Source organism: Natrinema pallidum (assembly GCF_005890195.1).
Taxonomy (GTDB): Archaea; Halobacteriota; Halobacteria; order Halobacteriales; family Natrialbaceae; genus Natrinema; species Natrinema pallidum.
The window spans coordinates 3,361,339-3,474,210 of record NZ_CP040637.1; the positions used below are offsets into that span (position 1 = coordinate 3,361,339).

Annotated in this window: 112 protein-coding genes and 2 tRNA genes (2 of these 114 cut by a window edge); 54 read left to right on the forward strand and 60 right to left on the reverse strand. The window is 65.2% G+C overall.

Annotation, left to right across the window (positions count from 1 at the left end):
• The 4 genes from FGF80_RS16745 to rpl18a all read right to left on the reverse strand — a co-directional run.
• On the reverse strand, positions 1–492 hold the 5' portion of the coding sequence (locus FGF80_RS16745; RefSeq protein ID WP_138655271.1) for a hypothetical protein. It extends 144 nt beyond the left edge of the window; the window shows 492 of its 636 coding nt (coding positions 1–492); its start codon is at positions 490–492; its stop codon lies off the left edge, out of view.
• A gap of 80 nt (positions 493–572) precedes the next feature.
• Positions 573–2,132, reverse strand: a complete 1,560-nt coding sequence (ftsY, locus tag FGF80_RS16750; RefSeq protein ID WP_138655273.1) for a signal recognition particle-docking protein FtsY — start codon at positions 2,130–2,132, stop codon at positions 573–575.
• Positions 2,133–2,157: 25 nt separating this feature from the next.
• Positions 2,158–2,604: a prefoldin subunit alpha gene (pfdA, locus tag FGF80_RS16755; RefSeq protein ID WP_006184869.1), complete on the reverse strand. Its 447-nt coding sequence runs from the start codon at positions 2,602–2,604 to the stop codon at positions 2,158–2,160.
• Entirely contained in the window at positions 2,601–2,777 is a 177-nt protein-coding gene (gene rpl18a, locus FGF80_RS16760) for a 50S ribosomal protein L18Ae (RefSeq protein WP_014862763.1), read from the reverse strand. The genes pfdA and rpl18a overlap by 4 nt, the downstream gene beginning before the upstream one ends.
• A 152-nt stretch (positions 2,778–2,929) precedes the next feature.
• Here rpl18a and FGF80_RS16765 point away from each other — a divergent pair, with 152 nt between their 5' ends.
• Positions 2,930–3,241, forward strand: coding sequence for an ASCH domain-containing protein (locus FGF80_RS16765; RefSeq protein WP_006184871.1), 312 nt, complete (start codon positions 2,930–2,932; stop codon positions 3,239–3,241).
• A 320-nt stretch (positions 3,242–3,561) separates the two neighbouring features.
• Here the strand turns inward: FGF80_RS16765 and FGF80_RS16770 are convergent, their stop codons facing one another.
• The 5 genes from FGF80_RS16770 to thpR all read right to left on the reverse strand — a co-directional run bounded on the left by FGF80_RS16770 (position 3,562) and on the right by thpR (position 6,503).
• A complete protein-coding gene (locus FGF80_RS16770; RefSeq protein WP_138655275.1) occupies positions 3,562–4,227 on the reverse strand; it encodes a translation initiation factor IF-6 in 666 nt (221 codons plus the stop codon).
• Positions 4,228–4,229: 2 nt separating this feature from the next.
• Positions 4,230–4,508 (reverse strand): 50S ribosomal protein L31e, encoded by a 279-nt coding sequence (locus FGF80_RS16775; protein ID WP_006184873.1) that lies wholly within the window; start codon positions 4,506–4,508, stop codon positions 4,230–4,232.
• A gap of 2 nt (positions 4,509–4,510) precedes the next feature.
• Positions 4,511–4,663, reverse strand: coding sequence for a 50S ribosomal protein L39e (locus FGF80_RS16780; RefSeq protein WP_006184874.1), 153 nt, complete (start codon positions 4,661–4,663; stop codon positions 4,511–4,513).
• A gap of 141 nt (positions 4,664–4,804) precedes the next feature.
• Positions 4,805–5,779 (reverse strand): hypothetical protein, encoded by a 975-nt coding sequence (locus tag FGF80_RS16785; protein WP_138655277.1) that lies wholly within the window; start codon positions 5,777–5,779, stop codon positions 4,805–4,807.
• A 166-nt stretch (positions 5,780–5,945) separates the two neighbouring features.
• Complete coding sequence (thpR, locus tag FGF80_RS16790) at positions 5,946–6,503, reverse strand: RNA 2',3'-cyclic phosphodiesterase (protein WP_138655279.1); 558 nt, start codon at positions 6,501–6,503, stop codon at positions 5,946–5,948.
• Positions 6,504–6,627: 124 nt separating this feature from the next.
• Between thpR and FGF80_RS16795 the strand changes: the two genes are divergently transcribed.
• The 4 genes from FGF80_RS16795 to FGF80_RS16810 all read left to right on the forward strand — a co-directional run bounded on the left by FGF80_RS16795 (position 6,628) and on the right by FGF80_RS16810 (position 11,104).
• Positions 6,628–8,253 carry a hydroxysqualene dehydroxylase gene (locus FGF80_RS16795; RefSeq protein WP_138655281.1) on the forward strand — a complete coding sequence of 542 codons (1,626 nt, stop codon included), beginning with the start codon at positions 6,628–6,630 and terminating at the stop codon, positions 8,251–8,253.
• A gap of 90 nt (positions 8,254–8,343) precedes the next feature.
• Positions 8,344–9,282, forward strand: a complete 939-nt coding sequence (locus tag FGF80_RS16800; RefSeq protein ID WP_006184878.1) for a tetratricopeptide repeat protein — start codon at positions 8,344–8,346, stop codon at positions 9,280–9,282.
• Positions 9,283–9,286: 4 nt separating this feature from the next.
• Positions 9,287–9,580: a DUF424 domain-containing protein gene (locus FGF80_RS16805; protein ID WP_006184879.1), complete on the forward strand. Its 294-nt coding sequence runs from the start codon at positions 9,287–9,289 to the stop codon at positions 9,578–9,580.
• A 276-nt stretch (positions 9,581–9,856) separates the two neighbouring features.
• The gene (locus FGF80_RS16810; RefSeq protein ID WP_138655283.1) at positions 9,857–11,104 is read left to right on the forward strand and encodes an aminotransferase class V-fold PLP-dependent enzyme; all 1,248 of its coding nucleotides are present in this window, start codon (positions 9,857–9,859) and stop codon (positions 11,102–11,104) included.
• A 90-nt stretch (positions 11,105–11,194) separates the two neighbouring features.
• Here the strand turns inward: FGF80_RS16810 and FGF80_RS16815 are convergent, their stop codons facing one another.
• Positions 11,195–11,470 carry a hypothetical protein gene (locus FGF80_RS16815; protein ID WP_394348248.1) on the reverse strand — a complete coding sequence of 92 codons (276 nt, stop codon included), beginning with the start codon at positions 11,468–11,470 and terminating at the stop codon, positions 11,195–11,197.
• Between the two features lie 393 nt (positions 11,471–11,863).
• On the opposite strand from FGF80_RS16815, the gene FGF80_RS16820 reads away from it, so the two are divergent.
• The 3 genes from FGF80_RS16820 (at position 11,864) to FGF80_RS16830 (ending at position 13,762) form a co-directional block, all read left to right on the forward strand.
• Positions 11,864–12,316, forward strand: coding sequence for a response regulator (locus FGF80_RS16820; RefSeq protein ID WP_138655285.1), 453 nt, complete (start codon positions 11,864–11,866; stop codon positions 12,314–12,316).
• A gap of 88 nt (positions 12,317–12,404) precedes the next feature.
• Positions 12,405–13,037 (forward strand): HD domain-containing protein, encoded by a 633-nt coding sequence (locus FGF80_RS16825; protein WP_006184883.1) that lies wholly within the window; start codon positions 12,405–12,407, stop codon positions 13,035–13,037.
• A gap of 305 nt (positions 13,038–13,342) precedes the next feature.
• Complete coding sequence (locus tag FGF80_RS16830) at positions 13,343–13,762, forward strand: iron-sulfur cluster assembly scaffold protein (RefSeq protein ID WP_006184884.1); 420 nt, start codon at positions 13,343–13,345, stop codon at positions 13,760–13,762.
• 245 nt (positions 13,763–14,007) lie between these two features.
• Here FGF80_RS16830 and FGF80_RS16835 read toward each other — a convergent pair whose 3' ends face one another.
• Entirely contained in the window at positions 14,008–14,274 is a 267-nt protein-coding gene (locus FGF80_RS16835; protein WP_331250839.1) for a hypothetical protein, read from the reverse strand.
• Positions 14,275–14,408: 134 nt separating this feature from the next.
• On the opposite strand from FGF80_RS16835, the gene FGF80_RS16840 reads away from it, so the two are divergent.
• Entirely contained in the window at positions 14,409–14,678 is a 270-nt protein-coding gene (locus FGF80_RS16840; protein WP_138655287.1) for a hypothetical protein, read from the forward strand.
• Positions 14,678–15,052 (forward strand): hypothetical protein, encoded by a 375-nt coding sequence (locus FGF80_RS16845; protein ID WP_006184886.1) that lies wholly within the window; start codon positions 14,678–14,680, stop codon positions 15,050–15,052. Before FGF80_RS16840 ends, FGF80_RS16845 begins: the two co-directional genes overlap by 1 nt.
• Before the next feature lie 84 nt (positions 15,053–15,136).
• Here the strand turns inward: FGF80_RS16845 and FGF80_RS16850 are convergent, their stop codons facing one another.
• The 10 genes from FGF80_RS16850 to htpX form a co-directional block, all read right to left on the reverse strand.
• Positions 15,137–17,023, reverse strand: coding sequence for an IucA/IucC family protein (locus tag FGF80_RS16850; RefSeq protein ID WP_138655289.1), 1,887 nt, complete (start codon positions 17,021–17,023; stop codon positions 15,137–15,139).
• 3 nt (positions 17,024–17,026) lie between these two features.
• The gene (locus FGF80_RS16855) at positions 17,027–18,499 is read right to left on the reverse strand and encodes a lysine N(6)-hydroxylase/L-ornithine N(5)-oxygenase family protein (protein ID WP_138655291.1); all 1,473 of its coding nucleotides are present in this window, start codon (positions 18,497–18,499) and stop codon (positions 17,027–17,029) included.
• Complete coding sequence (locus FGF80_RS16860; protein ID WP_138655293.1) at positions 18,492–19,157, reverse strand: GNAT family N-acetyltransferase; 666 nt, start codon at positions 19,155–19,157, stop codon at positions 18,492–18,494. Before FGF80_RS16860 ends, FGF80_RS16855 begins: the two co-directional genes overlap by 8 nt.
• Complete coding sequence (locus FGF80_RS16865) at positions 19,154–21,031, reverse strand: IucA/IucC family protein (RefSeq protein WP_138655295.1); 1,878 nt, start codon at positions 21,029–21,031, stop codon at positions 19,154–19,156. The genes FGF80_RS16860 and FGF80_RS16865 overlap by 4 nt, the downstream gene beginning before the upstream one ends.
• Complete coding sequence (locus FGF80_RS16870) at positions 21,028–22,626, reverse strand: pyridoxal phosphate-dependent decarboxylase family protein (RefSeq protein WP_138655297.1); 1,599 nt, start codon at positions 22,624–22,626, stop codon at positions 21,028–21,030. The genes FGF80_RS16865 and FGF80_RS16870 overlap by 4 nt, the downstream gene beginning before the upstream one ends.
• The gene (locus FGF80_RS16875; RefSeq protein WP_138655299.1) at positions 22,623–23,996 is read right to left on the reverse strand and encodes a diaminobutyrate--2-oxoglutarate transaminase; all 1,374 of its coding nucleotides are present in this window, start codon (positions 23,994–23,996) and stop codon (positions 22,623–22,625) included. The genes FGF80_RS16870 and FGF80_RS16875 overlap by 4 nt, the downstream gene beginning before the upstream one ends.
• Before the next feature lie 488 nt (positions 23,997–24,484).
• Entirely contained in the window at positions 24,485–25,516 is a 1,032-nt protein-coding gene (radA, locus tag FGF80_RS16880) for a DNA repair and recombination protein RadA (RefSeq protein ID WP_006184893.1), read from the reverse strand.
• 145 nt (positions 25,517–25,661) lie between these two features.
• Positions 25,662–26,870, reverse strand: coding sequence for an outer membrane protein assembly factor BamB family protein (locus FGF80_RS16885; RefSeq protein ID WP_138655301.1), 1,209 nt, complete (start codon positions 26,868–26,870; stop codon positions 25,662–25,664).
• A 149-nt stretch (positions 26,871–27,019) separates the two neighbouring features.
• Positions 27,020–27,625, reverse strand: coding sequence for a PspA-associated protein PspAB (gene pspAB, locus FGF80_RS16890; RefSeq protein ID WP_006184895.1), 606 nt, complete (start codon positions 27,623–27,625; stop codon positions 27,020–27,022).
• A 24-nt stretch (positions 27,626–27,649) separates the two neighbouring features.
• Positions 27,650–28,540 carry a zinc metalloprotease HtpX gene (gene htpX / locus FGF80_RS16895; protein WP_006184896.1) on the reverse strand — a complete coding sequence of 297 codons (891 nt, stop codon included), beginning with the start codon at positions 28,538–28,540 and terminating at the stop codon, positions 27,650–27,652.
• A gap of 478 nt (positions 28,541–29,018) precedes the next feature.
• Here htpX and FGF80_RS16900 point away from each other — a divergent pair, with 478 nt between their 5' ends.
• The 4 genes from FGF80_RS16900 (at position 29,019) to FGF80_RS19820 (ending at position 32,658) form a co-directional block, all read left to right on the forward strand.
• Positions 29,019–29,792, forward strand: coding sequence for a creatininase family protein (locus FGF80_RS16900; protein ID WP_138655303.1), 774 nt, complete (start codon positions 29,019–29,021; stop codon positions 29,790–29,792).
• Between the two features lie 293 nt (positions 29,793–30,085).
• On the forward strand, positions 30,086–31,210 hold the full coding sequence (locus FGF80_RS16905) for a 60S ribosomal export protein NMD3 (RefSeq protein ID WP_138655305.1): 1,125 nt from the start codon (positions 30,086–30,088) through the stop codon (positions 31,208–31,210).
• Positions 31,203–32,441, forward strand: a complete 1,239-nt coding sequence (locus FGF80_RS16910) for a class I SAM-dependent methyltransferase (protein ID WP_138655307.1) — start codon at positions 31,203–31,205, stop codon at positions 32,439–32,441. Before FGF80_RS16905 ends, FGF80_RS16910 begins: the two co-directional genes overlap by 8 nt.
• 94 nt (positions 32,442–32,535) lie before the next feature.
• Entirely contained in the window at positions 32,536–32,658 is a 123-nt protein-coding gene (locus tag FGF80_RS19820) for a hypothetical protein (RefSeq protein ID WP_269150333.1), read from the forward strand.
• A 72-nt stretch (positions 32,659–32,730) separates the two neighbouring features.
• Here the strand turns inward: FGF80_RS19820 and FGF80_RS16915 are convergent, their stop codons facing one another.
• On the reverse strand, positions 32,731–34,596 hold the full coding sequence (locus tag FGF80_RS16915) for a helicase C-terminal domain-containing protein (protein WP_006184901.1): 1,866 nt from the start codon (positions 34,594–34,596) through the stop codon (positions 32,731–32,733).
• Positions 34,597–34,799: 203 nt separating this feature from the next.
• Here FGF80_RS16915 and FGF80_RS16920 point away from each other — a divergent pair.
• A tRNA-Gly gene (locus FGF80_RS16920) sits at positions 34,800–34,888 on the forward strand.
• A gap of 177 nt (positions 34,889–35,065) precedes the next feature.
• Here the strand turns inward: FGF80_RS16920 and FGF80_RS16925 are convergent.
• The gene (locus FGF80_RS16925; RefSeq protein ID WP_006184902.1) at positions 35,066–35,311 is read right to left on the reverse strand and encodes a DUF7561 family protein; all 246 of its coding nucleotides are present in this window, start codon (positions 35,309–35,311) and stop codon (positions 35,066–35,068) included.
• A gap of 123 nt (positions 35,312–35,434) precedes the next feature.
• Here FGF80_RS16925 and FGF80_RS16930 point away from each other — a divergent pair, with 123 nt between their 5' ends.
• The 3 genes from FGF80_RS16930 to FGF80_RS16940 are packed head-to-tail and all read left to right on the forward strand — an operon-like array spanning position 35,435 to position 38,133.
• Positions 35,435–36,415, forward strand: a complete 981-nt coding sequence (locus tag FGF80_RS16930) for a YkgJ family cysteine cluster protein (RefSeq protein WP_138655309.1) — start codon at positions 35,435–35,437, stop codon at positions 36,413–36,415.
• A gap of 30 nt (positions 36,416–36,445) precedes the next feature.
• Positions 36,446–37,399, forward strand: a complete 954-nt coding sequence (locus tag FGF80_RS16935; RefSeq protein WP_138655311.1) for an NAD(P)H-binding protein — start codon at positions 36,446–36,448, stop codon at positions 37,397–37,399.
• On the forward strand, positions 37,396–38,133 hold the full coding sequence (locus FGF80_RS16940; RefSeq protein WP_138655313.1) for a DUF7530 family protein: 738 nt from the start codon (positions 37,396–37,398) through the stop codon (positions 38,131–38,133). The genes FGF80_RS16935 and FGF80_RS16940 overlap by 4 nt, the downstream gene beginning before the upstream one ends.
• On the opposite strand, the gene FGF80_RS19340 is transcribed toward FGF80_RS16940, so the two are convergent.
• Positions 38,130–38,303, reverse strand: coding sequence for a DUF5786 family protein (locus tag FGF80_RS19340; RefSeq protein WP_006184906.1), 174 nt, complete (start codon positions 38,301–38,303; stop codon positions 38,130–38,132). The genes FGF80_RS16940 and FGF80_RS19340 overlap by 4 nt on opposite strands.
• A 174-nt stretch (positions 38,304–38,477) precedes the next feature.
• On the opposite strand from FGF80_RS19340, the gene FGF80_RS16945 reads away from it, so the two are divergent.
• Positions 38,478–39,485: a DUF5784 family protein gene (locus tag FGF80_RS16945; RefSeq protein ID WP_049907986.1), complete on the forward strand. Its 1,008-nt coding sequence runs from the start codon at positions 38,478–38,480 to the stop codon at positions 39,483–39,485.
• 85 nt (positions 39,486–39,570) lie between these two features.
• Entirely contained in the window at positions 39,571–40,632 is a 1,062-nt protein-coding gene (locus FGF80_RS16950; RefSeq protein ID WP_138655315.1) for a zinc-dependent alcohol dehydrogenase family protein, read from the forward strand.
• 327 nt (positions 40,633–40,959) lie between these two features.
• On the opposite strand, the gene FGF80_RS16955 is transcribed toward FGF80_RS16950, so the two are convergent.
• Positions 40,960–41,247, reverse strand: coding sequence for a DUF5789 family protein (locus FGF80_RS16955; RefSeq protein WP_006184909.1), 288 nt, complete (start codon positions 41,245–41,247; stop codon positions 40,960–40,962).
• A 157-nt stretch (positions 41,248–41,404) separates the two neighbouring features.
• Between FGF80_RS16955 and FGF80_RS16960 the strand changes: the two genes are divergently transcribed.
• Together FGF80_RS16960 and FGF80_RS19345 are read left to right on the forward strand one after the other, a co-directional pair.
• On the forward strand, positions 41,405–42,184 hold the full coding sequence (locus FGF80_RS16960) for a PHP domain-containing protein (RefSeq protein WP_138655317.1): 780 nt from the start codon (positions 41,405–41,407) through the stop codon (positions 42,182–42,184).
• A gap of 56 nt (positions 42,185–42,240) precedes the next feature.
• A complete protein-coding gene (locus FGF80_RS19345; protein ID WP_006183007.1) occupies positions 42,241–42,405 on the forward strand; it encodes a DUF6757 family protein in 165 nt (54 codons plus the stop codon).
• 16 nt (positions 42,406–42,421) lie between these two features.
• Here FGF80_RS19345 and FGF80_RS16965 read toward each other — a convergent pair whose 3' ends face one another.
• A complete protein-coding gene (locus tag FGF80_RS16965) occupies positions 42,422–42,745 on the reverse strand; it encodes a 4Fe-4S dicluster domain-containing protein (RefSeq protein WP_006184912.1) in 324 nt (107 codons plus the stop codon).
• Between the two features lie 229 nt (positions 42,746–42,974).
• On the opposite strand from FGF80_RS16965, the gene hemB reads away from it, so the two are divergent.
• From hemB to hemL, 3 genes are all read left to right on the forward strand, one after another.
• The gene (gene hemB, locus FGF80_RS16970) at positions 42,975–43,985 is read left to right on the forward strand and encodes a porphobilinogen synthase (protein ID WP_138655319.1); all 1,011 of its coding nucleotides are present in this window, start codon (positions 42,975–42,977) and stop codon (positions 43,983–43,985) included.
• A 493-nt stretch (positions 43,986–44,478) separates the two neighbouring features.
• Positions 44,479–46,179: an ammonium transporter gene (locus FGF80_RS16975; protein WP_138655321.1), complete on the forward strand. Its 1,701-nt coding sequence runs from the start codon at positions 44,479–44,481 to the stop codon at positions 46,177–46,179.
• Between the two features lie 216 nt (positions 46,180–46,395).
• A complete protein-coding gene (gene hemL, locus FGF80_RS16980; protein ID WP_006184915.1) occupies positions 46,396–47,742 on the forward strand; it encodes a glutamate-1-semialdehyde 2,1-aminomutase in 1,347 nt (448 codons plus the stop codon).
• Between the two features lie 138 nt (positions 47,743–47,880).
• On the opposite strand, the gene FGF80_RS16985 is transcribed toward hemL, so the two are convergent.
• Positions 47,881–50,196: a nitric-oxide reductase large subunit gene (locus FGF80_RS16985; RefSeq protein WP_138655323.1), complete on the reverse strand. Its 2,316-nt coding sequence runs from the start codon at positions 50,194–50,196 to the stop codon at positions 47,881–47,883.
• Between the two features lie 186 nt (positions 50,197–50,382).
• Positions 50,383–50,748: a group I truncated hemoglobin gene (locus FGF80_RS16990; RefSeq protein WP_138655325.1), complete on the reverse strand. Its 366-nt coding sequence runs from the start codon at positions 50,746–50,748 to the stop codon at positions 50,383–50,385.
• 209 nt (positions 50,749–50,957) lie between these two features.
• Between FGF80_RS16990 and hemC the strand changes: the two genes are divergently transcribed.
• The 3 genes from hemC to FGF80_RS17005 are packed head-to-tail and all read left to right on the forward strand — an operon-like array spanning position 50,958 to position 53,656.
• The gene (gene hemC, locus FGF80_RS16995) at positions 50,958–52,097 is read left to right on the forward strand and encodes a hydroxymethylbilane synthase (RefSeq protein WP_006184918.1); all 1,140 of its coding nucleotides are present in this window, start codon (positions 50,958–50,960) and stop codon (positions 52,095–52,097) included.
• Between the two features lie 14 nt (positions 52,098–52,111).
• Positions 52,112–52,909, forward strand: a complete 798-nt coding sequence (gene cobA, locus FGF80_RS17000) for a uroporphyrinogen-III C-methyltransferase (protein WP_138655327.1) — start codon at positions 52,112–52,114, stop codon at positions 52,907–52,909.
• A gap of 3 nt (positions 52,910–52,912) precedes the next feature.
• A complete protein-coding gene (locus tag FGF80_RS17005) occupies positions 52,913–53,656 on the forward strand; it encodes a uroporphyrinogen-III synthase (RefSeq protein WP_175417051.1) in 744 nt (247 codons plus the stop codon).
• 78 nt (positions 53,657–53,734) lie between these two features.
• Here FGF80_RS17005 and FGF80_RS20010 read toward each other — a convergent pair whose 3' ends face one another.
• Complete coding sequence (locus tag FGF80_RS20010; RefSeq protein ID WP_238705312.1) at positions 53,735–53,977, reverse strand: hypothetical protein; 243 nt, start codon at positions 53,975–53,977, stop codon at positions 53,735–53,737.
• A 273-nt stretch (positions 53,978–54,250) separates the two neighbouring features.
• Between FGF80_RS20010 and FGF80_RS17020 the strand changes: the two genes are divergently transcribed.
• Entirely contained in the window at positions 54,251–55,735 is a 1,485-nt protein-coding gene (locus FGF80_RS17020; RefSeq protein WP_138655331.1) for a DHH family phosphoesterase, read from the forward strand.
• A gap of 76 nt (positions 55,736–55,811) precedes the next feature.
• Here the strand turns inward: FGF80_RS17020 and FGF80_RS17025 are convergent, their stop codons facing one another.
• Positions 55,812–56,567 (reverse strand): CehA/McbA family metallohydrolase, encoded by a 756-nt coding sequence (locus FGF80_RS17025; protein WP_138655333.1) that lies wholly within the window; start codon positions 56,565–56,567, stop codon positions 55,812–55,814.
• Positions 56,568–57,637: 1,070 nt separating this feature from the next.
• Between FGF80_RS17025 and FGF80_RS17030 the strand changes: the two genes are divergently transcribed.
• Positions 57,638–58,576 (forward strand): DUF7551 domain-containing protein, encoded by a 939-nt coding sequence (locus tag FGF80_RS17030; protein WP_049907988.1) that lies wholly within the window; start codon positions 57,638–57,640, stop codon positions 58,574–58,576.
• Positions 58,573–59,373 (forward strand): DUF7260 family protein, encoded by an 801-nt coding sequence (locus FGF80_RS17035; protein WP_006184925.1) that lies wholly within the window; start codon positions 58,573–58,575, stop codon positions 59,371–59,373. Before FGF80_RS17030 ends, FGF80_RS17035 begins: the two co-directional genes overlap by 4 nt.
• A 30-nt stretch (positions 59,374–59,403) precedes the next feature.
• On the opposite strand, the gene FGF80_RS17040 is transcribed toward FGF80_RS17035, so the two are convergent.
• The gene (locus FGF80_RS17040) at positions 59,404–59,796 is read right to left on the reverse strand and encodes a hypothetical protein (RefSeq protein ID WP_006184926.1); all 393 of its coding nucleotides are present in this window, start codon (positions 59,794–59,796) and stop codon (positions 59,404–59,406) included.
• Between the two features lie 220 nt (positions 59,797–60,016).
• Between FGF80_RS17040 and FGF80_RS17045 the strand changes: the two genes are divergently transcribed.
• The gene (locus FGF80_RS17045; RefSeq protein WP_006184927.1) at positions 60,017–60,334 is read left to right on the forward strand and encodes a DUF5783 family protein; all 318 of its coding nucleotides are present in this window, start codon (positions 60,017–60,019) and stop codon (positions 60,332–60,334) included.
• A 78-nt stretch (positions 60,335–60,412) separates the two neighbouring features.
• Entirely contained in the window at positions 60,413–60,778 is a 366-nt protein-coding gene (locus tag FGF80_RS17050; protein ID WP_006184928.1) for a NifU family protein, read from the forward strand.
• Between the two features lie 127 nt (positions 60,779–60,905).
• On the opposite strand, the gene FGF80_RS17055 is transcribed toward FGF80_RS17050, so the two are convergent.
• From FGF80_RS17055 to FGF80_RS17070, 4 genes are all read right to left on the reverse strand, one after another.
• On the reverse strand, positions 60,906–61,814 hold the full coding sequence (locus FGF80_RS17055; protein ID WP_138655337.1) for a ketopantoate reductase family protein: 909 nt from the start codon (positions 61,812–61,814) through the stop codon (positions 60,906–60,908).
• Between the two features lie 116 nt (positions 61,815–61,930).
• Entirely contained in the window at positions 61,931–64,405 is a 2,475-nt protein-coding gene (csg, locus tag FGF80_RS17060; RefSeq protein ID WP_138655339.1) for an HVO_2072 family ArtA-dependent S-layer glycoprotein, read from the reverse strand.
• A 455-nt stretch (positions 64,406–64,860) separates the two neighbouring features.
• Positions 64,861–65,154 carry a DUF7130 family rubredoxin-like protein gene (locus tag FGF80_RS17065; protein WP_006184931.1) on the reverse strand — a complete coding sequence of 98 codons (294 nt, stop codon included), beginning with the start codon at positions 65,152–65,154 and terminating at the stop codon, positions 64,861–64,863.
• Positions 65,155–65,250: 96 nt separating this feature from the next.
• Entirely contained in the window at positions 65,251–65,589 is a 339-nt protein-coding gene (locus tag FGF80_RS17070) for a DUF7130 family rubredoxin-like protein (protein WP_006184932.1), read from the reverse strand.
• 410 nt (positions 65,590–65,999) lie between these two features.
• Here FGF80_RS17070 and FGF80_RS17075 point away from each other — a divergent pair, with 410 nt between their 5' ends.
• Positions 66,000–66,911, forward strand: coding sequence for an alpha/beta fold hydrolase (locus FGF80_RS17075; protein ID WP_006184933.1), 912 nt, complete (start codon positions 66,000–66,002; stop codon positions 66,909–66,911).
• A 254-nt stretch (positions 66,912–67,165) separates the two neighbouring features.
• Here the strand turns inward: FGF80_RS17075 and FGF80_RS17080 are convergent, their stop codons facing one another.
• On the reverse strand, positions 67,166–70,828 hold the full coding sequence (locus tag FGF80_RS17080; RefSeq protein ID WP_138655341.1) for a DNA polymerase II large subunit: 3,663 nt from the start codon (positions 70,826–70,828) through the stop codon (positions 67,166–67,168).
• A gap of 1 nt (position 70,829) precedes the next feature.
• Positions 70,830–71,249, reverse strand: a complete 420-nt coding sequence (locus FGF80_RS17085; protein WP_006184935.1) for a PPC domain-containing DNA-binding protein — start codon at positions 71,247–71,249, stop codon at positions 70,830–70,832.
• 253 nt (positions 71,250–71,502) lie between these two features.
• Between FGF80_RS17085 and FGF80_RS17090 the strand changes: the two genes are divergently transcribed.
• From FGF80_RS17090 to FGF80_RS19350, 6 genes are all read left to right on the forward strand, one after another.
• Entirely contained in the window at positions 71,503–73,086 is a 1,584-nt protein-coding gene (locus FGF80_RS17090) for an ABC transporter substrate-binding protein (RefSeq protein ID WP_138655343.1), read from the forward strand.
• 114 nt (positions 73,087–73,200) lie between these two features.
• Positions 73,201–74,202, forward strand: coding sequence for an ABC transporter permease (locus FGF80_RS17095; RefSeq protein ID WP_138655345.1), 1,002 nt, complete (start codon positions 73,201–73,203; stop codon positions 74,200–74,202).
• 2 nt (positions 74,203–74,204) lie between these two features.
• A complete protein-coding gene (locus FGF80_RS17100) occupies positions 74,205–75,236 on the forward strand; it encodes an ABC transporter permease (RefSeq protein WP_138655347.1) in 1,032 nt (343 codons plus the stop codon).
• 2 nt (positions 75,237–75,238) lie between these two features.
• Entirely contained in the window at positions 75,239–76,405 is a 1,167-nt protein-coding gene (locus FGF80_RS17105; protein ID WP_138655349.1) for an ABC transporter ATP-binding protein, read from the forward strand.
• Between the two features lie 10 nt (positions 76,406–76,415).
• Positions 76,416–77,735, forward strand: coding sequence for an ABC transporter ATP-binding protein (locus FGF80_RS17110; protein WP_138655562.1), 1,320 nt, complete (start codon positions 76,416–76,418; stop codon positions 77,733–77,735).
• A 146-nt stretch (positions 77,736–77,881) separates the two neighbouring features.
• Positions 77,882–78,037 carry a hypothetical protein gene (locus tag FGF80_RS19350; RefSeq protein ID WP_162831889.1) on the forward strand — a complete coding sequence of 52 codons (156 nt, stop codon included), beginning with the start codon at positions 77,882–77,884 and terminating at the stop codon, positions 78,035–78,037.
• A 146-nt stretch (positions 78,038–78,183) separates the two neighbouring features.
• Here the strand turns inward: FGF80_RS19350 and FGF80_RS17115 are convergent, their stop codons facing one another.
• From FGF80_RS17115 to FGF80_RS19355, 3 genes are all read right to left on the reverse strand, one after another.
• Positions 78,184–78,816: a hypothetical protein gene (locus tag FGF80_RS17115; protein WP_238705313.1), complete on the reverse strand. Its 633-nt coding sequence runs from the start codon at positions 78,814–78,816 to the stop codon at positions 78,184–78,186.
• 222 nt (positions 78,817–79,038) lie between these two features.
• Complete coding sequence (locus FGF80_RS17120; protein WP_006184942.1) at positions 79,039–79,554, reverse strand: hypothetical protein; 516 nt, start codon at positions 79,552–79,554, stop codon at positions 79,039–79,041.
• Positions 79,555–79,724: 170 nt separating this feature from the next.
• Complete coding sequence (locus FGF80_RS19355) at positions 79,725–79,886, reverse strand: DUF7556 family protein (RefSeq protein WP_175417052.1); 162 nt, start codon at positions 79,884–79,886, stop codon at positions 79,725–79,727.
• 132 nt (positions 79,887–80,018) lie between these two features.
• Between FGF80_RS19355 and FGF80_RS17125 the strand changes: the two genes are divergently transcribed.
• The 3 genes from FGF80_RS17125 (at position 80,019) to FGF80_RS17135 (ending at position 83,431) form a co-directional block, all read left to right on the forward strand.
• Positions 80,019–80,873, forward strand: a complete 855-nt coding sequence (locus FGF80_RS17125; RefSeq protein WP_006184944.1) for a CBS domain-containing protein — start codon at positions 80,019–80,021, stop codon at positions 80,871–80,873.
• Positions 80,866–82,647, forward strand: a complete 1,782-nt coding sequence (gene glyS, locus FGF80_RS17130) for a glycine--tRNA ligase (protein WP_006184945.1) — start codon at positions 80,866–80,868, stop codon at positions 82,645–82,647. The genes FGF80_RS17125 and glyS overlap by 8 nt, the downstream gene beginning before the upstream one ends.
• A gap of 193 nt (positions 82,648–82,840) precedes the next feature.
• Positions 82,841–83,431: a diacylglycerol/polyprenol kinase family protein gene (locus FGF80_RS17135; protein ID WP_049907995.1), complete on the forward strand. Its 591-nt coding sequence runs from the start codon at positions 82,841–82,843 to the stop codon at positions 83,429–83,431.
• A 42-nt stretch (positions 83,432–83,473) separates the two neighbouring features.
• Here FGF80_RS17135 and FGF80_RS17140 read toward each other — a convergent pair whose 3' ends face one another.
• The 5 genes from FGF80_RS17140 to FGF80_RS17160 form a co-directional block, all read right to left on the reverse strand.
• The gene (locus FGF80_RS17140) at positions 83,474–83,974 is read right to left on the reverse strand and encodes a TspO/MBR family protein (RefSeq protein ID WP_006184947.1); all 501 of its coding nucleotides are present in this window, start codon (positions 83,972–83,974) and stop codon (positions 83,474–83,476) included.
• A 99-nt stretch (positions 83,975–84,073) separates the two neighbouring features.
• The gene (locus FGF80_RS17145; RefSeq protein WP_138655351.1) at positions 84,074–84,940 is read right to left on the reverse strand and encodes a hypothetical protein; all 867 of its coding nucleotides are present in this window, start codon (positions 84,938–84,940) and stop codon (positions 84,074–84,076) included.
• A gap of 249 nt (positions 84,941–85,189) precedes the next feature.
• Positions 85,190–86,128 carry a M48 family metalloprotease gene (locus FGF80_RS17150; protein ID WP_138655563.1) on the reverse strand — a complete coding sequence of 313 codons (939 nt, stop codon included), beginning with the start codon at positions 86,126–86,128 and terminating at the stop codon, positions 85,190–85,192.
• 231 nt (positions 86,129–86,359) lie between these two features.
• Entirely contained in the window at positions 86,360–86,686 is a 327-nt protein-coding gene (locus FGF80_RS17155; RefSeq protein ID WP_138655353.1) for a hypothetical protein, read from the reverse strand.
• A 168-nt stretch (positions 86,687–86,854) separates the two neighbouring features.
• On the reverse strand, positions 86,855–87,625 hold the full coding sequence (locus FGF80_RS17160; RefSeq protein ID WP_138655355.1) for an SH2 domain-containing protein: 771 nt from the start codon (positions 87,623–87,625) through the stop codon (positions 86,855–86,857).
• A 506-nt stretch (positions 87,626–88,131) separates the two neighbouring features.
• Here FGF80_RS17160 and FGF80_RS17165 point away from each other — a divergent pair.
• Positions 88,132–90,579, forward strand: a complete 2,448-nt coding sequence (locus FGF80_RS17165; RefSeq protein WP_138655357.1) for a DEAD/DEAH box helicase — start codon at positions 88,132–88,134, stop codon at positions 90,577–90,579.
• 69 nt (positions 90,580–90,648) lie between these two features.
• Here the strand turns inward: FGF80_RS17165 and FGF80_RS17170 are convergent, their stop codons facing one another.
• The 3 genes from FGF80_RS17170 to FGF80_RS17180 all read right to left on the reverse strand — a co-directional run bounded on the left by FGF80_RS17170 (position 90,649) and on the right by FGF80_RS17180 (position 93,191).
• Positions 90,649–91,500: a phosphatase PAP2 family protein gene (locus tag FGF80_RS17170; protein ID WP_138655359.1), complete on the reverse strand. Its 852-nt coding sequence runs from the start codon at positions 91,498–91,500 to the stop codon at positions 90,649–90,651.
• Positions 91,501–91,904: 404 nt separating this feature from the next.
• Positions 91,905–92,651, reverse strand: a complete 747-nt coding sequence (locus FGF80_RS17175) for an Sjogren's syndrome/scleroderma autoantigen 1 family protein (RefSeq protein ID WP_006184953.1) — start codon at positions 92,649–92,651, stop codon at positions 91,905–91,907.
• 75 nt (positions 92,652–92,726) lie between these two features.
• The gene (locus tag FGF80_RS17180; protein WP_138655361.1) at positions 92,727–93,191 is read right to left on the reverse strand and encodes a TIGR00725 family protein; all 465 of its coding nucleotides are present in this window, start codon (positions 93,189–93,191) and stop codon (positions 92,727–92,729) included.
• 241 nt (positions 93,192–93,432) lie between these two features.
• On the opposite strand from FGF80_RS17180, the gene mdh reads away from it, so the two are divergent.
• A complete protein-coding gene (gene mdh, locus FGF80_RS17185) occupies positions 93,433–94,347 on the forward strand; it encodes a malate dehydrogenase (protein ID WP_006184955.1) in 915 nt (304 codons plus the stop codon).
• Between the two features lie 81 nt (positions 94,348–94,428).
• Here mdh and FGF80_RS17190 read toward each other — a convergent pair whose 3' ends face one another.
• Positions 94,429–94,674, reverse strand: a complete 246-nt coding sequence (locus tag FGF80_RS17190) for a ferredoxin (RefSeq protein ID WP_006184956.1) — start codon at positions 94,672–94,674, stop codon at positions 94,429–94,431.
• A gap of 213 nt (positions 94,675–94,887) precedes the next feature.
• Here FGF80_RS17190 and FGF80_RS17195 point away from each other — a divergent pair, with 213 nt between their 5' ends.
• A complete protein-coding gene (locus FGF80_RS17195) occupies positions 94,888–96,096 on the forward strand; it encodes an inorganic phosphate transporter (RefSeq protein ID WP_138655564.1) in 1,209 nt (402 codons plus the stop codon).
• 25 nt (positions 96,097–96,121) lie between these two features.
• Here FGF80_RS17195 and FGF80_RS17200 read toward each other — a convergent pair whose 3' ends face one another.
• A complete protein-coding gene (locus FGF80_RS17200; protein WP_175417053.1) occupies positions 96,122–96,583 on the reverse strand; it encodes a universal stress protein in 462 nt (153 codons plus the stop codon).
• Positions 96,584–96,724: 141 nt separating this feature from the next.
• On the opposite strand from FGF80_RS17200, the gene FGF80_RS17205 reads away from it, so the two are divergent.
• Both FGF80_RS17205 and cgi121 read left to right on the forward strand, forming a co-directional pair.
• The gene (locus tag FGF80_RS17205; protein ID WP_138655365.1) at positions 96,725–99,094 is read left to right on the forward strand and encodes an ATP-dependent DNA helicase; all 2,370 of its coding nucleotides are present in this window, start codon (positions 96,725–96,727) and stop codon (positions 99,092–99,094) included.
• Positions 99,094–99,600, forward strand: a complete 507-nt coding sequence (gene cgi121 / locus FGF80_RS17210) for a KEOPS complex subunit Cgi121 (RefSeq protein WP_006184960.1) — start codon at positions 99,094–99,096, stop codon at positions 99,598–99,600. Before FGF80_RS17205 ends, cgi121 begins: the two co-directional genes overlap by 1 nt.
• Before the next feature lie 60 nt (positions 99,601–99,660).
• On the opposite strand, the gene FGF80_RS17215 is transcribed toward cgi121, so the two are convergent.
• A complete protein-coding gene (locus tag FGF80_RS17215) occupies positions 99,661–100,437 on the reverse strand; it encodes an iron-sulfur cluster assembly protein (RefSeq protein WP_138655367.1) in 777 nt (258 codons plus the stop codon).
• A gap of 5 nt (positions 100,438–100,442) precedes the next feature.
• Positions 100,443–101,507 carry an amidohydrolase family protein gene (locus tag FGF80_RS17220; RefSeq protein ID WP_138655369.1) on the reverse strand — a complete coding sequence of 355 codons (1,065 nt, stop codon included), beginning with the start codon at positions 101,505–101,507 and terminating at the stop codon, positions 100,443–100,445.
• A gap of 187 nt (positions 101,508–101,694) precedes the next feature.
• On the opposite strand from FGF80_RS17220, the gene FGF80_RS17225 reads away from it, so the two are divergent.
• Both FGF80_RS17225 and FGF80_RS17230 read left to right on the forward strand, forming a co-directional pair.
• Complete coding sequence (locus tag FGF80_RS17225) at positions 101,695–102,738, forward strand: NAD(P)-dependent alcohol dehydrogenase (RefSeq protein ID WP_138655371.1); 1,044 nt, start codon at positions 101,695–101,697, stop codon at positions 102,736–102,738.
• A 185-nt stretch (positions 102,739–102,923) separates the two neighbouring features.
• A complete protein-coding gene (locus FGF80_RS17230; protein WP_138655373.1) occupies positions 102,924–104,306 on the forward strand; it encodes an oxidoreductase in 1,383 nt (460 codons plus the stop codon).
• A gap of 1 nt (position 104,307) precedes the next feature.
• Here FGF80_RS17230 and FGF80_RS17235 read toward each other — a convergent pair whose 3' ends face one another.
• The 3 genes from FGF80_RS17235 to FGF80_RS17245 form a co-directional block, all read right to left on the reverse strand.
• A complete protein-coding gene (locus tag FGF80_RS17235) occupies positions 104,308–105,057 on the reverse strand; it encodes a rhodanese-like domain-containing protein (RefSeq protein ID WP_138655375.1) in 750 nt (249 codons plus the stop codon).
• 130 nt (positions 105,058–105,187) lie between these two features.
• Positions 105,188–105,260 (reverse strand) — tRNA-Gln (locus FGF80_RS17240).
• Between the two features lie 131 nt (positions 105,261–105,391).
• Positions 105,392–105,949 (reverse strand): homing endonuclease associated repeat-containing protein, encoded by a 558-nt coding sequence (locus FGF80_RS17245; protein ID WP_138655377.1) that lies wholly within the window; start codon positions 105,947–105,949, stop codon positions 105,392–105,394.
• A gap of 109 nt (positions 105,950–106,058) precedes the next feature.
• On the opposite strand from FGF80_RS17245, the gene FGF80_RS17250 reads away from it, so the two are divergent.
• The 3 genes from FGF80_RS17250 (at position 106,059) to cysE (ending at position 108,236) form a co-directional block, all read left to right on the forward strand.
• Positions 106,059–106,649 carry an IMP cyclohydrolase gene (locus tag FGF80_RS17250; protein WP_006184967.1) on the forward strand — a complete coding sequence of 197 codons (591 nt, stop codon included), beginning with the start codon at positions 106,059–106,061 and terminating at the stop codon, positions 106,647–106,649.
• Positions 106,650–106,853: 204 nt separating this feature from the next.
• Positions 106,854–107,522: a metallophosphoesterase family protein gene (locus tag FGF80_RS17255; protein WP_006184968.1), complete on the forward strand. Its 669-nt coding sequence runs from the start codon at positions 106,854–106,856 to the stop codon at positions 107,520–107,522.
• A gap of 198 nt (positions 107,523–107,720) precedes the next feature.
• Positions 107,721–108,236: a serine O-acetyltransferase gene (cysE, locus tag FGF80_RS17260; protein ID WP_006184969.1), complete on the forward strand. Its 516-nt coding sequence runs from the start codon at positions 107,721–107,723 to the stop codon at positions 108,234–108,236.
• 87 nt (positions 108,237–108,323) lie between these two features.
• Here the strand turns inward: cysE and FGF80_RS17265 are convergent, their stop codons facing one another.
• The 4 genes from FGF80_RS17265 to FGF80_RS20015 all read right to left on the reverse strand — a co-directional run bounded on the left by FGF80_RS17265 (position 108,324) and on the right by FGF80_RS20015 (position 111,303).
• Positions 108,324–109,718 (reverse strand): phosphoglucomutase/phosphomannomutase family protein, encoded by a 1,395-nt coding sequence (locus FGF80_RS17265; protein ID WP_138655379.1) that lies wholly within the window; start codon positions 109,716–109,718, stop codon positions 108,324–108,326.
• A gap of 76 nt (positions 109,719–109,794) precedes the next feature.
• A complete protein-coding gene (locus FGF80_RS17270; protein WP_138655565.1) occupies positions 109,795–110,730 on the reverse strand; it encodes a hypothetical protein in 936 nt (311 codons plus the stop codon).
• A 95-nt stretch (positions 110,731–110,825) separates the two neighbouring features.
• On the reverse strand, positions 110,826–111,074 hold the full coding sequence (locus FGF80_RS17275; protein WP_006184972.1) for a GIY-YIG nuclease family protein: 249 nt from the start codon (positions 111,072–111,074) through the stop codon (positions 110,826–110,828).
• A gap of 79 nt (positions 111,075–111,153) precedes the next feature.
• Positions 111,154–111,303: a DUF7563 family protein gene (locus FGF80_RS20015; RefSeq protein ID WP_006184973.1), complete on the reverse strand. Its 150-nt coding sequence runs from the start codon at positions 111,301–111,303 to the stop codon at positions 111,154–111,156.
• A gap of 646 nt (positions 111,304–111,949) precedes the next feature.
• On the opposite strand from FGF80_RS20015, the gene FGF80_RS17290 reads away from it, so the two are divergent.
• Positions 111,950–112,117, forward strand: a complete 168-nt coding sequence (locus tag FGF80_RS17290; protein ID WP_004267503.1) for a DUF1931 family protein — start codon at positions 111,950–111,952, stop codon at positions 112,115–112,117.
• A 108-nt stretch (positions 112,118–112,225) separates the two neighbouring features.
• On the opposite strand, the gene fni is transcribed toward FGF80_RS17290, so the two are convergent.
• Positions 112,226–112,872: the 3' portion of a type 2 isopentenyl-diphosphate Delta-isomerase gene (gene fni, locus FGF80_RS17295; RefSeq protein ID WP_006184975.1), read on the reverse strand. Its footprint extends 415 nt past the window's final position; 647 of the gene's 1,062 nt are visible here — the last part of the coding sequence; the start codon falls outside the window, past its right edge — the gene reads right to left on this strand; its stop codon occupies positions 112,226–112,228.

The window sequence follows — 112,872 nt, forward strand, 5'->3', positions numbered from 1 at the left end:
GTCCGCGAACGACTGGCGCGTCCCCTTCGTCAGGTTGTAGCGAATCGCCACCAAAACGGCATCCCCGGTTCCGGCCGGATCGATCGGTGCTATCCGGTACGCCGTCCGGTGAAGCGTGACGGTCCGTGCCAGCGACCCGTACCGGGCGAGAAACGCGTTCCGTCGATACGCCCGCTCGAACTCGGTAACGTACCGGCTCACACCGTACACCGCCGACGATCGCGAGCCGGCTGCCGGACTGCGGTCCCCGCCGGCGTTCGCCTCCGACGGCGGTGCTGGATACGGCAGCGACTCGAGTGTGTCCGCACTATCGGTCCGGTCGGGCTCGGGGCGCTCGACATCGCTGCAGTCGTACCGATCCGCGGGAACGATGCCGGACTCGAGCGATGGGGCGGTCACGCCGCTCGGGTCGGACTCGAACCCACCCGTGGCGACCGCCGCGGTCGTCGCGATCGACGCGAGAACCGTTCGTCGAGAGGGAGGGCGGCTCATACACCAACGTCTCAAACTGATACTAAGTGTCTTCTGAAATGCCAACACACTAACCAGATGGCGATCGCACGACGAGACGCTTACGCGTCGTCGTCGGCGAGCAGGCGATCGACCATCTCGTCGGGGTCGAACCGCTCCAGATCGTCGTAACCCTGACCGACCCCGAGGAACAGGATCGGCTTGCCGGTCACGTGAGCGATCGAAATCGCCGCGCCGCCGTTGGAGTCGGCATCGGCTTTCGTCAGGATCGCGCCGTCGATCTCGGCGGCCTCGTTGAACTCGCGGGCGCGGTTGACCGCGTCCTGACCGGCGACGGCCTCGTCGACGAACAGCGTCATGTCCGGATCGACGACACGGCCGATCTTCTCGAGTTGGTCCATCAGACCCTCGTCGGTGTGGAGCCGACCCGCCGTATCGCCCAGGACGACGTCGATGTCGTTTGCCTCGGCGTACTCGACGGCGTCGTACAGCACCGCCGCGGGATCGCCGCCCTGTTCGTGGCTGATACACTTCGTGTCCAGCGCGTCGGCGTGTTCCTGGATCTGCTCGTTAGCCCCGGCGCGGTAGGTATCGCCGTTTGCCATCACGGACGAATAGCCGCGCTCCTCGAAATAGCGGCTCAGTTTGGCGATCGAGGTGGTCTTCCCGACGCCGTTGACGCCGGTGAAGATGATGGTGATCGGCTTGTCCGCGGCGGCGATGCGCTCGTCGAAGTCGAACTGACCGACGCTGATCACGTCGTAGATGGCGTTGTACAACGCCTCCTCGACGACCTCGCCGGTCGAGGTGGTGAAGGTACGGGTCTCGCCGACCAGTTCGTCGCGGATGTTGTCGAGGATTTCCTCTGCGACGCCCATCTCGACGTCGCTCGAGAGTAGGGCCATCTCGAGTTCGTGTAGCGGGCCCTCGAGATCCTCCTCCTCGATGACGAACTTCCCCTTGACGAGGGATTTGGCCTTCGTCCCGAACCCCGTCGCGTTGCCATCGGCATCGGCGTCGTCGTCTCCGGTCTCGGTGTCTTCGCTGGTTGGCTCGGCCTCGTCGGGAGCCGTGGCGGCCTCACCGGCCGCCGCAGCGTCCGGGTTTTCGTCGACGGCCGCCGTCTCGGTCGGCTCCGCGTCAGGCGTCGCTTCAGCGGTCTGCTCCTCGTCGGGAGCCGCCTCCTCCGACGCCGGTTCGGCGTCTGACGACCCCGTAAAGAGAGATCTGGCTCGGGCTCCGAGTCCCGTCCGGCCGCCGTCGTCGGCGTCGTCCGATTCGTCCTCCTCAAGGGGCGGCTCCGCCTCGGACGTCGCCGTCTCGGCCGGCGCTTCGCCGGGAGCGGCCTCGTCCACCTCCGGCTCGGGATCGGCGGACTCGGGCGAATCGGGCTCGGATTCGGTCGCCGACTCCCGGTCGACGGCGTCCCGTTCCGGTTCCGGTTCCGGTTCCGAATCCGGCTCCACCGCAGCGGCCGCCGGCTCGGCGGCCGCCGGTTCGGTGGTCGTATCGGTCGCTTCCGCGTCCGTCGACACCGAGTCGTTCGCCTCGGTTTCTTCGTCCTCGTGTTCGTCTTCGTCGACCGCCTCGACGTTCTCTTCGGCGGCCTCTTCGGCGTCTTTCCGGAAGCTACCGAGCTTATCCTTCAAATTATCGAACATGGATACTGGGAGTCCCTACGCCGCGTTATTCGTCGGGCTGCCCCTGGCCCATGCCCTGCATCTGCTGTTGCATCGCCTGCTGTTGGAGCTGCTGGGCCTGCTGTTCGAGTTCGTCGCTCTCGGTCTCGAGTTCCGCGATCTCCGCGTTGAGTTCGTCGATCTGGTCGTCGAGGTGCTCTTTCTTGTTCTCGAGGGCGTCGACGGCGTCGTCCTCCTCGAACTCCGCGGCGTAGTCGGCCCCGAGGTCGACGATCACTTCGTCGATGTTCTCGATGGTCGTGCGCAGGTAGGCACCGCCGCCAAGCGGCATCTGCACCGTCGATCCCGTCTCGAGGGTGTCGAGGGCCTCGATTGCCTCGTCGACCTCGGTTTTCTCCTGCTGGACGGCCTCGACGTTCGTCCGGAGGGTCTCGATCTGTTCTTCGATCTCCTGCAGTTCCTGGGACAGTTGCTGAAGTTGCTGCTGACTCATTGCTGGGCTACCTCCTCGAGTTCGATTTCGCTACGTTTCAGCCCGTGCTGGCTTCCGAGTTGGGTGTAGGTGTGTTCGCGAGCGACGTTCTCGTTCTCGGCGTCGATGGTCGTCTCGAACTCCGCGAAGCCGTCGCGGCTCTTGAACCGACCACTGACCGTAAATTGACTCATACCCACTCCTCCGGCAGGCAGTCGGAAGAATCTTCCCTTCCCTTTCGAGCGGTCGCAACCGCCGACGACGGCAACGAGAGTGGCCAGCGCGCGTCGATCTCCCGACGAGCGGAGGGTCAACGATTTTAACCCGCGGGGCTGAAGCCGCTGGCATGAGCGATCTCGACGCCGACGAGTTATTGCCCAGCGAGCGAATGCGAACACAGGCCCTCGAAGGGGAGGTTACCCAGATCCATCGCGGCCACCGGTACGCCGACGAAGGGGACACGTTCGCGATCGACGGGACGACATTCGAGGTAACCGCCATCCGCGACCGAACGCTCGGGGCACTGACCGACGAGGACGCACGGGCCGAAGGGATGGACGACCTCGAGGGGTACCGGCGGCTGCTCGAGCGCGTCCACGAGGACTTCGAGTGGGACGACGACAGCGACGTCGTGTTACATCGGTTCGAGCGGCGGTGAGAGGCTCCCGCTCGGGTCTCGAGTGCGAGAGCGACTGCGCTCGTCGCACGCAACCGAAGGCGGTCACAGCGGACGGGCGAGACTGGGAGGACACAATCGTCCGCGGAGTGGCGGCTCGAAAGCGGCGATCGAGGCCGCGCTGTCGGCGATGAAGGGCACGTCCTGCCGGAGCAGGTGTAGACGAGTCGGTCTCGAGTACAGAGCGCCGCCGGTCGGAGAGGCCGTCCGAGACGGCCCGCGCGAGCCGCGTTGCGCGAACGGCGTCGGTCGCGGCGGCTCGAGGAGAAACGGAGGACTGAGAAACGGGTCGCGGCTCGCCGTCAATCCAGATAGCCTAGCGCGTCCTCGATCCGGCCCAGTTCCGGCCCGGTGGTGTCCTCGCCGACGACGTAACCGGACTCGTTGGCGATCAGACCGGAGCCGACCAGCGGCGCGCCGTAGTTGACGGTGCCGACATCGGCTCGAACGTCGAGGGCATCCTCGAGAACGTCGAGTTCCGCGTCGGTCGCTTTGGGATGACAGAGCACCCCGGTGTTGGTCGCGACCGCGGCGGTACCGACGGTCCGGACACCCGCGAGGTCGCCGCGCTCGACGGGAACCTCGAGGGTGTCCGCGACGATTTGCACCGCCTCGCGGGGCAGGTCCGGATGAACGTAGGCCCCGTAATCGTTCGCCAGCACGACGTTGCCGGCGGCGTTGATGCTGCCCGGCAGTTCGGCAACGGGGACGTCGACCGCTGCCTCGAGTCGGTCGCGTTCGTACTCGAGAACGCGAGCGCTGACGAGCAGGCCGTTCTCGTTACCGGTCGCTAGCGCGCCGACCGTCGAGGAGCCGCCGACGGTCGTCTGAATGACGGGTACCTCGAGTTCGTCTGTCAGGTCGGCAGCAACGTCGTCGTCGACGTCGTGGCGAACGAGGACGCACGAGTCGGTCGCACGGGCGAAGACGCCGACGTAGGCCGACCCGGCGAATGCGAGGCGTTGCAAGTTTAGTCGGCGACCTCGGCTTCGACGACGGCCTCACCCTCTTCGTCGAATCGGGCTGCGCGAACGCGCAGCTTTCGCGGCGGGTTCGAACGGCCGTTCGACCAGACTTCCTCGTTGATCGAGGGGTCCAGACGGATTGCATCCTCGTCGACCGCGAAGTGTTTCGCGAGGTGTTCGCGGACCAGTCGCATCGCGTAGTCGGCGGCCTCGTGGTTGGCTCCCTTCTTGACGTCTCGCAGCGGAACGGTGACGACGCGTTCCTCGAAATCACTTGCACTCATCGTTATTCGTCGGTGTCGTTACGCCGCCAGTTGCGTCGCTTCGGGTTCCGCTGGACGTCCATGTCCGTCTTCATCATAACCCAGGCCGGCACGCGGCTGTTCTGGTTCTCGAGTTTGGCAAGTCGCTTCTTCTTGCCCTTCGATTTCTTACCCATAGTAGCCGGACGTAGCCTACGCTGGCATAAAATCTTGTCCATCTTGCAGGGCATCGCCGGCCACGGCCGCCGGCCGCCTCCGACTGGTGACACCGCCACGGACGACCGCAGGGCCGACATCGCTCCGCCGAACGACGGGGCTTAGCCCTCGAACTGTCGCTCGAGATGGCGTACCACACCCTCACACGTCGCCGCGCTGAGCGCGGTCGTGTAGGTCCAGTTCTCGATGCCGTCGATGCCGTCGTGGCGGGAGAACCGGCTTCGATCGCAGCAGCCGGTGCCGTGAAACCGGGTCCCGCCGCCGATCCGGTCGGGACCGGCGTAGGCGGTCGCGATTGGGGAAATCTCGAGCGTCTCCGCGTCCGTTCGCACGGCGGTCCCGAGTTCGTGATCGCAGTGCGCATCGCCGATCGACGCGACGATATCGTCCGGGAGAAACGTGTGGATCGCCTCGTGGATCGCCATATTCCGGGTTACCGGCCGCGAATCCCATCGCTCAGTCGCGCCGACGTTGACGACCGCCTGTGCGTCACCGGTGTTGCTGCCGTCGGCCTCGCCGGTAATCGAATGCGGTGCCAGCGCCCCGCCGTAGCCGATGCGATAATTCAGCGGCGACCACTCGAGGAGGACGTGACAGCATCGTCCGGTGAGTGCGTTTCGGGTCCGTATGCGGTCGCGAAACCGCTCGAGAAGGCACCGCAGCGACGGGAGCACGGCGTCGATCGAGAGGGGCATCGATGATTGCGAGAATCGGATCGGAGCGCCGCGCTCGACGCGTATTTCGATGTTCTCGAGCCGGGAGCGGTCGCGGGCGTAGGCGCGGACCTGATCGAACGCCCCCTCGATGGCCGAAAGCGCGTCTCGGAGTGGCGTCGGCCAGTCGCGACGCAGGTCGTCGATTCCGTACCACGCCCGGGCGGGGAAGGGGACGCGACCGGGATAGACGCGAACGCGAACGAGTCCGTCGCGGCTGCGATCGGCCGCCATCGTGGTCCTCGATGGATCGGTCGAGGCAGTCAGAGCCGCGCCGCCGAGTGCGAGGAGTGCCTCGCGGCGGGTAACGTGCCACGGGCTGCGCGAACCGCCCGACGAGCGTTCGTCGAGTCCGGGTCCCATCGTCCCGCGGTCGGTATGCGAGACCGGTCCTTGAGACCACCGTCCGTAGTGTCCGACTACAGCCGGCCGAGATGCGATACGCTCCGACTACGGGGACAGCCGCGGTCCCGGACCGGGATCCCAGCGGCGGCCGCTCGCCACTGCACAGTTCCGGGCGGCTCGAGGCTCACCCGAGCGGGAACGACTCGACGGTCGAGTAGACCGGTCCCGCGTCCGTGAGCGTGCTCTCCGTCAGGCGGATTTCGTCGACGCGAGCCTCGCCGATCGTCGGCTCGCGTTCCCGGACGAGGTCCTGTACACGGTCCTTTCCGCCGGCATGTTGCATCCGCGCGAGCGTGACGTGGGGCGTGAACTCGTGGTCTTCGGGATCGAACCCCATCGCCGTCGTTCGGTCCTCGATAGCCTCGTGAAGCCGTGTGAGTTCCTCGCCGCCCGCTTCGACGCCCAGCCAGACGACGCTGATGTAGTCGAGACTCGGGAAGACCCCCAACCCGCCGTAGCGCACCGTGAAGGGATCGACATCGGCGTCGTCGACCGCAGCGGATAGCGCCCGCTCGAGGGCAGGTAGTCGGTCCTCGTCGGTCTCGCCGAGGAACTTCATCGTGAGATGGGCTTGCTCGGGACCGGTGAAATCGAGCCCGCTGGCGTCGGCGAACTCGTCTTGCAGGTCGGCGACCGGGTCGGCGAGATCGTCAGGGAGGTCGACGCTGACGAACAGTCGCATAGCCGAACCGTCGCGGGCGGCGCACTCAATACTGACGGCGACGGGGTCGTGACGACCGCGACCGCGCTCGAGGGGTTCGTGGTTAGGGACGCCCGTTATCCGGATCGGACGCCGAGGACCGCCAATGACCGACGTAGCCGTACTCGGTGGTGGTATCGGCGGTCTCACCGCAGCCCACGAACTCGCCGAGCGCGGGCTCGACGTGACCGTCTTCGAGGCGAACGACCGGTTCGGCGGGAAGGCTCGGTCGATGCCGATCGCGGACGAGCCGGCGGCATTGCACGGCGAACACGGCTTTCGCTTCTTCCCGGCGTTCTACCGCCACGTCGTCGAGACGATGGAGCGGATTCCGACCGACGGTGGGACGGTCGCGGACAACCTGGTCGAGACCGAGGCGACGCTCATCGCGAGTACGACGGCTCCGGAGCGGATCGCCGAGACCAGTACGCCCGACTCGTTGCGCGGCTGGCTCGAGGCGCTGCGGCCGGCCTTCGCCGAGGATCTGCCCCGCGATGACGTTCGCTTCCTGCTCGAGCGCCTGCTGTACCTGCTGACCGCCTGCGAACAGCGACGCGAGGCGGAACTCGACGACATCTCCTGGTGGGAGTTCATCGACGCCGAGAACCGCTCAGCGGAGTTTCGCGACCGCCTCGCCTACGCCACGCAGGCGCTCGTCGCGCTCCGGCCGCAGGTCGGCAGCGCCCGAACGGTCGGCACTATCTACCTGCAGTTGCTGTTCGGCCAACTCGACCCGAGCGAGCCGACCGAGCGAATCCTGAACGCGCCGACGAACGAGGCCTGGATCGATCCGTGGGTCCGCCACCTCGAGACGCTCGGCGTCGAGTTCCGGGCGAACACCCCTGCACGGGGCCTCGCGTTCGACGGACGACGGATCACCGGCGTCGAACTGGCCGACGGGCGGACGGTCGCGGCCGACGAGTTTGTGCTGGCCGTGCCGGTGGAGGTCGCCCCCGCGTTCGTCACGCCCGAACTGCGCCGGGCCGCGCCGGAGTTGGGCCGGATCGAGCACCTCGAGACGGCCTGGATGAACGGTATCCAGTTTTACCTCTCCGAGGACGTCGAACTGACGCGGGGTCACCAGGTCTACGCGGACGCTCCGTGGGCGCTGACCTCGATCTCACAGCGTCAGTTCTGGACCGACTACGACCTCGAGAAGCGCGGTCCGGACGATGTCGCAGGGGTCCTATCGGTGATCGCCTCGGACTGGGAGACGCCGGGAATCGTCCACGAGAAGCCGGCCAGAGAATGTACGCGCGGGGAGATTGCCGAAGAGATCTGGGCGCAGCTCAAGACTCACCTGAACGCGGTCGACCGGCGGCTGCGGGACGACATGCTGGTCGACTGGTTCCTTGACCCGTCGATCATCGAGACCGAAAACGGCGTCGAGAACCGCTCACCGCTGTTGATCAATACCGTGGGGTCGCTCCGGAACCGGCCACCGGCCGACGTCGGCGTCCGGAACCTCACGCTGGCAAGCGACTACGTGCGAACGAACTCCGATCTCGCCTCAATGGAGTCGGCCAACGAGGCCGGTCGCCGCGCGGCCAACGCCGTCCTCGATCGACGCGGCGGACGGGGGCGGGCACAGATCTGGGAGCTCAGAGAGCCCGCCGTGTTCGAGCCGCTCAAACGACAGGACCGGCTCCGATATCGCCTCGGGCTGCCACATCCGGCGGCGGTGACGCAGTCGCTCCGCGGGGTCACCAGACGCCTCGGCGAGCGCGTCTGAGAGTCGGGGTCCGCAAGCACCCGAGGACAGCGAAACGCCGCCGATACCGGGGTCGCAGCCCTTAACAGTCGTCGCCGCGACATTCAATTCATGACCGACCGAGACGACGATCGCGACCATCGCTTCTCCGAGGGAGAGGGGTTCGGCGATCCGTACGAGGAGTTCGACCTGGACCCGCCGGAGCTCGGCGTCGACCCGTCGAAGGTCGACCCCGTCGACTCCCGTGTCGTCACCGACACGCTCGACCAGCACAACATCGACCAGGACGACGTCGATGCGAGCGAACTGCTCGACGTCGGCCTGAACTACATGCAGATCAACCGCTACGAGCAGGCCACCGACGCCTTCGAGCGAACCGCCCGCTACGCCGAGGACGACAAACTCGAGCAGGAGGCGTGGGTGAACAAGGGCGTCGCCCACGGCGAACTCGAGGAGTGGGACGAGGCGATCGGGGCCCACCGCGAGGCACTGCGCATCGATGACTCGAGCGAACACGCCGCCACCGCCGAGACCAACCTCGCCTACGCCCTCTGGGAGTTCGGCGAGACGAGCGAGGCCTTGGAGCACGCCGAGCGCGCCATCGAGATCGACGAGCGCTTCGCCGCGGGCTGGTTCAACCGCGCGTTCTTCCTTTCGGAGCGTGGGCTGTCCGAGGAGGCGCTCAACTGCGTCGACAACGCGATCCGGCTGGGGCTGCGCAACGCCAAGGTGCTCGAGACGAAAGCCGAGATTCTTGAGGAACTCGGCGAGTTCGACCAGGCAGAGGAGATCGCCGATGAAGCGAATCAGATGCGCGAGCGGGCCGAACAGGAGATGATGGACGACCGTAAGGAAAGCCTCGGTGGCGGCCAGGGCGGCCCCGGGGGTGCCGGCGGTATGGGTGCCGGTCCGGGGGCCGGCGGCCAGCCCGGACTCGGAGCCGGACGGCAGTCGCGACCCCAGCAGGGCGATATCGGCCTCGAAGACCTCGGACTGGGTGATATCGGCACCGACGACGAGGACGAGGATCGCGAGTGGGAACTCGAGTGATCCGATGATCGTCAACGAACGGCAGACTCAAGAAGGGATGCTGGTGGCCGTCTGCGACGAGGACGTCCTCGGCGAGACCTTCGAGGAAGGCGATCTCTCGCTGACCGTCACGGAGGAGTTCTACGGCACCAATGCGGTCGACGAGCGCGCGGCGATCGAAAGCCTCGCGCAGGCCGACGTGGCCAACATCGTCGGCACCCGCGCCGTCGAACTCGCCGTCGAGGAGGGCTTCATCGACGAGGCAAACGTCCTCGAAGTGGGGACGACGCTGCACGCGCAGTTGTTGCAGATGCAGTGAGGCAGTCGGAACCGAGCACCGGCCGCGACCGGTCGAGCGCGACGGAGACCGATTTTCCGCGACGGGAGCCGAAGCCGCGACGAAGCCGGCACTCGGGGTGGACGCGGAGTTCTAGAGATCGGCGCGATTGAACCGATCGTAGCCGATCGCGACGGGCACGGCCACTGCCATCGATCGCCCATCAACGGGGGATTCGTGCCGCACGAATGCACTTCCGGAGACACGGCCATCACCGGACCGAAGGAGTGTTTTGTGTTCGGTCCCTGCTAGTCACCAATGAGTCAACAGAACCTCGAGGCGCTCGACGTCGGCACGATCCGAGAGGCGTTCCCGATCCTGCAGCGGGAGTTCAACGGCGAGCAACTCGTCTATCTCGACAACGCGGCGACGACCCAGACGCCCGATCCGGTCATCGACGCGATGAGCGACTACTACCGCGAGTACAACGCCAACGTCCACCGCGGGATTCACCACCTGAGCCAGGAGGCCTCGATCGCCTACGAGGAGGCCCACGACCGCGTCGCCGAGTTCATCGGTGCCAGCGGCGGCCGCGAGGAGATCGTCTTCACCAAGAACACGACCGAAGCCGAGAACCTGGTCGCCTACGCGTGGGGGTTGAACGAACTCGGACCCGGCGACGAGATCGTCCTCACGGAGATGGAACACCACGCCTCGCTGGTCACGTGGCAACAGATCGGTAAACGCACCGGAGCCGACGTGAAGTACATCCGGATCGACGACGACGGCCGCCTCGATATGGACCACGCCGCCGACATCATCACCGACGACACCGCGATGGTCTCAGCGGTCCACGTCTCGAACACGCTCGGCACCGTCAACCCCGTTTCCGACCTCGTCGACATCGCCCACGACCACGACGCGCTGGCGTTTATCGACGGCGCACAGGCCGTTCCCAACCGGCCCGTCGACGTCGAAGCCATCGACGCCGACTTCTATGCCTTCTCGGGCCACAAAATGGCCGGCCCCACCGGTATCGGGGTCCTCTACGGCAAGCAAGCGATTCTCGAGGCCATGCAGCCGTATCTCTACGGCGGCGACATGATCACGAAGGTCACCTACGAGGAGTCGACCTGGAACGACCTCCCCTGGAAGTTCGAGGCCGGCACGCCACAGATCGCCGAAGCCGTCGGCCTCGTCGCCGCCATCGACTACCTCGAAGACATCGGCATGGACCGCATCGAGGCCCACGAAGAAGAGCTGGCCCACTACGCCTACGAGCAACTCGCTGCGGACCCGGACATCGAAATCTACGGCCCCGAACCCGGCCCCGACCGCGGCGGCCTCGTCGGCTTCAATCTCACGGGCGTCCACGCCCACGACCTCGCCTCGATCATGAACGACCACGCGGTCGCGATCCGCGCGGGCGACCACTGTACCCAGCCGCTGCACGACAAACTGGGCGTCGCGGCCTCGGCGCGCGCCTCGTTTTACATCTACAACACGAAGGCGGAAATCGACGAGTTGGTCAGCGCCATCGACGACGCACGCCAGCTGTTCGCGTAAGCGAACGCTGACCACGAGGCACGACTCTTTCACTGGCGCTCGAGGGCCGTCTCGGCAAGCAACGACAAAAAACGGGTGCTCGGCGGCCGGTTATTCGCGCTCGAGGCTGCCGGGCGGGACGGAACAGCCACAGGGGGAGGCGGTGGCGTCGCTGGGGCCGTTGACGGTCACGACCCAGACGGGACGGCCGCAGGCGGGACAGTCGGGAAGCGACCAGTCGGTCGCGTCAGCCGCCTCGTCGGCCGGCTCCGTCCTCGTACTGGCCGGGTCGACCCGCTCGTCGTGACCCGTCATCGCGACCCCCGTGGCCGCCGCGGCCGGTCCCGAGCATCGGGCGCTGTCGCTGGTTGGTGGCGTTGATTCCATCGTCGGGCGGGATGTTTATATCCCGGTAGAATGTATGCGGTCATGCTTTCAAATCCCTCGTGGGGATTGGAAGCCAGTCTCGGGTGCCTCTACACCCGGGGCATTATCGAAACGTGCCCCCTCCGCTCGCGCGTTTGGAGAGCGGCTTCCATGCTGATTGTCAGCCTATAGTAACTTATATCTATTGTTCGCCGCCCGGAGAAATACCGTACACGGCTCGAGAACCCAAGAATAGACCGCTCGCCGTCGCGACGGTTTCAGGCCGATCGCGGACTCGCGATTCGGTCGCGGTAGCGGAGACGGCGACCGCGCCGAACCGACCGGTATGAGTCCGGTGACTGTTCAGCGAGCGTGACACGGATGTTTTACCCGCGCACGTGATACCATCTCCAAATGGGCACCGAAGGCGAGCGAACTGTGGAGCAAATCGATATCCTGCTGGTCGAGCCGAACCCCGGCGACAGCCGACTCTTCGAGGAACAGTTCGCGGACGCGAAACTGCTGAACACCATTCATGTCGTCCCCGACGGGGACTCGGCCCTCGATGTCGTCCATCAGCGAAACGAGTACGCGGACGAACCGTGTCCGGACATCGTCCTCCTCGAGCCCCAGTTGCCCGGCAAGAGCGGGATCGATGTCCTCTCGGAACTGAAAGAGGACCCGGTGCTGGCCGAAATCCCAGTCATCGTGCTCACCAGTTCCGACGCGGGGGAGAAGATCGTCCAGTCGCACGGTCTCGAGGCGGACTCCTACATGCAGAAGCCGGTCGAACCCGAGGACTTCGTGGAGTTCGTCCGATCGATCGAGGAGTTCTGGTTCGCGATCGTCCAGACATCGTCGCAGTGACCGCGAGCGCGGGCACGATGCGACGGAGTCCGGCCGCCGGACCCCGCGGACGGCACACTCATTTTCCGTCTGCCGGAACCACGCAGTAATGCTCGAGGCAGTTCGCGACCGCGCACGCCCGTATTTCGACGACGCGTCACCGGCCCACGACTGGCACCACGTCCAGCGGGTCGACACGCTCGCCGAGACCCTCGTCGACCGCCAGCCGGAACCGGTCGACGAGCGAGTGATCCGTCTCGCCGTTGCCCTCCACGATATCGGTCGCTCTAGGGAGGACCGCGGTGAGATCGACGATCACGCGACGTGGGGAATGCGGGAGGGCGGCCGGATCTTGCGCGAGTGCGGCGCGGCGACGGAGACGGTCGAACGCGTCCAGCACTGTATCCACGCTCATCGCTACTCGAACGACATCGAACCCGCCACGCTCGAGGCGAAACTCGTCTCGGATGCGGACAACCTCGACGCGCTCGGTGCGGTCGGCATCGCCCGCGTGTTCGCCTACGGCGGCGAGATCGGCGATCCGATCCACGACCCAGCCCGGCCGGTCGCCGCGGACGACACCGACGCCGGCGCGACCCAGTACAACCACGTCCACAAGAAGATTCTCGACCTGCCGGCGCGGATGTACACGGCCGTCGGTCGGGACCTCGCTGCGGATCGCGCCGGGTTCGTTCGCGACTACCTCGAGCGGTTCGAGGGGGAAGTCACAGGCGAGCAGTGAGGAACTGATGGCCGACGGCCGATCCGTTGCGTCGCGGGAATAAACGAGAGACGCATCCGCCATCCCGGACGCGATCCGTTCGAGACCCTGGGCTGCCTGAACCCACCCGTCGACCGGGGTTCGGCGTCGCGCTACCAGCTTCTCTCAGCCCTCGAACCGAGGCCCGTCAGCACCGGCTGCGGCAGTGGCTGGATCGTCGACTTCCGAGCATCGATCGATGGCCCTGATCCCGTCGAATCGGGACGTGGGCGGCCGTTTCGCCCCCGGAACCCTTTTACAACTCACTGGCCTATCCGTATCCACCGATGGGACTGGGCTCCGATATGTACCGACAGCAGATCCTCGACCACTACAAGAACCCCCGGAACTACGGGGAACTCGAGGATCCGACGTTCACTCACATCGGCGAGAACCCGATGTGTGGCGACGAGATTCGTATGGATGTCCAACTCGCCGACGACGGGGAGACGATCGAACGGGTCGCATTCCGGGGCGACGGCTGTGCGATCAGTCAGGCCTCCGCCAGCATGCTCTCGGGCGAACTCGCGGGCACGACGCTCACGGAACTCCACGAGATGGACCGCGACGACGTGATCGACATGCTCGGCGTCGATATCTCGCCGATGCGCGTCAAGTGTGCCGTCCTCGCCGAGAAGGTCGCACAGGACGGCGCGGAAATCTACCAGGGCGAACTCGACGTCGACAAGACGACGACTGAAGACTAACCGCCCACGGTGTGACCAGTGGTCGATCGGACGGGTCTCTTTGTTCCGTCTCTCGTGTGAGCCAAACAGGTCTGAATTCCCGTGACGGAGTAGAACCGCGAGCCGCAGGCACGCATGGGACTGCGTTTGAGAAATGCGCCACCTCGTCAGGTGAAACCGAGTACTCGTCGCCTTCCGTCGAGATCACGGTTCGGAGTTGTACGCGGCCGGCCAGTCGCTCCGATCGGGGCGTCACCTTGTAATCGTCAGTCCTCGTCACAGACGACCTCTCGAAGTTCGTCCAGCAGTTCAGGATGATTCTCTTTGAGGACTTTCACGTCGGTAGATAGTTCTTCGTTGATTCGGGATCGAATCTCTGAAATAGACTGATAGCGACGATTTCCGCCCTCTGCTGAGGCAAGCAACTCTCGATCACGCTCCGTGAGAAGCGCCCTCGTCCGAGCCATCTCGGGTTGCTTGTTCGTACACATCGTACTTCCATGTACCGTTCCAACGCCCATTGATTTACTCATGAGCAAACGTTCACCCATGGGAAAACATTTATTGTAATACCTCGTGTAGCTGTAATTGAGAAGCACGGGATGCCTCACAGAAGATGAGGCCGGTGTTGGATCCACCGACCCCGTGCTTCGGAGGCTACCGAAGCATGATGGATTCAGAGACGAGCCCAATTGAAGGCATCGCTCACAACGGCGATAGCGTCGGGCCGGTCAATATCCGGCTGGGTGAGAACGCGGACGGCACGTCCCACGTCTACCTGACGACGGATGGGACGAGTCACGTTATTCGTGACAACGAGCACGTTCAGCGGTTCAATACCGGCACTCGTTCTATCGCCGACTACGTGAACGACGACGGAGATCCGTTCTCCACACCCGCTGGTCACCTCGCGGACGCAACCCGGGTGGCCGCCTGATGCAGCGGCGTCAGTTCCTCGCTGCGGTCGCTGCGCACGCCGCAGTTCCGCAGACGGCGGCTGGCATCACGCCCGTTCCTGAAGCGATCATCGAGAATCGGAGCCTGACCGACGACGGCACGTACTCGGTCACGGACTGCGGTTCCGTTCCCGGTGATCTCAACAGCGTTCTCGTCCGGGCGGATCTGAACGACGGCCCGCTCGAAGTCGAAGGCGTCCACGAAGAGGGCGGCTGGAGTGGTGTCGGTCTCCGATGGACATCCGGCCCCATCGAAGTCGACACCGGCCTCGACCCCGAGGACGCCCGCGATCTGGCTGCTCGGCTGGTGGTCGCCGCCGATACAGCCGAAGGGAAGTACCAAGGGAATCCCTGATGGAGCGCCGCGAACCTCCCACGCTGCCACTGCGGTCGCCCTACGTGGTCGCGTCTCACCCGAGCGGATCGTGCCGGCCGTAGCTTACCGCTGGGAATCGACCTCGGAGAGGGGGTTCGGGACGGTGCCGTGTTCGATCGCGTGAGGTCGCTCGGGACGGTCGCCGTAGCCGATATCGATCATCCGGTTGCGGTTCAGCGTCAGTTTCGGGAGCGTCGGCTCGAGCAGGTCGAACAGCTCGAACCGCTCCTCGAGTTCGGGGAATCGGTCGTGGTAGTCCTCGATCGCGGACCGAACCTGCCCCCAGAACTCGGTTTCCGGATAGTCGTGGTGGCGACTCAGCAGGTCCGAAAGGTAGCGATAGACGCCGACGAACAGCCCGTAGACGACGAACTGGCGTAGTTCCTCCGGGGGAACCGAGAGGAGCACGTCGTCAAGGTCGTCGGGCAGGTCCTGAAGCTCCGCGAGCGGCGCGTCGGCGACGTTGACGTCGTCGACGAAGTCCTTGACGGCGAGTCTGGCCGGGCGGTCGTCCTCGAGGACGAGGATCGTGTTCTCACCGTGTGGCGAGAAAGCGGTTCCGTACCGATAGAGGTAGTGGAGGAGCGGCGGGAGCATCGTGGCGAACAGCTCATCGAGCCAGTCGGAGAGGTCGAGATCGGACCGCTCGACGAGTTTCGAGACGACCGGCTCGCCGTCCTCGACGTGTAACAGCGCGGAGAGCGTCATCGCCCGCTCGTCGTCGTCGATGAGGCCCGTCACGCTCTCGCGCCAGACACAGCCAAGCAGTTCGGTATATTGGTAGGCGGGGGCCTCGAGCGCGTCGAACGTCGGGTGATCGAAGTTCACGCCCGCGATTTCGCCGGGTAGAACGACCTCGCACTCGTCGCGCAGGAACGGGTCCCCGTCCCGAACGTCTTTGACGTACTCCGTGACCAGCGGCGCGGCCTCGGTGCGTTCGCCGGGGAGGCCACGCCAGACGAGCGTGTTGCTGATCTGCATCGGGAGCTTGACGTTGTGCTTCGCCGGCTCGTCGGCGTTGGCGAACGTCCGGATCGACTGCATGGGCAGGTATTCGTCCGGACCGGACCCCAGCGGTACGATGTCGTCCGTCGCGAGCTGGCGGCCGAACAGGGGAACGATCGCGTTCTCCCACTGCCAGTCGTGGACCGGCAGGAACAGGTAGTCGTCGGGATCGAGCCCGCGGTCCTCGAGTTCGGTCCGAAACGCCGCGTAGTAGTCGCCGAGCTCCGACTCGAGGAGCGCCTCGTGGTCGAGGCCCGCGACGCCCACGAACGCGGCGGCCTCGCGGGAGACGGCACACCACGAGAGCCGGATCGGTTCGGACCGCTCGGGCGCGTAGTCGCGGTAGTCGTCGTACCCCCAGCCGACCCGGCCCTTGTTGAACGTGAGCCACGGGTGGCCGGTCATCTCGCCCTCGATTTCGGCGTAGGACATGTCGATGACCGACCGGTCGGCCGCAGTGCCGACGGAGCCCTCGTCGGCAGCGGCAGTCTCGTCGGCGTCGATGTGTGCGTCCGCCAGCAGCGTGTTCGTGTACTCCCGGACGAGATGACTGGCGGTGATCGAATCCATGTCGATCGTCGGCTCGAGGTCGACGACGAACGTGAGGGGGTCGTCGGCGGGCTCGAACCCGTCGCCGGCGTCGCGCTCGATCGAGTCGGCACGAACGCTGATCGAATCCCAGAACCGATCGACGGCGTCGAAGCGATACCGGACGCCCTCGAGATCGATCTCGTAGGTGCACCACTCGCCGTCCGAGTCGGCATCGGCCGGCGCGGCGTCGACCGGCTCCGGCTCGAGGATGTCCTCGTAGGTAAACTCCTGGAGTATCTTCCCGAGCAGTTCCCGTCCGACATCGGTCCAGCGGTCCGCTGTCAGCACGTCATCCAACGTCGCGATTCCGTCGAGTCCGTACTCCGTCTCGGTGTCGTGTCGTGGGTGTTGCATGAGTTACTCCGTGTTGAGCGACAGCGATTGCGGCACGTCGGTGTGTACCGACGCGTGGTCGGCGAACTGGTCGACGTCGAAGTCCTGAAAGAGGGTGTCCCGGTCGACGGGATAGATCTCGTGCCCGGCGAGTCGGTCAACGATGATCGCGTTCCGATAACAGCCCAGCCCGAGGTCCGGCGTCCCGACGCCGTGGCTGTGCAACTCGGCGTTCTGGACGAACACGCGGCCGGCGTCGTCGTCCGGGCCGCCGAACCCCCCGTCGAGGCGATAGTCCGCAGTCACGGCGAGCCGCCCCCGATCGTCGAACGCGATGCGGTCCGCGATCGGCTCGAGGAACGTCGGGGTCGGCCGCCGGTAGCCCGTCCCGAAGATCACGGCGTCGGTCTCGAGGGCGAACGCCCGCTCCTGGTGGCGCTGTTCGCACTCGAGCCAGTAGCTGCCCGCGAGACGCTCGAGGTCGCGGACTTCGGTCGTCGCGAGCATGCCGAAGTCGGGGTCGCGGTCGCCGATCGAGCGTTCGTAGAGCGTATCGTAGATCCGCTCGCTGGTCTCGGGATCGATTCCCTTGTACAGCAGGTCCTGGTCGGCTAGCAGGTCGTCCTTGCGCGACTGCGGCAGGTCGTAGAAGTACCGCGCGTACTCGGGTGTGAAATGCTGGAGCCCGAGTTTCGAGTACTCCATCGGAAAGAACCCGTCCGAGCGGGTGAGCCAGTCGAGCCGGTAGCCGTGTGTCGACTGGCGCTCGAGCAGGTCCAGCACGACCTCGGCGGCGCTCTGCCCGGAGCCGACGACGGTGATCGCATCGGTCTCGAGGACGTCGGCGCGGCGCTCGAGGTAGTCGGCGGTGTGGAACAGCGGAGCGGTCCCGTCGGCGTGATCGCGGGCGAACGCCGGCAGGGCGGGCCGGGAGCCGACGCCCATAACGAGGTCGTCGGCCCGGTAGCGATAGCGCTGGCCCGTCTCGGGGGCGACGGCCTCGACGACGAACGGACCGCCGGCCGCTGCGTCGGCGGTATCGCCGTCACCCTCATATTCGACGCTCGTTACCTCCCGCTCGAACTGGGTCGTCGGCACGCGCTCGGCGACCCAGCGCAGGTACGCGTCGTACTCGCGGCGCGGAATCTGGAACGTCTCGTAGAAGTAAAACTCGTAGATGCGGTCGCGCTCGCGGGCATAATTGAGGAAACTGTGCGGGTTGGTGGGATCGGCCATCGTCACCAGGTCCGCGAGGAACGGCACCTCGAGAGTGGCACCTTCGATCAGCATCCCCTCGTGCCAGGCGAACTCGGGTTCGCGCTCGAGGAAGACCGCGTCGAGGTCGAGCGCAGCGTCCGCGCCGTCGAGCAGCGCCGCAAGCCCGAGGTTGAACGGGCCGAGGCCGATGCCGAGGACATCGTAGTGACCGCGGTCGATAACGGGGCGCTCGTCGCCGCCGTCGGCAGCAGCGGGACGGGTGTCGCCGCGCTCAGTCACCGTCGCTCACCTCGGGGGATCGCGAGTCGGCCCCGTCCGCCGTCGGCGGCCAGACCTCGCGTTCGAACCGCTCGCGCGTGCAGACGGCGAGCGTCGCGGTCTTGTCCGCTTCGCGGAACTCGAACTCGTGGCGCGGTTCGAAACCACACCGGTTCGCGGTCGCGAGAACCGCCTCGTTACGGGCGTCGGGTTCGGCGACGATGCGGTCGGTCTCGGGGTGGCGAAACTGGAGCGCGACCATCGCGCGGAGCAGCGAGACCGCGTACCCCTCGCCGAGATACGCTTCCGGACCGATCAGGAGGTGAATCCCCTGATCGGCCGGCTCGGCGTCGTAGTACGCCGCGACATCGTCCGCCGCAGCCCAGTAGCGCTCCCAGTAGCTCATCGGCACGTGATCGAGACAGCCGACGTACAGCGTCTGGTGGTCGTCCGCGAGTTTCTCCCGAAGCGTCTCGCGGAAGGTCGGCAGCGGTTCGTCGAGGTCCCAGTAGGGCTTGACGTGCTCCGACCCCAGCCACGCGTGCAGGCGGCCGAGGTCGCGCTCGAGCGAGACCGGCCGAAAGCCGATGTGGCAGTCGATCGTCTCGTCGTAGTACTCGAAGTCGTACGCCGAGGCGACCGTCGCGTGGGAGCCTCGAGTCGGCTCGGGAGCCGTCATCTGGTCACCTCCGACGCCCCCGAGGTGGCCGACGCCGGCCGGTCGACCAGCGGATTCCGAACGTCGGCGTAAACCGACTGCTCGGCCAGCGAGGGCGCGTCGAGTTCGTCTAAGCCGCGGAACCGCGTCAGCAGGTTCGCCTTGCAGGGGACGGTTTCGGACTCGAGCAGCGGGTCCAGGATCGACGTCCCCGGTCGGTCGAACTCCCGGAGTGACTCGAGTTCCTCGCGGAGGACATCGAGCAGCCGACCTTCCGGGACGAGCCCCGCGGTCCCGAAAGCGTTGATCACGCCGAGGGCGTTATTGAGCACGACGTAGTAGCGGATGCGCTCGTCGGCGACCGCGTCGGGACAGATCGAGCCCGCTCGCTTGCCGACGCCGGGACAGATGTCGTCGAGCCGGTCGGAGGTGGATTCGGGGAAGTAGTAGCCCTGATTGTCCCGATAGCGGAACGTGTCGGGATAGCCCGCATCGTCCAACGTGAGGACGCTGTTTTGCTGGTGGGCCTCGAGTCCGATCCCCCGCTCGAGGTAGAGCCACAGCAGCGGTCGGATCGAAATCGCGAGATAGCGGCGGAACCATTCCTCGCTGACGGCGGCGGAGTCGCGGCCCTCGTGATCGGCGATCGAGGCGACGATCCGATCTAGCCGGGACCGGCCGTCCCCGATCGCGTCCTGGCAGAGCGCGACGACGGGCGTCGCCCGCCGCGCGTCCTCGCCCCGGAAGGGGTTCTCCCGGAGGACGACTTCGAAGCCGGACTCGTCGCCGTCGGCGTCGACCGCGTCGGGATCGATCGTCAGGTACGCCGGGTCTCGAACCACGTCGAAGTCGGGGTAACGGTCGCGCAGGTCGTCGCCGAGTTCGGTCGCCAGCAGGTCCGAAATCGCGACACCGCGCTCGAGTTCCGGCCGCTCGTTCGTCCGCACCGAGTTCGTGATCTCGACTGCAAGCGATCCCTTGACCATGAACGGGGCCGCCGGTGCGTACAGCGTCCGGACGGACGTCGTCGGGTAGAACTCGCGACCCAGCGGGCCGAGCGACTCGAGTTTGCCCGCCGAAACGAGGTCCTGTACGTCGGGCCGCTCGAGCAGGCGGTCGGCCTGCCAGGGGTGGACCGGCAGGAGGATATCGTCGGCGGCGAGGGAGTCCTCGAGAACGGATTCGTCGACGGCCGGATCGTCGCGGAGGGCTTCGCGGACCCACGCGGCTGCGGAGTCGTCGCGCGCGGAGTCGCTCTCGACGATGTCGGGGTCCGCGCGGACGTAGTGCAGTCGGAACGATCCCTCGAGTTCCGGGGCGTAGCGCTCGGCGTCGCGCTCCATTCCTCGACGGCTCTTCGGCGTCGGATGGCGGAGGTGGCCGAAGACGAGCGACTGTTCGGCTTCGCGGAACGTGAAGTCCGGTCCGTACAGGGTCTCGCCGTCGTCGGCGCGGGCGTCGACGTATCGCTCGACGTTCCGGCAGGAGCGAACGACCCGCTCGAGAAGGTCGTCGCGGTTCGGGTCCGCGCCGCGTGTAAGCTCGAGTTCCTTCGTCACGAGCGTCGCGAGCGTCGCATAATCGAGTTCGACCGGCTCGCCGTCGGAGCCGGAGCGGTAGGAAGCGGGCAACTCGAACAGATGGCGGCCGGTCGGGGATCGATACGCGACGGGGGCGAAGCACTCGATTCCCTGGGTGGCCAGCGGGAGCCGCAGGACGAGCCCGCTCGCCGGCGCACGGTCGATCGGTGCGTCCGTCGCGGGGACGAACTCGCCGATCCCGGTTTCGTGGCAGTAGCAGTTCAGGAAGCTGTGCATCGTCGCGTCGCGTGCGATGCGCGTCGCATCGACGCGTTGCTCGTCGGTCGGCGTTCGTGTGGGTGGTCGTGAAGTCATGCGGAATCGATTGTCCCTCGATCGCGTTCGATCGTCTCACCGTATTCGATGACCGCCTGGAGCGCCGCTCGAAGGTCCCAGCGCGTCGTCGTCGGGTTCAACAGGGTGAGCTTCAGCGCGGCGGTGCCGTCGACCTCGGTCCGAGCGAGGACGACCTCGCCGTCGGCCAGGAGTTCGTCCCGAATGGCGCGGTTCACCCGGTCGAGAGCGGCCGTGGAAGCGGACTCGCGTCGCTCGTCGGACCCCGACGAGCGGGCGGCAGTGTCCGATCGGTCCGGCCGATACCGGAAGACCACCGCGCTCAGGGCGGGTTCACAGCACAGTTCCAGCGCCGGTTCGGCTCGAATATCGGCGGCGACGGCGTCGGCCAGGTCACAGACGTACTCGACGCAGTCGGCGACACCCGTCCGACCCAGGGCGTTGAACGTCATGAACGGCTTCAGCGCGTCGAACCGGCGCGTCGTCCGGGTCGACTTCGAGACGAGGTTCGGAACTCCCGCCGCGTCGTCGCGCTCGGGGTTGAGATAGGTCGCGTTGCGCTCGAGGAAGCGATAGCGGTCGCCGTCGCGCAGCAGGAAGGCCCCGCAGCCGATCGGCTGGTAGAACAGCTTGTGGAAGTCGACGCCGATCGAATCGGCGCGGTCGATCCCCGCGAGTTTCGGCCGGAGACGGTCACTGATCGCACACGCGCCGCCGTAGGCGGCGTCGACGTGGAACCACAGGTCGCGCTCGGCGGCCCGGTCGGCCACCTCCTCGAGCGGGTCGATACTGCCGAAGTCCGTCGTGCCGGCGGTCCCGATGAGCGCGAACGGATGACGGCCCTCGCTCTCGAGTCGCGCGAGCGTCTCGTCCAGCGCCTCGAGATCGATCCGCCGCTCGTCGTCGGTCGGGACCGTGACGACCGCGTCCTCGCCGAGCCCGAGGTGGTGGGCGGCCTGTTCGGCGGTGAAGTGGGCGGCCGCCGAGCAACACAGGCGGAGGTCAGTCGCCTCGGGCGGCAGTCCCGCAGTCTGGACGTCGTGATCGAACCGCGTCCGGCAGTACCAGTCGCGAGCCAACAGCAAGCCGAGGAAATTCGATTCGGTGCCGCCGCCGGTGAAGACGCCGTCAGCGCCGGCTGGATAGTCGAACAGGTCACAGCAGGCGTCGACGACGCGCTCTTCCAGGACGGACGCCGCGGGGGCCTGATCGAACGAGTCCAGCGACTGATTGGTCCCCGAAAGCAACAGCTCCGCGGCCAGCGCCGGGATCGCTGGCGGGCAGTGAAGGTGGGCGACGCAGCCGGGGTCGTGGACCCGAACCGAGTCCGCGAGCACGTCCTCGCCGACCGTCTCGAGGACGGCCGCAAGCGGATCGCCCTCGTCGGGAAAGACGGTCAGTTCGTCGATCCGCTCGCGGAGCGTCTCGTGGTCGGTCCCCGCGTAGGGTCCGTCGACCGTTGCGAACGAGTCGACGAGACAGTCGCGTGCCCGGTCGATCGCGTCCTCGTAGGCGGCGTTTCCGGCCGGGTCGCCGAGAAAGGCGTCCGCGGCGGCCGGCGGCGTCGGCTCGTCGGGTGCCAAACGGGACCGGCCGACCAGTCCATCGCTCGTCATACCGACGCCTCCGCGCGGTCGTGGTCGTCCGCGACGGTCGCACGGATACTCTCGTGGACGATGTCGCCGATCCGGTCGATTTGCGAGGCCGAGATCGTCAGCGGCGGGAGGAACCGGACGACGCTGCCGTCACGGCCGCCGGTCTCGACGATCAGCCCGCGGTCGAACGCCGCCGACTGGACCGCCGACGCCAGGTCGCCGTCCGCGGGGAAGCGACCGAGCGAGTCGCGCTCGTCGTCGGGATCGACGAGTTCCATTCCCAGCATCAGCCCCCGACCGCGGACGTCGCCGACGACGTCGAAGGTCGCGGCCGTCTCCTCGAGGTGGTCCCGCAGCCGGTCGCCCATCGCGGCGGCGTGGGTCTCGAGATCGTGCTCGAGGACGTACTCGATGGTCGCCGTGCCGGCGGCCATACCGAGCTGATTGCCACGGAACGTGCCGGCGTGTGCGCCGGGCTCCCAGACATCGAGGGACTCGTCGTAGACGACGACCGACAGGGGAAGCCCGCCGCCGATAGCCTTCGAGAGCGTCATCACGTCGGGCACGATGTCGGCGTGCTCGATACCGTACAGTTCGCCGGTGCGTCCGAGCCCGGTTTGAATCTCGTCGACGATCAACGGCACGTCGCTCTCGCGGGTGATCCGGCGCATCTCCCGGAGCCACTCGGCGGGCGCTGGCACCGCGCCGCCCTCGCCCTGGACCGGCTCGAGGATCATCCCCGCAGGGTCGACGATTCCGCTCTCCGGGTTCGAGAGCGTTCGCTCGACGTACTCGGCGCTCGTCCGCCAGCAGTCCGCGTCACCGAGCCCGAACGGGCAGCGGAACTCGTAGGGAAACGGGAGATGGTGAACGTCCGGCATCAGTCCCGAAACCGGTTCTTTCGCCGCCGTATCGCCCATCAGCCCGAGCGCGCCGTTGGTCATCCCGTGATAGCCACCCTGAAAGGCCAGCATCGATCGGTTGCCGGTGGCCGTTTTCACTAACTTCAGCGCGGCCTCGACGGCGTCAGTCCCGGCAGGGCTGCAAAACTGGACCGTCGCGTTCTCGGCGAACTCGTCGGGGAGACTCTCGAGCAGGCGATCGACGAACCGCTCTTTGACCGGCGTCGTCAGGTCGAGCGTGTGGACGGCCCGACCGCGCTCGAGCAGGGCCTCCATTCGCTCGACGACCGCGGGATGGTTGTGACCGAGCGCGAGCGTCCCCGCACCCGCCAGACAGTCGATGTACTCGTCGCCATCGACGGACTCGATGATGGCACCCTCGGCGCGCTCGATCGCGATCGGCAGCGAGCGGGGGTACGTCCTCGCGTTCGACTCCCGACGCGCCTGCTGTGCGAGGAGCCGCTCGGACGGCGATCCACCGTCGGTCACGCCCGCTCACCTCTCCGCGGTGACTGCCGCTCGATCCGATCCAATGGTAATTGCTTCGTCGGCATGCAGACTTTAGGCCAGCCTAAAACATTAAAAGCGTACTGGTTTTTAGGCCAACCTAAAGCTTATATGAGGATTTCTGAAACGAAGAGATTCGGCAGCCAGCGAGGCTAAACCGAGGTCACGAACACCCGGCCGACCGACGTGCCGGGGGCTGTTTGAGCGCGGGTCGGGTCAGTCATCGCCGTTCCGTCATCTGGACGAGCGGACGACAGAGCGTCGAGAAGGGACGATCGCGGGGAATCAGTGCTCCGCTCGCGGACGGACGACGGGTCGCGGGAATCGGCGTTCAGTTATAAGCGATCGTCATCGCGGGCGGCGGGTAGCGGTTCGGCGGCGTTCAACGGCGGGGCGGACTCCCCGCTCTCCGGGGACCGTGGCAGTGCTCGATAAAACGGCTCAGAACGGCTACAGCGGACGGGAGACGCTTATTCCGGCTTCAGACCTTCGTCCTGCACTCGCATGACGGCCTCGCCGTCGGCCAGGTTCGGCGCGTCGACCAGCCGAACGATCCGCTTGTCACCCTTGGACTTGCGGAGGTAGATTCGGAACGTCGACTTGTGGCCCAGAATGTTGCCGCCGATCGGTTGGGTCGGGTCGCCGAAGTAGGAGTCGGGGTTCGAGGCGACCTGGTTGGTGACGATGACGGCGGCGTTGTAGAGGTTGCCGACCTTGTCGAGGTCGTGGAGGTGCTTGTTGAGTTTCTGCTGTCGGTCCGCGAGTTCGCCACGGCCGACGTACTCCGCACGGAAGTGGGCGGTCAGCGAGTCGACACAGAGCAGCCGAACGGGATACTCCGAGTCCTCGTGTTCGCCCGCGAGCTCTTTCGCCTTCTCGGCGAGCAGCATCTGATGGTTCGAGTTGAACGCCTTCGCGACGTGGATCTTCTCGAGGACATCCTCGACGAGTTCGTCGACCGCGTCCTCGTCGTCCGCCGAGCCCTCGATGTCGCGGTCCTCGAGCGTCGCGTCGATGGCCTCGTCGGGCAGTCCGCGGACCATATCGTCGATCCGCTCGGGCCGGAAAGTGTCCTCGCTGTCCATGAAGATGGCGCTCCCGTGGAGGCCGCCGACCTCCTGTGGGAGCTGGACGTTGACGGCCATCTGGTGGGTAACCTGGGACTTGCCGGCCCCGAACTCGCCGTATACCTCGGTGATCGATTGCGTCTCGATGCCGCCGCCGAGCAGGTCGTCGACCTCGTCGATGTGCCAGCTCAGCTTGCCGATCTCGTTTCGCCGCTCGAGGACCGTCGAGCCGGTCTCGAACCCGCCGATGTCGGCGGCACTGCGGGCGGCGCGAACGATGTCCGCAGCCGTGGACTCGCCGACATCGGCCGTATTCGACAGTTCCGACGGCGAGGCGACGGCCAGACTCTGATAGGAGTCGAAGCCTGCATCGTGAAGTTTGTCTGCGGTCGCCGGTCCGACGCCGGGGAGTTCCTCGAGATCTGATTCGGGCATACTCCCTCGTTGTGCCGGCCCCCTCATAAACCCTCGTTAACAGGGAAGTGAAAGTGAAAGTGCGGGCGGGCGGCGGGGCCGATCGAAGGGGAGGGAGTGGATTGAAATGTGAAGGCGCGTCGACGGGGCGAACCGAGACCGCGTCTCAGTACGGGCGTTCGTCGGCGTCCCACTCGAGGCAGTGGAGTCGTTCGGCCTCGCTACCGACGTAGAGCCGTTCGGCGGCGAGCGCGGGCGTTCCGCTGATGGCGTCGTCGGCCGCGAACTGCCACAGCGGTTCGGCGTCGTCGACGTCGATCCCGTAGAGCGAGCCGGTCGCGTCGCCGACGCAGAGCACGTCGCCGGCGACGACGGGACATGAGCGGATCGGGCCGTCGAGTTCGATTCCCTTCCGCGAGAACAGCCAGCCGCGCAGCTTTCGCCGGCCGACGGTCGTATCGGTGGCGTGACAGTAGCCGTCGTCGGCACCGATGAACGTCGTCTCGGCGGCCGCGAGCACGGTCACCGACGTGGTAAAGCCGTCGCCGATCTCGTAGGCGAACCACGTCTGCCCGGTACCGGCGTCCAGCGCGAGCAACGTCCCGCCCTCGTCACCGACGTAGACCCGACCGTCGGCGATCGTCGGTCCGCCAGCGACCGCTCCGGTAGCAGGCGCAGTCCAGGCCTCCTCGCCCGTCTCGGCCGCGAGCGCCAGCACCGTCCCGGCCGCGGTCCCCGCGAACACTCGCTCCTCGGTCGCTCCCCACTGTCGATCCGGCTCCCGAACTCGCTCCGCGTCGAGCAGCGACGGCGCTTCCGACTCGAGGATGTCGTCGTCCGGGGCCTCGCCCAGCGCGGAACGGCGCTGTTCCCCCTCCCGTCCGTCGGCGATCGCCGGCGCGCCGACGACGGCCGATTCGGTCTCGTGTGTCCACAGTTCCGTCCCCGTTTCAGCTTCGAGCGCGGAGAGTCCGTCCGCGTGGCCGGCATAGAGCCGGCCGTTCGAGAGGGCGAGCGCGGCCTCGAGCGAGCCCGGCAGCGCCGTCCGCCACCGTTCCTCGCCGGTGGCGGGATCGAGGGCGGAGACGGTCCCGTCGTCCGTTCCGAGGTACAGCCGTTCGTGGGTGACGACCGGCGTCGCGTCGGTCGCCGCCGTCGTCTCGAACGTCCACCGGCGGCGACCCGTCTCTCGCTCGAGCGCATAGCAGTGTCCCCGGGCCGTGCCGACGTAGACGGTGTCCCGATCGAGCACCGGCGACCCCGGCGGCCCGATGAGGTCGGTCGTCCACGCCTCGCTCACGCGGCCCGGCCCCTCGAGATCGCGGCGAAGCCCCGAGTTGTGCGGATCGCCCTTGAACTGGGTCCACTCAGTCACTGGTCGCGGCTACTGACCGCACCGTCATAACAGTCGGTGTCACCGCTCTCCGGGGATGCGGGGTACCGAAGCCGATGGCTCGAGTCGGTCGGTCACGTCGCCAGGGTCCAAACCGTCCACTCGAAGTGGACGGCGGTGGTCCCCCGCGCTCACTCCCATGGATGGGTCCCGCGCTCGCTGGGCCAGAGCGGATACCAGTACTCCTTGTCGGACTCGACCTCGAGTTCGCCGTCCAACGCCGACTCGAGGGTGAACTCCGCGCTCGAGTCGCGCTCCCGGCCGGATCGGGGGACGAAGGGGTAGAAGCGGCCGCGACGGAACGAATAGATCCAGTAGGCGGGGCCGTCGCGGTTTTCGTAGGCGAAGACGGCGGCGAGCAGGCGCGAGCCGTAGCCGTGCTCGATGAAGGTGTCCGCGGCGAAGTGCATGCTCGTGATCAGATCCTCCGGGTCGTCGTCCGCGAGAACGACCCAGTGGTAGCCGTGATCGTCCGACGACACCGAGAACTCCGTGCCGGTCTCCGCCTGCCCGGCGTCGAGGATCGCTTCCACCTCGTCGACGGCGTCACGGAAGTCCGCCGAGTCGACGCCGGAGAAACAGAGCGCGGCGACATCCAGCGACTCGTAACCCAGATCGGCCTCCATCGTGAGGTAGGCGGTGCTCATTCCGAAGAGGTCCTCGGGATCGGCGTCACGTCCGGCGTCGGCCTCGGCGCGCGAACCCAGGATAGCGCGAAGTCCGTCGAGTAGTCCCATAGGTCGTGTGTCGGTGTCAGTTCCTTAGAACGATTGCATTTCGCGCTCGAGGTCGCGGAGCTGTTCGACGCGGCGCTCGGTCGACGGATGCGTCGAGAAGAGCCGGCCGACGATGCCGGACTTGATCGGGATGATGAAGAAGGCGTTCATCTCGGCTTCCTCGCGCATGTCGTCTTTCGGGACCTTGTCCATCTCGCCGGAGATCTTCAGGAGGGCGGAGGCGAGCGCCGACGGGTTGCCGGTGATGGCGGCAGCCCCGCGGTCGGCGGCGTACTCGCGGTACCGGGAAAGCGCCCGGATGAGCAGGTAGCTGATGATCCAGACGACCAGTGAGACGAGGATCGCGACGATGATGCCGCCACCGCCCTCGCGACCGCCGCCGCGCCTGTGTCCGCCGCCGAAGAACGCCCCCCAGCGGACGATCATGAACGCGATCGTCGAGAGGAAGGAGGCGATCGTCATCACCATCATGTCGCGGTTCTTGACGTGGGCGAGTTCGTGGGCCAGCACGCCGTCGAGTTCGTCAGCGTCGAGCGTGGTCATGATCCCGGTCGTCACGCAGACGGCGGCGTTTTTCTGGTTGCGCCCGGTCGCGAAGGCGTTGGGAACTTTCGAGTCGACGACCGCAACCTTTGGTTTCGGGAGGTCGGCCTGCTGCGAGAGTCGCTCGATCGAGGCGTGCAGTTGCGGATACTCGTCGGCCGAGACCGTCCGCGCGCCCATGCTCTTCAGCGTCAGCGTGTCGCTGAAGTAGTACTGGACCAGCGAGAAGCCGCCGAACAATATCGCGAACAGCCACAGTCCACCACCGATATAGAGGGCGAGCGCGCCGGCAAAGACGATGTAGAGTGCGAACAGAAGGAACATCGTCACGAACATCCGAGCGCGTAGCCCCCAGTCCGCCTGCCAGTTCATGCCGTAACCGACGGGCTCCGGAGAAATAAGTGCCCTGTCGCGACGGTCGAGTCGCCGTATGCGATGCCGACGTGGTGTCCCGCTCGAGCGCTGTCGACCGTGTTGTCGCGGGCGCGGCTCTCACCGATCACCCCGGCGGGTCTCGGAACGGTCCCCGCCGAGCCGTTCGGACGTCTCGAGCGTCATCTCGAGGGTTCGGCTGATCGTCGCGTCTCGACGCGATGCTCGTTCGTCGACGAGTCAGCTCAGCAGTCGATCGCGCCCGTTTGCGGGACGGAATGAGACGATCCGAACTCGTGTCACCAGCACCAGCGTTACACGGACGGATGCGGGTAGACCCGATGCGAGGGGCGGAATAGCAGCGGTCCAGCGGTCTCGAGTCCGACCCAACCCAGCGGGCGACTGAGATGGGTCGTCCCAGCCCATCCCGGCTGACCGCAAGCGATATGTGGATTGACTGAATCGGCCGAAACGGCGGATGTCTTCTCCACGCGCAGTACTCCTCGAGGAGTGCACATGGCCGGAAGTCGAAACGGCGCTCGAGAACGGAACGCGGACGGTGATCGTGGCGGTCGGCTCGATCGAACAACACGGACCGCACCTGCCGCTAAACATGGACACGCTCGACGGCGACGAACTCTCGCGACGGATCGCCGCGGAACTCGGCGACGCGCTGGCGGCCCCGACGATTCGGCCCGGCTGCTCGGGCCATCACATGGCGTTTCCGGGGACGATCACGATGCCGCCGGAGACCCTGATGGACGTGATCCGCGCCTACTGCCGCTCGCTTGCCGAACACGGGTTCGAACACGTCGTCCTCGTCCCGACCCACGGCGGGAACTTCGCGCCGGTCTCGACCGTCGCGCCCGAAATCGCCCGCGAGATCGACGCATCCGTGATCACGCTGGCGGACCTCGACGATCACATGGAACTGCTGAACGAGGGACTGCGCGAGGCCGGCGTCGAATACCAACAGGACGTGATCCACGCCGGGGCCGCCGAAACGGCCATGGTCCTCGCGATCGAGGAGGGACTCGTCCGGACGGACCGGCTCGAGGCGGGGCCGGAGGGGTCGATTTCGACCGCCAGACTCCTCAGCGAGGGGTTCGATTCGATCACCGAAAACGGCGTCTTGGGGGAGCCGAGCGAAGCCACCGCCGAGGCCGGCGACGCAATTTTCGACGCCGTCACCGACGCGTACGTCGAGCGGATCGAAGCCGAGCGCGACGCCGTGTGCGATGACCGGCAGTGACTCCCACTGTGGATCGTGTGTGCATCGCAACGAGTTCGGTCACGGCTCGATCGAACCCCTTCGTTTCGCATGGAGACCCTGTGACGGAGTCACGTCTGACGCGGTCGAATCGGCGGCTGTGTCCCGGCTGGGCGTTCGCTCGCGAACCCCTTCGTTTCGTGTAGAGCGACTCGAGGGTCACGAGACGCAACCGGTCGCGGATCGCGGCCGAGGGCTCGGCGTCGCTCGAGCGGAATGGCCGACGCGAGCGAGAGAACGCGTCCCTTAACTCCGCGAGACTCGAAACGGGGCCAATGAGTGAGTCGCGTGCGTTCTGTCCCCGGTGCGGGGATGCAGTACCCGAGCGGTCGGCGAGCGACGCGAACGGTCCGTTGCGGCCCGGTGCCGAGGTCGAACTCTGCGATGCCTGTTACTTCGAGGACTTCGACTTCGTGGACGCACCCGAACGGATCGACGTTCGCGTCTGTGCCCGCTGCGGTGCGGTCTACCGCGGGAATCGGTGGGTCGACGTCGGCGCGGAAGACTACACCGATATCGCCATCGAGGAGGTCAGTAAGGCGCTGGGTGTCCACGTCGACGTCGAGGACGTCGCCTGGCAGATCGATCCCGAACAGGTCGACCAGAACACGATCCGGATGCACTGTTTCTTCACGGGCGTCGTTCGCGGAACGCCGGTCGAGGAACAGGTGACGGTCCCCGTCAAGATCGCCCGCCAGACCTGTACTCGGTGTGGTCGGATCGCCGGCGACTACTACGCGAGTATCGTCCAGATTCGCGCCGAGGACCGCACCCCGACGAGCGAAGAGACCGATCGAGCGACGGAAATCGCGAACGAGATCGTCGCCGACATGGAGGCCACGGGCGACCGCAACGCCTTCGTCACCGAAGTCGGCGAGACCGACGACGGACTGAACATCAAGGTCTCGACCAACAAGATCGGCAAGAAAATCTCGAACAAGATGCTCGAGGAGTTCGGCGGCACCGTCAACGACGCCGAAACCCTCGTCACGGAGGACGAGGACGGCAACGAGGTCTACCGGGTCACCTTCGCCGTTCGACTCCCGCCCTATACTCCCGGCGACGTGATCGCCCTCGCCGACGACGACGGCGGCCCCGTCCTCGTCCGCAGCGCCCGGGGCAACCTCAAGGGCATCCGCGTGACGACCGGCGAGCGCTACGAAGCCAGCTACGAGGAGGGGAACTCGCCCGACGCGCGCAAACTCGGCGAACTCGAGGACGCCGCCGAAGCGACGGTCGTGACCGTCGAGGACGAGAACGCCGTACAGGTCCTCGACCCCGAGACGTTCCAAGCGAAAACGGTCTCGCGGCCGGACTACTTCGATCCCGATGCCGAGACCGTGCCCGTCCTGAAGAGCCGCGCCGGACTGCATATCCTGCCCGACGAGACCGATGACTGACGAGGACGCGACCGGCGAAGACGCGACTCCCGCGGGCGAGACCGACCCGACGACCGCGGACGACGGCCTCGAGCGGAGTGTCGACGAGGTCCTCGAGCCGGCGGTGGCGGACGCGCCGCTCGCGGCGATCGTCCGGAAACAGCGCGCGGAGACGGCCATCGAATCGCTGCGCGCCGAGGGCGTCTACGACGATTCGCGTCGCGTACGCGAGGCTCGGGGACGACCCGATGCGAACCCCGCGGACGGGGTCGCGCTGCCGGTCACGGAGCCGCCGACCGAGACCGCGGTGCTCGAGGTCGTCAAGCAACTCGAACCCGAGCCCCGACGCACCGATCTCGAGGATCTGTTGGCCGACCGCGGCTGGAGCGACGCGGCCCTCGAGTCGGTGCCGGGGTCGTGGGCGGTGATCGGGTCAGTGATCCTCGTGACGGTGCCCGAGGGCTGTCCCGACGAGGCCGAACTGGGCGCGGCCTTGCTCGAACTCCACGGCGAGGCCGACAGCGTGCTGGCCGACGAGGGGATCGCCAACGACGGCGCGGCCGGGACCTACCGCGAGCCCCGTACCCGGCTGCTCGCGGGCGACGAAGACACGGAGACGATCCACACGGAACACGGGACGCGATACGGCCTCGACCCCGCGACAGTGATGTTCTCGCCCGGGAATCAGGCCGAGCGCGCCCGAATGGGCGAGCTCGGAAGCGCCGACGAGCACGTGTTCGACATGTTCGCCGGTATCGGTTACTTTACCCTCCCGATGGCCCGGGCCGGCGCGCGAGTGACGGCGACCGAGATCAACCCGACGGCCTTCCGCTACCTGCTCGAGAACGCCGTTCTCAACGACGTCGCCGATCGCGTCGACGCCTACATGACGGACTGTCGCGACCTCGCCGACGAACTCGAGGCCGATCGGGTCGTCATGGGCTACTACGGGAGCGCGGACGGGGCCGACGAGACCGCCAAGGGCGGCGAGGACGGCGAGGGGACGGCACACGGAACGCGAACGGACGAGGCACACGACTTCCTCGACGACGCGCTCGCGGCGCTGTCCCCCGGGGGCGTCGTCCACTACCACGAGGCGACCCCCGAAGCGCGGCTGTGGGAGCGGCCCCTCGAGCGCCTCGAGGCGGCCGCCGACGCGGCGGACCGAACGCTCGAGATCCTCGAAAAGCGGCGGGTGAAGAGCCACAGCGCGGGCGTCGCACACGTCGTCGTCGACGCGCGCTTCGAGTGACGTCACAGCCCGCGATCGGGCGCGCCCGCCTCCGATGGAACGGCTCGAAACCGGCGCGCACGTCGGGAGCTGGAGACGGCGGCGCTGAGCGGTCGTGACATTGATACTCGCGGAGCGAATCCGTTCCGATATGAACCGGAGTCAACTCATCGCCCTCGCCTTCGCGGTCCTCATGATGACATCGATGATCGCCGGGAGCGCGATCGCGGTGTTCTAACGCGACGCCGTGACGCGAGCGGCGGCTCGTCACGGGTTCGGGCCAAGAAGACGTACCGAATCACCGATCGCACTAGTTCTCCGTGTCCCAGACGTCCGCCAACGGGCTCGAGCGGGCGGACCCGCTCGAGCGTCGCGAGCGCGACGACGAGCGGTCGCTGCGTCCGCCGTCCGGGTCCGTCCCGTCCGCTCGGCTTCGCCGTGCCGACCCGCGTTTCGAACGGGTGCTGGATCGACCGGCTGCCTCTGGCGACCGCCCGCTGAGCGCGGCTCGCGGTTCGAAGGTCGGGAGGTCGGGTCGCGACATGCGATCGACCTGCGCTTCGAACCAGTCCGGCATGTCCGCCCGGGCGCGATCGAAACAGTCCAGCAAACTCGCGTCCGCCAGGTACGTCGCGCCGTAGTCGTCGGGCGCGCGGACGACCCGCCCGCAGGCCTGCATGATGGTCCGGAGCGTCGTCCGATAGTACCACGCCCACTGTCCCTCCTCGAGTCGGTGGGCCACCCGCGAGTCGCTCGTGTTGAGGAACGGCGCTTTACAGATGACCTGCCAGCGGCAGAGATCGCCCTTGAGGTCCAGCGCTTCCTCCATCTTCACCGAGAGGAACACGTCGGGGTCGTCGCTCGCCTTCCAGGCCTCGAGCGCGGCGTCGCGGCCGTCGCGGTCGTGCGTTCGCACCCGATCGCCGACGCCGAAGTCCGCGAGGAGATCGGCGAGGCGCTCCTGAATGTCATAGGAGTGGGCGTGGATCAGGCCCTTCTCGTCGGGATGGTGTTGCATCAACCGGACGATCGTCCGGGCGATCTTCGGCGTGGTCTCGTCGCGCTCGTCGTAAGTCATCTTCCCCTGGGTGACGTCGTACAGCGGCCGGTTTTCGACGGGGAAGGTATGCTCGACATCGACTAGGGCGACATCGTCGGGGTCGAGCCCGACCTGCCGACAGAACGCCGCTTTGTTGAGGATCGTCGCCGAGAGGAGCGCGAACTTGTTACCCCGGTCCCAGACGGTGTGCTGGAGGTACTTTTCGGGGTTCATGGGCTTGATCGTCAGCGGCCCGCCCTGTGGGTCGTCGTCGGCTCCAACGCTGCCGGCGTCGCGGGACTGGCGTTCGGACTGATCGACCAGCCACGTCGTCGGGCTCTGCGGATCGCGGTAGTCGGAGACGAACCACTCGAGTTCGCCGATGAGTTCCTGCAAGCGGTCGCGTTCGCGCACGTCGGCGGGCGAGAGCGAGTCCTGTGCGAGCAGGTCGTCCTTGCGGCGCGTACACGTTCCCGCGAGGCGATCGGCGTAGCGCACGGCCCGCTCGACGTCGTCGACCTCGGGAATGCGCAACTCGTCCCAGAACGGGACGGTTCGCGGTCCCAGTTGGATGGTCGCGTACATCTCGGCCCACTCGGCGAGGCCGTGGGCCTCGTCGACGACGACGACATCGCGTTTGCGGAAGACCTCGCTCCCGGCGGTCTGCATGAAGTAAGCCAACGTCATCGCGGCGATCTCGCGGTTCGACGCGATCGCACGGTCCGAGAAGTACGGACACCGGTGTTTGACGGAGCAGTCGTACCCCCGTTCGCGGACGCAAGGGGCCTGATTGACCGGCGTCTCGCGTTCGTCCGGCAGGATGCAGGTGTAGTTCGACTTCCCGCGGATGACGTTGAGGTCGGCCAGTAGATCGTCGGCCGCCACGTCGTCCAGTTGGGAGACCTGCGGTGTCGTGTAGTACGCACCCGTCGCGTCGCTGGGGGACCCCTCGCCCGCGCGGCGGGCACAGCCGGCGACGGCGCGGGCCAGCAGGGACTTGCCGCTACCCGTCGGCGCGCGCACGAGCACGACATCGTTGCCGGCCGCGAAGGCATCGCGAACGTCCCGGAGGGCCTGCTCCTGGGTCCCGCGATAGCTCGGTGCGGGGAACGCCTCGAAGATCCGCTCGGTATTCACCGTTCGATCCAGGGCGCGGCCGCGTCCTAAAGGCTGCGGACCGTCGCGCTCGGTGCGAATCGGCCGAGCCGCGACGGCCGGCAAACGAGGTCGAAAGCGGCAGCTACCCACCGGTATCGACCGCCTACGGATCGCTGGTGACCGGCGGCCAGGCGGGTAGCCGCCCGATTACAAAGACGAACTCCGCCGTCGGATCGACCCGCGGAAGGGTCGCTCAGCGGTAGAGCACCGCGGTGCCATCTGGTTCCGCGGCGGCATTTCGCCTCGTGGCGTTCGACTCCCACCCCTTCCGCTCGCGGCTGCGATCGGTCCGCGGTGTGGCTGCGGACCGTAGTTGTGGACCGCGGTTGTGGTTGTGGGCCGCGGTCGTGTGTGTTCACCGAGGGCGGTGCGTAGGGACCGTCCCGTTCGCCTCCATTCCCCGCCATTTTCCGGCATCGGCCCGCCGATCACGACTCCCGCCAGCGGGTTACAGTGCGTCGAGCCGCGAGGTTTCGCCGTCGACCTGCTCTAGCCGCTCGATATCCTCGGTAGTCGGATAGTCGGGAACGGCCTCGATACACGGGTAACACAGCAGATGGGAGGTCCCGTCCTCGAGTTCCAGGGTCATCGCGGTCCCGACGGTGCCGGCATCGGTGCCGAACGACCAGAGGTTGGCGATCCCACCCGAAACGGTGACCGTTCGGCCGCAGCCGTCACAGGAAGCCTTCGACATACGCGACCGTGGGTCCCCAACGGTCAAAGACGTTCTCCCCGGGCGACCGATCACCTAGGTCGTGCCGTTCGGGTGGTGAGATCCCGCACAGCGGTTATAGGAGACAGCACCGTAGCGCCGCACATGGAGGTGCACTGTGCGGGCTGTGCCGGCTGCTGTCTGGACTGGCGACCGCTCCTCGAGAGCGATCCGGCGGCGACCGCCGCTCGAGACGATACCGAGGGTGGCACCGGGTCCGACGCCGACCGAGGACGCCAGCGACTGCGCGACCCGTTCGACCGGACCGACACCGAGCGGGGAGCCCCGCGAGAGCCCCTCGACGACGGTGCTACCGTCGTCCCGCTGACCCGCGACGAGGGACGAGCGTTCCTCGAGCGCGGCATGGCCGCCGCCCTGCGGCCGCGGTTCTGGCGCGCCCGCGACGAAGCGGATGGCGTCGAGATCGACGGCCACGCCCTCGCAGCCGTCGCCGGCCGGCCGGTCTTCGTCGTCGGTCTCCGACGGCCGCCGAAGCCGGTCGCCCCGTTCGGTCGCGAGGAGTCGACATGGCTGCCGGCCTGCGTCTTTCTCGATCCGACGACGCTGCAGTGTCGCATCCACGAAGACGAACTCTATCCCGACGAATGCGGCGCGTATCCGAACCGCAACCTCGCGCTCGAGCAGGAGACCGAGTGCGAGCGCGTCGAAGCGGCGTTCGGCGGCGAGCGCCTGCTCGAGGCGACACACGACGATCCGGACGGCCTGTTGCTCGGGCCGCGGGCGATCGGCGCGAAGCTCTTCTGTCATCCCCGGCCGGCCGATCTCGCAGGGATCGTTGACCGGGCCGCGACGGGGGACCTCACCCGACGGGACCGCGCCGAACTCATCGCGGTCGCCGCCGCCTCGAGTCCCGGCACGCTGGCGATCTCCGACCACCACTACGAGTGGGCGAAAACGCGGGTACTCGAGGCGGCGGACGACGGATCGTGGGTCGGGCCGGCGATCCGCGACTGGCACCGGCACCGCCGGGCGGCCGGCGAGACGGGCTCGTCGCCGGCGATCGCCGACGCGATCGAGGTCGACCGGGGGGCACCCGAGACGCCGGGCTGGGGACCCCGCGAGTGAGATTAAGCCCCTGCAGTCCAAATGCGGGGTATGCGCGTACTCGTAACGGGAGCGACCGGGTTCGTCGGGCAGCGGCTCGTCGCCGCGCTCCGTGCGGAGACGACACACGACGTGACGGTCCTCGTCAGGGACGCCGAGAGCTACGAGCCGCCCGACGGGATCACCGTCGTCGAAGGGGACGTTCTCGAGCCCGGAAGCTTCGAGGACGCGCTGGCGGACGTCGACGTCGCCTACTACCTGATCCACGCGATGGGATCGAGCGGCGACTTCGCCGAGCGGGACCGGCGGGGCGCACGGAACTTCGAACGAGCCGCGAGCGACGCGGGCACGGGGCGCGTGATCTATCTGAGCGGGCTCGGTAACGACGCCGACTCCCTCTCGAGTCATCTCTCCTCCCGCCGAGAGGTCGAGTCGATACTCCGGGCGGGGACCGCCGACGTGACCGTCCTCAGGGCGGCGATCATCATCGGCGACGGCAGCGCGAGCTTTCGGTTGGTACGCCAACTCGCGACGCGGCTCCCGGTGATGATAACGCCACGGTGGGTCGACACCGACTGTCAACCGATCGCGATCGACGACGTGATCGCGTACTGTCTGGCGGTCCTCGAGCGCCCGGTGACGGCCGGCGAAACGTACGAAATCGGTGGGCCGGACGTGCTCACCTACCGCGAGATGCTGCTCGAGACCGCCGAGATCGAGACCGGCCGCCAGCCGCTTATCGTCCCCGTTCCGGTGTTGAGTCCGCGACTCTCGGCACACTGGGTCGGGCTCGTCACTGACGTTCCCCGAGCGGTCGCCTCCCCGTTGATCGAAGGCGTTCGCAATCGCGTCGTCGTCACGGACGATCGACTCGACGGACTCGTCGATTTCGAGCCGACCCCGTTCGACGTCGCGGTTCGCCGAGCCGTCGGTCTCGCGTCGGACGGCCCCGACGCGGTCGACCGTACTGGGACGACGGCCCCGCCGACGCGAGGCGAGAAATGACACGCTCGCTCGAGTACGGCGAGACGTGGGTCTACGAGAGCCTCCTCGGAACGATTCCCGGCGTCCGCGTCTCGAGTCGAACGGCGATCGGGATACAGTTTCTCGGCTTCGAAGCGGCGATCATCGCCGTCGCGGCGGCCTACGACCTCTGGGGGGCGGTGGTCCCCGGCACGGTCGCCGTTGCCGTCGCGACGATCGGCAGCTGGCTCATGCTTCGATTCAGCCGGAGCGTCCGTGAGCTGCCCACCCCGACGGCCTACCGGCGGTTGCTGTTCGGCTCGAGCATCGACGTCGTCCTCGGTGTGCTCGCGTTCGTGGTGCTCGTCACCTACCTGTTCGTCATCGATCCGAGGGGGAGCAACGCGGATTCGTCGCTGTTGACCGAGCTGTTCGGTGCCGAGCCACCTGCACTTGCCGTCGGACTCGCGTTGCTCGTCCTCTGGGATGTGGTGTATCGGATCGGGACCTGCTGGTGGGCGAGCGTCGTCGGGCTGTGGCGAGCGATTACCTACGCGTTCGGACCGGAGACGACACGAGCGTACCAGCGTATCGACGCGATCAATATCGGCTTCGCGGCGGTGCAGTTGCTGTTAGTGCCCCTCGTCGCGGGGGACACCGTGTTGCTCGTCGCGGTCGCGGGCCACGTCGTCGCGGTCCTGATCGTCGCGACGCTCTCGGTCGTATGGCAGGGACGGCAAAAAGCGAGCCGAACGGGGCCTTTCGATCACCGCTAGTTCGACTTGATCTCCTCGAACGTATCGAGCAAGTCCTCGGCGGAGTCGCCGGAATCGTATTCGACCTCCCCGTGGTAGATCGTCCGCTCGTCGTCGAAATCGGCATCGACCCGCGAGGCCTGCTGTTCGCGGCGCTCGTGTTCGTCTTCGTCATAGGCACCCATTGACATGGTTAGTATAAACATGGTACGGCGCTGCTGATTATTAATGTAACGGTCCATAACACCCATCGGACGGCTGAAACGTATTCCGGCTCCGCGAGGCGATGTACCCGGTCTCAGGGGAGCGAACGCGTTCGCTGGCACAGCGAACGATATATGCCTGCCCGCAGCGTAGCATCGAACGTGGCACGGCCGCTTCGCTTTCGGCACTCGCCCCAGTCCTGGAGCGACGGGCGAGTCAAACGCGATATCCTCCAGCCGCTCCGTTCGAATATCGGCGCTCAGGAAGTCTCGCCGTGGTTCAAGTGCGGTGGCGACTGGCAGACACACCGCTTCGAGATGGAAAACGGCGACGTGGCGCTCTTCGCACGGAACGACGCTGACGCCTACTGGATGGGGAACACGGAGACGCCCTCCGCGCTCTGGAGAACCGACAAGTTCGGTTGGCGGAACGTCCCCTATCACGTCTCGCGGTGGGCCCAACGGGAACTGCTCGCGACGCTGCACGAGGCAGACCCCTGGCTCGCCGACTACCCGCACCTCTCGTGGTTTTTTCTGCCGGTGTTCATGTCGAAGGACGGTCGCGATTCGACCCGCTCGTTCTTCCGCGAACACGCCGGCGGCTTTCCCGACGCCGGCCGCCGGGAGACGACCCGCTTCTTCGAAGACGTCCTCCGGACCGGCGTCTTAGATGAGTACCGACACGTCATGTCGGGGAAACTCGGCACCAGCGATCACGTCGATCGCGTCCGAATGAGCGCCGCGATGGCCGAGTTCATCGCCGCGAAGATCCTCACCGACGCGGGCTACGACCTGGTCCCGGAGATCGAAGTGACGACCGGACACTCGCTGGACTTCCGAGCCGAGAACGCCGAAACCACCGCTCTCGTGGAAGTCACGCGCCCGCAACCGCCGGGGAACCGCGCCGCCGCCGGCCCCGTTGCGGCCGTCCGCGACACCGCCGAGACAAAGACCAACGGCCAACTGGCCGAGCACGGTGGCGGTGCCGTCCTCTTCGTCGACTGCTCGAGTTTCCGGGACGACGCCTGGGCCGCGGTTCGGGGCGAACAGCCCGACGTTCGCCACCGGCCCGCCGTCGTCTACCGCGTCCGGCCCAGCGGTCACGTCGAGGGGTATCAGAAAGGTGCAGTCCCCCTCGAGTTGGGCGACGCGATGACCGTTCTGGACTGAGCCGAGCGACGCGATGACCGTTCGCTCCATCAGCGACTGCAACAGAGTGTGCCCTATTTGTAGTATACCATAGATAGTCACATGCATGCGTGCAGCAGTCCTCGAGGAACACGGTGAACCGCTGTCGATCGAAGACGTCGACGCGCCCGACCCCACACCGGAGGGCGCGATCGTCGAAGTCGAAGCCTGCGGCGTCTGTCGGAGCGACTGGCACGGCTGGCAGGGTGACTGGGGGTGGCTCGGCCTCGAGACCGAGTCCGGGCAGATTCTGGGCCACGAGCCCGCCGGACGCGTCGTCGCCGTCGGCGAGGACGTCGAGGGGGTCGCCGAAGGCGACCACGTCGCAGTCCCGTTCAACCTCGGTGACGGGGTCTGCCCGCAGTGCCAGCGGGGCCACTCCAACACCTGCGAGAACGTCATGCCGCTGGGCTTTATCGAGGAAGCACAGGGAGCCTTCGCCGAACAGCTCCACGTCCCCGTCGCCGACCACAACCTCGTAACCCTCCCCGACGGCGTCTCTTCGGTCGACATGGCCGGTCTCGGCTGTCGCTTCATGACCTCGTTTCACGCGCTCGCCCACCGCGCCGACATCGGCGCGGGTGACTGGGTGGCGATCCACGGCTGCGGCGGCGTCGGCCTCTCGGCAGTCCACATCGCCGACGCGCTGGGCGGCAACGTCGTCGCGGTCGACCTGAAAGACGAGAAACTCGAGAAGGCCCGCGAACTCGGGGCCGTCGAGACGGTCAACGCCGAGGAGACGGAGAACGTCCCCGGCGAGGTGAAGGCGATCACCGACGGCGGGGCCGGCGTCGCGATGGATGCCCTCGGAATCGAGACGACCAGCCAGAACTCCGTCATGAGTCTCGAGACGCGCGGTCAGCACATCCAGGTCGGGCTCACGACCCAGGACGAACAGGGCATGGTTCACCTCCCGACCGACGCGATGGTCATGGGCGAAATCGAGTTCATCGGCTCGCTCGGTATGCCGCCGACCCGCTACGACGAAATCTTCCGGATGGTCGCGACAGGCAAACTCGAGCCCGAGGCCGTCGTCTCCGAGACCATCGGGCTCGAGGACGTCAGCGACAAACTCGATGCGATGACCGACTTCGAGACGGTCGGCATTCCGGTCATCGATACCTTCTAGGACAGGGATGTTGCGCTGCGGGCGCGGCCTTGTCACGCCCGCGGCAAAATGTAGTGCGAAACCGCTCCACCCTCCGTTCGCTCGCGCTGCTCGCTCACATCAGCCGTCGGCCCGCTCGCTCCCGGTGGTCGCTCGCGGGTGCAGCGCTCGACCAAACCGCAGCGGCAACTCAGTTCTGTGCCGATCGTAAGTGGTTGTACCGAGCGCAAGCGGTTGTACCGAGCGCAAACGAAGTGAGCGCTCGGCGTTTTTCACCAACGTTTTTTGGCGGGGTTCGACTGAGCGAACGGAGTGAGCGAAGGAGGACCCCGTTACAAAAGGTTGGTTCTAGAAGGAAACCGCGTCGGGCGAGTACGGGCTTCCGACAGGGGTCGGATCGCGGTCGCTGTAGCCGACGCGGCCGACGGCCTTGTCGCTGACCGCGGAATAGACCGCAAAGCGCGCGTCCTCCGAATTTTCGAAGGTTTCGGGCTCGAGGCGGGCGAGTACATCGCTGACCGTCTCGGTCCCGTTCGGGAGTTCGAGGGTCCGATCGCCGTACTCCTCGATCAGTTCCTCGGTCGTCGCTGGGTACTCGTGGTCGTCGATGACCTCGCCGGTGCCATTGAGCAGCATTACACGCTATTCCACGTGAACGATAATTATAAACATTGTCCATGCATGTTTCCTAGTAGCACTGTATACCTAATACACCTAGTAGGCCCCTAGAGATCGCGACGGTCGGGACGGGAATGAAGAAATGCCTTTAGCAACGGGGCCGTTCGGATACCGTATGCCATATGCGGACTTACACGTCCACACGACCCGCTCGGACGGCAGCCTCGCGCTCGAGGCGGTCCCCGAGGCCGCTCGTCGCGGCGGCGTCGAGGTCGTCGCGGTGACGGATCACGATCGGGTCCAGCCCTTCGACGGGCCGGTCGTCGAGCGCGACGGTGTGACGCTCGTACACGGAATCGAGTTGCGGGTCGAGACGCCGGGGGGACAGCGGATCGACCTGCTGGGGTACGGACTCGAGCCGAGCGCGTCGCTCGAGGCGATTCTCGCCGACATTCAGGACAACCGGATCGAACGCGGGCGGGCGATCGTCGACTGCGTGGAGTCGCGACTGGGGATCGATCTCGACGTGACCATCGACGGCGGATTCGGGCGACCGCACATCGCGCGAGCGATCGAGGCCCATCCCGGAACAGAGTACGAGTATCAGGGCGCGTTCGATCACCTCATCGGCTCCGACTGTCCGTGTTACGTGCCCCGGGACGTCCCGTCGTTCGAGACGGGGCGGGACGCACTGGCCGAGTCGTGTCGGCTCATCTCGCTTGCGCATCCGCTGCGATACCGGGACCCGGACCGCGCGCTCGCGCTGGCGGCCGACCTCGATGCCGTCGAACTCCAGTATCCCTACGGCCGGGATGTCGCCCGCGAGCCGGTCAAGCGCGCCATCGAACGCCACGACCTGCTCGCGACCGGCGGCAGCGACGCTCACGACGACCGCCTGGGAATCGACGGCCTCTCTCGGCGCGCGTACGACCGACTCGGGTTGACAGATAACTAACCCAAATCCTGGCCGCGAGCGGAGGGTTCAATGCGACGTGGTCCCAACAGCGGGATATGAACTGCCACTACTGTGACCGCGAGGCCGCCTTTGCGGCTGAGTCCGATGGACTCAAAGTCGGCCTCTGCGAGGAACACTTCCGCGAGCGGTTACAGGAGCTCGCCGAAGCCGACGGGCTCGAGAGCCTGAAGGAGAAAGTCGACGTCGATCGCGCCGAGTAAGCGTCGCCGCGTCGTTTCAAGCCGTTCGTCCGGCGTCGACGTCGATGGCGTCGACCGGACAGACGTCGACACAGAGCATGCAATCGATACACTGTGCTTCGTTCGCTGGGTCGGCTTTCTCTTCGCTCTCGGGGTGACCCGGCGTATCGATCCACTCGAAGACGTCGACGGGACAGTCCTCGACGCAGGCACCGTCGGCGAGACAGATGTCGAAGTCCACGGCGACGTGCGTTCCGTGAATACCGAGTTCTTCGGGCTCGTCGACGGGGCCCCAGACCGAGTGGCCCTCGTGTTCGTCGACCTGGTCGCGGTTCTCGTGGAACTGTGGGTCTATGGCCATTGCTAGCAGCTTAAATGTGAGACGCGTACTTAAAAGTGCGTACTCGCTGCAATTCGCGTTGCGACGGGACCCGCGGAACGGGACAGCGCGTACGTCGAGGGGCCGTGGGACGACCGAGTTGGCCGCCGAGCGACACCGAAACCGGTCGGGATGGCGGCTCCGGACCCGACAGCGGCGAGGATCGATCCGCGAGCGAGGCGCTTTTGCGACTCCTCTCGAAAACACGAATATGGATCTCACCCATCGCCCCCGGCGACTCCGACAGGATCGCGTTCGCGACCTCGTCAGCGAGACGAGCCTCGAGCCCGCCGATCTCATCGCGCCGGTGTTCGTCGATGCGACGACCGACGAGCGCATCCCCATCGAGTCGATGCCCGGCCACGACCGCGTGCCGATCGACGGGATCGTCGCCCGCGTCGAGGACGTCCTCGAGACCGGGGTCGAGGCGGTCATGCTCTTTGGCATCCCCGAATCGAAGGATCCCGAGGGGAGTCGCGCCTGGGCCGACGACGGCGTCGTACAGGAGGCGGTGCGGCGGATCACCAGCGAGACGGACGCTTACGTCATTACCGACGTGTGTCTCTGTGAGTACACCGATCACGGTCACTGCGGTCCGCTCGAAGCGGAGCTACGCAGCGAGGGCGGTCTCGAGGACGGGCCGGCCTGCGAACCCACGATGACCGTCGATAACGACGCGACGCTCGCGGCCCTGGAACAGATCGTCACCTCCCACGCCCGTGCGGGCGCTGACATGGTCGCCCCGAGCGGGATGATGGACGGGATGGTCGGAACCATCCGATCGGCGCTGGACGAAGCGGGGTTCGAACACGTCCCGATCATGAGCTACGCGGCCAAGTACGAGAGCGCGTTCTACGGCCCGTTCCGGGACGCCGCTGACGGCGCGCCCGCGTTCGGGAACCGCCGGCACTATCAGATGGATCCGGCCAACGCCCGCGAGGCCGTACGAGAGGTTCGCCTGGACGCCGAGCAGGGCGCGGACGTGATGATGGTCAAACCCGCGCTCCCGTACCTCGACATCATCAGTACCATCCGCCGCGAGTTCGACCACCCCGTCGCCGCCTACAACGTCTCCGGCGAGTACGCCATGCTTCACGCCGCCGCCGAGAAGGGCTGGCTCGAGCTCGAGGCAGTCGCCACGGAATCGCTGCTGTCGATCAAGCGGGCAGGTGCGGATCTCATCCTGACGTATTTCGCCGAAGACGTTGCACAGCGGCTGTAGCGACGGTCTCGACCGCTGCCGATTCTCTCGTGTGAGCCCCCGAATCGAAACCGACCACGTTCTGCCGCAGGGAACGGTCGATTAGACGAACGTCAATATCGTCCCCGGATCGCGTGACGGGGCGGCAATATCTGCCGCGCGCGGGCGCAGTCGCGTCGGGACGGCCCGTTCGGGCGACGATTCGCGGGGAAAGTATTCGATTTCGAGCCGTTCGCCACCCGATCCTGGGTGACAAACACGTAAAATATAACCGCCGCTCGAAAAAGACGTGATTTCCAACGCCCTTATATGCATTAAATCTGCTTTAGCATTGGACGGATAAACATATTACAGCCAATATTCCGCCCATTCGTCAACGCTAATCCTTAAATAGAGCAGAGACAATCGACTCGAACGTGATTAGGAGGACAATCATGAACGAAGCTGCACTAAAAGAGGACGATCGTATGGTGAGTGGAAGTTGCAGTGACCGGGAGAGAAGGGTGAGTGTCTGATGGAGCCGACGCTCCTGCAGACCGACGTGGACCCACAGGTCATCGCCGACGGGGTCAATCTCCTGTGGGTGCTCGTCGCGACCTTCCTGATCTTCTTCATGCACGCCGGCTTCGCCATGCTCGAGGCGGGACAGGTGCGTTCGAAGAACGTCGCCAACCAGCTGACGAAGAACCTGTTGACCTGGAGCGTCGGGGTCGCCGTGTTCTTCCTGATCGGTGCGGCGATCTCCGGCGTCGTCGGCGGCGATGGATTCTCGCTGACGTTGGCCGCCGAAAACCCGAACGAGTGGGTCGACTGGCTGTTCGGTGCCGTCTTCGCGATGACGGCGGCGACCATCGTGTCGGGAGCCGTCGCCGGCCGTGCGAAGCTTCGTGCGTACGTCGGCTACACCTTCGTGCTGGCCGCGGTCATTTACCCGGTCGTCGCCGGGATGGGGTGGGGCACGGCAGGGCCGCTCACTGCAGATGGCGTGCTCGGTGCCGTTATCGGAGCCGGATTCCACGACTTCGCCGGCGGGATGATCGTCCACGGAATGGGCGGCATCGCCGGTCTCACCGCTGCCTGGGTGCTCGGCCCGCGCATGGACCGGTACAACGACGACGGCAGTGCAAACGTTATTCCCGGCCACTCGCTGACCTTCGCCGTGCTCGGAACGCTCATCCTCGCGTTCGGCTGGTACGGCTTCAACGTCGGGACCGCGGCGACCGTCTTCGAGGTCACCGACTCCGGTGACCTCGCGCTCGCTTCCTTCGCGACCGTCGGCCGCGTCGCCCTGACCACGACGCTCGCGATGGCGTGCGGTGCGATCGGAGCCGGCCTCGTCGCGTGGCTCAAGACCGGAAAGGTCGATACGCTCTACGTCGCGAACGGCCTCCTCGCCGGTCTGGTCGGCATCACCGCGATCCCCGACACCACTGCGTGGTGGGGCGCGTTCGTCATCGGCGGCATCGCCGGCGCACAGTTACCGATCGTCTTCGAGTTCGTCGAGGACTACCTGAAGATCGACGACGTCTGTGCGGTCTTCCCCGTCCACGGCTCTGCGGGTATCATCGGAACGCTCCTGTTCCCGTTCGTGGCGGCACCGGGCGTCGTCGATAGCGTCGGGACCGCGTTCGCGGCGCAAATCGCTGGCGTCGCCGTCATCACCGTCTGGACGGTCGCTGCGACCGCGATCGTCTTCGGCGCGTTCAAGGCCGTCGGACAGGCCCGCGTCTCCGAGGAACACGAACGCGACGGCCTCGACGTCTCCGAACACGGCGTCGACACCTACCCCGAGTTCGGCCAGCCCGATGTCGCCACCGATGGCGGCCACACGGAGGAGATCATCCGTTCCGACGGCGGCGATCCGAACGACGGGCGGATCAAGATGGTCACCGCGATCGTCCGCCCCGACCGCCTCGGCGCGATCAAGCAGTCGCTGGCCGAAGCCGGCGCACCGTCGCTGACCGTCACCAACGTCTCCGGTCGCGGCTCTCAGCCCGCGAAGAAGGGCCAGTGGCGCGGCGAGGAGTACACGGTCGATCTCCACCAGAAGGTCAAAATCGAATGCGTCGTCGCCGACATCCCCGCCCAGGAGGTCGTCGATGCCATCCGCGAGGGTGCCGAAACCGGCGAACCCGGCGACGGCAAAATCTTCGTCATGCCCGTCGAGGGCGCGACGCAGATCCGCACCGGCAAGACCGGACCCGACGCCGTCTGAATTCGGGACGCGGCCGACCGTGCGGTCCCCGTCGATTCGATCGAAGGCACCGGCAGTCGATGCGGTCTCGTCCGGTTCCCCGGTTTCTCGAGCGACCACGAGTGGCGGGTGAGCGGCCGAGTAAACGAGCCCACGCGTACACGTTCGGCAGTTCCTGCCGACGGATCGGCGTCGAACCTCGGTACTACTTTGCCCCGCGACTGCGAAAACCCGCGCATGACCGAGGACAATTCACGCGAGCTGTACGACCGGGCGCTATCGGTGATGCCCGGCGGTGTCAACTCAGCGGTTCGCGCGGCGATCGAACCCTATCCGTTCTTCGTCCGGAAAGGCGAAGGCGGTCACGTCATCGACGCCGACGGAAACCGCTACATCGACTGGGTGATGGGGCTCGGCCCGCTGCTGTTGGGTCACGACCTCCCCGAGCAGGTCCAGGCCGCTATCCAGCAGAAGGCCAGCGAGGGACCGATGTACGGCACACCCACGCCGGTCGAAGTCGACCTGGCGGAGTTCGTCGTCCGCCACGTCCCCAGCGTCGAGAAGATCCGGTTCGTCAACTCCGGGACCGAAGCCACCACCTCCGCCGTGCGACTCGCGCGGGGGTACACCGGCCGGAACAAGATCGTCGTCATGCAGGGTGGCTACCACGGTGCCCAGGAGTCGACGCTGGTCGAGGGCGACGCCGACGATCCGAAACCGTCCTCGGCGGGGATTCCGCAGTCGTTCTCCGAGCACACCCTTCCCGTCCCGTTCAACGACGAGGAGGCCATGCGCGAGGTCTTCGAAGACCACGGCGACGACATCGCGGCGGTCCTCACCGAACCCATTCTGGGTAACTACGGCATCGTCTACCCCGAATCGGGCTATCACGAGTTCCTCCGCGAGATCACCGACGACCACGGCTCCCTGCTGATCTTCGACGAGGTCATCACCGGCTTCCGCGTCGGCGGGCTGGGTTGTGCACAAAGCGAATTCGGCGTCACGCCGGACCTGACGACGTTCGGCAAGATCATCGGCGGCGGCTTCCCCGTCGGCGCGATCGGCGGTCGCGCCGAGATCATCGAGCAGTTCACACCCTCCGGCGACGTCTTCCAGGCCGGCACCTTCTCGGGTCACCCCGTCACGATGGCGGCCGGCCTCGAGACGCTGAAGTTCGCCGCCGCAAACGACGTCTACGACCACGTCAACGGACTCGGCGACCGGCTCCGGCATGGGCTGACCGACATCGTAACCGATCAGGCCCCCAGCTATACCGTCACCGGAACGGACAGCCTGTTCAAAGTAATCTTTACGCGGGACGGGCCGGGTCCGGACTCGCTCGAGGAGCAGTGCGAGGCCGGCTGTCGGCAGGACCCGACCTGTTCGCGATACGACTACTGTCCGAAAAACGCCGCGGACGTCAAAAACGCCGAGACGGAGCGCTGGCGGCGCATCTTCTGGGGCGAAATGAAAGATCGGGATGTCTTCCTCTCGCAGAACCAGTTCGAGTGTCAGTTCGTCAGTTACGGCCACACCGTCGCGGACGTCGAGGAGACGCTCGAGGCGTACAAGGAAGCGCTCTGATCGCGTCCCGTTCGGTGTGTTCCCGACGGCGAACTCGCCGCGATCGGCGGTATCGGCGGGGCCGACGGCGTCACGGCCGCGCACTCACGGGTCCCGACCGAGCGTCGAACGGCGAAAACCGAGGCGGAGTCACCAGGGTCAGTCGTCGTCGCTGACCGGATCGGCCGGGCTGCGGTCGCCGAAGATTCGGTCGGCGATGACGTGACCGCTCGTCTCCTCGGCGGTCGCCTTCCGCTGGAAGAGGAGTTTCGCAACGACGTCCCAGGCGAACAGGACCGCTCCGAGGATCAACAGCGTATCACCGGGCATACGCAGCCAGAACAGCGTCTGGATGAGCCCGCCGTTGTAGAACTCGAGGCTTCGCGAGGCGGCATACCCCTGCGTGAACGCGGTCTCGAGTTGGAGGAAACCGACGGGGAGCAGCGACAGGAACAACATCAGCGCGAGGCCGAGGTTGCACAGCCAGAACGACCAGCGCAGCCGGCGTTCGGACCAGTGGGTGTTACGAGTGGTCACGCGGAGGATGTAGACGGCCATTCCCATCGCGAGGAAGCCGAACGCACCGAACATCGCGCCGTGGGCGTGGGCGACCGTCAGATAGGTCCCGCTCTCGAAGTAGCTGATCACCGGCAGGTTGATGAAGAAGCCGATCACGCCGGCCCCGAAGAAGTTCCAGACGGACGAGGCGACGATGAAGTAGAAGGCCATTCGGTAGGGGAAGTCCGTGCCGGCGGTGTCCATCGCACGGTACTGTCCCAGCGCCTCGTAGAGGATAAAGAGCAGCGGGATGAACTCGAGGGTCGAGAAGACGCTCCCGATCGGCAGCCAGACTTCGGGGAGGCCGGCCCACCAGTAGTGGTGAGAGACGCCGATGATGCCGCTGCCCATGACCAGCGCGGCCTGGAAGATGACGGCTTTCTCGGCGGATTTCTTGGTGAGGAGGTTCATCGAGACCAGCGTCAGCGCGATAACGACGATGATGAAGAACTCGAAGACGCCTTCGACCCACATGTGGACGACCCACCAGCGCCAGAACTCCGTCATGACGAAGTTCGTCTCGGGCGTGTAGAGGAAGCCGGCCATGAACAGCAGGCCGATAGACCCGCCCGCGTAGACGATCATATGGGCCAGCCCGTAGCGGGGTTCGCGGTCGAGTAACGGTTTGAACCCGCGTGCGACCAGGGCAGTCCAGCCGAGGAAGCCGACCAGCAGCCCGGCCTGCCAGATACGGCCGATCTCGACGTACTCCAGCCCCTCGTTGCCCAGGAGCCACCAGAGTTGGCCGTCGAAGACGTTGTTGATGCCAAGCCAGATGCCGGCCAGGCCGCCGACGGCGACGACGAGCAGCGCGCCGATCAGACCCTTGATGTAGAGGGCCTGCTTGCGCGGTTCGTGACCCGTCAACAGCGGCGCGAGGAACAGTCCGGCACCGAGCCACATCGTGGCGATCCAGAGCACGCCGAGGTCGACGTGCCAGGTCCGGGCGATCGACCAGGGAAGCCACTGGAGGATGTCGAACCCGAGTAGCTCGTTGAGGCCGAAGAAGCCGTCACGCTCGATGTAGTAGTGGGCGAGCAGACCGCCGAGGAACGTCTGGAGAACGAACAGCACCGCCCCGATGAGGATAAATCTGGTACTCAGTAGCTGACTCGGCGTCAGATCGATCTCCTTCGGATGGGGGATCGAGACGCCCCCGGCCTCCGGTTCGGGGAGTTCGACGGCCTGGTAGAGCCAGATCGCGATCCCGGCACCGGCGACCAGCAACACCATCGCGATGACGCTCCAGGTCATCACGGCCCCGCCGGCGTCGTTACCCGCGGCCGGCGAGTACGGGAAGTCGTTCGTGAACGAGACGTCGGTTCCCGGACGGTCGGTGTGAGAAATCCAGGCGGTCCACAGCGCGAAGTCGGCGAACTGCTCGGCCTCTTCCTCCGTCGGAATCAGCCCCTCCTGAATCCCCCGCTCGCGGTCGCCCTCGTGGTACGTCTCGACGTAGTCCTGACGCACCTGCTCGTGGGCATACGCCTCCGCCGCGGAGTACTCGACCCGCTCGCCGTGGGTACTCGACTGGAGTTCCTGACGAACCGTCTCGTCGATCGCGGCCTGTTCGGGCGTCTCGAGGTCCTCGTAGGCCGTCTCGTACTCCTCCTGCGCGTAGTAGTCGCGCATGTAGTCGGTCTTCAACTCGAGGGTATCGGCCGTGTAGTCGACGTCGTAGTAACTACCGCGGCCCAGCATCGACCCCTGGTTCATCAAGCCGTTCTCCTGGAAGACGGCTTTCCCGGACTGCACATCGTCGCTCGTCGCGACCGTTTCGCCGTCCGGACCGACGATCGTGTTCGGGATCTCCGGTTCGTTCTCGTAGGAGAGCCACGCCCCGCCGCCCATGACGACGAGGTTCACGACGAAAATCGTCGCGAGAAACATGGCGAGTTGTTTTCTGGATATCTGCATGACAATCGGACCTCGAACCTGAACCCCCCTCAAATAACCCAGTAGTTCCTACGATCTGGAAGAAGGTCCGAACACGTTCGCAGGGGCTGTTAGGGGACGTGAGTTCGTAGCAATCCCCCAACCGTCCGTCGATCGACGGCGGTCGGGGGCTCCGATGCGCTCACGAAGCGGAACGGGCGAAAACAGTCAGTCCGCGGCCGTGACGATCGCGTCCTGATAGCTCGCGATTTCCTCGAGAACCGACTCGCGGTCGTCTTCATCGACGTCGAACTCGGCGAGCGCGTCGTCGAGGTGCGTCGCGATGGCCTGGAAGTCCGTCGGCGTGATGCCCATGTCCGCGTGAACGGCTTCCATCTCGCCGCCATCGTACTCGACCGGACCGCCGGTGACCGAACTGATGAACTGGGCCTGATGTGCGCGCTGTTTCTGCATATCGACGTCGTCGAAGTAGCCGACGACCTGGTCGTCCGCCATGATACGGTCGTAGAATTCGTCGACGACAGCCGTAATCGCGTCTTCACCGCCGAGTCGCTCGTAGAGGGTGTCTGCCATTCGGTCGAATATTCGACTGCCACGTAATATAAATAGCATCCCGAACGTGTTTCGCGAAAACATTGTGTGTCAACCTCAATCGAATGGGTTCGGAGCCACTGCAGCAGTTCCATCACGCGACCCGATTCCGTTCCGGTTCGTGAAATCGCATGCGTTTCCCGCGTCGGACAAGCGTGCGCTTTTCATACTCGAGGCACCGACTGCACCCTATGAGAACGCGCGGGACATTGCGACTGGCGACGAGGGGGTCCACACTCGCCCGGCGACAGGCCACCCTGGTACAGGAGGCCCTCGAGGAACGGCGGTACGAGGTCGAACTCGTCACCGTGGAGACGACGGGGGACCAGATCAGAGACGAATTGATCCATCAACTCGGGAAGACCGGCGCGTTCGTCCGCGAACTGGACGAACGCGTCCTCGACGGGGAGCTCGACGCCGCGATCCACTCGATGAAGGACATGCCGACCGAACAGCCCGCGGAACTCGTGACCGCAGCGGTCCCCGAACGGGGACGGCCCGGCGACGTCCTCGTCACGCCCGACGGGGCGACGCTCGAGGAACTGCCATCGGGCGCGACCGTCGGGACCTCGAGTCTCCGCCGGCGCGCGCAACTGCTCTCCGAGCGCTCGGACCTCGAGGTCGAGCCACTGCGCGGGAACGTCGACACGCGCCTCGAGAAGTTGCTCGCGCCCGCGCTGCAAGCGGAACACCAGGAGCGCTCGGAGGCGGACAAAGAGCGCAAGGGTAACACCGGTAACGAGGACTTCGAGCCCGAATACGACCGCACGGTCGACGAGTGGTTCGACGATCTCTCGGAACTCGAGAAGGGCGCGCTCGGCCGCGAGGTCGAGACCGAGTACGACGCTATCGTCCTCGCTGGCGCGGGCCTCGAGCGCAGCGGGCTCGCCCACTACGTCGACTATCAGGAGTTGTCGACGTCGACGTTCGTTCCCGCACCGGGACAGGGGGCGCTCGCGGTGACCGCACCCGACGGGGAGACGGCTCGGGATATTCAGACGCACATCGATCACCCGCGAAGCCGCGTCGAGACGACCGTCGAGCGGACGATTCTGTCGGAACTCGGCGGCGGCTGTATCGCGCCGATCGGCATCTACGCGATCGTGCAGGGCGAGTACGTCCACACGAACGTCAGCGTCTTCGACCGCGACGGCGAGGAGTCGGTGACCGCCAGCCGGGACCTGCCGGTCGAGACGTACGCCGATGCCGCCCGCTCGTTCGCGCGGGACCTCGCGGATCGCGGCGCGGCGGAACTGATCGAGCAGGCCCGAGCGGCGGCTGACGGCGACGACGGGACCGCCTCCGAGGGAGATAAGCCCGAGGGGAAATAGCTAGCGAGTACCGAATGTCAGACAACGCTATCGACGTCGACTCGGGCACCGTCTACCTCGTCGGCAGCGGACCCGGCGACCCCGACCTCTTGACCGTCAAGGCAATGCGCCTGCTCGAGGCCGCGGATGTCGTCCTCCACGACAAGCTACCCGGCCCCGAAATCATCGATATGCTCCCCGAGGACCGCCGCGAGGACGTCGGCAAGCGCGCCGGCGGCGAGCGAACGCCGCAGTCGGAGATCAACGAGCGACTGGTCGAACTCGCCCGCGAGGGGAACGCCGTCGTCCGGCTCAAGGGCGGCGACTCCTTCGTCTTCGGTCGCGGCGGCGAGGAGGCGGAGTACCTCGCGGCCCACGACGTGCCGTTCGAAGTCGTCCCCGCCGTCACCTCGGCGATCGCCGCACCCGCGGTGGCCGGAATTCCAGTCACGCACCGCGATCACGCCTCCTCGGTTTCCTTCGTGACGGGCCACGAGGACCCCACGAAGGAGGAGTCGGCGGTCGACTGGGACGCCCTGGCCGCAACCGGCGGTACCATCGTCGTCCTGATGGGTGTCGGCCGGCTCCCGGACTACACGGACGCGCTGCTCGAGGCTGGCATGGCTCCCGAAACGCCGGTCGCACTGGTCGAGCGGGGCACCTGGCCGGGCCAGCAGGTCGCGACGGGGACTCTCGAGACCATCGTCGACGCCCGTGACGAGGCGGGTATCTCCCCGCCCGCGATAACGGTGATCGGCGATGTCGCCGGCACGCGCGAGTCCATCGTCGACTTCTTGCGAAACGACTACGGGACAGCCGAGGACGAGGCGTAACCGATGAGTACCGCACACACAGTGGCCGTCTTCCGCCCCGACGACGACCGCCTCGAGCGGGCCGTCGACGTGCTCGAGACACTCGGAGCCGAGCCGGTCCCCGACCCGATGCTGGCAGTCAACGCGACCGGCACGGTTCCTCGAACAGACGCCGAGTACGTCGTCTTCACCAGCAAGACCGGCGCGGCACTCGTCTCCGAGGCAGGCTGGGAGCCGGGCGACGAGATCGTCTGTGCGATCGGCCCGGCGACGGCCGACGCGCTCCGTGAAAAAGGGTATGCGGTCGACCTCGTCCCCGACGAGTTCACCTCGAGCGGGCTCGTTACGGCGCTCGAGAGCCGGGTCGACGGCGCGCGCGTCGAGGTCGCGCGTAGCGACCACGGCAGTTCGGTGTTGCTCGAGGGGCTCGACGACGCGGGCGCGTACGTCCACGAAACGATCCTGTATCGGCTCGTTCGGCCCGAGGAAAGCGGCCGCTCGGTCGAACTGGCCGCCGAGGGGGACCTCGACGCCGCCTGTTTCACCTCGTCGTTGACCGTCGAGCACTTCCTCGAAGCCGCCGCCGAACGCGGGGTTCGCGAGGACGCACTCGCGGGACTCGCGGATGCGACCGTCGGCGTGATCGGCGAGCCGACGGCCGAGACTGCCGCCTCGCTCGGAATCGACGTCGACGTGGTGCCCGCCGAGGCCACGTTCGATGCGCTCGCTCACGAGACGGTCGCAGCGATCCCGAGTCGGAGCGAGTGAGCCCGTCTCACGGGGCCACCCGTCCCGGGGAAGAATCGGCGATCGGGAAGGCTTTATTTATCGCCGATGGAGCTGGTGTCATTCGTGACCGACCGTCGTCCCGTCCTCAAAACGATCGCCATCGGTTTGAGCAGCGCGGCCGGGTGTCTCGGCACGACCGGCGATGACGCCGTCGAACGACTGGCCCCCGAACGGGAGCTGTGGTCGTTCGAAGCCGACGGTCGACTCCCCGCGACTCCCGCCGTGGCGAACGGCCGTGTCCACGTCGGCAGCCTCGATCGGAACGTCTACGCGCTCGATCCGGAGACGGGCGAGGCTCACGCGGTTCGAAACCGACAACACCGTCATCGCCGCACCGGTCGTCGCCGACGACGTTGCTTACATCGCGAGCAACGACGGACGGGTCTATGCCGTCGACGTACTCTGATTCGAGGCCTCCCCTCCCGATGAGAGACTCGTGTGCGAGGACGGCGGCCTCGATCACCGTACTGACTGGTGTGGCGGATCGAACGGGAACCGTACTCGATAGCGATCGGACTCGCCACGATCCGCGTGACCGCACCTTTATCCCCGAAGCCGCCCCACAATCCCTCGATGGCAGGGCCGGTTCCCGAACTCGAGGATCGCGCGAGGACGTGCGCAACACGGCTGTGCACGGCCGATCGCGTGTTGCTCGCTTCCCACATCGACGCCGACGGACTCACCAGCGCCGCGATCGCTGCACAAGCGCTCGAGCGCGCGGAAATTCCGTTCGAAACGGTCTTCGAGAAGCAACTCGACGAGGACGCGATCGCCGCGATCGCGGCGACCGACTACGAGACCGTTCTCTTTACCGACTTCGGGAGCGGCCAGCTCGACATCATCGGCGACCACGAGGATGCGGGCGAGTTCACGCCCGTCATCGCCGACCACCACCAGCCCGCCGACCGGGACACGGAGTTCCACCTCAACCCGCTCCTGTTCGGCATCGACGGGGCCTCGGAACTCTCGGGTGCCGGCGCGAGTTACGTCCTCGCCCGGGCGCTGGCCGACGTGTCCGACACCGATCCGGAGACATCGGTTGCGGCCGATGGAGGGGCCGCCACCGCGTCGGGGACCGCGAACGCCCGCGCCGACAACCGCGACCTCGCCGCCCTCGCCGTCGTCGGTGCCGTCGGCGACATGCAGGCCGCCGGCGGCGAACTCCACGGCGCGAACGAGGGCATCGTCGAGGAGGGCGTTGCAGCCGGCGTCCTCGAGACGGGGAAGGACCTCGCACTGTACGGCAAACAGACCCGGCCGCTCCCGAAACTGCTCGAGTACGCCACCGACGTCCACATCCCCGGCATCTCGAACGACGAGAACGGCGCGCTTCGCTTTCTCGACGGGCTCGACCTCGAGTTGCAACGCGACGGCGAGTGGCGGCGCTGGGCCGATCTTTCGAACGACGAGAAACGGACGGTCGCCAGCGCGCTCGTCCGGCGTGCCGTCTCGAGCGGCGTGCCCGCGACGAAGATCGACGGGCTCGTCAGTACGGCCTACGTCCTGTGCGAGGAACCCGTCGGGACCGAACTCCGGGATGCAAGCGAGTTCTCGACCCTGTTGAACGCGACCGCCCGCTACGAGCGGGCCGACGTCGGGCTGGGTGTCTGTCTCGGGGACCGAGACGGCGCGCTCGAGCGGGCGCGCCAACTGCTGCGGGAGCACCGACGGAACCTCTCGGCGGGCATCGATCTCATCACGAGCGAGGGGGCGACCCATGAGGAGCACGTCCAGTGGTTCCACGCGAGCGACGAGATCCGTGAGACCATCGTCGGTATCGTCGCCGGGATGGCGATGGGGAACGCGGGGATCAGCCGCTCGAAGCCGATTATCGCCTTCGCCGAAAAGAACGACGAGGAGATCAAGGTCTCATCGCGAGGCACCCACTCGCTCGTCCGGCAGGGACTCGACCTCTCGGTCGTGATGGGCGAGGCCTCCCGGGCCGTCGGCGGCGACGGGGGCGGTCACGACGTCGCGGCAGGGGCCACGGTTCCGAAAGGGAAAGAGGACGTGTTCGTCGAACGCGCCGACGAAATCGTCGGCGAGCAACTCTCCTGATCCCGACAGGCGACCGTTTTTCGAACCGGCTCGGAGAACGAAGTCCTACAAGGAGGCGAGCGACTCGAGACGCGACTCAGGTCGATCCGTCCATCGAGGCCGGGACCGTCGGTAACAGCGGCGCGCGCGAGGTGAACATGTAGGCCGTTTTCCGCACCGCACCCTTCCCGTACTGGACGGCGCTCTTGTGGATCGGTGTCCGCTTCCCGCGGATCTGGGTCCGGCCTTCGAGGATGGCCTCGACGAGATGGGCACCGTCGATGTCGGCTTTCGTCGGGGTTGCCGTGTCGGGTGTCACGACGACCTCGGTGTAGGCTTTGCCGACGTTCGGCAGGTAGTGGGCGTCGCTGGCACCGATCTGTGGATAGTCGCGGCGCTCGGCGAACGTCCGGGCGCGTCGATTGCGGTAGCCGGTAAAGACCATCGAGTTGTAGGTCTCGATCGCGTCGGCGTCCTCGATGGTGCCTTTTCGGACACCGTGTCGGCTGCGCTGGAACGGATGGGGGACGATCGCCACGCCGCCGAGTTCGCGGACGGTTTCGACGGTCTCCATGAACGGTTGCCCGGCATCGGGCCGCGTCTCGACGCCGATCGCCAGCAGGTGGCCGTGCTGCGTCGAGACCTCGACACCGGGGATACCGATCAGCCCGTAGTCGGGCGCGAGATCGGCGGCACGCCGTGATTCATCGATCTCGTCGTGGTCGGTGATAACGACACTGTCGAGCCCGATATCGGCGGCATGCTCGAGGATGAGTTCGATCGGTTCGTGCCCGTCGTAGGAGTCGTCGGAGTGGACGTGAAAGTCGATCGCGAACGTGATCTGAGTTGTCATAGGGGCCAACGGTGCAGCGGGAGCGCTACCACCAATAACTCGTTATCCCGCATAAACACTGTGCTGCCGCCGGCAGTCACGGATCGGTCGAAATTCAATATATCGTTACTTGGTTTATTGGTCGGATCGTCCGTCCCCGAGGGCAGACGCTGAGGGCTCGAGACGGGGCCACGCGGCCGAAACCGATCGACAGCCGTTCCAACGGTATTGACGACCGAAAACGTCGGGAACCGACGGCCCGTCGAAACAGGTCTCGCCGAAAGCCGGTTCGACGCCGCACTTCGACGGTGGCACGGTTCGAGTGCCCGTCGCAGTTCGATCCTCATGCGCTCTCACCCTGGGTTCGACGACCGCGGATGGGAGAGGACGGGCCGCTCGAGAACTGCCGCGCGGGCGAGTTCGAGCGTGTCGATGGAACTCCGTGGACACCACGAGTTCGTCCGGGAACTCGTCGATTCGGACCGTAGCCGGCCCGATGAGGTCGCCCGTGCGCTACCCAGAAGCAGGTGGTCAGCAGCCCTCCACCGGTCACTCGGAGCACTCGCGTCGCCGATGGCGTCGGAGTCGAATGGACAAACACCGTTCGCGCCGCTTCGCAAGACACTGGTGACGTGGCCGTGCTCGAGGCGATTCGCTGCGGTTCGTCCGCACCGAAAAGAGAACGATCAGCCGCGCGGGTCGGTTTGGTGGCCGAACTGCTCGCGAACGGTTGCACCACCGGCGATGCCGCAGGTCGCCCCAGAACGGTCGTGTGGAACGTCGGTCAGCGGCGCAAAGACTCGAGTTCCGAACCGGAAACGACGGAGCGGATCGACTTTCTGCCCGTGAATAAATTGTATATCGCTACATGAAATTGCCGGTCGGCGTGCCAGGAATCGTCGCGGAGCGTGATTAGGCGGGCCTAAAATTCGGTGGACTTATCATGTTTTAGGTTAGCCTAAATGATAAGCGAGCGGTCCCCGATGGTACTGGTGAGAGCGGATAGCGGTAAACGGGCTTCAGTCCGACTCTCGCCGGCGCGAACGGTCGGGACGGCCGCGACGGAACCCGAACACGACTGGAGGAAACCCATGGTCGGAACGACACTCCGCGACATTCGAACCCACATCGAACGACTGGCCAGCGACGACGGGGAGTACTACGTCGTCTGTGCGCGCTCCGGCGAACGACCCGTGCCGGTCGCCGGGAAGCGGTTCGCGACCCGGACGGACGCGGCCGACGCCGCACAGGCGACCGAACAGTACCGCGCCGCGCTCCGACGGTACGATCCGCAGTTGCCGTTTTACGATCCGGTCGCCTGTCAGGAACGGCCGGCGGACGCGAACGCAGCGGCGCAGGCGGCCGGGGAGTCCAACGCTCCCACGCGAGCGCTTGGGAACGGCGATACCCAGACCACCCCGCCATCGGTCGATCGGGACCCCTGGGACGACAGCCCGTTGATCAGTTTCTGCCACGACGTCTCGGGGGCCGTCTTCGAGTCGCTCTCAGCCCGCGACCACGAGGACGCTGAGCGGGCGATCATGGAGACGTACATGGCCGCCGCCGAAGCGACGACCGACCGGAACACGCTCTGTCTGGTCTTGCTCGAGACCATGGCATCGGAGCTCGAAGCGCACCTCGAGACGGCCGAACGGATGCAGGTACTCCGGGCCGCGGCGACGAACCTCTCGCCGGTCGAACCGGCGGCCGATCCGGTGGAAGCGAGCCTCGCCTTTCTGGACTCGCTGTCGCTGATCCGGGAGTACGGCGTGACGCGGGATTCGACCGATTCGACGGACGGGACCGACGACGTCTGGACCGTCTCCCTGCGGGGCTACGCGATCGAGTGTGGCGAGTCCCGGTTTCCGACGCTGCCGATCGGGATCGATATTCTGCGACGGTCGGGAACGCCGGACGAACCGCTGGGCGTGACCGACGTCACCGCGCTCGGCGAAGGCGACTGGCAGTTCGTCCTGCGAAGCGATGCGACGGCGAGCGGACTCGTCTGTACGTGGGGGGAGCGTCAATGACCGGATCGACCGCCGTTCATCGGGCACTCGACTGTGTCGACGAGGAACGGGCAGCCGTCGAGAAACGGGACGCGGCGTTCGAGGCGTTCGCACGGCGCGTTCGCGAAGTCCCGGCGGAGCGTCCCGCGGCCGCCCGCTCCCAGCAAGCGGTCGCAGCGACACCGGCGATGGCGACGACGGTTCAGACCGGGCGATCGACTACGACGGGCGATCGCTGTGTCACCGTTCGGGAGGCGTTCGCCGAAACCGTCCGTCCCCACAGTATCGCCGACTGCGAGGCGGACGAGTCGCTCACCGAGACGATCGCCGCGGAACTGAGCGAAGACATCGCCGTCGCGCTCGCGTCGGAAACGGGCTGGACGCCGCCGCTCAAACGGGCCGTCCTCGAGACGGTCGAGACCAGGCGAACGGAAGCAGACGTCGTCCAGCAAACCCTCCGGAGCGAGCGGGAGACGCTCACGGACGCCCGCGACGAGATCGACGACATCCTCGCGTGGCTCCAGTCGATGGCCGACGAGTCGCTCCTCCAACGTGACTTCGAGACGTTACGGGAGAACCACGATCGACTCGCGACCTATCGGGATCGACTCGAGACGCTCACGGCGGACCGACAGGCGCAGTTTACCCGCTCGACGAATCGCTACGGACCGGGCGGGACCCGATATCGAACGCTGGTCGAATCCGTCTACTCGGACTGTGCGGTCCGATACCCGCTGCTCTCGAGCGCGACGCGGCTGTACGGGATCTGCGGTGACTGTCAGCGGACGGTTCGAGCGCACCTGTCGCGGCGCGTGTAAACCGACGGGACGCGACCGCGAACCTGGCGGCTACTCGGAGGACGCGGACATCCCGCTCGGCACGAGATCGGAGAGCGAGACGCTATGGAGGACCTCACGGACCGTGAACGGGTCGTCCGCCGCCGAGACCGTATCGTGAATGCGATGCATACACTCGAGCAATCCGTCGACGGCGGCTCGCTGCGTCGAGACGCGGCCGATCGACTCCGAGATCGCACGGTCCGTGAGGAAATACCGATAGCGAAGCTCCCAACACCGACAGAGACCGAGCCCCGGATGCGACCGGTCGGCCGCGGTGGCCTCCGCGATCAGCTCGATCGGGGGGCGGCTGTGCCGATAGGTGAACCGTTCGTCACGGCGTTCGGCGAGTCCCCATCTCGGCGGAAGCGCCTCCGGCGGGATGGGGTCCTGTGTAGCGGCCATGTACGTTCGATGTCGCCCAGACAGGGAGTGTCCGTTCCGCTTGCGAGCGCGTGGTCCTATATACCGTCCCCCTACTACGGCAGCGACCTGTCACGTTTTCGGGTCGACACGGTCGGTCCGCGATGCGAACGTGCTTCGGTGCGGTCGATCCGGACCGCGGCGTGCCCGCGAAGCGAGGGGGATCGTCCGACTTTTGTCTCCGCCAGCGCTGAACTAGGGTATGGCCGACTTCGATCCCGAGAAGTTCGAGGACAAATACGCCAACTACTTCCCCGAACTCCAGCAGGCGTACAAGAACGCGTTCAACCGGATGAACGACCGCTACGACTCCCAACTCGTCCACGCGATCGACCAGGAGGTGTTGAACGAGAGCGAACCGTTCTACGAGGGCGACGGCGAGTTCCGCGTCGAACTCCCCGACGAGCCCTACGATCGGCTCTCGGGTGTGCTCGTGGAAGAAGAACGATTCGACGATGTCTTGGAGACACACGTCGAGGAGATCGAGACCGAACTCCGGCGAGTATTCGGGTTCAACTAGGGGGGTAGCCGTCGCCGACGCCGGCAGGCGAACATGGAGGACGGAAGGTTTAGGGGGGCTGATACCCAATGGATTTTCATGAGCACGGAAACCCAGAACGACGGGGACGACCTCGAGGACCGCGTGACGAACTTCCTGCGACGGAACTTCCCGCAGATCCAGATGCACGGCGGCAGCGCAGCGATTCAGGACATCGACCGCGAGAGCGGCGAAGTCAGCATCGCCCTCGGCGGGGCGTGTAGCGGCTGCGGTATCTCGCCGATGACGATCCAGGCGATCAAGAGCCGGATGGTCAAGGAAATCCCCGAAATCGAGAAAGTCAACGCGTCCACCGGCATGGACGGCGGCGACGAGGAGATGGGCGGCATGAGTCCCTCCTTCCCCGGCGAGACCGTCGACGACGACGGCGGCAACGCCGACGAAGGACCGGAAGCACCGTTCTAACTCGTCCTCGTCCGGCGGAGGTCGAACACCGATTCGATGGGTTTGCTAACGTGACCGCAGAGCCCCGGCTCCGTGATCCGTCGGTATAGTCGGGGCAGTCCCCGAGAAGCGCGATCGTGGACGGCCCTCATCGCACGTCGCGGCCGCGCTCCCAGGTCCTGACCAGTGTCGTGAGCGTCCGGTTCGTCGGTACCTCGAGCCCCAACGCTGCCGCTCGGTCGACGACGTGGCCGTTGATCGCGTCGATCTCGGTGCGCCGTTCGGCGAGAACGTCCTGGCGCATCGAGGACGTGTTCGTGGCCGTCGCTTCGGCGACGGCTTCCATCGCGGACCGCGCCTCACGGTTCGAGAGGGGGACATCACAGGCACGAGCGACGCGGGCCGTCTCTCGGACGGCCGCCCGCGAGAGGCCATCGGCCGGGTCCTCGAGCACGGCCCCGTTTTCTATCGCTGTCAGGGCCGTGACCGGGTTGATGCCGGCGTTGACCGCAAGTTTCTCCCACAGGCGACGGGGCATGTCCTCGGCGACGGTCGTCTCGAGGCCCGCCGCCGCGAACGCCTCGCCGAGTCGGACCGCAAGCGCCGACGGGCCGCCCGCTCGCGCACCGAGGACGACCTCACCGACGCCAGTACAGTCGACGACGCCCGGCTCCCGCAGGACCGCCCCATAGGTCGCCGTCCCGGCGAGAACTGGGGCCTCGAGTCGCGCCGCAAGCGTCGCTTCGTTTCCCATGCCGTTCTGGAGCGAGAGAACGCCGTCGAACGTTCCCGTCGCGAGCCGTTCGGCGGCCGCTGCGGTATCGAACGACTTGACCGTCACGAGGGCCAGATCCGCCTCGAGTCCGGTTCCGTCGGTCGTCGCCGCCGGAAACACGCGTTCAGGGGAGTCCGCTACCGCCCCCTCGAGACGCAGCCCCGACTCGTTGACGGCGCGGGCGTGGGCCTCGCGAGCGACGAGCGTGACGTCGTGCTCGCGGGCGAGCAGCCCGCCGATGAGACTGCCGAGGCTCCCGGCACCGAAAACGACGAGTTCCATGGCTCGAGGTGGTGCGAGCGCGATGATAACGATTACTGTCGGCGGCCGTACTCGAGACGGCAAAAGAGTTTGCCGTGGATATGGCGGCTACCGTACGATCGAACGCGAAACGACGGTTAGTGGTGCCGATCGTCGCGACGAAGTGCCAGCACGGCTGCGAGCAGCGCGCCGATCGTAACGGTGATGCCAAAGCCCGGCATCCCGTCGTCGCTGATCTCATTGGACGCTTTGTCACTGGTATCGTCGGCCGTGTCGTCACCGTTGTCGTCGGACATGCCGTCGCTGCTCTCGTCGGCCGTGTCGTCGCTGCTCTCGTCGGCCGTGTCGTCGGAGTGGTCATCATCCGAGTTCTCGTCGTCCGATCCGCCGTCAGCAACGTCTTCGGGCTCCTCGGTGATCCGGATGTCCGCTCTATCGGTACTATCGCCGTCGTTGGTTTCGATGGTATAGGTACCGGGGTCGATACCCTCGGTGTCCAGTGTAACGTTCCACCGACCGTCAGCACCCCACTGCTCGGTCAATGCGAGATCGAACTGCGTGGCGGACGGACCATCGGTGACCTCCACCGAGATGGTGTTATCGTCGGGCTGGCGGTTCGTGACGCCTGTAACGGTCATCGCTTCTCCGGCGACGACCGTGCCCTCGCCAGCGCTGGCGCTCGAGACGTTCTCGATCGTGGTCTGTGGGTCGGTGTACTGGAACTGGAACAGACGGGAAATGTCGTCGCTCCCGGAGTCCCGCGTCGTTTCGCTCGCGATTCGTTCCATGACCTGCTGTTGGGACGTGGACCCGGTGTTGAGCTGTGTGTACATACTCACGAACTGTTGTTCGACGGTACCGCCGTCGACGCTTTCGACCGATCCGTCCCCGGGGACGTTGTCACGGCCCTTCGAGTAGACGCTCATATAGACCGTCCCCTGGTTGATACTGGTATCAGTGCCGATCTCGGGTCCGAGATTGTTCCCGACCTGAATGTCTTCCGTCTCGAACACGTACTCCGAGTCGGTCGAGATCGGTCTCCGATCGTACGTCCCGTGCGGGCCGTAGAAGGACACGTATACCGAATCCTGGCCGGGAGCGGTCCCGCGGATCGAAAGCGTCTCCCCGTCGGCGACTTGGCCGTCGATAATACTGACGTGGTCGACGGTCAACTCGCCCTCAACCACACGCAACGACGAGGTGGTGCTCGTCCCCTGGTTGAAGTCCGACGTGGAGATGGTGTTATCGTCGGCCATCACCTCGTCAGCATCCGACTGGTCGATGACGCCGAAGCGGTACGTACCGGGCAGGCTGAGGCTGTCGGAACCGGCCCCGCCGTCCCTGGAGAGCACGTAGTCCTCCTCTTCGAAGGTACCGTCGGAGTCGACGGCGATCCCCTGCTCGACGAGTCTCCAGTCGGCGTTATCGCGAACGAAGACCGCGACTTCGTCGGAGCCGTCCGCGGTACCGTTGATATCGATTTCGGACCCGATGACGTAGGAGTTCTCCGGGTTCTCGATCGTGATGTCGCCTCCCGAAACGTCGAGCGAGACGTCATCGATGGAGTCTGCACCGGCATCGACATCGGCAGCATCCACGCCGGTGTCGTAGACGTCTACGTCAACGGAACCGTCGTCGAGGTACTGGGTTTCGATCTGGCCGACGGCCGTCGTGCCGCCGATTCCGACTTCGGCCCACGCGAAGTCGATGTTCTCAGTGTCGTCGCTCTCGGGATAGACGCCGACCGCTTCCGTATCGTCGACGTTCCGGAAGATGCTCTCGGCATTGTCGGCAGTGATGCCGTCGCGGAATTCGGAGCGTTCGATCACAACGAGATGGGTGTCGCCATCGCTCCCCCCGCTGACGGTGTACCCGACGTTGTCGCCACGGACGGCACTGTCGGTGTCGACCTCGAGACCGAGGTCGGCATCGGTCCGCAACTCGACCGGTGCGGTTTCGACCGCATCACCGGAGTCGAGGTTCCCGGCACCCTGTGCGGTGACCGTGTATTCGCCGGCGTCCTCGGTGGAGAGATCCAGCCCGATGCTGTCGCCGGTTTTCTCGATCGTATTGTCATCGGTGACCTGATCCGTGACGTCAGTGCCGCTCTCGTCTTCGACGGAGATGTCGATGTATTCCGCATCGTCGAAGGAGTACTCCACGGCAACACTCATCGTATCGGCGTCTTCGGTCGAGATACTCGAGCCGTCGACGGCGTTGACGCTGCCGTCGTCGTACACGTTGTTGATCGTGAGGCCGGTCACGCGCGGGGTAGTGACAATCACGGTGTTCCCGTCACCGTCCCCGTACGTGCCGGTGAGCTGTGTCTCCGGAACGGGGGGCGCGAGCTGTTCGCCCTCGGCACCGCCGTTCTCCACACCGTTCAGCGTGTCTCGGGTGAAGTCATCGGAGAACTCGAAGTCGTCTTCGCCCTGATAGACGACATCGCCGGGATACACCGTCTGATCATCGTGATATCTCGCGTTCTGTGCAGCCGTTGCTCCGCCGACAAACGCTGCGGACATCGCAACGACAGAGAGTACCATCATCGCAGTGAGGAGCACTGCCCGACCCTTCTCGTGGACGGTTGCCGCGTCAGTTTCGGTCATCATTAGCTTCCAGCACCGAGTTTCCTGGCCGTATTCCGCCTCACGTTGAACGGCCTCGAGCGGGCTCGGTGCGACTCGGGCTCCCTGCACCCGGCAAGCACGAACGTGCGTGTCCGGTCGGTTTCACTCGATACCTCGGCAACAATTGCGCCTTTGTTTGATAATAGTTCACTCATTGCGAACCGTTTTCGCAGTGTGTAACGATTGTTAATAAGACTGTCGATTTACACAACCAATATTTGTGAAGAAAACGTCGCGGACGATGCGCCCCGACGAAACCGATCACCCGGACGGGACTCGCCGCGCCGCTACCGGAATACCCGCCTTCCGACGGTGAACGACGGGATGACGACGCTCACTACTGAGACCGCGACCGAAAAACGGCCCGACCGTCGATGAGGGGCGAGGGTTCAGTGTCATCGAGAGAGGACCGATCGCTGAAACGGGTCTGCCGTCTCTCAATCTTCGGTCCAATAGTACAGTTCCTCCCGGTCGGCACCACAGGAGGGACACGCGTCGGGGATATCCTGGTCGAGTCGACCCAGTTCGCCACACTCCCAGCAGCGCCACATCAGTTCGGCCTCGCCGAACGCCTGACCCGACCGGACGTGTTCGACGCTCATCCCTTCGATGCCGTCCCGGAGCGTGATGTAGAGGCCGTTCTCGTCGATTCCCCGAACTCGCCCGATTTCCGTGCCGTCCTCGGCGTAGACCGTCGTCCCGAACGCCAGTCGCGGCTGTTCTTCTTTCATGTGTACCACCCGCATGGACCTACACCGTGAGCGGGAATAAATCCTAATGTGCTATAGAGAATTACGCAGTGCCACCAGCGGAGCGACAGCAACGAGTCAGTCCTCGGTCCAGTACATCAGGTCCTCCCGTTCGGTGTTGCAGTTCGGACACTCGTCGGGCAGTCCATCGTCGATCTCGCCCATCTCGCCACACTCCATACATCGCCACATCAGGTGCGCCTCGCCGAACTCGTGGCCCGAACGGGCGTGTTCGACGCTCATCGCTTCGGCACCTTCGCGGGTCGTGACGAAGAATCCGCTCCGCTCGAACCCCCGAATGCGACCGAGTCGGTTACCGTCCTCGTCGTAGACGGATTGCCCGAAATTGAGGTTCTCGATCTCCTCGACGGCCGCGTCGTCCCCTTCCGTCGCCGGCGTCTCGCCAGTGTTGACCATGACCGGGCTACATCCGCGACGTGAATAAAGTCACAGCGCGCATTGTGCAAGCGGTTGCTCGAGGTCGCAAACGTCGCTGTGAGCACGAAGCTTCGGTAGTCACGACACAATCAGCCATGATAGGAGGAAACACGGTAATAGAAAGTGATATACGGTCCTGGGATAGAGGTGGGTGGTATGATACACACCCACACATACAAGTCACCATCCACTGACTTTTCGGCCGGGGAACGCTTTCCCCAGTTACGAGGGATGGGGCAGCCGTCGTTCGGTTCCACCGGAATGAAACGGACCGAGGTGGGACGGTCGGGAGACAAAAGTTGCCCATTGTGGCCACTAGACACGGCTATCAGGCGAAATCCGACTGCTAATACGGCCTCGGTCCTTCCCCCCTGTGACGTGATTCGATCATGAGCGGCACCGGCGTCGCCACCATCGGCGACTGTCGAATCGCCTACCGACGTGCGGGAACGAGCGGGCCGCCGATCGTCCTCTGTCACGGCGCGGGGATCGACGACGCGACCGTCTCGTGGCGACACGCGATTAACGCACTCGCGGCCGACTACCGCGTCTACGCGCTCGATTGGCCCGGATACGGGAACAGTACGGGCGAGGTCGATCACACCGTCGAGACCTACGTCGACGTGCTCGAGGGCTTCCTCGAGACGCTCCCCTTCGAGCGCGTCTCGTTGGCCGGCATTTCGATGGGGGGTGGAGTCGCGCTCGGCTACGCGCTGGACAACCCCGACCGCGTCGAGCGGTTGGCGCTCGTCGACAGCTACGGGCTGGGCGGCAAACTGCCGAGTGCGCTCCAGTGGAAGGTGCTATCACAGGTACCCGGCGCGACTGAGTTCGGCAAGATCGCGGCCAGCACCTCCACCAAGAGCGTTCGCATGGTCCTTGATAGCCTCGTCGCGGACGCCGACCGACTGCCCGACCGCTTCGTCGACGACATCAGGCAGAAACTGATGGAACCGGGCTCGATACGGGCCTTCGAGGAGTTCCAGAACAACGAACTCTCCTTCAACGGCCGCGTCGCGACGAACTTCGTCGACGACCTCGAGTCCCTGTCGGTCCCGACGCTGCTGATCCACGGCCGGGACGATCCGCTGGTACCCGTCGAGTGGTCGAAGCGAGCAGCGACCCTGATCCCGGACGCCGAACTGACGCTCGTCGACGACTGCGGCCACTGGACGCCTCGAGAGCGACCGGAGCGGTTCAACGAGCACCTTCGGAACTGGCTGCCGGACCCCCACCACACACCGGAACCGCGATACACCAAGGAAGGGATGCCGGGAGTCACGCGCGCCAGCAGCGATTAAGGCCGCGTCGCTCGTTATTCGGTTTCAATTCGGCCGGGAGCGCGTGTTCGCCGCGCTCCGCGGCGAATCGCGCGACCCGGGGGAGGGCAGGCCCTTCCCCAGTATCGACCGCGAGCGAAGCCGCGGCTGAGCGAGCGGGCCGACGACTGATGTGAGCGAACGACCGGCGGGAGTGAGAGAACGGACGGAGGAGTGCTTTCGATCGAACTGTTACCGCGGGACAGCTTTGGTAGCCCGCAGAGTGCCATTTCGGTTCACATGAAGTCCTCGATCCCGCTCTGCTTGTTCTTATCGTTTTCGAAGATACTCTCGAGTGAGCGCTCCAAGACCTCTAAGCGTTGTTTCGTGTAGTCACGGCAGTCGTACTCGTCGGCGACCTGAATGGCGGTCTGCATGTACTTGTTGACCGATCCCTTGTGGACGGTGAGATTGACGCGACCGCCACACTCCCGACAGTCGCCGGTCAGGGGCATCCGCCGGAACTTCTCGCCGCAGTCGAGACAGCGCGTTTCCTGTCGGGAGAAGGCCCGCAGGTTCCCGATGAGGTCCGGCAGGAAGTGGTACTCGATGACCCGTTCGGCCACGTCCGTCTCGTCGACGGCCTCGAGTTTGCGCGACAGCTCGAGCTGGGCGTCCATCTTGTCCATCATCGAACCCAGCGTCTTGTACGCCGAGAGGTCCGGCCCCATCGCGATGTTGGTGGTATCGTGGGTGTGGTCGAAGCCGGTGTACTCCAGGTCGGTACCGAGGTTTTCCTCGGCGATTTCGATGTCGACGTCCTCGGGGTCGGCCTGCTCGCGAGTCGCGAGATAGAAGTCGCGGGGGTACTGCGTGACGACGTCCATGTTGTGGGCTTCGTCGTCGATCTCGGAGGGATCGATCCGGGAGGACATGACCAGCGGGGCGTCCATCTTCCCCCCGCGCTGGTCGGGCAGGAACGTCTTACTGAAGTTAAGTAGCCCGTCAAGTAGCAACATCACGCAGTCCTCGTCACCGTCGCAATTCCGGCGTTTTGCGGCATGAAAGTACGGATGTGCGTATCCCACGGCCGCGCTCGTGAAACCAATCACTCTCCCGACAGTTGCTGCCGAGGTGTGAGGGGCCATCCCGAAGACGAGTTCCCCCACCAAGTCCTGGCGGTCCTCGAACTCGTAGAAGGACTCGAGGCCGTAGTACTGCTCGAGCAGGTCGTCGATGAAGTCGGCGGTCCGCAGCATGTGTTCGGCCGCGCCGTCCGAGAGGACGATGTCCTGCACTTTGAGTTCGACCAGCTGGTCCTCGTGAGTCAGGGGCTCGCCGTGGATGTCTTCCTCGTAGCCGAGCGCCTGTAGTTGGCCGACATCGATATCGAGTTCGCTGGCCCGAACCGACGTGACCGGGAGGTCGGTCATGTCGTAGCGGACGGTCCCGTCCTTGAACGACGAAACGTCGTGTTTGGCCCGCAGAATGCCCTTCTCGATCGGTTCGGGGACCTTGATCTGCGACGAGAGGCCCTTGACGCCTTTGAGGATCTCGAAGGCGTTCTCGCGTTCTCCAACTGACTCGAGGGCGCTTCGGAACTCGTCGTTGACGTCGATTTCGCGGGTCTCGACGCAGGTGCCCTCGCGCTCGCAACGGTCACATTCCACGCGGCCGGCCTCGTCGGGCTCGAGGGACTGGTCGCAGTCGGGACAGCGATAGTCCGGCGTGGTGCGGTCGTCGCAGTCCGGACAGCGGTTCTTGAAGGTCTCGGTCCCACACGAGTTACAGCGCTGGCGGCCGACCTCGAGTTCGACGACGCCGGGGGTGTCGGACATCGTCTCGGCGTGTTTGGCGGCGTCGGCGACGTTGCGCTGTGTACCGCCGGCCTCGCCGATCGGGAACAGCGTATGGACCGCCGGGCTCAGATCGCGGCTCTCGGACTTCTCCGGTCGGCCCATCCGGTTGCCGATCCGCGTGGGCGCGCGTTCGCGAACCTGGAACGGCGCGACCTCGTTGACCGCCTCGATGGCGTTGTCGCCCGCCGCTTCGTGACCCCAGGTACGGGCGCGATCGGAGAGGTCGTCGTCCGACCACGTCCGCTCGAGTTCGATCGTCGTCGCCCGTTCCTCGCGCTCGAGCGCAGCGCCGTCGGCGGCAGTACGCCGGGGCTCGAAGCCGACCGAGCGGACGAACGGCCGCCAGTCGTCGATCTCGATGCGGTCCTCGCCGGGCCGCTGGCGGTGTTCGATGACGATCGTCTCGAGGGCGTCGGCGACGGTGTCGTCGGACGCGAGGATGAGGATGCTGTCGTCCCCGTTGCCGTCGACGCTGCCGTCGCCATCGCGCTCGATCCGACCCTCGGCGACCGCCGCCGCGAGGTCGCAAAAGGCGTCGACCGAGATGTCGTGCCAAAGGTAGGTGTACTCGGGATGGAGGGGGGCATCGTACTCCGTGGCCCACTCGACGGCCTCCTCGGGGTCGGGAAACTCGAGATCGATCCGTGGATCGTCCTCGAGGGCCTGTACGTCGACGCCGGCGGCCGCGAAGTCCTGGACCCACCACTCGTAGGTGTAGGAGGCGGGCGCGAGGGGGTGGTTGTTCTCGACGAATTCACCGTAGTTGACCAGGTATTCGCCGAGGTCGAGGATTTTCTCGACGCCGTTTCTGATCTCGAGAGCGTCCTCGGGGTCGTCGATCCGGCGGACATCGCCGTTGGCGAGTTTGACCGTCGGCCCCTCGATGGAGTTGACGGGGACGACGCCGGCGGCCTTGCCGGGCCGTTCGGTCTTGATCTGAGTGCCCGTCGCGAGGAAGTCGTCGACCAGGTGCATCGCGGCGGGATGGACGCCGGCGGTCGCGAAGCCGTGGTTTCGCGCGCGGCCGTAGCGCAGCCGGAACCCGCCCTCAGCGCAGGGATGGGAGAAGACCGGTCGGCCGGCGATCAGGTCCCGGAGGAACTTCTCGGAGGTGTCGACGCGGGGTGGTCCCTCGGGGTCGTCGGCGGTGTCGTCGCCGTCGTCACCATCGGCACCGTCGTCCATGTCCGCGTCCACGTCGGCGTCGTCCGACGACACATCGTCGGCATCGTCCCCGTCGTCGGCGGCCTCGGCCTCGTCGTCGTAGTTTCCGTCGATGAGGTCCTGCAGCCACGGCCAGTCGATCTCGTCTAGGTTCCGGGTGTAGCGCTGGATCTTCGGGGCCTTCAGCGCGATCCCCTCCCCGAGGACGAGACACATCCCGCCGCGGGCGCTGTTGGTATCGACCCGCTCGAGGTCGCGGAAGCCCGAGACCTCCTCGTCGCCGGTGGCCTCCCCGTCTAACATGATCGGGAGGTGGTTGGCGATGAATTTGGCCTCCTTTGCCTTCGGGCAGTACTGGAGTCCCGTCTCCTTGTCGTAGAGGGCGATTTCCTCGGCGTAGCGCTCGACCTCCTCCTGGCGGGCGTTGAACTGCTCGATGCCGACGAGTGCGCGCGTGTAGTCGGCCACGAGCACCGACAGCGCCTGTGCAGTCCCCCCGGCGGAGCGGATCGGGCCGGCGTAGTAGACGTTGACGAACTCCGTCCCGTCGTCGTTCTCGAGGATTTCGACCTTGTCGATCCCCTCGATCGGGGCGGCGACGACGCCCTCCGTCAGCAGGGCGACCGCGGTCCGGACCGCACCCTCGACCTTGCCCGCTCTGGTCTCGTAGTCACCGACGCGTCCCTCGGCGAAGTCCTCGGCGAGTTCGAGGGCCGCCTCCTCGCGTGACATCTGGCCCTCGAGTTCGCGGACCCGCTCGGCGACGCCGTCGATCCCGAGGATGTTCTCGACGCGGTCGGCCATGTCCTTGGCGACCGGAATCTCGACCTCCGGTTTCGGATCGCCGCCCCGTTCTTTGGCCCGTTCGGCGACATCGAAGGCGTCATCGAGTTGGTCCTCGAGCCGCCGGAAGTAGCGTTCGTCTTCCGGGCGCATGTTAGAGCCAGAGGTCGAGTTCGGTGGTGTCGTCGTACTCGCGCTCGAGAGGCTCCTCGAAGACGCGCATGTGGACTTCGCCGGCCCAGACTGTCGCCTCGTTCAGGTGGCCGGCGACCGACTCGCCGTCCGGCCCCGAGAGGACCGCGTGAGTGTGGGCAAAGCGTTCGCCGTCGAACCACGAGACGTTCCCCGTACAACTCGCGACCTCGAGCGGGTCGTCGAACGCGATCGACTCGTACTCGCAGGCGTCCTGATCGTAGAACCACAGTTCGGCGTCCTGGACCGCACCGAGCGCTGTAAACCAGGCGGCGTCGGCCTCGACCGCGTCGGCGAGCGACTCGATCTGGGCCCGCCAGTCGGCACCCGTCTCGAGGCGGGCGACGTACTCACCCGTGGTCTCGACGGCTCGATAGTTCATATCCAGCTACTGGATCGGCCGATAGAAAAAGCTCATCGTTTGTTCGGAGGGGAATACGGACGTGACTGTGGTAGTAGCAAACATCGATGGCTATTAATAATACGAACTACTTCCCACACAGATATGGGAGACCATCACCATCGAACATGCATGACGCCTCGACAACTAGTTACGTTCCAGGATAGAACTTTCCGGCATATATAGCGTTAACACCAAAAATTATATATTCCATCTCATAGGAGTTGTCATTGGTATGTCAAACCACACGTCAGAACTGTCCCGACGACGGCTACTCGCGTCGGGCACTGCCGTCTCCGCGGCAGCGATCGCAGGGTGTATCGGTGGGAGCAGTAGCGACGGTGAAGTGTTCCACTACACGCAGGAAAAGTCTCGAGAGGACCAGTACGATCCTATCGTCTCGAACGACACCTACAGCTTTCAGGTGATCGAGCGGGTCTTCGACGGACTCTACGAGTACAACGAGGGACTCGAATTACAGCCCAAAATCGCGGCGGGCGAACCGACGGTCGAGCGCGATGGAACCCGGTATATCTTCGACATCAAGGAGGCCGCAACGTTCCACAACGGTGACGACGTGACCGCCGCCGACGTGGGTCACTCGTTTACCGCGCCGGTCGAAGAGACAACGGAGAACGCCGCCGAATACAACATGATCGAGAGCACCGAGGTCATCGACGACTACCAGCTACAGGTCGACCTCGGTGACGATCCGTACGGCCCGTTCGAACTCACGACGATGGGCGTCCCGGTGGTTCCCAAGGATGTCCGGACCGACGATCGCGACAAGTTCAACAAGGACCCGATCGGTGCGGGGCCGTTCAAGTTCGCCGAACTCGGGGACAACTACGTCGAGGTCGAGAAATGGGACGACTATTGGGGCGATCTGGAACCGAACGTCGAGCGAATCCGCTTCAAAGCCCACGACGACAACGCAGGTCGCGTCTCCAGCATCCGTTCCGGAGACACCGACGTGATCTCGGAGGTTCCCAACGGGGACTGGGACGTGCTCAAGAACGAAGAGAACATCAACCTCCATTCCTCGGAGAGTTCGACGTACATGTACATGGCCTTCAACTGTAACGAAGGGCCGACGACCAATCCCGAGGTACGACGGGCGATCGCCCACTCGTTCTCGATGGAGAGCTTCATCGAGAGCAACGCCGAAAACGTGACTACCCCGATGTACAGTCCGATTCCGCCGGTCGTCAACGAAGTCTGGGGGTTCCCGGAAGACGAGTACAAGGACATGCTGCCGGAGTACGACCCCGACCGAGCGAAGTCGTTGCTCGACGAACACGCACCGGACGACTTCGAGCCAACGATCCTCACGCCGTCGGGACTTCGGGCACAGCTTGCGGAACGAATCGCCACCCGACTCGACGCAATCGGCTACGGTGCCGACGTCCAACAACTCAACTTCGCGACGCTGCTCGACAAGTACCACACGGGCAACGCCGACGATTACCAGATGTACCTGCTGGGATGGGCCGGCGGTGGCGACCCGGACGACTACTTATATGCACTGTTCCACGAGAGCCAGACCGGTGCAACCGGTAACCAGGGACACTACTACGAAGGGAGCGATTCCTTCCACGACGACCTCCTTCGGGCGCGGAACATGGCCGACCAAGATGAGCGATACGACATCTACGACCCTATTATTCGGGAGATCATCGAGCAGCTTCCGGTCCTGCCGGCGTTCACGCAGGACAACACGATGGCGTCACGCGACTACGTGAACGACCTCCAGGCCCATCCGGACTCCCCGACGAACCCGGTCTTCATCTCCGATTACGCCAACGTCTCAATAGAATGATGAATGTGGCTGGGCGAGATTCGCCGGGAGTATCGACGATTCCCTGAGCATAGCGGGTTGAACGACCGCAAACGAAGATGACCGCGACGAATCAACGGACAGATTCACGGATTCATGAAATTACTCAAATACGCGACATACAGGCTCTTGCAGTCGATCCCCGTCCTCATCGGGATCTCCGTCATCACGTTTCTGCTTGCGAACCTGGGACCGGGCGATCCGGTCAGTCTCATGCTACAGGGGCAGGAACAAAACGAGGCGTTGGTACGGGCGATCGAACAACGGTACGGACTCAACAAACCGCTCCACGAGCGGTACCTCACGTACATGGGCGGCCTGCTAGAGGGAGACCTCGGGCAGAGCATCCACTATCGACGGCCGGTAACCGATCTAATACTGGAACGGGTCGGCCCGACGCTTCTATTGGTCCTGTCGGCATATGCGTTCGCCCTCGTCACGGCGATCCCGCTCGGAGTCATCGCCGCCAACAAGCGAAACGAACCGAGCGATCACGCATCGCGAGTTGCCGCGCTCATCGGTGTCAGCACCCCATCGTTCTGGATCGGGATCGTGCTGATATTGATCTTTGCCGTCAAACTCGAGTGGCTACCGTCGAGCGGACTCATCTATCCGTGGCGGCCCCCCAGTACCTATCGGTCGATAGACGGCCACCTCGAGCTGTACTATCAGTCGCTCAGACACTTGCTGTTGCCGATGATCGCACTGGGAACGCTGCAGATGGCGACGATCATGCGCGTCGAACGGACCCAGATGATCGAATCACTGCAAGGCGAGTACGTCAAACTCGCCCGCGCGTACGGCGTTCCCGAGCGAACGATCCTGCGAAAGCACGCGTTTCAGGTCGCCCAGTTACCGATCGTCACCATCGTCGGGGCCAACCTGTCGACGGCGATCGGCGGTGCCGTCATCGTCGAGACGGTGTTCAACATCAACGGCATGGGACAGCTATTCGTCGACTCGATCCAGCAAAACGACTATCAACTCATGATGGGGGTGACGATGATGCTTGGCGTGTTGTTCGTGCTCGGCGTCATCGTTACCGACATCTCGTATGCGTACATCGATCCACGGGTCACCTACGGTGAGAGTGAATAACTATGGCAGTCGGTGAATCACAACTCGACGGCGAGACGGAATCGGGAGCCGAAGACGAAGTCGAGGCACGTGTCGGGTGGCGGTACACCGTTGCACGGATCAAACAGGACACGACGGCCCGGTTGGGGTTGTACATCGTGTCGTTTACGTTGTTCGTCGCGATGTACACCCTGATCGACAGCAACCTGTCACGGCTCACGTTCGGACAGGTGTCCAATTACACGTTCGCACAACTGCTGCCGTTCTTCGATCACCCCACGCACATTCCGCCGCCGGGTGAGGGCACCCAGCACATGCCGCCGTACTTCCCGCTGGCGGAGCAGTCGTGGAACCCGCTGCCGGCGGGCGGCACGCTCGAGCATCCACTGGGAACCGATCACACCGGCCGGGACTACTTCACCAGAGTCGTCTACGGCACGCAGGTATCGGTGTTCGTCGGGCTCATCTCGACGTTTATCGGCCTCAGCGGTGGAACGGTCATCGGTGCCGTTGCGGGCTACTACGGCGGAAAAGTCGACGACATCCTGATGCGGATCGTCGAGACGGTGTACGCCATCCCGCCGCTGATCCTCATCATCGTCTTCACCGTCTTCATCGGCGGGGCCAGCATCTGGTATGCGGTACTCGGCGTCGGGATCGCCTTTATCCCGATCTTCGCCCGCATCATCCGGAGCCAGGTCCTGAGTGTCCGCGAAATGGACTACATCGAAGCCGCTCGAGCGGCCGGCGTGAGAGACCGCAACATCATCATGCGACACGTCGTCCCCAACAGCTTCGCCCCGATGCTCGTGTACGCGACGCTCCAGATCGGCGTCACCATCCTCATCGTCGCGGGACTCTCCTTCCTCGGGTACGGTGCACAGCCACCGACCCCGGACTGGGGACAGATGCTCAACATCGCGCATCGCAACTACATGCATTCGAATATCTGGCTCTCGATCTGGCCCGGTATCGCGATCATGATCACCATCATGGGCTTCAACCTGTTCGGCGACGGCCTGCAGGACGCCCTCGACCCACAGATTGACGACTAACTATGAGCTCCGAACCACTACTTCGCGTCGAGAACCTCAAGACGCAGTTCTTCACCGAGGAAGGTACAGTACGCGCGGTCGACGGCATCTCGTTCGAGGTCCGCGAGGGCGAGATCGTCGGCCTCGTCGGCGAGAGCGGCGCAGGGAAATCGGTCGCCTCGATGAGCATCATGGGACTTGTCGAGAGTCCCGGCGAAATCGTCGGCGGCGAGATCACGTACAAGGGCGAGACCCTCTTCGGCCTCGAGGAGGGGCCGGACGGCGAACTCCGGGAGCGCGACGACATGCTCTCGAGCGAGGAGATTCGCACCCGAATCCGGGGCAACGAGATCGCGGTGATCTTCCAGGATCCGATGGAGTCGCTGAACCCCGTCTTCACCGTCGGCGGCCAACTGCGCGAGTTCATCGAACTCAACCGCAGGCTGCCGGAGGACGAGGCGCGAACGGAAGCGATCGACATGCTCCGCGAAGTGGGCATTCCGGACCCCGAAGAGCGCTACGATGAGTACCCCCACCAGTTCTCCGGGGGGATGCGCCAGCGCGTCCTCATCGCGATGGCGCTAGCCTGTGAGCCCAGCCTCATCATCGCCGACGAGCCGACGACAGCCCTAGACGTCACCGTCGAGGGACAGATCCTCGATCTCGTCGACGACCTCCAGGAGAAGTACGGGACGAGTTTTATCTGGGTCACCCACGATCTGGGCGTCGTCGCGGAGATCTGCGACCGGGTGAACGTCATGTATCTCGGCGAGATCGTCGAGAAAGCGCCGGTCGACGACCTGTTCTACGATACCAAACACCCCTACACGAACGCCCTGTTGAACTCGATTCCCCGTCCCGACCGGACCGTCACGGAACTCGAGGCGATCGAGGGTGTGATGCCCGAAGCGATCAGCCCGCCGTCGGGCTGTCGGTTCCATCCGCGCTGTCCGGACGCGCGGGAGGTGTGTAAACGCGCCCATCCCGAGGTGAAGGCGGTCGCCGACGCCGATGGGGAGCCACATCAAGCGGCCTGTGTGAAACACGACGCGTTCGATGCGGGCTACGACCAGAGCTCGCCGCTCGAGGGAGCCGCGGTCGACGCCGGACCGGCGGCGGTCGAGGAGCCGGAGTCCGAGCTCACGGCAAATCCGGCCGGCGACGACAGCGGAGGTGAGCAGCGTGAGTAGCGGCATTCGAATGGACGAGGACAGCGGCTACGACAGCGACGACGCCCTGCTCGAACTCGACGGCGTGACGAAGTACTTCGGGCAGGAGTCGGGGCTGTTGGCCGGACTGGAGTTCGAGCCAAATCAGTTCCCGCCGGTCAACGTCAATCGGGAGACGGTGAAGGCGGTCGACGACGTTTCCCTCGAGATCCAGCCCGGCGAGACGCTCGGGCTCGTCGGCGAGTCCGGCTGTGGCAAGAGTACGCTCGGGCGGACGATCCTGCGGTTGCTCGAGCCGACCGACGGGGACATCTACTTCAAAGGCGAGAACCTCGCCGACCTCGGCGGGGGGGAACTCCGCCGGATGCGCTCGGACATGCAGATGATCTTCCAGGACCCACAGTCCTCGCTGGATCCCCGGATGAAGGTCGGCCAGATCATCGAGGAGCCGATGCGGGCCCACGATATGCTCGACGACGAAGGGCGGCGAGCGCGGGCGAAAGAGCTTCTCGAGAAGGTCGGCCTCGATCCGCGCCACTACAACCGGCATCCACACGCGTTCTCCGGCGGCCAGCGACAGCGGATCAACCTCGCACGGGCGCTATCGGTCGACCCCGATTTCGTCGTCTGTGACGAGCCGGTCTCCGCACTGGACGTCTCGATCCAGGCGCAAGTGCTGAACACCATGGAATCGCTCCAGGAGGAGTTCGGGCTCACGTACCTCTTTATCGCCCACGACCTCTCGGTCATTCGGCATATCAGCGACCGCGTGGCGGTGATGTACCTCGGAAACATCGTCGAACTCGCCGAGAAGGAAGAGCTGTTCGAGAACCCCCAGCATCCCTACACGCGTGCCTTGCTCGATTCGATTCCCGTCCCGGACCCGCGAGAGAACGGTGTTCGGGGCGTACTCGAGGGCGAGGTGCCGAGCCCGGTCGATCCGCCGTCGGGGTGTCGGTTCCGAACGCGGTGTCCGCGCCTGATCGCACCCGATACATACGACTGGTCCGAGGAGAAGTGGGCACAGACGCGAGCGTTCATGCGGGCGGTCAAGCGACGCTCGTTCGAACCGATGCCGGCCGCTCGGATCGAGGCCGAGTTCTTCGACGGCGACCGGCCCGGAGGCGAGGCGGGATCGATCATCGACGAGGCGATCGATCTCGTCGCCAGCGACGGCGGCGGCGGCGGTGGGGACGGTGACGACAAATCCGACCGGTGGGCGACCGCGACCGACCTGTTGCTCGAGTCCTTCGCCGAGCAGAGCATCTGTGCACACGAGCGACCGGCGTACGACCTCGAGTCAGAACACGGCGACGGCGACCACTTCGCGGCCTGTCACCTGCACCGGTGAGGGTCCGGACCGAGCCTGCACCGATCGCTGACCGAGAAGCGGAACCGGCCGTGCGAACTGTTCACTGATACGCCGGTCAGTGATGGTTAAACACGGTCAATCATCGCAAAAACCCTTAAGCCGCTGCCGGAACTATTTACTCATACATGAGTAAGACACTCGCCATCCTGGCAGCGCACACGAAAACCGGTGCGAAGGTACAGCGAACGATCGAACACTCGCCCTCGTTTTCGGGCGTCCAGACGAGCGACGACGGCCAGCCCGAGACGCGCGTTTCACCGGGCGGGTTCCTGACCGGATAGCCGAACAGTCGATCCGCGACGGCACCGAACCCTGATCGCTCGAGATCGGAGTCGACACGACGGATTATGGACGGCACGGGGCCGCGGGACCCGATGAGTTTCGAGTCGGCACGGCCGATCACGCTGAAAGCGAGGAGTCAATCGCGTCACTCGCAGGGAAGTGTGGCAATCGAACAAGGTTCAGATAAGTCCCGGTAGATGACGGTATTGCTCGAGGAGAGGTCCTGAAACTGCACCGAGGTCGGTTTTGCGTCCACGCAGAGAGTTTTCGTCTCGCCGCTATCGACAGTCTGAGTGTTGGTCGTGCCGCCGTTGCAGTTCGACGTGGTGTGGTGGACCGTCACCGACGACCCCTCCGTGACTTCGATTTCGAACTCCGTCGCGCCCTTGTACTCGTCCAAATCGTATTCGGCGTAATCGATGACGTTGAACGCGAAGTCGGTCGAGCCCTGCGGATCGAGGGTAAGCGTCCGATCAGTGCGACCGTCAGGATTGAGCAGCCACCCTTGTCGTTCATTGGGGAACACCGTCGTCTCGAAATACCCCTCGGAACTGTCTCTCGATGAGTCGTAACTCCCACACGGGTACACATACGAGGCGTCGAGTTCGTATCTCACGTCGATCGGTTCCGCGGACGTATAGAGGTCGAGTTCATCCGCGGTAAACCACGGGTCGCACCCGTTCGCTGCTGCACCGGTATTGGCGAGTCCGATCGTTGCGACGGTACCGACTGCGACGCCAGCGCCGTTCTTCAATATTGATCGTCGGTTGTATTTCATTACTGCACCTACACCATCAACAGTTGTTAACGTGAATGTTCGCCATAAAATTTTGTGTACCTAATGTATATGGGTTCTGGACGGAGAATTGTTGCAGGCCCGCATTCCGATCACATTAGTTGCTACCATACGTCACGAATCCTACGGCCGAAGACAAATGGATCGGTCGTAGTGGATCGGAGCGAGCGGTCGGGTAGTACCACCGATCGGAGAGCGCCAGTGTCACTCGAGTCGGATCGTCGTCACGTCCGCGGGCCGAGCCGCCCCCTCGGCGGTCGCGACGAACGCCCGAATCTCGTGTTCGCCGGCGTCGGGGACGATTGATTCGTGGCGATCGCCGCCGGTTCGCTCGAGGCGACCGTTCCAGGTCACCGAGACCCGTTTTCGCTCGCCGCCACGGAAATCGAAGGTCGCGGGCCGCTCCGGTGTGTACCGGCGCTCGTCGCTGGCCTCGAGGTAGCCGTCGACGGTCCAGCCCCAGCGCCGTTGCCGTGGCGTCGGGAGTTCGACGGGCACCGGGAGCCGATTTTCGAACGTGACGGTGATCTCGACGGGCTCGTCGCGCTCGTAGACGTCTCGGTCGGTCGTGACCGACACGGTGATCGCGCGCCGGGCGACCGCGCGGGGAACCAACGACGCGAGGACGGTGACCGGCGAAAAGCGCGAGCCGTCGCGCTCGAACCCGAACTCGTCGCTCGAGTCCTGCGACTCCTCCCGTCGCGGCCGAGAGCGCTCCATGGATGCAGCGACCGGTGCGTCGTACTAAACGGTAGCGGTCGTCGATCGTCGCCGCGACCGGCCGGTTCGTGGTGAGTTCGGCGGCTGCCGTCCGGTCGGCGGTCCGTTCGAGCAGCGATCACAGACGGTACGGACAATGAGACACGAAACGATCCCTCTCCCACCCCCAGTTATCGCCAGGCCGAAAGCGTCGGTGCGTCATCTGCCTGCATCGACAGCCAGGCACCGTCCGCGGAGATGTCCGCGATGACGTACTCGTCGCTCGGAGCCGTCGAGTCGATCGAACCGACGATCGTATCATCGGACGCCATGGCGTGGGGGTTCGTCGCCATGTGAGAGAGTGACAACCAGATACATATAAACTCATCGAATTGGACTGTCCAGCTGCGGGACCGATCGGAAGCCAAACCGATATCGGGTGTGAAACACTGGGTTTATACTCATTTTCGCCGTACCGTGGGGATATGAACGTAGCCGACGCGATGACGCCCCGCGAGGACGTGGTCACTGCCGACCTGCCGGGTACTCGTTCGGACGTACTCGAGTACCTGCAAGAACAGTCGTTCTCGTCCGTCCCGGTCGTCAAACCGACCGACAACGGGCCGGAGTACCGCGGTCTCATTTCCCGAGAGAGCCTCATCGAGCAGCCCGACGAGGACCAGCTCGTGATGCTGATGGAAGAGAACGTCCCGACGACGACCGCCGAGACGAACCTTGAGGACGTCGCGCGAACGATGGTCGAGGCGAACGCGCGCCGCGTTCCGGTCGTCGACGGCGAGTTCGAGGGGATCGTCACCGTCACGGACATCATCCACGCGATCGCGACGGGCGATCAGCCGACCGAGGGCACCGTCGGGACCTACGCGAGCGGGGACGTCAACACGACCTACGAGGGGACGCCCCTACCCGTCGCCGAGCGGGAACTCTCCTACGCGAACGTCCCCTACGCCATCGCGCTCGACGACGACGGTCGCATGAGTGGTGTCCTTACGGAGGTCGACGTGCTCGAGGTCGCCCGGATCGTCGAGGGCGAGGAGGAGACGGGCGACAACTTCGGCGATCAGGACGACGACTGGTCCTGGGAGGGCATCAAGGCGGTCGGCAGTCGCTATCTCCCCACGCGGGACATCGAGCTTCCGGCGGGGCCGGTCCGGGAGTTCATGACCGACGAGGTCGTGACGGTCTCGGCAGAGATGTCGATCCAGGAGGCCGCCCAGCGGATGATCACCAACGACATCGAGCAGATTCCGATGGTCACGGGCGAGGACCTCGTCGGCGTCGTCTGTGACGTCGATCTACTGGAGGCGCTCTATGAGTGAGCACGAGCACGCGGCGAGCGCGGACGAACCGACGAGCGAGAAACTGGTCGAACTGGCCAAGCGGCGGGGCTACTTCTTCCAGTCCTCGGGGGCGTACGGCGGCGTCGGCGGCTTCTACACCTTCGGCCCCCAGGGCGCGGCGCTGAAGGGCAACGTCGAGGACGCCTGGCGCGATCGCTTCGCGGTCGCGGAGGGCAACATGGAGATCGACGCGCCGACGATCATGCCCGAACCCGTCTTCGAGGCTTCGGGCCACCTCGACGGCTTCGACGACATGCTCGTCGAGTGTCCCGACTGCGGCGAGAGCCACCGCGCGGACCACGTCGTCGAGGACAACACCGACTACGAGGACGCCGAGAGCCTCCCCATTCCCGAGGTCGAGGAGGTCATCGCCGAGTACGAACTCGTCTGCCCCACCTGCGGTGCGGGGCTCGCGGGGCAGGCCGTCGACGCGTTCAACCTCATGTTCGCGACGAACATCGGCCCCGGCGACTCCGACCCCGGCTACCTGCGTCCCGAGACCGCCCAGGGCATCTTCGTCGAATTCCCGCGGCTCAAGGAGTACGCGCGCAACCAGCTCCCCTTCGGCGTGACCCAGATCGGCCGCGCCTACCGCAACGAGATCAGTCCCCGGCGCTCGATCATCCGCACCCGCGAGTTCACGCAGGCCGAACTCGAGTACTTCATCGATCCCGAGGAGGACGAGCCGGACCTCGAGAGCGTCGCCGACGTCAAGGTGACGCTCTACCCCGCCAGCGAGCAGAACAAAGAAGACGGCGAGGAGATCCGGACGACGATCGGCGCGGCCGTCGACGACGGAACAATCGCCAGTCCGTGGGTCGCGTACTTCCTCGGCGTCGCGAAACCCTGGTACGATGCCGTCGGCGTCGACATGGATCGGTTCCGGTTCCGACAGCATCTCTCGGGCGAACGCGCCCACTACGCGGCGGACTGCTGGGACGCCGAAAGCGAGATCGACGGCAACTGGATCGAGATGGCCGGCTTCGCCTACCGGAGCGATTACGACCTCTCGAAACACGCCGAACACTCCGGCGACCGCTTTACGATCTTCAAGCAGTACGACGAGCCCAAAACCGTCGAGCGCGCGACGGTCGATCCCGACATGAGCTACCTCGGCCCGGAGTTCGGCGGCGACGCACAGGCCGTCGTCGGGGAACTCGAGGCGCTCGCCGAACGGGACCGGTCGGCGTTCGACGGCGACACCGTCGAGATCGAACTCGAGGGCGAGAGCCACGAGATCCCCGTCGAGAAGACCGGCTTCGCCGTCGCGGAGCAAACGGAAGCGGGCGAACACATCGTTCCGCACGTGATCGAACCCTCCTTCGGGGTCGACCGGCTGGTCTACACCGTCCTCCACCACGCCTACCGCGAGGATGAGGTCGCCGGCGAGGAACGGACCTTCCTCGAACTCGATCCCGAGGTCGCACCCACGTTCGTCGGCGTCTTCCCCCTGCAAAACGACGGCGAACTCGAGGAAGCGGCACGGGACATCGCCGCGGATCTCCGCGAAGCGGGCCTATCGGTCACGTACGACGACTCGGGGAACATCGGTCGGCGCTACCGCCGCCAGGACGAGGTCGGCACACCGTTTTGCGTGACGGTGGATTACGAGAGTATCGAACAGGACGAGGGTGGCGTCACGGTCCGCGAACGCGACTCGACGGACCAGAAGCGACTCGCGATCGACGAGCTGCCCGAGACGCTGTCGGCGATTCGCGCCGGCGATCTCGCGTTCGACGATCTCGAGGAGTAGGCGACGGCACCCGCATTGCAGAGAGGCCGTTTTGCGACGGGGGTGGGAACGATCTCGGTCCCACTTTGCGGAACGATACGCGACGGCGCACGGTGAAAATCGGCATCGGTCGTCGCCACGCCTTTAAATAATATATAGTACTCGGGAGAACTAACCGACGGACTGAAGGTCACCTCTCCCAAGGCAGGACATGATGGCCGACGAACTGAAGCGGCGACTCGTCCACGCCAGCGGTTCGGGGCTGGTCGCCCTCTATCTGCTCGCCGACTTCCTCGAACTCGGGCTCACCTGGCCTCGATTTCGGGTCCTCATGATCGTCCTCGCGACCGGCGCGCTCGTCCTCGAGTTCCTGCGACTCCAGGTCGGGCTCGACTGGCGGCTCTACGACGTCCTCACCCGCGAGTACGAACAGGATAACCCCGCCGCGTACGCGCTCTACCTGATTAGCATGGCCGCCGTCGTGGTGATCTTCAAACCGGCGATCGCGCTGCCCGCGATGTTGATGCTCGCGCTCGGCGACCCGATCAGCGGGGCCGTCTCGGACAACACCCTCCAGCGGGTCAAATCACCGACGGTGCTGGGCACGATGTTCCTCGTCTCGACGATCATCGCGCTCCCGTTCCTGCCGCTCACGGCGGCGCTGCTCGCCGCAGCGGGCGCGACGCTCGCCGACGGCGTGACGGTCGAAATCCGCACCTACATCATCGACGACAACCTGACGATCCCGATCTACGCCTCCTGTCTGGCGTATCTCGTCCTCGAGTTCACGCCGGTGTCGATGTAGGCTCGCCGACCGCCACACCGGTCGTTCGGCCGTGAGGCCGGATCAGGCGTTCAACCGCCAGAGCTCGAAATTGAGGACGACTGCGAACGTTACCCACGCGAGATACGGGACCAGCAACGCTCCAGCGCGGCGGTCGACCCGTCGGAAGGCAACGAGCGTTCCGACGACGAGCCCCCAGAGGACGACGACGATCCCCAGCGCGACCAGCGGGGCCTCGAGCGCGAAGAAGGCGGGCGTCCAGGCGACGTTGAACAGCATCTGGAGGACGAAAGCACCGAGCGCGAGGCGACGCCCGTCGGCGTCGCTGCGCCAGACGAGCCACAGCGCGATGCCAAGGAGGATAAAGAGGAGCGTCCAGACGACCGGGAACGCGATCGTTGGCGGATAGAACCACGGTTTCTCGAGGGCGCGGAACCACGGCGTGTCGGGTGAGGAGAACACGCTGGGAGCCGCGCCGACGATAGTGACCAGCAGGACGAAGCCGATCGCCGTGAGGATTGAACCGCCGTCCGGGAGGTGGTGGGTGATCGATCGGAACGCCATACACGTCCTACGTCACCGGCGGGGTTATACGAGGGGCCCGCGCGGGGTCGACTACGGACCCGGCTGCCGGCGACGGGTGGGAACGAGCCGTATCGGAGGCTACACGTTGTGGGGCACCCGATGGACGACCTCGGTCGTTCCGTCGATGGTGGCGGACACGACCAGTTCGTCCCCGTTCGGATCAAGGGTGATCGTGGCGGTGTCGGTCGCGCTCGGATCGTCCATCGTAGCGGAGGCACCGAAAACCGTCGATTCGACGGTCACTACGTCGACATCCGGCGCGTCCGCGAACTCGACTCGAGCGCGGTGTCTGGCACCCGACGTGTCGAACGAGACCGCGTCGACGACGCGTCCCTCTTCGTCGATGATCGGGTCGTCGCGAATCTCGTCGGGGTCGGACCGGGCGGGAAGCCACCAGAGAATCGTCCACTCCCCGTTCTCGGTGACCAGAACGATCTCCACCTCGTCTTCGAACGCCTCGCCGGCCGTGTCGCCGGGTTCCATCGTCGCCGAAACTAGCGCCGTGTCACTGCCCTCGACGACCGTCGCGAGCTCGTCCTCGACGAACAGCTTGGCACCTGGGATCGCACGGAGGTCCGCGACGGTGAGACCGGTGTCGTCGAGTTCGGTGTCGAACGACTCGATATCGAGCCCCGGTCGGTCCGTGCCCTCACCGTCCGTCGTCGCATCGAAGTTGTCCGGATGCAGGCTGCTCGAACCGTGGACGAGAGCGGCAAACGCGTCGCCGTCGCCGGCGTCGACGGCGCGGAGAAACGCTCGAGCCGTCGCTTCCGGACCGTCCGGCGTCGCTTCGATAGTCCGTTCGTCGGTCGCGTCGTCCTCGTCGTTATCGTCGGGTTCGTCGGCGATACCGCCAGTGCTCGCGAGGGGGCTCTCGTCGAGACAGCCTGCAAGACCGGCGGTACCGACGAGGCCAGCGGCAGCGAGATAGTGTCTGCGATGCATTGCGTCCCATTCGAGGCTGAACGGATGGAAGAACCCCCAGTCGATTTTGGCGGACGGCGACCGACGATCGACTGCTCTGGATCGGCGGTTGGTGGGCACCAAACGGCTCTGTCTCCCGGCGGGGCTGGGGAAGACGACGGTGTGTCTGTTTGTCACCGCCAATCGGCCGATGGACGCCGACAACTCCCGAGATGATGTCCGGCAGTCTCGTTGAGGGGGGTGGCCGCGAATGCCCGACCGGTGACCGAGTCACGATTCCCGTTGGAGCCTCGAGAGCGATTCAATTCGATCGGTCGTCGGTGGGTGTGTACCGAGGAATCGGCGGTTGAGTTGGTGGAGTCGTTTTCGGAGCCACCAGTACGACGGCTCAGCATCGCCTTCGGGACCGAGCATGATCTTTTCGGGTGTCATCGGTTCCAGTGGCAGAATCGAGAGCGAAGAGACAGCCGAACCGTCTCGGAGGTCACGCTCGGGTGCCTCGGAAATTTCCCGATCTAATCGAGAGAGCGCACTGGCGAGGGCGGCGGGTGAGCCGGTCACCTCCGCGGCGGCCCGGTCCGCAGCGCATTCCCTGGCTCTGGAGAGGTGAGCCGTGAGGAGTCGTCCGACGACCCACACGGCGGTCGACAGAAATACGAGTAGCACGGCCGTCACGATCCCGGGATGATCGATCCGTGCGAGTCGTGACCGGAGTCCGGCCGCGAGAACGACGGGAAGGGAAACGACCGTCATGACCATCGCGTCTCGGTTTTTGACGTGAGCGAGTTCGTGAGCGATTACCGCTTCGAGTTCGTCCGGATGATCGAGCGTCTCGATCGTTCCGCGCGAAAACACCAGATGGATGTTCGTCGGTCGAAATCCGACCGCCAGCGCCTCGGGAGCGTCGCGCTCCGAGACGGCGATCGTCGGCGGTGGCACGTCCAACTGAGCAGCGACGCGAGTCGCTGTCCGGTGCAACTTCGGAGCCGTCTCGCGATCGACCGGATGTGCATCCGAAAGCCGTTCGATCGTCTCGAGGTGTCTGTACTCGATATACGCGATCGCGACTACTATCGTGACCGTAACACCGGCAGCGATCGAGACGGGGGACGCACTTCCGATCAGGACGAGTCCGCCGTAAAACGTCGCCCACACGCCGACGAGGAGTCCGATCGCGACTAAAACTAGTCCGGCGAGCGAAGCGACCATCCGTAATTGTAATCTGCGTACTGCGGGGGGCATACGCGATATTTCGAGACAGTTTTTCAAAAGCGCAATGGTGACGGATTACTAACTACAGGCCGTCTCTCATATATTTTCGGAGAGTAGCTACTACGCACTCGAGTAGCCGCTTCGCGGCCAGTACGGATCATGAAGCAGTCATGAACGAGCGAGGATTCCGGCGTGATGAATCTCTCATTGAATTCGATATGGGTGTCATCACTGTTCGAGAGATCTGGTTCTGTGAGTTCGTATTCCACCGACAAGCGCTCCACCTCCAACGACCACGAGAACACCGATAGTAAGGAGACTTGCACCTCCACGCATGAGAAAGCCGGCGATGGCGAGCGAGAGGATACCGAAGCCAGCCATAATATACCCGAACATCGTTGGACGTACAATTACGATCAAAAGACCCAACCAAACGATTGTTGGATAGAGAGAGAATATACTCACTCCAGTCATAAAGTATCCAACAACACTAATGGCAAATATTAAAAGTGCTAGAGACAAATATACGTATTGCCAGCGTTCCAGCGAAGTCATACAGTTTTTGCTACTGTATAATTATTTATTAATCTTTCTATAGTCAGAACAAGATTATACGAACTAGATATGGCACTATGTCTTTTGATTTGTCGAAATTACTAGATGATCAGAAATGCAAAGTATGTGTTTCAATATGTGACAAATATTGGTTTTTTACGTTTGTGTCTACGGAATTGCACCAGGAATAGGCGGGGTAGCAGCCATCGTCGCGAATGCAACTGCAATTCCAATGGCCGTGAGGATCAGAAGCACTTCCGGCGGACTTATGCCTGCCGCATCGTACAGATCCTCTGCGAAACTGTAACTTAGGTCGTACAGCGCTTGAGCGAGTTCGCGAATCGATACCTCTCGTGGATCCGGCATATCCGGGCACTTCGTCACAACACACGCCTTCTGACCAGTGCTTGTCAGTTCGAGATAGAAGCACCCGTTGGCTTCGTTGATCATCGCGTTAAAGCCGATCTGGTATTGAATGTCTCCTTCGACCTCGCCGTCATCAATGTGGACACTGGGCCCGTAGCCGAGCGTCATACCGACACGTCTCCCGGTAAAGTTGACATCTCCGCAGGAAAGCGGCATCTCCGTCACTGGGTTATTAGCGAGTGCGCAGAATTCGTCACCGAGTGGAATGTCAACGCACCAGTTAAAAGGCAGTCCGGTCGGAACGCCGGGAATCCAACTCGGCCAGTTCGGTGTCACTACACCGTCGTCGTCGAGTTCCTTCCGAATCTCTTGTCGGGCTATTCGGTTGAGCTCGGCAACGACAGCATCTTTCTCTTCTTCAGTGAATTCGTACTCGGTGGCGTTCTCAGATGCATTCTCCTTCGCTTGTGCGCTTCCTGCTGCGGAGAGAAGAACACCGGAACTCGCAATACCGAAACCCGCTTTTCGGAGGATGTTTCTTCGATTAACATCACTGTTTTCTTTTCCAACCATATCCGATTGAAGCCATTTCCCCCAGCATATTAGTTTTTTATATTATTAGTAGTATTAGGACACAGTAATAGTTTATAACTATTGCTAATAATAAGTGTGTTCATACCAGTACTAGACCTCAAGAATTATATCGGAACGGCAGTCTCGCGGTCGACTATGGCTCGAGAACCACCAAAATTAGTCCCAAGAGCAATTATGTGTGGCCAAAACTGTCCCGATATAATTGGCGGAAATGATCCGGATTGAGCCTTCGAGCGGGCGGCCAGGGAGGACTAATCGGACATCGCTGGAGTAAGGAGAGCGAACTGATCGGAGTTACAAGGATGGTATCACAATACGAGGTTATTACGTCCAGTGCGAGACCGAAGAGTACAACATGTATACCACAATTCATGATCCAGCAGGGTAGTCGACGTCGAACATGATTCGAATACACCGTGAACGACCGCGTTCATTTTCACCCCGCTTTCTCAATGCTTAACCGCGACCGTCTCGAATCGCCGGCAATGGCAGCACAGGACGAGGACGTCGCTTCTATCGAGCATCCGCTCCTCGAGCCCGACTTCTTGGAGCGGCGACTCTACCAGTTGAAGCTCGCGGGGACGGCCGCGAACCACCACACGCTCGTCTGTCTCCCGACGGGGCTGGGGAAGACGACGGTGAGCCTGCTGGTCACCGCACGGCGACTCGAGGAGGTCGGCGGCAAGTCCCTGATGCTCGCCCCCACCAAGCCCCTCGTCCAGCAGCATGCGGACTTCTACCGCGAAGCGCTGCAGATCCCCGACGAGGAAATCGTCGTCTTCACGGGCGACGTGAGCCCGGACGATCGCGCCGCGACGTGGGAGTCGGCAACCGTCGTGATGGCGACGCCACAGGTGATCGAAAACGACCTCGTCGGGAGTCGAATCTCGCTCGCCGACGTGACCCACGTCACCTTCGACGAGTGTCACCGGGCGACCGGCGACTACGCCTACAACTACATCGCCGAGCGCTACCACGCCGACGCCAAGCGGCCGCTCGTGACGGGGATGAGCGCCTCGCCCGGCGGCGACGAGGAGGCCATTCTCGAGGTCTGTGAGAACCTCGGCATCGACGAGGTCGAGGTGATGACCGAGGAGGACGCCGACGTCGACGAGTTCACCCACGACACCGAAGTCGAGTGGGAGCGTATCGACCTGCCCGACGAGGTCCTCGAGATCCGCGACGCGCTACACGAGGTGATCACGGAGCGCCTCGAGAAACTCAAGGAACTCGGGGTCGCGAGCTCGACCCAGCCCGATCAGTCCCAGAAGGACCTGAATCGGATGCGGGCCGAGTTGCAAACGTTGATCAACAACGACCAGTCTGAGGGGTTCGAGGGGATGTCGATCCACGCCGAGGTGATGAAGCTCCGGCAGGCCGTCACGCTGGTCGAGACCCAGAGCGTCGAGGCGCTCCGGCGGTACTTCGAGCGCCAGCGCAATCAGGCCCGGACCTCGGGCGCGTCGAAGGCCAGTCAGCGGATGGTTTCCGATCCGCGCGTGCGCGAGGCCATGCGGAAAGCCGAAAGCTTCGACGAGATCCACCCCAAATACAGGAAAGCGCGCGTGCTGCTGGCGGAAACGCTGGGACTCGAGGGCGGCGAGCGGGTGATCGTCTTCACCGAGTCCCGCGACACGGCGGAGGCGCTGACCGACTTCCTCTCGGACAGTTTCGACACGAAGCGGTTCGTCGGGCAGGGCGACCGCGAAGGCTCCGACGGGATGACCCAGAAGCAACAACAGGCGGTCTTAGACGAGTTTCGCGCCGGCGAGTTCGAGGTCCTCGTCTCGACGTCGGTCGCCGAGGAGGGGCTGGACGTGCCCGAGGTCGACCTCGTTCTTTTCTACGAGCCCGTGCCGACGGCGATCCGCTCGATCCAGCGGAAGGGACGGACGGGTCGACAGACCGAGGGACGGGTCGTCGTCCTCATGGCCGAGGACACCCGCGACGAGGCCTACTTCTGGATCTCCCGGCGGCGCGAGACGGAGATGGAATCGGAACTGCGTGAACTGAAAGGACTGGCCCCCGAAATCGCCGAGGAACTCGACGACTCACAGCAGTCACTGACCGATTTCGAGGGGGCAGGCGAGGGCGGGGTGAAAGTGGACGGGAACGACGAACACACCGACGCCGTTGGCGATTCCTCCAGCGGAAGCGAGGGGGTTGCAGCGGGGCCGGGACTGCAGGCGTTCGGAGAACGCAACTCGGAAACGGGTAGTGATCAGGACACTGGAGACGAGGCGGACGAGATCGAGACCCACGAACCACACGCCGACGGCGACACCGTTGCGGTCGTCGCCGACCAGCGGGAGATGGACGCGAACATCGCCCGCGACCTCTCGCGACGCGAGGAGTACGAGATCAGCCTCGAGACGCTTGACGTCGGCGACTACGTCCTCTCCGATCGGGTCGTCGTCGAGCGCAAGTCCGTCGCGGACTTCGTCGACTCGCTGGTCGGCGGCGACCGCTCCGTCTTCGAACAGGTCGGCGCGATGGCCCGCCACTACTCGCGGCCGATCGTCGTCATCGAGGGCGAGGGGCTGTACGAACAGCGGGACGTCCACCCGAACGCGGTCCGGGGGGCGCTCTCGAGTCTCGCGGTCGACTTCGGGGCGAGTGTCCTGCGGACCGACGACGAGGACGATACGACCGAACTGCTCGCGGTGATCGCCGGCCGGGAACAGGAGACCGCCGACCGGGAGGTGTCGGTCCACGGCGAAAAGGGGACCAAGACCCTGCGCGAACAACAGGAGTACGTCGTCTCCTCGATCGCCGAAATCGGCCCCGTCACGGCCAGGTCGCTGCTCGAGGAGTTCGGCACCGTCGAGGCGGTGATGATCGCGACCGAAGACGAGTTACAGGAAGCGGACGGCGTGGGGACAGTGACCGCCGAGCGGATTCGGGAGGTCATCGGAAGCGACTACACGGGCTGAGCAGCCGAGCGATCCGGTGGCCGGGTTGTGATCGGCCAAGCGCAGTACTCGAGCGACCGGGGTCACGGCTCAGTCGTTCATTTCGGTCGTAAGACCCGTCTCCCGGCCGTCCGACGCCGAAACGGGCTCACTCTCCGCACGAGCGACGAGTCGCTCGGCGGTGAGGACACACCACACTCCGAGTACGACGCCCGCGACGACATCGACCAACCAGTGAATCCCCAGATACATCGTCGAGAAGACGACGAGGGCGGCGACGACCGATGCGATCGGGAACCATCTGGGGTATTCCCGGCGCGACCGCCAGGCGAATATCGCGACGATGACCGCCAGCGACGTGTGGAGCGACGGGAAGACGTTCGTGTTCGCCGACACCTCCGCCGTGAGTTCCTGTGTCTGCGGGTAGAACTCGTACATGAGCCCGCTGACGGTCGACAGATGATTTCGCGGTCCGTAGGCGACGAACAGCGTATAGAACACCGAGCCGGCCAGGGTGTTGAGGGCGTACGCGATGAGCAGTTGCTTGAAGCGTCGCTGGGTCGCCAACAGGAAGTAGAGCACGAGAGCGGACACCAGCAGGTACGGGAACCCGAACATGTACATCGCGGAGAAGAATCCGATCAACGAGTCGGGAACGATCGACTGCAGGCCGGCGACGAACGTGCCTTCCACGGCGTAGATCTCCGCGGTAATGTCCCAGTCGAGCGCATACGAGAGTTCCAACCTGCGGTAATGCGTCCATCGCTTCACCAATAACACCAGCAGCGTGACGCCGAGATAGGGCGCGATACTCCGGCCCCGGTCCTCGAGTTCGGCGATCGTTCGCGGGAGCGCCGAAGAGCGGACACAGAGCGCACAAGTGGCTGTAACGCCGATACAGACGGTTGCCATCGTAATGAACGTAACGTATCCTAATGCCATCGGTGGCTCGCCTCCGTCTCAGGGGGTGGCAAATGATCGCGAGCCGCGGGCGAACGAGTATCCGGACACGGGGGAGGGCGACGAGTCGTGCGTGGTGGCTACGCTTGCGGCTTCGACGATGCGCGAGTCGAAGCCGTCGGGCCGACGGACACTCGGATCGTGACGGCTCAGCGCCGCGTGTTCCTATCGGGTGGTAACATTCTACTTAATTTAAATCTACTGATACCCAACGTGGCCGAGTCGGACGGGACGCGGGACCGCGAGGAACCGGTGAAAAGCCACCTCTGTGTGACGTGTACAGTCGTGACTCGATGGTGCTCAAACCGAGCGACCGTCGATGGATTCAGCGTGCTGTCGTCCGTCGACGCCGGCTACAGTCGGCATTGCCGCCGTCTCGAGGACGGTCAGCGCAGCGTTGCCAACGTCTCGCCGGCTTCACGAGCCGCCTCGAGACAGTCCGCCGCGTAGCGGGGGTCGTCCGTGGCGGCGGCCGCTTCGGCGAACTTCTCGAGCGACCGGACGAGCGCATCGCGAGCGGCATCGAGATCGCCGTCGGCCGAGGACGGACCGGTTGCGGGAAGCGGTCGGTTGCGGTCGGAGCCGGACCGACGGTCGTCGGGGCGGGGAGTCGAAGCGGCGCGGTCGGCCGACGTGGCGTCGGGACGGGACTGCGAGGGACCGTCGTCTCGAGCCGGCGTCGACGGCTGCGGTTGCCGGTCCGGGGTCGGCGCACTCGTCTCCCGTCCGCGGTCGGCGTCGCGCGGGTCGGTCGCCGTCGTCTGGTTGGACGCGGACGCCGTCTCGGCCGCTGTCGGCGCGGCGTCGTCGGTATCCGGCGCGGTCGCGTCGGCGGCGTCAGGTCGATCGGCGGACTCACCGGCGGCAGTCCCGTCGCCCGCACCCTCTGCGGCCGACTGGGCCTCGAGATCAGTCCCCTGGACGGCGTCGGGGTTCCCGTGACAGCTGGGGCAGAAAGTCGTTCCGTCGTCCTGGAAGAGGGGGTCGCCGCAGGTCCCGCAGTGAGCGTTGGTCATCGTCGCACCCTTGAGCAGTAGGTCGCTCATCCGCTGGGTCGCCTTACGCTCTTCTTTGTCCTGCTCGTACTTCTCTCGAAGTTTCTCGCGCTCGGCTTCCTTGTCGAAGTCACTCATATTCGTCTAGAGGCGGCGGACCGTCGAAAAAGCTGCGAAGGGGAGGGCGGCCCCATCGACGGAACCGCGCTCGACTCACCGCGGTCGCTCGAGCGCGGCCTCGGCGGCATCGACGGCCTCGGTGGGGGTGTCGGCGGTTTCGATATCGATCTCGAGGGCGGAGACGTCGTGGGTCCCGAGGCCGACGACGGGACGGTCGTAGACCCCGGCGAAGCCGATTTCGGAGAGGGTACCGACGCCGCCGGCCAGCGCGATGACCACGTCGCCGTTCAGCGGGACGAGCGCGTTCCGGGCGTGGCCGAGACCGGTCGCGATGGGAATGTCGACGGCGTCGTTGGCGGTCCCGCGGCGCTCGCCGGGGAGGATGCCGATCGTGGTTCCGCCCTCGGACTTCGCGCCGCGACAGACCGCCGCCATCGTTCCGCCGCGACCGCCGCAGACGACGACGTGACCGCGAGCCGCGAGTTCGCGGCCGACCGCTTCCGCGCGGGCTGTCTGTTCGTCCGTGATCGTCCCGCCGCCGATGACGCTGGCGCGCATACGCGAGACACCGCGGGCGGCGACCATGATCGGTTCGGTCTCGAGTCCCCGGCGACTCGAGCGGCAGTGAGCGTCGGATCGGGGGAAACGATAGGCAGCGGCCGCTCGAGCGGGCGGGCATACCACGGTCCGCGGAGCACGGGACGGAATACGTCAGTCGTCGAAATATTTATCGCCGAATCGGTTCGAAGTCAGAGGTTTCGACGGATTTAACGTGTGTGGTGGGGAATCATTACGTGGTATGACGAAAGTGAGCGTGGTCGGCGCGGCCGGGACCGTCGGGGCCGCTGCGGGCTACAACATCGCGCTTCGGGACGTTGCGGACGAGCTCGTGTTCGTTGACATTCCGGACAAGGAAGACGACACGATCGGCCAGGCCGCCGACGCCAACCACGGTGCGGCCTACGACTCGAACACGACGATCCGACAGGGTGACTACGAGGACACCGCGGGATCGGATGTCGTCGTCATCACGGCGGGCATCCCGCGTCAGCCGGGGCAGACGCGGATCGATCTGGCGGGTGACAACGCTCCGATCATGGAAGACATCGGCTCCTCGATCGCCGAACACAACGACGACTTCATCACCGTCACCACGTCGAACCCGGTCGACCTGCTGAACCGCCACCTCTACGAAACGGGCGAGCGCGCCCGCGAGAAGGTGATCGGCTTCGGCGGCCGGCTCGACTCCGCTCGGTTCCGGTACGTCATTTCCCAGCGCTTCGACGCTCCGGTCCGGAACGTCGACGCGACCATCCTCGGCGAGCACGGCGACGCACAGGTCCCCGTGTTCTCCAAGGTCCGGGTCGACGGACGCGACCCCGAGTTCGACGAGGACGAGAAGGAAGAATTACTCGAGGAACTCCAGACCTCGGCGATGAACGTCATCGAGAAGAAGGGCGCGACCCAGTGGGGGCCGGCGACCGGCGTCGGACACATGGTCGAAGCCATCCTGCGTGACACCGGCGAGGTCCTCCCCGCGAGCGTGACACTCGAGGGCGAGTTCGGCCACGAGGACACCGCCTTCGGCGTGCCGGCGAAGCTCGGTTCTGACGGCGTCGAGGAGATCGTCGAGTGGGACTTAACCGAGTACGAACGCAACCAACTCGGCGAGGCCGCCGAGAAGCTCTCCGAGCAGTACGACGAGATTTCGTAGACGACGATTACCCGTCGCGATTTTTCGCGGCCATCGTCACCGGGTACTCAGCGGAGCCGAGGACAGAGCGACGGAGCCGTCTCAGGGAATCAACTGCTCGCCGTCGTCGTCGTAGATTTTGATCGCGTCGACGGGACAGGACCGGGCGGCGAACTTCGCGTCCAGTTCCGCATCAGCAGGGACCTCACGGACGAAGATGCCGTCTTCAACTTCCTCGCTGTCGGCCAGAACTGCCTTTCCCTTCGATTTGTCTTTCTCGAAGGCGTCCCATTCGGCGACGCACTGGAACATCCCGATACAGGTGTCCTCGTCGAATTCGACCTTCATACGAGGGTGTTGGGTCGATCGGCGTAAATCGGTAGCGGTCGCCAATCGAGGCCCACGGTATCAGTTGTGATGCACTGGCGTGGCTTTATCCTTCTGCGGATCACCCCTCGAGTTTCGAGAGCGATGCGGCACGACGGAACCGAGGAGTCCATGGTCCACTGTCGAGCCAACGCTTTTCCACGAGGTCGTAGAATGACAGGTACGAGAGACGGAATGGTCGCACTTTCCTCCGCGGTCCTCGTCGGGACCGCCATCCTGACCTGTCTGTTTATGGCGTGGGTACTCGGGGCGAACAGCAACTCGCCGCCCTTCGCTCCCGCGATCGGTGCGAACGCCATCTCGACGATGCAGGCGGCGTTCGTCATCGGACTGCTCGCGGCTGCGGGTGCCCTCATGCAGGGCGGCAGTATCTCCAAGACCGTCGGCGCGGATCTGATCGATGGGGTGACGATCACGCCGCTTGCGGCCACCGCGGGGCTGCTGACCGCGGCAGGGTTCATGGCGGTCGGGATCTACACGCGGTATCCGATCCCCGCGGCGTTCGCGACGACGGGCGCGATGGTCGGTGTCGGCCTCTCGCTGGGCGGCGATCCGGCGATCGACACCTACCGACAGCTCGGACTCTTCTGGCTGCTGGTGCCGATCATGTCCGGCGGATTGGCGTACGCGACGGCGACCGTCCTGCGGCGCGACGACGTTCCCGAGACGGTCGGCGTTCCGCTGCTAGCCGGTATCGTCGGGGCGATCGTTGCCAACGTCCGCCTCGGCGTGATTCCCGATCCGACCGCCGAACAGGGCACCCTGGCCGGCTTCGTCTCCCGGCAGTTCGGCGGCGGACCGGCGCTCGCCGCCGGCGTCGATCTCGGAACCGTCCTCGTGACCGTCGGGGTCGGCGTCCTCGCGTTCTACTGGAGCCGCGAGCGCGTCCGGGTCTCCGTCGAGAACGGCATCCGCTCGTTCCTGCTCGTCCTCGGCGGCATCGTCGCCTTTTCCTCGGGCGGCTCGCAGGTCGGCCTCGCGACCGGCCCCCTCGAGAACCTCTTTCGCGTCGAACTCGGCCTGCCGGGCATCCTCCTGCTCGCGATCGGGGCTACCGGAATCCTCGCCGGTGCCTGGATGGGCGCGCCACGGTTGCTGCAGGCGACGTCCCGGGAGTACGCTCAACTCGGCGCTCGCCGCTCGATCGCGGCGCTGGTCCCGGGGTTTATCATCGCACAGTTGGCGATCGCGCTCGGGATACCCATCTCGCTGAACAACATCATCCTGTCGGGGGTCATCGGCGGCGGGCTGGCCGGCGGCTCGGCGGGCGTCTCCCGGCGCAAGATCGGCGTCACGATCACCTTCTGGCTGGTGACGCTCTCGAGTTCGGTCGTCGTCAGTTACGGCCTGTATCGGCTGTTCGCATCGGTTATCGGCGGCTAGCCTCGGGTCGTTCCGACGAGGCGCGTCAGTCGAGCACCGTCACCGGCTGTGCGGTGCGGTCGACCACCGTGGCGGCGATGTCGCGACCGAGAAACCGCCTGAAGAATCCCGTCGATCCCGTCCGAGAGCCGTACATGACGACGTGATCGATCCCCTCCTCGGCGGCGTACTGCGGGACGACGGTTCCGGGTCGCCCCTCGGCGGTCTCGATCCGGACCCGGTCCGAGGCCGCATCGGCGACTGACTCGAGCAAGTCGGTTGCGCTGGCCCGCGTCTGCGCCCGCCGGTCCTCGCGCTCGAGAATGCCGCCCTCGCTGAGCGGCGCGTCCAGCGGCGTTATGACGGCGAGCAGTACGATGTCGGCGGCAGGAAAGGTCTCGAGGGCGTAGGCGAGTGCCTCGTCTTCCCGCGGACGGCCGAGCGTGGGAACGAGAACGTGGTCTGGATGGGAGTCGGCCATACGGGCCTGTTCGACCGCCGGTCGCATCGGTCTATCGGCGTCGAACGACTCGGACGGGAGAAGAAACCCACCGGCTACTCGAGCGCACGCGAACAACCCGATTGCTCGCCGTGAATCGAGGCGGCAAAAGACGATACTTTAAACCGCGGGACGCGCCAAGGGAGGACAATGAATATCGAGGAGCTGTCGGGGCTCCCGGCCGGTGCCGTCGACCACTTCCGGAACGAGGGCATCGAGGAGCTCTACCCGCCACAGGCAGCGGCGGTCGAGGCCGGCGCGACCGAGGGTGAGAACCTCGTCGCAGCGGTCCCCACCGCCAGCGGGAAGACGATGATCGCCGCCCTATCGATGCTGTCGGCGATCGAGCGCGGCGGGACGGCGCTGTACATCGTCCCCCTGCGGGCACTCGCCAGCGAGAAGAAAGACGAGTTCGAGGCCTACGAGCGCTTCGGCGTCACGGTCGGCGTGACGACGGGCAACTACGAGAGCACCAGCGACTGGCTCGCGACGAAGGACATCGTCGTCGCCACCAGCGAGAAGGTCGACTCGCTCGTCCGCAACGGGGCCGACTGGCTCTCGGATCTTACCTGCGTCGTCTCGGACGAAGTACACCTCATCGACGACCGGAATCGGGGGCCGACGCTCGAGGTGACCCTCGCGAAACTCCGCAAGCTCAACCCTCGTATGCAGCTGGTCGCGCTCTCCGCGACGGTCGGCAACGCCGACGAAATCGCCGACTGGCTCGACGCCGCGCTGGTCGATACCGACTGGCGACCGATCGACCTGCAGATGGGCGTTCACTACGGCAACGCACTGAATTTCGACGACGGCTCGACCAGAGAGGTTCCCGTCGAAGGCAGCGAAAAACAAGAGGCCGCCCTCGTCCGCGACATCCTCCAAGAAGAGGGCTCCTCGCTCGTGTTCGTCAACTCTCGACGGAACGCTGAGGCCGCCGCACGACGGTTAGGCAGCGTCTCGAAGAACGAACTGACCTCCGAGGAGCAGACCGAACTCGCGGAACTGGCCGCCGAGATCCGGGACGACAGCGACACCGAGACGAGCAAGGATCTGGCCGAGGCCGTCGAACGCGGTTCGGCCTTCCACCACGCCGGCCTCTCGAGTACCCAGCGAACCATCGTCGAGGATGCCTTCCGGGACCGACTCCTAAAAGTGATCTCGGCGACGCCGACGCTCGCCGCGGGGGTGAACACGCCCGCCCGCCGCGTGATCGTCCGCGACTGGCGGCGCTTCGATCCCAGCGCCGGCGGCATGGCTCCGCTGGACGTCCTCGAAATCCACCAGATGATGGGACGGGCCGGTCGCCCAGGGCTCGACCCCTACGGCGAGGCCGTGTTGCTCGCGAAGAACCACGACGAAAGCGAGGAGCTGTTCGACCGCTATATCTGGGCCGAGCCCGAGCCGGTGCGCTCGAAACTGGCGGCCGAGCCCGCCCTGCGAACCCATGTCCTCGCGACCATCGCCTCCGGCTTCGCTCGCACGCGCGGGGAGTTACTCGAGTTCCTCGAGGCCACCCTCTACGCCAGCCAGTCGAGCGAGGCCGGCCGGCTCGAGACGGTGACCGACACGGTCCTACAGTACCTCGAGTCAAACGACTTTATCGAACGCGAGACCAGTGGCAGCAACGGTACCGAAGGGGACGACGACGGAGCGTTCACATCGGCGGCCGCTCTCGCAGATGACGGCGGCCGCGACGAGGAACTCGAGGCGACCAGCCTCGGGCACACCGTCTCGCGGCTCTACCTGGATCCGATGAGCGCCGCCGAAATCGTTCACGGGCTTGCGGACGCCGACGAGCGTCCGACCGCGCTGGGACTCTATCAACTGATCTCACGGACGCCGGACATGTACGAACTCTATCTGCGCTCCGGCGAGGACGAACGATTCGGCGAACTCTTCTACGAACGGGAGGCCGAACTGCTGGGGAACGCCCCAAGCGAGTTCGAGGAGGAACGCTTCGAGGACTGGCTCTCGGCGCTCAAGACGGGCAAACTGCTCGAGGACTGGGCGACCGAGACCGACGAGGAGCAGTTGACCGACCGCTACAAGATCGGGCCGGGCGACCTCCGCGGAAAGGTCGACACCGCCGAGTGGCTGCTCGGGGCGGCCGAGTCCCTGGCCGCGGAGATCGACAGCGAGTGGACCGTCGCCGTCCGGGAGGCCCGCGCCCGCGTCGAACACGGCGTGGGTGAGGAACTACTCGAACTCGTCGGGGTCGGCGGGGTGGGCCGCAAGCGCGCCCGCCGGCTCTACGATGCGGGGATCGAGGAGCCCGCCGACTTACGGACTGCGGACAAAAGCGTCATCCTCGCGGTTCTCAAAGGACGGAAGACGGCCGAGACCATCCTCGAGAACGCGGGCCGCGAGGATCCCTCGATGGACGGCGTCGAGCCGAGATCGAACGGGGCAAACGACGGGGACGGGAACGCGGCGGCGAACGCGCGCGGGGACCGCACGGCAACGGACGTGACTGAAACGACGGACGCGGACGACAGTCAAGCGAGCCTGGGTGATTTCTGATGGCGCTACTCGAAGGCCGACTCGAGATCGACGATGTTGACGCGTTCGTGGCAACCCTCGGTGAGATCGGGGACCGCCACGACGTGACGGTTCAGGCGTTCGATGCACGGTACGTCGCCGACCGACGCCACATAGCGCGGGCGGTCGAGTTCGCCGACCGGGCCATCGAACGGGGGGAGAACGTCGCCCGGGACCGGGCCGTCGAGATTCTCCTGTACGCCGCCGGCCGGCGACAGATCGACCGCGCCCTCGAGATGGGCGTCGGCGAAGGGGAGCACCGAGCGGTCGTGCTCGTCGACGGCGCTCACGACGGGGACGAAGCGGCCGCACTCGAGGAACTGCAGGCGCTGGGCGCGTTCGTCGAGCGGGACTCAACGCTCGAGACGCGGGATTCCGAGACGCTGTGTGATTTCTTCGACATCACCGATATCGAGCGGGCGGCCACAGACGCGCCACTGTCGGCGCTGGTTCATGAGCGGGTCGCGCTGCTCGAGGTCGAAAAGTAGCCTCGCGGTGCCGAGACGTCCCGCGAGGGGAACGCCGGGTGTACGGACAGCGGACCGCAGTCAGTCGTCGGCCGACTCCTCGGTACGGCGTTCTCTGGCTTCTCGAAGGCCATCACAGATGCCGCCCTGGCTCGACAGATTGACCTGTGCGAGCCGCCCCCGACGGTGGACGAGGGCGAACGACTCGGCGTCGATGGGATCGCCCTCCGGCGTTCGAAACAGGGGGTCGGCTGGTTCCGAAACGAGGGCAGTCTCGCGGGCTTTGCGGAGGTACCGCTCGATCGGAGCGTTCGGAACGGTGACCGCGAACGAACGATCGGGGACGTAGACGGCGACGGTGTCCGTCGAGTCGGTCATCTCGAGGTCGTCGCGGCTGAGAGCGACGATCGCTCCGGCGTCGAGACCGGCGTCAAGCAGCGCCTCGATCGCGTCGTACTGGCGGGCGACGCGAGCCTTCTCGTCGAGTTCCGTACGGACTGCCGCGACGTCGCCGTCGGCGTCCGGAAACGCCTCAGCGAATGACAGACCTTCGTTCACGCCGCGGTTGATCTCCGCCTCGTGCATGTGATCGTGGAGCGTAATCCGACTCTCTTCGACCGCCGGCAGGGACTCGACCTCGTCGCGGGCGTCGATCGCCATCATCCAGGCGAACGCCGGCGAGCACCACGCAGTCGGGAGCGTGAGGTCGACACCGACGCGTTCGCCGTCGATCTCGATCCGGTCGATGTACTCGAGTTCGACGATCGAGCGATCCAGTTCCGGATCGGTGACGCGGTCCAGTCGGTCGCGGATGGCCACTCGAGTCGGAGCGGTGTCGTCGGAGGTTTGGGTACTCATGCTCGTCAGTCGTCCGCAGCAGTGGGTTCTCCGCTGGCGTAGTGATCCCCGAGATCGAACTGCTGGCTGATCTCGTCATCTCGGAACGCCCGCCGTTTTTTCTCGATATCGATGTCGTAGAGGGCGGCGATGTTCTCGCCCATGACTTTCTTCTTGGTCTCGAGGTCCCACTCGACGCCGTACTCTGCGCGGTGCTCCTGGGTGAGTTCGGCTTCCATGACCTCCTCGACGAGCCAGTCGGGGTTCCAGATGGCGTAGTCCGAGCCGAAGATTACGCGGTCCTCGCCGAGCCACCAGAGGAGTTCGGACATGATCTCGGAGAACTTGCCCGGCCGGTTCTGGGCGAACGGTGCGGCGACCGCGAGGCCGCCGTAGACGTTGTTCTCCTGGGCGGCGATCCAGCAGAAGTCGTCGAGACGCGGCAATCCGACGTGTTCGACGATAAAGTTGAGCTCCGGGAACGACGAGGCCGCATCGTCGATGTCCGCGACGTCGAACGCGTCGCGATTAAGGGGGCGGATCGTCGGCCCCTTGTGCGCGTGGATGTTCTCGATCCCGAGTTCCTGGCACGTCTCGAGGAATTCGAAAGACTCCTCGTCGTCCAGTCGCCACCCCTTCGAGTCACCGCGCCACTCGGCAGTGTAGAGTTTGACGCCGGGAATATCGTAGTTCTCGTGGAGTTCCTCGAGATACTCGAGGCCCTCCTCCCCGTCGCGCGGGTCGAAGGTGCCATTGAGGACGAACCGCTCGGGATACTCGGTTGCGAGTTCGGCGTTCTGCTCCGTCGTGTTGAACCCTTCAGTGTAGAAATCGGTGAGGTACGTCGGCTGGAAGATTCCCATGTCTGCGGCGGCGTTGCCGAACAGATCCTCGACCATTCGGTCGGCACCGTATTCGCGATACTCGTCCATGTCCCACTGCCGTTCCTCGGGCGTGAACGTCGTGTGGTAATCGTAGAAACACTGGATGAACTCTTCCCCACCCTCGTGTTTGATGTTTTCCTCCGTGGCGTCCCACAGATGGACGTGGCCGTCGATTACGAAGATTTCTTCTCCGTTGTGCTGGTACATCGCACACTGTATATCGATACCACACCACATTACCCTTTTTTCGTACAGATACGAATCACACTGCGAGTTGAATATGCATGGTCAAAATTAGCGTATCCGTGATTTTATATCAATCCACAAATGTTCACGCGGAGCGATACTCGAGGGGACTATTATGCCGAATGCCGACGAACTGTGACGCGGTACCATGCAAGCAGCCAGGCTCCACGAGTACACCGACGACATGAGCGACGCGCTGCAGGTCGAGGACATCGACCGCCCTGACCTCGAGCGCTCGGATCAGGTACTGATCGAGGTCGAGGGAGCAGGATGGTGTCAGACAGACAATCATATCATCGAGGGGATGTGGACCGACTACGCGCCACAGGATCTGCCGATGACGCTGGGTCACGAAAACGCGGGCATCGTCGCCGAGACCGGTGAAGAAGTGACGCTGGTCGCGGAGGGGGACCCCGTGATCTGCCATCCCGTTCAGACCTGTGGCATCTGTCGGCCCTGCCGGCTCGGCGAGGACATGTACTGCGAGAACAGTGCGTTCAACGGGCTCACTACCGACGGCGGGTTCGCCGAATACCTGCAGACGAACGAGCGGGCGGTCATTCCGCTACCCGACGGCGTCGACCCGACGGACATCGCACCGCACGCCGACGCGGGAATCACGGCCTACCACGCCATCAAAAAGGCGGTCGACGAACTGAACCCCGGCGACACCTGCGTCGTCATCGGCGTCGGTGGCCTCGGACACATCGGACTGCAGTGTCTCGACGCGATGAGCGCCGCGGACATCGTCGCCGCGGATATTAAAGACGAGGCGCTCGAGTTGGCCGAAGGGCTGGGCGCTCGCCACGCCGTCAACTCCGCCGAGGAGGATCTCGCCGACGTGGTTGCGGACCTGACCGACGACGAGGGAGCCCAGCAGGTCGTCGACTTCGTCGGCCGCGACGAGACGACCGCACTGGCACCCGAGATCGTCGCCGCCGGCGGTGATCATCACATCGTCGGCTACGGCGGGCACGTCCACGAACCCAGTCAGGCGCTGGTCAACGGCGAGTTCTCGTTCCGCGGCACGCTCGTCGGCAAGTACGCCGAGTTGCAGGAACTCGTCGCGCTCGTCGAGCGGGGCGACGTCGAACTGCGTACCGAACGCCACGACCTCGGCGAGATCAACACGGTCGCGGAACGGCTCGAGCACAACGAAATCGAGGGCCGAGCGGTGATCCAGCCGCCCTGACGAACGCAGCCAGCGCACCCCGCCCTCGATTCGCTTCCATCAGCCAAACCCGCTGCAGTGGCGCGCGACCGTGCGTCCACGCGACAACGAGGAGCATACGACGGAACTCGGGTCCGGTAACCGGCGGTGAGCCGACCATTCCGAACCGACGCTACGCTCTTGTGTGATCGGACGATATGCCGCACATGGCCACTCTCGAGGACCAGATCGATATCGGCGGGCTGACGGTCCCCAACCGACTCTACCGCGCGCCGCTGCTCGAGTGTGCGGGCAACGGTCCCGACGCGGTCGACACGCTGATCGACGACCTCGAGCCGGCCGCCGAATCGGGCGTCGGCCTCATCTGTCAGGGTGCGACGATCGTCCGCGGCGAGGGCGGCTGCGCCGCCCCGGGGATGACCCGGGTCCACGATTCCGACTTCGTGGCACGGCTGTCGCGGCTGACCGACCGCATCCACGACCACGGGAGCCGGATCGTCATCCAACTCGAGCACGGCGGCCTCCGGAGCATGGAGACCTGGCACGCCGAGTACCGACGGGAGCATCCGGCCCTCGAGCAACTCGCCGTCTCGGAGCCGCCATGGCAGTTGCGCACCCTCGATCGACTCGGCTTGCTGGAGTACGATCCCCACGTCCTCACGACCGCCGAGGTGTACGGCCTCGCGGCGGATTTCGGCCGTGCGGCCGCCCGCGCCGTCGAAGCCGGCTACGACGGCATCCACCTCGCCGGCGCGAACATGGGGATCGTCCAGCAGTTCCTGTCGCCCTTCTACAACCGGCGGACCGACGAGTTCGGTGGGAGTCCGGAAGCGCGACTCGAGTTCCTCGCGATCGTCCACGACGAGATCCGCGAGCGGGCCGGCGACGTGCCCCTGCTGACCAAGGTGCCGGCCGAAACGCCCGCCCCACCCGCACCGGTCGTCCGCCGAAAGCTCTCGCTCGCGGACGGTATCGAAATCTCCCGTCGGCTCGAGCGGATCGGCTACGACGCGGTGGTCCCCGTCCAGACCTCCGTCGTCTGGGATATGAGCATCGTCCGCGGAGAGTATCCCGAGCGAGCGTGGGAGACCGAGACTCTTCGTGATGAGTACGCCGCAGCGTTCGGCGGCGCGACGCGCAGGCGACTCGTCGCCCTCGCGAACCGAATCCAGTCGCTGCAGTACGACTTCGAACCCGCGTGGAACGCGGACTTCTGCCGACGCGTACGCGAACAGGTCTCGATCCCCGTCCTCGGGGAGGGCGGGATCCGCGAGCGGGAAGAGATGGACCGACTGCTCGGCTCGAGCGGGCGGCGCGAGGACAGAGACGACGACGGCGATGGCGACGCGGCACCCGCCTGCGACATGGTCGGGATGGCCCGGCCCTTCTACGCCGAGCCGCGGCTGGGTGCGCGGCTGCTCGAGACCGGATCGGACGCGGAAACGCAGCGCGTGCTCTGTGAGAGCTGCAACAACTGTACGGTACCGCAGGTCACGGGTGCACCGGGGATCTGTCGGACGCCTGCCGTGCTCCGACGACGCGGCGAACTCGAGCGGGAGGGTGCGTACGACCGGACTGCAGGAGAGTGAGTCAGGCCGTGACGGTGTCGCTCGTCAGTTCCTCGAGCGTTCCTTCGATCGTATAATCGGGGGCCGCGACCCTGAATCGAGAGTCGGTCGAGCCCGCATAGTGGAGTTGGAGCGTGTACGAGCCGTCGTCGGCAATCGGTGCCGCTTCGGCGCGGTCCGCATCGAGTTGCTTGAGCATGACCATCTCGCCGGCGTCCGTGGCGTCGGCCTGGCCGCGAATCTCGTAGGTCGTTCGCTTCTGCGAGACCTCGGACCCCTCGAGCGGATAGCCGCGATCGACCCAGGCGTTGAATCCCTCGTCGAGCGCGTAGACGTTCTCGTAGCCGTTCTCGATCAGTTTCCCGGCTCGCAATCCGGAGAGGTGATGTGGACAGCCACAGTAGGTCACGATCCGTTGGTCTTTGGACCAGTCCGCAACCGGATCATCGTCCGGCGTGTACGGTGGAGCAGTACTTAGCGCCGCACCGGCGATGTGGGCTTTCTCGTACTGATCAGCGCCGCGGGCATCGGCGACTCTGGCCTCTTGCCGTTGATACCAGTAATAGACGTCATCGATGGGGGCCAACGGCACGTCGACACCATCGAACGTCTGCGTTTCGTACGAACTGGGATCGATCGATCGCTCTTCGGGTTCGGACTCCGAGCCCGGGCCGTATCCATCACCCTCGTTATCACCGCCACCGCCGAGGCAACCCACGACGGCCGTCACGGACGCCGTCGATCCCACTGCGAGAAACTGCCGTCGGTTCATAGGCCGACTATACGCGAGTCACCCCAATATGGGTTCTGGTAACGGTCAGATCGGTCGACCAACCCCTTCGTTTCAACTGGAAACGGAGAGACGGAGCTGGTGAAGTGCTCGAGGTGAAACGAAAGAGAAGTAGTCCATGCTGGATTCGAACCAGCGTCGAAGCCCCCAGAAGGCTTCAGGATTGGCCGCTACCCTAATGGACTGATCGGTTCGTCGGTCCCGCTTCCGACGGTGTACTACACCATAGTTGGGCTCCGTATTAGAGTGTTACGAACTCGGTCGCGATTCGAAACCGACAGCCGAAGTCCGGTATCGGAGCCGGATACACCGCTAATCAGGGGTGGAGTGAGTTATAGTGTTCTTTCCGATGACAGTTTGCGCAGAGAACGATACACTTCTCGATCTCGTTTCGGATTCGATCTTTCGCGTATCCGAAGGCGATCATCTTCCCGACAGCCATTTCCTTCTGTTCTTCGTCGACGTGATGGAAGTCGAGGCAGACGGGATTCGTCTCGCTACAACGAACACAGCCTCCATTCGCTCGCTGAAGTTCGTTCGCCCACGCCCTGTGTGATGCCCGTCGTTCGAGCGAGCGCTCGGTATTCCAGTCGGCATTTTTATAATGCCACCGCTGGTCGACGGACAGCTCTTTCCACGACGTTCCCTCGGGAAGATCAATCTCGTCTGGTTTCGATCCGACTCGAGATCCCCTCGAGTACGCAGTCTCCAGTCCCGCCATCTCTTTCGCATCGTTCCAGCCGCCGCACGTCCGAATGATCGTCGCGGACGCGGGCGTCAATCCCAGTTCCTCGTACTGTGCTTTCGTCGGTGACTCACCCAGTCGTTCGGTGGCCTCCTGCAGCGCCTCGAGACAGTCCGCTTCCGTCGTCACACCGCCGTTCGCTGCGCAATCCCATATAAAGTACAGGACGATACCGGCAGCGATCGTTCCTCGAGTGCGAACCGATATCCCTTTTCCCCTTACCCGCGCACCCCCGAGTATGTACGTCGGACGATTCGTCGTCGTCGGCCCCGAAGTCGGAGCGTACCGCGTCTCCTCACGATCGTTCCCGAACCGAGAACTCACCGCTCGAGACGAGGCCCTGACCGTGGGACCCACGGAAGACGCCCCGGAAACGGACAACCCGTACGTCTCCTACAACTGCCTGCGGGTCGTCGAGACGCCGACCGGCGAGACGGCCGCCTTCGGCAACGGCTCGCACGTCGATCCGATCGCGGAGAAACTCGAGTTGGGCTACCCCGCACGCGACGCCCTCGCGGAGAGCCTGCTGGCGCTGGACTACGAGAAGGACGACTACGACACGCCCCGCATCGCGGCGACGATCGGGGACGGCGGCGAGGCCCTGATCGGCACCGTTCGCAAGGACGCCCTGCTGGTCGAGACCGTCGACGAGCCGACGCTGGTCGCGACCTACGAGACGGACGCGCCCGAACCGTTCGACCTCGAGGCCGAGACCGCCGAGGCGGCCGCCAGCGAGGTCTACGATCACGAGTTCGAACACGCGGTCTGTGCGGCCGGCGTCGCCCGGACCGACGACGGGTTCGAGACGGCCATCGAGAACGGCGACTGAGAACGGCGACCGGGTGAGCCGTAGCGCAGGACTGGGTCGCCCATCGCCGGTCACTGCGGGAACGCGTCGGGCGGCGCGACTCCGTATTCAGCGACCGAAATCGCGGCGTTCGGCATCCCGGTCGTCAGAGCGCGGGTCGCGGACCGCACGCGGGTGCTGTCGATTCGGCAACCTACAAACCCCTCGCAACTGTTACTGTCGTGCATGAAGGTGGGACTCGTTTCGGACATTCACGGCAACCGGGTCGCGCTCGAGGCCGTCCTCGCGGACATGCCGCCGGTCGACGAACTGTGCTGTGCGGGCGATGTCGTCGGCTACAACCCCTGGCCGGGGGAGTGCGTCGACGAGCTGCGAGCGCGTGACGTGCCGACGGTGATGGGAAACCACGATGCCGCCGTCGTCGGGGAGACGCCGTTCCGGTTCAACGGGATGGCCAAGGCGGGCATCGACCACGCCGACCGGCGGCTTTCCGAGGCGCAACTCGAGTGGCTCGCCGGCCTCCCGACGGAGCGCCGCGAGTGTGACGGCCGCGTCAAACTCGTCCACGGGCATCCCGACGATCCCGATCGGTACACCCGGTACACGTACCCCGAGGAGTTCTCGCCGCGACTGCTGGGCGACGAGGACGTGTTGGTGCTCGGGCACACTCACAAGCAGGGCGCGCGGCAGTTCGCGGCGGGGATCGTCGTCAATCCCGGGAGTGTCGGGCAGCCGCGAGACGGGGACCCGCGAGCGGGCTACGCGGTCCTCGATCTCGACGCGATGACGGTCGACACCCACCGCGTCGAGTACGATATCGACGCCGTTCAGGCGGCAGTCGAGGACGCGGGGCTCCCGAAGCGAATCGGGACCCGGCTCGCCCGTGGACAGTGATAGCGACCTCGGAAACGAATCTTTTTACACTCACCCCGCTGCTACGTTCGGGCATGGTATCTGCCGGCTCCACCGCGTGTACCGCCCGGAACGATCCTCGACACGCCGTGGGTCGGTGTTGTCGCTCGGCGCGTCGGCCGTCGACGCGAGGCCGGCGGCGCATCGCAATCGATCCCATGAGAACGACGACGGAAAGCGATGTTCGGACGCATGCGTGAGGACGTTCGGGCGATGCGTGAGCGCGACCCCGCCGCGACGGGGTGGCTCGAGGTCCTGCTGTGCTACCCGGGGTTACACGCGATCTGGGCGCATCGGCTCGCCCATCGCTGCTGGTCTCACGGGGCTAGCTGTCGGCTGCTCGCACGGCTGTGTTCCCACCTCGCCCGCTGGCTGACCGGGATCGAGATCCACCCGGCCGCCGAGATCGGCCGCCGGGTAACGATCGACCACGGGATGGGTGTCGTCATCGGCGAGACGGCCGAAATCGGCGACGACGTACACATGTACCACGGCGTTACGCTCGGCGGCGATACGAACGAACCGGTCAAACGTCATCCGACGGTCGAGACGGGGGCACAGCTCGGCGCGAACGCCACGCTGCTGGGGGACATCACGATCGGCGCGGACGCAGCCGTCGGTGCCGGCTCGGTCGTCACGAGCGACGTCGAACCCGGCGCGACCGTCGTCGGGGTTCCGGCCGAGCGAGTCGATTGACCGAGGAGACGGACCGCGACGATCCGCGGCTCGAGCGCGGTGCTGACTCCGTCAGCCCCGGGCCCCACCGACGCCGCCAACCGACGCTTAGACGAGCGGTGCGACCAGTTCCTGGCCCGCCTCGAGCAACTCCCCGATCCGCTCCTCGTCCTCGGCTTCGGCGTAGACCCGCAGTACTGGCTCGGTGCCGCTCGGCCGAACCAGCAGCCACGAGCCGTCGGCCAGCAGGAGTTTGAACCCGTCGGCGGTGTTGACGTTCTCCACCGCGGTTCCCGCGACGGTCTCGGGGATCGCGTCCTCGAGCGCCGCCAGGACCCGCGATTTCTCGTCGTCGGGACAGTCGACGCTGCGCTTGTCCTGAACGACGGTACCGTGTTCGGCGAGCAGTCGGTCGACCCGGTCGTCAAGGGGCGCTTCGGCGTGCATCAGCGCCGCCAGCAGGGCCATCAGGACCCCGTCCTTCTCTCGGACGTGGCCCCGAACGGTGAAGCCGCCCGATTCCTCGCCGCCGACCAGCGCGTCGCCCTCGGCCATCGCCTCGGCGACCCACTTGAAGCCGACCGGGACCTCACGGACGGTCTCGCCGTGGGCCTCGGCAACCCGATCGATCAGATACGTCGTGGAGACGGTCCGGACAGCCGCGCCCGACGCGTCCTCGAGGAGGAAATCGTACAGTACGGCGAAAAAGAGGTTCTCGTCGAGGTAGCCGCGTTCCGGCGTGACGATCGCGAGGCGATCGGCATCGCCGTCGTTGGCGATACCGAGATCGACGCCGCTGGTATCGTCGGTAACGGTCGCGATCAGGCGGTCGAGGTTCTCTGCAGCGGGCTCGGGCGAGCCGCCGCCGAATTCGGGGTCTCGTTCGCAGCGATAGCGCTCGAGGGAGGCACCCGCGCGCTCCAGCAAGGCGTCGGTCGTGTCGCGCCCGCTCCCGTGCATGGCGTCGTAGGCGACGCTGAGTTCGGATATATCGGTCCCGCCGGTGATCGACGCGGCGAGTTCGAGGGCGGCGTCGGCGTGAGGGGTGGCGAAGTCGACGTCGCGAACCGTTCCGTGTTCGCTCTCGGGAAGCGGATCGGGGTCGGCGAGGCGATCCGCGATGGCGTCAGTGACGGCCGGCAGGGCCGGCGCGCCGTCCGCGGGGATGAACTTCACGCCGTTGTACTCCGGCGGATTGTGCGAGGCGGTGATCACCAACCCGCCAGCGAGGTCGCGGTCGGCGATCGCATGGGCTACCAGCGGCGTCGGCCGATCACGGTCGGAAAGCAACACGTCGAACCCGTTCGCACACAGCACTCGCGCCAGTTCCTCGGCGAACCCCCGCGAACTCTCGCGGGCGTCGTACCCCACCGCGACCGGTCCCTCGAGTCCGGTGTCCGTGAGGTACGTCGCGACCGCCTGTCCCACCATTCGAACGCGAGGTACGGTGAACTCCGCGAGCGTCGCCCGCCAGCCGTCGGTACCGAAGCTGATCGTCTCCATACCCTGTGGTCATTGCCGGCCGCGAAAAAAGCGACGCTGGCGGACGGGAACCGCAAGCGATGGATCGCCGACGGAGTCAGGCGTCGACATCAGTGAGGCGCTGTTCGAAGAGCCGTTCGCCGGTCTCCTCGCAGGTGACGGCAACGACCTCGTGGGAGGTACAGCAGGATTCGACGACTTCCTCACCCATCCGGACGTCACCGCCGGACGGACACGTCTCGAGGAACATCCGGAGTCCGTTGAGCACCTCGCCTTTCGTTTCGGGGTCGAAGGCGTCCCAGTCGTCCATCCACGTCTCGAGGGCCCGACTCGCGGCGACATCCGCGATCAGGGCGGCTCGAGAGGGCCAGCGGCCGGCTCCGCCGGCACTGGACAGCAGGGCGCGACTCTCACCGCGTGTCTCGAGTTCGAACTCGTCGGGATCGGCGTCGAATCCGAACGCGTCGACGGCCGCATCGACATCGACGCCGGACTCGGAGAGCGGGTCGATCTCGTCAAACCAGGCGGTCTCGAACTCGTCGGTGAGACAGAGGTCGTCCCGATCCGCGCAGGGCTCGAGGACATCGTGATCGAGGAAGAACGTCTCGAGGTCGGCGACGGCGGGTTCGTCGGTGTCGGCGGTCGACTCGTCGCCAACGGCGTCGGTGTCGGTCGACGCGACGGCATCGGATTCGTCGAAGGTGGTCTCGCGACCGGCTGCCGGGCGATCGGTCGAGTCGACGGTGCCGAGGCCGCTCGCCACCGCCGGATCGGGCTCCTTGCCGAACCAGCGCAGCACTTCCGGCGGGAGGTACCGCTTGGTCAGCGTCGGCGTGCCGGGGACGAGATACCCCCGAAGATAGATTAGCGCGATCGACACCCCCACGGCGAGTACCCCGCCGAGGCGGGACTTCCGCGCGATGACCGAGCCGACCACCGCCGCAATGACGAGATTCAACACGGTACAGGGCTCACACCGGTTCTCACCGGTGTACTCGGGCTGTTTCAGGTCGTCGACGACATCGAGTTGCATCTCGGTCATACTATCACGACCTGTGTGTATCTATTTTTCGGAGTGGATGTGTGAGATAATGGTCGACGCGACGGACGGGGACATCGAACGGGGGCTCACTCGAGGCCGACCAATCGTTCCTTCGCGGTGCGACTCAGTTGTTTGATTTCGTACTCGCGGGACATGGCGGCCGATTTCGAGTCGAACGTCTCACGGTGGCGGAGTTCGACCGGTGTCCGTCCGCGCGTGTATTTCGCTCCCTCGCCGGCGTCGTGTTCGGCGACGCGCCGCTCGAGGTCGGTCGTGTAGCCGGTGTACAGCGAGCCGTCGGCACACTCGAGAACGTAGACGACGTGATCGGCCATCGGTCGTGGCCAGGCGTGGGAACGTAAAAAGCGTCTCGTCCGTGGGGGCGCGTGGTTGTTGATCCGCGTCACTCCGAGGTCAGGTACCGCGGGCGCGCTCTTTCGCGGCTTCTGCGATTCCCGCGTTGGCCGAACAGCTGACACACGCATGGATTTCACCGTGTTCGTCGGCGAAAACGCGTGCAAACCGTTCGGAGACGTGCGCGCCGCAGTGATCACACTTGGGCATTAGTCACACCGGCCGGAGCCGGTACTACCGACTACTGGGCGAACGGATAAATAGCCTTCTCCATACACTGTTTGGCTTTTCCGTTGTGGAAAGTATTTTTCCGAAATGGTGCACGCTACGCAGTCACGTGCCGCATCGATCGCTCGAGCGATCAGCGTCGCCTGCCCGCTCGAGACTGGAATGCCGATGACCGGCGTGTCGACCGGTCCCGCCAGGGACATGGTCGCAACTGAAACGAGTGACACACTGATCGCAACCCCGTCCTGCGATCAGGTGTGCAGTGACTGTCAGTTGCGACTATAGCCACCATCGCGTCGAGCGACGGCGGCTCGTACTGAGCCGTCGTCACGCGAACCGTCGGGGACGGTCTCGAGGGCCGACGCACTCGACTCCGTCGACCCGGTCGGCCGAGACGGGACGGAGATCCAGTGACTCGGTATCGCTGAACGCGCGTACGAGCCCCAGAGGGCCGCGCGCGAGCCGAATGCCGGGCTCGAAGAGCCGCGAAATGCCGGACGGGTGCTCATCGAACATATACTTTCCGGTGGTGACGGGGATCGAAACGGGCGAATGAACCGCTGCAACCCCCGTATTTCTACGACTAACCAAAAGCATTATATGAGGTAACGCGAAACGAGTAGATCGTATGGCAGATCTTATCGTCAAAGCCGCCGTCAAGGAAGCGCTCGATGACAAAAACGTTGCTTCGGACTTCTACGACGCGCTCGACGAGGAAGTCGACGAGCTCCTCGAGGACGCCGCCCGTCGCGCAGAGGCTAACGACCGGAAGACGGTCCAGCCCCGCGACCTGTAAGGCACGATTGGACCGCGATTTTTTCGGCCGCTACGTCGATAGCGGTTAGCATCGCCGACCGGAGAAGTGAGCGCCCGCCTCACCCCGAGACGGACCGCACGAACGCACTTAGCGGCGGCGCTGGTCGATGTACTCGTTCGTTCGTCCGAGCACGACGTATTCCGTGTCCCGTAAGTCCGAAAGCGACGCCGAACCGGTGACGAACATCGCCGTCCGCAGTTCCAACACGAGCGTCTCGATGAGTTCGACGACCTCGTCGACACCCTGCCCGGCCGGCCCGAGAAACGGTTTCGCGAGCCCGCCAGCACGGGCCCCGAGCGCGATCGCCTTGGCGATATCCAGCCCGGAGCGAACGCCGCCGCTTGCGATCACACAATCATGGACTGTCGCCGCCTCGAGCGTGCTCACCGCTGTCGGGACGCCCCATGCGCGAAACAGGCGGCCGATCGCTTCCTGTCGCTCGGCACCGACCGCGGCTGCTCGGTGGGACTCGATTCCCGACCACGTCGTTCCGCCCTGACCGGCGACATCGACAGCATCGACGCCGGCGTCGGCGAGCCGGGTCGCCGTTTCTCGTGACATTCCGTTGCCCGTTTCTTTGACGATCACCGGCACCGAAAGCTCGTCGGCGACTCGCTCGATCGCTGCGAGACACCCACGGGCGTCGACATCGCCTTCAGGCTGGACGGCCTCCTGCAGAAAGTTCAGGTGGATCGCCATCGCGTCGGCGTCGATCATCTCCACGGCTTCCTCGA

Coding starts and splice junctions, on each gene's coding strand:
- FGF80_RS16795 (WP_138655281.1), top strand. CDS start 6,628: ATGACCGACGTAGCCGTACTCGGTGGTGGTATCGGCGGTCTCACCGCA.
- FGF80_RS17055 (WP_138655337.1), bottom strand. CDS start 61,814: ATGGAACTCGTCGTTTTCGGTGCCGGGAGCCTCGGCAGTCTCATCGGC.
- FGF80_RS17165 (WP_138655357.1), top strand. CDS start 88,132: ATGGCAGCACAGGACGAGGACGTCGCTTCTATCGAGCATCCGCTCCTC.
- FGF80_RS20015 (WP_006184973.1), bottom strand. CDS start 111,303: ATGCCCAAGTGTGATCACTGCGGCGCGCACGTCTCCGAACGGTTTGCA.
- FGF80_RS16960 (WP_138655317.1), top strand. CDS start 41,405: ATGCCATATGCGGACTTACACGTCCACACGACCCGCTCGGACGGCAGC.
- FGF80_RS17125 (WP_006184944.1), top strand. CDS start 80,019: ATGAACGTAGCCGACGCGATGACGCCCCGCGAGGACGTGGTCACTGCC.
- pfdA (WP_006184869.1), bottom strand. CDS start 2,604: ATGAGTCAGCAGCAACTTCAGCAACTGTCCCAGGAACTGCAGGAGATC.
- FGF80_RS17170 (WP_138655359.1), bottom strand. CDS start 91,500: ATGGCATTAGGATACGTTACGTTCATTACGATGGCAACCGTCTGTATC.
- FGF80_RS16850 (WP_138655289.1), bottom strand. CDS start 17,023: ATGCAACACCCACGACACGACACCGAGACGGAGTACGGACTCGACGGA.
- FGF80_RS16815 (WP_394348248.1), bottom strand. CDS start 11,470: ATGGAATCAACGCCACCAACCAGCGACAGCGCCCGATGCTCGGGACCG.
- FGF80_RS16805 (WP_006184879.1), top strand. CDS start 9,287: ATGATCGTCAACGAACGGCAGACTCAAGAAGGGATGCTGGTGGCCGTC.
- FGF80_RS16905 (WP_138655305.1), top strand. CDS start 30,086: ATGAGTGAGTCGCGTGCGTTCTGTCCCCGGTGCGGGGATGCAGTACCC.
- FGF80_RS16925 (WP_006184902.1), bottom strand. CDS start 35,311: ATGTCGAAGGCTTCCTGTGACGGCTGCGGCCGAACGGTCACCGTTTCG.
- FGF80_RS19350 (WP_162831889.1), top strand. CDS start 77,882: ATGAGTAAGACACTCGCCATCCTGGCAGCGCACACGAAAACCGGTGCG.
- hemL (WP_006184915.1), top strand. CDS start 46,396: ATGACCGAGGACAATTCACGCGAGCTGTACGACCGGGCGCTATCGGTG.
- hemC (WP_006184918.1), top strand. CDS start 50,958: ATGAGAACGCGCGGGACATTGCGACTGGCGACGAGGGGGTCCACACTC.
- FGF80_RS17155 (WP_138655353.1), bottom strand. CDS start 86,686: ATGACTTCGCTGGAACGCTGGCAATACGTATATTTGTCTCTAGCACTT.
- FGF80_RS17085 (WP_006184935.1), bottom strand. CDS start 71,249: ATGAACTATCGAGCCGTCGAGACCACGGGTGAGTACGTCGCCCGCCTC.
- FGF80_RS16800 (WP_006184878.1), top strand. CDS start 8,344: ATGACCGACCGAGACGACGATCGCGACCATCGCTTCTCCGAGGGAGAG.
- FGF80_RS17250 (WP_006184967.1), top strand. CDS start 106,059: ATGTACGTCGGACGATTCGTCGTCGTCGGCCCCGAAGTCGGAGCGTAC.
- FGF80_RS17115 (WP_238705313.1), bottom strand. CDS start 78,816: ATGAAATACAACCGACGATCAATATTGAAGAACGGCGCTGGCGTCGCA.
- FGF80_RS17110 (WP_138655562.1), top strand. CDS start 76,416: ATGGACGAGGACAGCGGCTACGACAGCGACGACGCCCTGCTCGAACTC.
- FGF80_RS16840 (WP_138655287.1), top strand. CDS start 14,409: ATGATGGATTCAGAGACGAGCCCAATTGAAGGCATCGCTCACAACGGC.
- FGF80_RS16940 (WP_138655313.1), top strand. CDS start 37,396: ATGACACGCTCGCTCGAGTACGGCGAGACGTGGGTCTACGAGAGCCTC.
- FGF80_RS17145 (WP_138655351.1), bottom strand. CDS start 84,940: ATGCATCGCAGACACTATCTCGCTGCCGCTGGCCTCGTCGGTACCGCC.
- FGF80_RS17045 (WP_006184927.1), top strand. CDS start 60,017: ATGGCCGACTTCGATCCCGAGAAGTTCGAGGACAAATACGCCAACTAC.
- FGF80_RS17290 (WP_004267503.1), top strand. CDS start 111,950: ATGGCAGATCTTATCGTCAAAGCCGCCGTCAAGGAAGCGCTCGATGAC.
- FGF80_RS17230 (WP_138655373.1), top strand. CDS start 102,924: ATGGCCACTCTCGAGGACCAGATCGATATCGGCGGGCTGACGGTCCCC.
- FGF80_RS17035 (WP_006184925.1), top strand. CDS start 58,573: ATGACCGGATCGACCGCCGTTCATCGGGCACTCGACTGTGTCGACGAG.
- FGF80_RS17135 (WP_049907995.1), top strand. CDS start 82,841: ATGGCCGACGAACTGAAGCGGCGACTCGTCCACGCCAGCGGTTCGGGG.
- FGF80_RS17150 (WP_138655563.1), bottom strand. CDS start 86,128: ATGGTCGCTTCGCTCGCCGGACTAGTTTTAGTCGCGATCGGACTCCTC.
- radA (WP_006184893.1), bottom strand. CDS start 25,516: ATGCCCGAATCAGATCTCGAGGAACTCCCCGGCGTCGGACCGGCGACC.
- FGF80_RS17275 (WP_006184972.1), bottom strand. CDS start 111,074: ATGGCCGATCACGTCGTCTACGTTCTCGAGTGTGCCGACGGCTCGCTG.
- FGF80_RS16830 (WP_006184884.1), top strand. CDS start 13,343: ATGGGACTGGGCTCCGATATGTACCGACAGCAGATCCTCGACCACTAC.
- FGF80_RS16900 (WP_138655303.1), top strand. CDS start 29,019: ATGTCTTCTCCACGCGCAGTACTCCTCGAGGAGTGCACATGGCCGGAA.
- FGF80_RS17175 (WP_006184953.1), bottom strand. CDS start 92,651: ATGAGTGACTTCGACAAGGAAGCCGAGCGCGAGAAACTTCGAGAGAAG.
- FGF80_RS16935 (WP_138655311.1), top strand. CDS start 36,446: ATGCGCGTACTCGTAACGGGAGCGACCGGGTTCGTCGGGCAGCGGCTC.
- FGF80_RS17005 (WP_175417051.1), top strand. CDS start 52,913: ATGAGTACCGCACACACAGTGGCCGTCTTCCGCCCCGACGACGACCGC.
- FGF80_RS16765 (WP_006184871.1), top strand. CDS start 2,930: ATGAGCGATCTCGACGCCGACGAGTTATTGCCCAGCGAGCGAATGCGA.
- FGF80_RS17025 (WP_138655333.1), bottom strand. CDS start 56,567: ATGACAACTCAGATCACGTTCGCGATCGACTTTCACGTCCACTCCGAC.
- FGF80_RS16775 (WP_006184873.1), bottom strand. CDS start 4,508: ATGAGTGCAAGTGATTTCGAGGAACGCGTCGTCACCGTTCCGCTGCGA.
- FGF80_RS16785 (WP_138655277.1), bottom strand. CDS start 5,779: ATGGGACCCGGACTCGACGAACGCTCGTCGGGCGGTTCGCGCAGCCCG.
- thpR (WP_138655279.1), bottom strand. CDS start 6,503: ATGCGACTGTTCGTCAGCGTCGACCTCCCTGACGATCTCGCCGACCCG.
- FGF80_RS17030 (WP_049907988.1), top strand. CDS start 57,638: ATGGTCGGAACGACACTCCGCGACATTCGAACCCACATCGAACGACTG.
- FGF80_RS17235 (WP_138655375.1), bottom strand. CDS start 105,057: ATGAACCGACGGCAGTTTCTCGCAGTGGGATCGACGGCGTCCGTGACG.
- FGF80_RS16950 (WP_138655315.1), top strand. CDS start 39,571: ATGCGTGCAGCAGTCCTCGAGGAACACGGTGAACCGCTGTCGATCGAA.
- FGF80_RS17020 (WP_138655331.1), top strand. CDS start 54,251: ATGGCAGGGCCGGTTCCCGAACTCGAGGATCGCGCGAGGACGTGCGCA.
- FGF80_RS17070 (WP_006184932.1), bottom strand. CDS start 65,589: ATGGTCAACACTGGCGAGACGCCGGCGACGGAAGGGGACGACGCGGCC.
- FGF80_RS16860 (WP_138655293.1), bottom strand. CDS start 19,157: ATGACGGCTCCCGAGCCGACTCGAGGCTCCCACGCGACGGTCGCCTCG.
- FGF80_RS19355 (WP_175417052.1), bottom strand. CDS start 79,886: ATGGCGACGAACCCCCACGCCATGGCGTCCGATGATACGATCGTCGGT.
- FGF80_RS17180 (WP_138655361.1), bottom strand. CDS start 93,191: ATGCGCGCCAGCGTCATCGGCGGCGGGACGATCACGGACGAACAGACA.
- FGF80_RS19345 (WP_006183007.1), top strand. CDS start 42,241: ATGAACTGCCACTACTGTGACCGCGAGGCCGCCTTTGCGGCTGAGTCC.
- FGF80_RS16825 (WP_006184883.1), top strand. CDS start 12,405: ATGCTCGAGGCAGTTCGCGACCGCGCACGCCCGTATTTCGACGACGCG.
- FGF80_RS16835 (WP_331250839.1), bottom strand. CDS start 14,274: ATGAGTAAATCAATGGGCGTTGGAACGGTACATGGAAGTACGATGTGT.
- FGF80_RS17200 (WP_175417053.1), bottom strand. CDS start 96,583: ATGCGACCGGCGGTCGAACAGGCCCGTATGGCCGACTCCCATCCAGAC.
- FGF80_RS19340 (WP_006184906.1), bottom strand. CDS start 38,303: ATGTCAATGGGTGCCTATGACGAAGACGAACACGAGCGCCGCGAACAG.
- FGF80_RS16930 (WP_138655309.1), top strand. CDS start 35,435: ATGGAGGTGCACTGTGCGGGCTGTGCCGGCTGCTGTCTGGACTGGCGA.
- FGF80_RS17090 (WP_138655343.1), top strand. CDS start 71,503: ATGTCAAACCACACGTCAGAACTGTCCCGACGACGGCTACTCGCGTCG.
- pspAB (WP_006184895.1), bottom strand. CDS start 27,625: ATGGGACTACTCGACGGACTTCGCGCTATCCTGGGTTCGCGCGCCGAG.
- FGF80_RS17065 (WP_006184931.1), bottom strand. CDS start 65,154: ATGAAAGAAGAACAGCCGCGACTGGCGTTCGGGACGACGGTCTACGCC.
- cysE (WP_006184969.1), top strand. CDS start 107,721: ATGTTCGGACGCATGCGTGAGGACGTTCGGGCGATGCGTGAGCGCGAC.
- FGF80_RS17255 (WP_006184968.1), top strand. CDS start 106,854: ATGAAGGTGGGACTCGTTTCGGACATTCACGGCAACCGGGTCGCGCTC.
- FGF80_RS16845 (WP_006184886.1), top strand. CDS start 14,678: ATGCAGCGGCGTCAGTTCCTCGCTGCGGTCGCTGCGCACGCCGCAGTT.
- mdh (WP_006184955.1), top strand. CDS start 93,433: ATGACGAAAGTGAGCGTGGTCGGCGCGGCCGGGACCGTCGGGGCCGCT.
- FGF80_RS17050 (WP_006184928.1), top strand. CDS start 60,413: ATGAGCACGGAAACCCAGAACGACGGGGACGACCTCGAGGACCGCGTG.
- FGF80_RS16780 (WP_006184874.1), bottom strand. CDS start 4,663: ATGGGTAAGAAATCGAAGGGCAAGAAGAAGCGACTTGCCAAACTCGAG.
- glyS (WP_006184945.1), top strand. CDS start 80,866: ATGAGTGAGCACGAGCACGCGGCGAGCGCGGACGAACCGACGAGCGAG.
- FGF80_RS17040 (WP_006184926.1), bottom strand. CDS start 59,796: ATGGCCGCTACACAGGACCCCATCCCGCCGGAGGCGCTTCCGCCGAGA.
- FGF80_RS16990 (WP_138655325.1), bottom strand. CDS start 50,748: ATGGCAGACACCCTCTACGAGCGACTCGGCGGTGAAGACGCGATTACG.
- csg (WP_138655339.1), bottom strand. CDS start 64,405: ATGATGACCGAAACTGACGCGGCAACCGTCCACGAGAAGGGTCGGGCA.
- FGF80_RS17120 (WP_006184942.1), bottom strand. CDS start 79,554: ATGGAGCGCTCTCGGCCGCGACGGGAGGAGTCGCAGGACTCGAGCGAC.
- FGF80_RS17205 (WP_138655365.1), top strand. CDS start 96,725: ATGAATATCGAGGAGCTGTCGGGGCTCCCGGCCGGTGCCGTCGACCAC.
- FGF80_RS17160 (WP_138655355.1), bottom strand. CDS start 87,625: ATGGTTGGAAAAGAAAACAGTGATGTTAATCGAAGAAACATCCTCCGA.
- FGF80_RS17265 (WP_138655379.1), bottom strand. CDS start 109,718: ATGGAGACGATCAGCTTCGGTACCGACGGCTGGCGGGCGACGCTCGCG.
- FGF80_RS16820 (WP_138655285.1), top strand. CDS start 11,864: ATGGGCACCGAAGGCGAGCGAACTGTGGAGCAAATCGATATCCTGCTG.
- hemB (WP_138655319.1), top strand. CDS start 42,975: ATGGATCTCACCCATCGCCCCCGGCGACTCCGACAGGATCGCGTTCGC.
- FGF80_RS16865 (WP_138655295.1), bottom strand. CDS start 21,031: ATGACTTCACGACCACCCACACGAACGCCGACCGACGAGCAACGCGTC.
- FGF80_RS16870 (WP_138655297.1), bottom strand. CDS start 22,626: ATGACGAGCGATGGACTGGTCGGCCGGTCCCGTTTGGCACCCGACGAG.
- FGF80_RS17190 (WP_006184956.1), bottom strand. CDS start 94,674: ATGAAGGTCGAATTCGACGAGGACACCTGTATCGGGATGTTCCAGTGC.
- ftsY (WP_138655273.1), bottom strand. CDS start 2,132: ATGTTCGATAATTTGAAGGATAAGCTCGGTAGCTTCCGGAAAGACGCC.
- FGF80_RS16810 (WP_138655283.1), top strand. CDS start 9,857: ATGAGTCAACAGAACCTCGAGGCGCTCGACGTCGGCACGATCCGAGAG.
- FGF80_RS17105 (WP_138655349.1), top strand. CDS start 75,239: ATGAGCTCCGAACCACTACTTCGCGTCGAGAACCTCAAGACGCAGTTC.
- cgi121 (WP_006184960.1), top strand. CDS start 99,094: ATGGCGCTACTCGAAGGCCGACTCGAGATCGACGATGTTGACGCGTTC.
- htpX (WP_006184896.1), bottom strand. CDS start 28,540: ATGAACTGGCAGGCGGACTGGGGGCTACGCGCTCGGATGTTCGTGACG.
- FGF80_RS16910 (WP_138655307.1), top strand. CDS start 31,203: ATGACTGACGAGGACGCGACCGGCGAAGACGCGACTCCCGCGGGCGAG.
- FGF80_RS16965 (WP_006184912.1), bottom strand. CDS start 42,745: ATGGCCATAGACCCACAGTTCCACGAGAACCGCGACCAGGTCGACGAA.
- FGF80_RS17225 (WP_138655371.1), top strand. CDS start 101,695: ATGCAAGCAGCCAGGCTCCACGAGTACACCGACGACATGAGCGACGCG.
- rpl18a (WP_014862763.1), bottom strand. CDS start 2,777: ATGAGTCAATTTACGGTCAGTGGTCGGTTCAAGAGCCGCGACGGCTTC.
- FGF80_RS17075 (WP_006184933.1), top strand. CDS start 66,000: ATGAGCGGCACCGGCGTCGCCACCATCGGCGACTGTCGAATCGCCTAC.
- FGF80_RS16985 (WP_138655323.1), bottom strand. CDS start 50,196: ATGCAGATATCCAGAAAACAACTCGCCATGTTTCTCGCGACGATTTTC.
- FGF80_RS17195 (WP_138655564.1), top strand. CDS start 94,888: ATGGTCGCACTTTCCTCCGCGGTCCTCGTCGGGACCGCCATCCTGACC.
- FGF80_RS16955 (WP_006184909.1), bottom strand. CDS start 41,247: ATGCTGCTCAATGGCACCGGCGAGGTCATCGACGACCACGAGTACCCA.
- cobA (WP_138655327.1), top strand. CDS start 52,112: ATGTCAGACAACGCTATCGACGTCGACTCGGGCACCGTCTACCTCGTC.
- FGF80_RS16975 (WP_138655321.1), top strand. CDS start 44,479: ATGGAGCCGACGCTCCTGCAGACCGACGTGGACCCACAGGTCATCGCC.
- FGF80_RS17140 (WP_006184947.1), bottom strand. CDS start 83,974: ATGGCGTTCCGATCGATCACCCACCACCTCCCGGACGGCGGTTCAATC.
- FGF80_RS17080 (WP_138655341.1), bottom strand. CDS start 70,828: ATGCGCCCGGAAGACGAACGCTACTTCCGGCGGCTCGAGGACCAACTC.
- FGF80_RS17215 (WP_138655367.1), bottom strand. CDS start 100,437: ATGAGTACCCAAACCTCCGACGACACCGCTCCGACTCGAGTGGCCATC.
- FGF80_RS17270 (WP_138655565.1), bottom strand. CDS start 110,730: ATGCAACTCGATGTCGTCGACGACCTGAAACAGCCCGAGTACACCGGT.
- FGF80_RS17100 (WP_138655347.1), top strand. CDS start 74,205: ATGGCAGTCGGTGAATCACAACTCGACGGCGAGACGGAATCGGGAGCC.
- FGF80_RS17095 (WP_138655345.1), top strand. CDS start 73,201: ATGAAATTACTCAAATACGCGACATACAGGCTCTTGCAGTCGATCCCC.
- FGF80_RS17220 (WP_138655369.1), bottom strand. CDS start 101,507: ATGTACCAGCACAACGGAGAAGAAATCTTCGTAATCGACGGCCACGTC.